The sequence below is a fragment of the Methylobacterium sp. E-012 genome (assembly GCF_057836545.1).
This window is the reverse complement of the sequence record NZ_JBYQEY010000001.1, coordinates 3147470-3259653: the sequence shown is the minus strand read 5'-3', so window position 1 is coordinate 3259653 and position 112184 is coordinate 3147470. Positions and strand designations below refer to the sequence as shown.

The window sequence follows — 112184 nt, the reverse complement described above, 5'->3', positions numbered from 1 at the left end:
CCCAGCGTCCGGAAGCGCGGCCTCAGGCCGAGGCGGGCGCGCTTCGACGCCGCCTTCAGCCACGGATCGGCGGTGACCGGGGTAAGGGACGCGTCGCCGCCGTGCCAGTGCGGCCAGCGGTCGAGGGCCAGCTCGGCCAGGTCGTCGAGGATCCGGTCGATGAGCGCCGTGGCGGTGGACCGGTCCGCGCCCTCGACCAGCAGCGCGCCGCGGTCGCTGCCCTCCCGCACGAGGGTGGCGAGGGCGGCGCGGCCGATGCCCAGGACGACGAGGCGCTCGCCCGGCCCGAGGCCGGCGATGCGCCGGGCCACGTCGTCCGCCGTGATCCGCGGCCGCGCCGCAGTGCCGTGCTGGAGGGTCAAGGGCAAACCGAGGCCGTGCTGCCGGCGCGCCGTCGGCGCCTGCACGCCCTGCCGCCGTTCGTCGGACCGTTTCAGCACAGCCGGGCGCCTCTGGCTACGGCCACCACACCTTCTGGTTGTCGCATCAGGGCAGAGAACAGCCCCGCCCCCGCCCCAGCCGCTCCGGTGACGAAGAGCGGCGGATCGGCGCCGTTGCGCTGGCCGCGCGGTTGGGTTAGGACACCGGCGCGGCTAGCACCCGTAGCTCAGCTGGATAGAGCGTTGCCCTCCGAAGGCAAAGGTCACACGTTCGAATCGTGTCGGGTGCGCCAATCATTTGAATGACTTAAAGGGCGGTGCCCTGTGGTCGAGAATTGGCTGCGGAAGCACTGCGGAAGCAGGCGGCTCGAACCTCTCACCTGTTCGCTCCTCGCCGCGGCCGCCCTCATCGCCAGCATGACGATCTCAAGCGAAGCTCAGGATGCGGTTGTAAAGACCGAGCTCGCCCCGACCGGCGCGCTCAGGGTCGGCCTGATTGAGGCCCCCTCCCCCGGCCTCATCTTCGTCAGTCGCGCCGCTGACGGGAAGCCCGAGGGCGTCACGGCCGACCTGAGTGCCGACCTAGCCGTGAAGGCTGGGTTGCCGCTCGCCGTGACCCTGTTCCCGAATTCGGGAGCCGCGGCCGCGGCGCTCCAGGCCGCGACGATCGACGTAAGCTTCATGCCGGTCGATGCGACCAGGCGGCAGATGCTCGAGTTCGGGCCAGGGTACTACGATCTGGAAAGTACCTACCTAGCCAGCGCCGCCTCGGGCATCGTCGACGTCGCGCAGGTCGACCAGCCGGGCGTCCGCGTCCTGGCGATCGAGGGCACCACGACGTTCCGCGCCTCCGCCCGGACGCTGACGCACACGCAGCCCGTGGCGGTCCCGACCGTGGCCGAGGCCGTGGAGCGGATGCGCGCCGGCCAGGCGGAAGCCTTCGCCCTGTCGCGCGATACGCTGCGGCCGGTCGTCCAGCAGGTCCCGGGCTCGCGGATCGTCACGGGCGGCTTCCAGCGGACGCAGGTGGCTGTTGCGCTGCCGAAGGGGCGGCCCGGCGCCCTTGCCTATGTGACCGATTGGTTGGATGGAGCCAAAAAGACGGGCTTCGTCCGGCGCGTCTTCGATGCCCGCGGCTTCCGTGGTGATCCGGTCGCGCCATGAGCGACTGGCTCTTCAGTCAAGGAGGCTTGCGGCACCGCGCGGTGCGAGAAGGGGCCTGCTGATGCCGATTCCCACCGTGATCCTGTTCGGCTTCGCCCTGATCGGTGCCATCGTGATGGCCGTCGGTTGGTCGCAGGATCCGGTCGCACCGACGCCTTTGGAATGGTTCGTCGCGAAGATGACCGAGGGCGGCGTCTGGACGGGGCTATTCCTGTCTCTGCTGGCCGTCGGCTACTTCGCTTGGCGAAGCGATCGGCCTAGCAGGAAGCACAAGGGACCGAACTGACAGCCGCCGGCTTCATCTTCATCGAGGAGAGCGGCGACGGGCCGGGGGTGCGGCTGCGGAAGGCATGACAGGCCAGTCAGTTTCAGCAGCGTGGCGCAGGCTCAGAGCAGGGCCTGACCTCGCAGCCGTCGATTGGTACACTGCCTGGCGATGCACAAGCTCCCGCCCGCCAGCCTGTACCGCCTCCGCCTGCTTTCTGAGACTGGCGCACGCTTCTATCCGGTGACCGCCTACATGCGTCGCTTGGAGGTTCTCGGCCTTGTAGTTGCCACCGGGCGGACGGATCCCGAGAAGGACAGCGCCGAGTACCAGATCACCGATGCAGGGCGAGCCGAGCTGGAAGAGCGCTATGGGCCAGCTTCGCCAAAACCCGGCCGAAGCTGAAACTACTTTGCCTCCACCATCTGCCGCCTGTGGTTCTGTACGCTCGGCCCCGTCCCGATCCGATCGCGGGGCGAGGGAGCGTCCGATCTCACCAGCGGTCGAGCCGATACGCAACGCGGCTCGGGAGCTGTATGGCAAAAGGCAATTGCCCGATTGTGCCAACGCTGGGTAGGTGGCCGTCCCGGGTCGGGACCATGGGGGCAGTTCGTTGTGGGGCGGCCTGGAGCATCGGCATGGACGACGAGGACCGCGACTACCAGCACTCCGACCTGTCCGGGGCCTTCAGCCGACCCAGCAGCTCGCCTCGACGGTGGGGCGCGAAGCGCAGTTCGATCGGACCTACAATGACGTGGTGCGCGGCAGTCAGACGGCTCAGCGCGCCGCATCGGCCCGGGACATCGCCCCGCGGGAGGTGTCGGCGGGCGCCACCGACGTGCTGCCGGGGGTCGCGACCCTGGTCGGCGGCGCTGGGGCGGGCGCGGGGGCTCTGGCGAGCAAGGCGGCCATGGGCGGCCTCAAGCTCGCGGCCAGTTCCGCCGGTCGGCAAGCCGACATCGCCCGCAACCAACAGCTCGCCCGTGCCGTGACGATGCAGGGCGGCGATGCCCTCGACACGCTACTGTCGGCGATAGAACGGCGCGGAGCGATGATGCGGCAGGCTGGGGCCTATGGCGATGCAGCGCGGATCGGCGCGCAGGCTGGCGCAATCTCTCAGGCCGACCGAGCGCGGACCTACCTGCCGGCGCTGCCCTTCGTGGGCCGATGACCGTTCCAGGCAAAAAAGCCACCGATGATCCAGAACGTGATGATCCCGACCCACACGGCTACGCCGCCGATGCGGTCCCAGAGCCAATCGACACCTGCTGGTAAAGTCGCGTTCACGGCCCACGACAGCGCCGCCATGCCGATGGCGAACAGCACCAGGGTCAGCAGGATTTCGAGCCAGCGGGGCATCGCATGAAGATGGCCCCGCCTTGCCATTCTGTCGATAGCCGACAGAGGCTGCAGATTCGGCCCAGGACGGCCGTCGCCGGGAATAACGCCCTTAGCGTCGAACCGCATCCGACCGCCGCTGGCGGGCTGATTCTCGCACAAAAGGGCAGCGTCATGAGTAACGGCTTCGGAGGCATTCCCGTATTCGCGCAGGACGACACGTTAGGGTTGCCGACCGGCCTTCTCGGGCTTGGGCAGGCGGCCCAAGCGTCGGCGCAAGACCAGAGCGTGCCCTCGGCCACCCCGCCGGGCTTCACGGGCTACACGCCGCCGACACCGCCGACCGGTGCCCCGACCCCTGTCCTGAACCCGAACGCGGCGGCCACAGGCGCCAGCCTGATTTCGGCGCTGGGCCCGAACAGCGCCGAGGCCGCGACGCCGTCGATGTCGGACCGGGATGCGCTGATCGCCAGCGCGCGCCGGATCGGGGTCGACCCGCTCGATCTCGCTACGGTCATGTCCTACGAGACCGGCGGCACCATGTCCCCGTCGCAGTATGGCGGTGCGGGCGGTCGCCATGTCGGCTTGATCCAGTTCGGCCCGACCGAACAGCAGGCCTATGGCGCATCGGCGGGCCAGTCGTTTCAGGATCAGTTGCCCGCGGTCGAGCGCTATCTGACGGATCGCGGCTTTCAGCCCGGGATGAGACGGCTGGATCTGTATTCCACGATCAACGCAGGGCACCCAGGCCTGTATGGCGCCTCCGACGCGGGCAACGGTGGCGCACCGGGCAACTCAGCCGACAAGGTAGCGAGTATGGCCCCGCACGAGGCCAAAGCGGCAGCCTTCCAGGGCGGCAACTTCCAGCCGCAGATGCCAACCGGCGGTCAGCCGCGGTCCATGACACCGGGAATCGCCGCCCCTATGGACGCCTCGATGGGCTCGACGGCGCAACAGGGCGGTTTCGGCCTCGGTGGCGTCGTCGGGCAAGATTCTGCCGTTCCGGGGCAGTCTTCCCCGACGCCCGACGCCGCGTCCCTGGCCGGTCAGCCGACGGCGCTGGACGGGTCGCAGGGCCAGCAGGAGGACGCTAGTCCCTACGGCGGTATCGCCAGCGCGCTCAAGAGCATCGCGGGCGGGCAGCAGAAGCAGGGCCAGAAGGCGGCGGGCGGCGGCGGAATGGCGCCCCCAAAGATGGATGGGCGAGCGATGACCCTACAGCAGGCCCGGCAGCAGTTCGACGCGAGCCGGTTCTACTCGATGCTGCCCCGGGGTGGGCGGGCTGGATAGGTCAGGGCGCCTGGCGGTGCGCCTGTCGAGGCGTCAGGCCGTTCGGGTTCGGCGGCCTTGTAGCCGCTCGGCCTCCTCGCGCCACGCATCGCGCTCGGTCCGCATGGCCTCCACGAGGGCGTGCATGTTGCCGGCGTCGATCGCGGTCTCGACGAGCATGTCTTGAGCGGAGGCCAGTTGCTCGCGCAACTCGGCGTTCTCAGCCGCCAGCGCTAGAAGCAGGGCGGCCACGACATCGCTCATTCCTGCTCCCGCACACCCCGAGGTGGCGCGCATAGCTGGGCTCAAGCTTGGCCGCAATCATGCCGATCAGCGCGACTGGGCCGGCGAGGCCGCACCAAGGCCCGCCGTCTCAAGACGATCCCGGTGCTGCTCTTCCGGCGCGCGGCCGGAGCCGATCGCTGAGAGCATGGTGGGGCGGTATGGTTAACGGATCCTCTATCAAGCTCGGCATGCGCACACGCCAAACCAGCGGCCAGAGGCGCCGAGGCTGTAGCGGCATAGCCTGAGCCGTAAGCTGAGCGTTTATACGACAACGGCGCAGCAACCTTGAGGTCACTGCGCCGCTGGTCGGGCCGCCTGAGGGGGCAATGATGGCCACGACGAAACGGATACGCCCAGCCCCGCCTTCGCGGGGTGCGCCTGAGCACATCCAGTCGCATGTGGCTCGGTGGTGACACGCATCGACGAGCATCTGTGGACGACGTCGGATACCTCTGATTGGTCAAGGTTCAGAGGCGAGCGTGAGATGCCTTCCCCGATCCGGCATCGCCATGTTCGCCAGTTCCCACGCCTTCATCCACTATCACCGCGAGCGCTTGGCCGTGCTCCTGTCCTCGGCCCTGTTCTTGGCTGGCGCCCTGCCGCTGTTCTGGGCGATCGGCTGAACCTCTCCGCGCCTAATCCCAGAACGAAGAAACACCCCGGGAGCGGGTGCTCCCAGGGTGTCGCCGACCTCGCGGCCAGTTTGATCGAGCTGGGGATGCGAAGGTCAGCCGATCGGCTGCTCTTCGGCGATGAGGGGCGGTGAGGAGGACCAACTACCCCTCGCCCGCCATCGCATCTCCCGGCACGGATGCCGGGAGCAGCGCGACCGGATCTCAGTACGAGCCGAACTTGTAGTTCAGGCCGGCGCGGACGACGGCGAACTCGTCGGAGCGGCGGCCGATGCCGCTGCTGTAGACGGCGGGGAAGTTGCTGGCGGCGTTGATGACGAACGCACCCTGGTTGCGGGTGTTGCGGTCGAGGTTGACGTACAGGCCTTCGACCTTGAGCGTCACGGCCGAGGAGCGGAAGAAGTTCAGGAACGAGTCGGTGGGGAGCGCGTACTCGACGCCGCCGCCGACCGCGTAGCCGGTGCGGAAGCTGTCGTTGCCGGCATAGCCGCCGAAGGAGCGGTCGGCGCTGCCCGAGCCGTAGGCGAAGCCGCCGGTGCCGTACACGAGGGTGCGGTCGAAGGCGTAGCCGAGGCGGCCGCGCACGGTGCCGAAGTAGTCGAGGCTCGACAGGCCGCGCGGGTCGGTGACGTAGTAGCCGGGGGCGAGGGCGCCGTTGATGAAGGCGTTGTTCCGGCTGCGGCCGAAGTCGAGGTACTGGGCATCGGCCTCGATGCCGACGACCACGCCCGAGCCCGGGGTGAACTGGTAGTTGTAGCCGATCTGGGCGCCGCCGGAGAAGCCGTCCTGGCTGCGGTTGCCGAAGGTGGCGGTGGTGCCGGCGGTGGCATAGGGGGCCGGGACGCCGAAGGTGGAGTTGTTGTTGCTGCGGCTGCTGGCATCGAACGCGTAGCCGGCGTTGATACCGAAATAGGCGCCCGTCCAGGTGAACACCGGCACCGGGGTGAACACCGGCGGCGGGGCGGCGCGGCGGGGCAGGTCGGCGGCCGAGGCGGCGGCCGTCAGGGCGGTGAACGCGGCCAGCGAGGTCAGGAGCTTGGTCATAACGTAAGGTCCAAATTTCGATCTGACGATAAGGCTACCGGTCCGTCGATGAAATGGCTGTAGTTTTACGGACACACTGCCGGCTGATGACGTGAGACGGTATAGTAAACCATCCATGAACATCCGTTGCACGGTCGAAATACAGTGCGATGTGCACGACCAGGCGGCGTAACATCTCGGCGGTGGTTTGGTTGCGACACCCCGTGACTTTGGCCCGTGGCTGTTGCCGAAATGCTACAGAAGCGATCCGCCGCCCTGCCACAGGATTGGCCCGCCATCGGGTATTCAGCCCCCTCATGCCGATCCGGCCCGAGCACCGCTTTTTCTATCCGATCGACTGGCGCGAGCTGTCGCTGGCGATCCGCTTTGGTCGGGCAAAGGGCTGCTGTGAGGGCTGCGGACGGCCGCATGGGCGGGATGGTCTACCACCTCGGCGACGGGCGCTGGTGGGACGCGGACGCCGGTCAATGGGCGCGATGGCTTGGGGCGCCGGATCCGGATCACTGCGGAAGCTGACATCCCCGGCCGTGCCCGCCGAACCCGGGTGGTCCTGGCCGCCGCCCATCGAGACCATGACACCTCGAACAACGCCGATGCCAACCTCTCGGCTTTCTGCCAGCGGTGCCACATGATCCACGACCGGCCGGAGCATCAGCGAAGGCGCTGGCGCACGCTGTTCAGGCGGAAGGCGCTAGGCGACCTGTTCGGCGGGCCCTACGCGTAGAGCGTCTTCAACTGCCCCCTGACCGCCGTGGCAGCAGAGTAAACGAACGGCTCACCAACTCCGCGCAATTGCTCGGATCGCCTCGATCCTACCGCGATGTGACGACGTTCTACCGGCACAACCACTGGAGATACGCAGCCATGCAGATCCTCAATCCGCTCACCGGACAGATGGTAGAGGTGCGTGTTCCTCGGCCGGGACCGAGGACCGCCTGACCCTCCTGGCAATGCGGACCCACGCATAGCCGCCCCCCGGATCACAAGCGTCTGACCCTGTACCAGCGACCTCAGCCCCGCGGCATAAGCCCTGCCCCGCCACGAACCCTAGCGAACCGATGACGCTGTCCGACTTCGACAAGCCTGCCGAACTCACCGTGTGGCCTGGCCATGAGCCGGCCCATGCCGCGGACGCCCCCAGCTTCTCGACCTTGCGCGCGGCGCTCGCTGCAGCAGCCGAGGCGATCGACGCAGAGGGTGCCAAGCCCTGGATCATCACCGAGGCCGGCGACATCCTGGCACCTAGATGTTTGGTCCCGGCATTTGGTGGAGCGGGTCTGACCTGAAGCGGCTGGGCTCGGCCGACCATGCCTTGCAGATGGCTTCGTAGGGCGTGAGGCCGCGCAGGGTCTTGAGGCGGCGGGCGAAGTTGTAGGCGCTGACGAAGTCGGCCAAGTGCGCACGGAGTTGCCCATGGCTGTCGTAGTGGTAGCGCTTGACCGTCGCGTCCTTGATCGTACGGTTCATTCGCTCGACCTGACCGTTAGTCCAGGGATGGCGCGGTTTGGTCAGCCGATGGTCGATATCGTTGCGGGCGCAGGCAAGTTCGAAGCTGTGGGCCCGGAAGGTCTCGCCGGCTGCAATCGCCTCCTTGATGATGGAGGCGGCCGAGGCGACGTTGCCGGGCGTGGTGAAGTGGGTGCCGTTGTCGGTGAGCACCGTGTGCACCTTGTAAGGCACGGCCTCGATGAGATGGCGGAGGAAGTCACCTGCGACCCGCCGCGTGGCCTTTTCGTGAAGCTCAACGAAGGCGAACTTGGTCGTGCGGTCGATGGCGACGAGCAGGTAAAGCCGCCCTTCGGCTGTGTGAACCTCGGCCAGATCGATGTGGAAGTAGCCGAGCGGGTAGGCCTTGAAGCGTGACCGCTTGGGCTTGCCACCGTCGACCTCCGGCAGTCGGCTGATGCCGTGGCGCTGCAGGCAGCGATGCAGCGACGAACGGGTCAAGTGCGGGATCGTCGCCTGAAGCGCGTAGAGGCAGTCGTCCAACGGCAGGAGCGTATGACGGCGAAAGGCGACGACGACCGCCTCGTCCTCCTGTGACAGCACCGTCGAGCGGGGATCCTTCGGACCCGTGCGCTGGTCGGCGACCGAGGTCCGCTGCCGCCACTTGGCGACCGTCTTCTGGTTGATCCCGTAGCGCTTCGAGAGCGCCCTTAGGCTCGCTTGACTATGCTGGATCGCTCGACGGACTGCCTCCGTCGTGGTGGCGCTGCCGTGAAGAACTTGGCCCATAGCGCGTCCCTCCACTCCAGCGTGAAGAATGCACCATCAAACCCTGGGATCAAACATCTAGAGGTGAGCATGCCGGAACGGTCCATGTCGGCCGGACCGCACGGTTAAGTCAACGTTGAGGTGGCGATGAGCGAGCTCGAAAAGGTCGGGCACGACATTGTGCTCCTCGAGTCGCATCCGCCATTCGCGGCGGGTGTTAGAGGCCCCGACATCACGTCGGAGGCCGCGAACCGCGAGCACGCCGATTTTGAGCTATTCGGACGGCACACGTATGAACTTCTAACGAAATGGTACGACCTGCGATCGCTGAATGATAACTAAATATTTGATCGCTTGGTGCTTGACCGAAGGGCGCCGCAGCAGAGTCGAAGGCGCCTCAAGCCATGGCGGCAAGCAGCCTATCGAGTCGGTTCGTTCTACCGCGACTTGGTGAAAGGCCGATGGGCCACGGCGGGCTAACCAACCCCGCAGCAGGGAAGATGCGGCGCTCGCCAGGATCATCCGGTTGATAGGTCCTGAACGCGGTGACGGTCGGTGGCAAGACGACCTTAACCTCTTCGGGCGGGCTTACATCGGAGCACGCTCTCTCATATCGGCTGCCAAGTCGGTGAACTTTTGCCTGAACGACCTCGGGCAGTATTACAGAGCTACAGGTGGTCGCTCGTAAAACCAAACCGCGTCCTTCTGAAATTTATTTTGGACCTCCGTATAACCAGCCCAGAACAGCTGGTAGATCGGCACCGACGTTCCCAGTGCTGTCGGAGTCCAGCTGCCTGTTTCGACTACGCAATCGAATTCATGCACGAATGGCTCCCCTTCGGTCTGCCAATTCATGATCTGCTTGTAATATTTTCCCCTCCTCTCAATTTCGTTTCTGATATATATAAGACTTGAATTTGGACCATAGATTAAAAACTTTTCGTGCCGATCAATGAGATCGGAAATTTTATCTTTGTTGATCAAATTAGAGCAAAAATGGAAATGCTCCATAACGTATCGAACGCCGCCCTGATCAGCCTTTTTGACAAGTTTATTTTTATTTTCACGTAGGTAACGCGCGAAAGATGCCATGATACCGGGTTGGTCGAAATCAATTTCATCGTCAATGTAGATATCACAATCTGCTTTGTATTGACCCACGACATGCTCCCATTCCGAGCTGCGGCGACCCGCCGTCTCCTGAAAAGCCACTCGGAAGACCGGAGCTCTCAGATAGGCAGCCAAACGTCGGATTGATGCTTCGGTATCAGTTGAGACCTCTTCGGGCTTGAGCACACGTATCGGATGCAGGTGATGATCCCATGTATAGCGCTGATAACGCCAAGCTAACTGATCCGCGGCGGGATCCCGGACAAAATTATGACTGAATGCCGGCACAAATTGGTGCGAAACTCTGTAATACTCCGAATAATCATCTAGCATTAAAACGCTAGCAGATTTTATCATGCTCGCGACACTTCTGAACTGATCGTAAGCTGAAACTCCACGTGGATCGCGGACCATGAAATAATCATGAAATATAAGATCATTCAGTAAAACAGCAGACGGCGGAGCACAGAATTGTTCGTAAGTAACACGCACACCGAGTTGCTCAGATAAATCTTCAAAATAGCTGGGCGTAAGCCGCTGGAACGCCATTACATCGCCCAAATTGAAGACCCGGATTTGTTGCTCCGTTTCGACAGTCTCTGCCTCGGTGCGCGCGGTGCGATCGGCGGCCTCGACATCTGCTACGGTCAAGCCATCGGTCAGGGCCAAGCCACGCTCCTCCAGGAGCATGCTCACGACGGTGAGTCCGAGTGAATCCAAGGATTCCTTCAGCGGAACGTCCCGCGGTGCCTTGGGAAAAAGCTCGGCGATCACCGCCGCCAGGGGACGCCCATCCCCGCCGCGGCTTGCCCCAGTCGCCTGAAAGGCCCGCGCTGCGATCCAGTCGGCAGCCGTCTTCTTGCGATTGATCTTGCCCGAGGACGTCTTCGTGATGAAGCCCGGCGGCACGTAGTGTACGTCCACCGCCTCAACGCCCGTGCGCTCCGCCACGGAAGCAGCCACCGCCGCCGCATCGTCTCGGAGAAAGAAATCCTCGTTTTCAGCCAGGACTAGGAGTTGCTCTGTGCCCAATCGCGGATTGAAGCTCGCGAGTGCCGCCGCACGACCCCGCGCCGCCGGGAATGCTTGGTTAACGGCGTAATCCAGGTCGTTGAGCATATACTTCTTGCCGGCGATATTCAGGACATCGCCAGAGCGACCCGTCACCACCAATCCGTCGGCGGTGACGTAGCCAAGGTCGCCGGTCGGGTAGAAGCCCCGTTCGTCCGCGACCTGCGCGCCGCCGAGATAGGCTTGGACCGCCGTCGCGCTCCGCACGAAGATTTGCCCGTCGCGCAATTCGAGCTCGACCCCGGGGATCGGTGTGCCGCACGAGACCTGCTCGACCCCGTCGGTCTCGACTACCACCAGCCCGTCCGACTGCGTCACCGCGAACACGTTCTCGGCCATGGCGTAGCAGGCTGAGAAATGCTCCGCCGGGATGGCGTGAGCTGATAGGAAGCGGCGGGCTGTGTCAGCGTAGACCGGCTCCGAGCACGACGCCCAGCGCCGCATCGTGGACAGGCCCGCTCCTGAAAGGCCGACGCGCTGCTTGGCCATGATCTCGAAGCCGAAATTCGGCATGTAGCAGTACGTGCCCTGATGCGCGGCGATGGCCTCGAAGAGGAGGCCGGGCTGACGGACCCAGTCGATCGGGTCGATCATCACAACCGGCAGGCCGAGTAGCATCGGCATCAAGAAGCAGGCCACAAACCCCATGTCGTGGTAGAGCGGCAGCCACGATACGCAGACATCGCCCGGTCCAAGGCACATTGCGGCGTTGTAGTCGCTGAGATGCCGGGCGACCTGAGCCTGTGTGAAGGCAATCGCCTTGCGGTGACCAGTCGTGCCCGAGGACAGCTGGATGATCGCTTCCGCGCGGAACGCGAACCGCTCGGCGGGGGCAACGTGCGCCAAATCCTTCAGCGTGAACGCGACGACGGGTGCTGCCGGGAGTCCGGATAGCAGTTCGGTGATTTCGGGGGCGCATATGATTTGATCGAGGGCGGCGATTTGAACCGAATTGCTGATTGAGAGCGTCCAGACCGCGCGGTTTTGCTTCTCCGTCGGGTACTGCAGGATCAGCGGCTCGAAGCCGGCAGACACCAAACCGAGCCAGGCGGCGATCAAGCTTGGCTCGGAGCGGAAGACCAAGCCAATGCGTCGGCCCTTTAGGGTCTGACGGAACAAGACGGCGGCGCGCTCGGCCAAGTCCTGCAGCTCGCTAGCGGATAGATGGTGACTGCCGGCAGGCCCGACAAAATTGAAGCTGGTCGGCCGGAATGTCGCCGCCAAGGCGACCACGGGCTCGACTGTGGGTGTGCCGTCAGAAGCGCTGCCGTGCGCGACTGCCAAATTGCGTCGTCCGCCACCGGACAGGCCGAACAGATGACGCAAGGCGGACATCATGGGTTAGCTCTCTAACAGCCTCCAGTCCGGCGGTCGCCGCTATGACGGGCCGCCGGGCGACGGCGGCGGGCCGCGAGCCGCGAGCCGCGGGCAGGTCTGGGCCCTACACGATCAAGGCGCAGCTTGCTAGGCGGCCTGGTCTTGTCTCGCTCCGGACGATGCCGCTGACTGGCTTAGGCATCGTCTTCCGCTGCTTCTAAGCCATTCAAGCAGAGCGTTGACCGCGTCGTGCGCCTCCACCCGACGGCGAGCCGTAGCGAGCAGCGCTGGGCAGGCTTGTCGAGGCTCTCCCGCCCTACGCGGCGGTGCCCACTTCAAGACGCCGGCTCAGCCAGCACACCCGCAGCAGCGGGATCACGAACCGGGCCGTGTCGGGCCAGGACAGGCGCTCGGCGGCCGCGGCGTGCCGGGAATGGTTCGGGATGGCCGTTAACATCAGCGGCGCTTTGCCAGAGCCAGGAGAGCGTCACCGGCCGCGGCGGACAGGTCCAGGACAGCCACGCCCGCCAGCGAGACGACGTTGCCCCGGCCACCCCATCGCACTGGCTCGATGCTGATGGCGGATAGGTCGGCCGCGAGCGCGGACGCCGTCGCGGGCGGGGCCTCGATGCGGGTCTCGGGGATCGCGATCTCGGGCGCTCCGGCCTCGCAGTCCTGATCCGTTCCACGAAGCCAAGTAACCTGTGATCCCTGGTTCTCAGGAGCGGCCAGGGACGGTTCGTCGTCGGCGCTGTCCTCAAGGTCGGGATCCCCGTCCATGTGGTCGAGCACGGCGATAATCCGATCCCCCGCATCGAGGGCGATCTGTGCCGCTTCCTCCAGGCTGGCGCGGAGCGCGGGCCCGGTCAGCGGCTCCAAATCTGGATCGGCCGGTTTCGGACGTGGGGTGAAGGTCAGGACATCGCCCATGGTGATGGTCTCGGGTCGCGATGAAGGGGAGGCCCGGCGGGATCCGGCCGGGGCGGGACGCACGGCTACGGAGGGGTAGGGAGCCGCCGTCAGCGGACTTCGGGCCCGGCCTGGGTGCGGGCTCTGAGGGCCTCGGCGAGGCATAGTTCCCTCATGCGATCAGCCTCGGCGACCGCCAGCAGCTCGCGGGCAAAGGCCGCGGTCTCAGCAGAGTCGCCGTTCTCGATCGTCTTGAACGGCCAGCATCGCCCACCACGCCATCAGCATGCACATCGCCGATCGCACGCTGCGCATGAGCAAGCCCGAACTGGTCGCTTTCATCCAGAAGGGCGGCGAGCGCGATGCCGGCACGCCCGCAAGCATGTTCAAGGCGCTCGACGCTGCACAGGGGACGTTCGAAGGCTGGGGCAAGCTGCTGAGCCTGGCCTGCGCCCGGTACATGGTGGCGGCATCGTCTGCGGTGCTGGGCCAGGAGGGGGGCGCGACCAAGCGCCGAGCCGGAGCCGGAGCCGGAGCCGGAGCCGGAGCCGGAAGTCGTCGAGGAGCCGGCGCATGCTCACAGACTCGTCGCCATGCTCGACCTCGCGTCTGCCTCGCTCAGCGATCTGCGGGCGATACAAGACATGGCCGAGAACGTCGAAGCTCTGGCCGATGCTTACACCTGGGGACCTCGCTGCTGTCTGGACTCCGCTCGCAGCGCCGACCCGGTTTTCAACGAAGCCGGCAAGCTGATGCGGTGGATCGGAGACGCCTTGGCCGACGTCCAGACCGCGATCCGCAAGGAGGTTTCTCGTCGGGCGCCGAGCACCGCCTTGGAGAAGGAAACGCGACTGGCGAACTCCCCCATCCAGCCGTTGGGATCGCGCGTCGGCGTGTCGAAAATGTAAGCCGCGAAGTCGAGGGTAGCCATCTCCTCCAGAGTGGCTGCGTGGCCGTCGTCGGAGGTCTCGATGTCGCCGGGCAGACTGGCAATCTCGCGCAGGACCACGCGCGTCAGCCGCTTATCGACGGTCAGCATGGCTTCATCATTCGCCACGGGTCCGGTGGTGTTTCGCTCAGGTGATCTGCTGGGAAAGCACCCCACCGAGATGGGTGCCAATCGGCGTCTCATGCCGACGCCGCTCTCCCTGAAACTTTGGTCGGACCTGTTCCGTAACGGACGTTGACGCCCAAACGTGGGTGCCGCGTGAAACGTCTGTTTCGCGGTACATATCCTTGTGCTTTATATTATTCTGAATAAAATAATAGATATTTGATGGGAACATAAAGACATAGTACTTGTTTTAGTGGCTAGTCCGGGCGCCAAGTCCGTTCATAATAGGAGATTTTATATGAACAAGATGAAACTTACCCTTGCCGCTTCGGTCCTGCTTGGCGGCTTCGCTTTCGCCGGTTCCGCCTCGGCTACCCCGATGACCCCGAGCGGGATGCAGACCGACCAATCCGGCATCACCCAGGTCCGTATGATGCACGGCGACCGAATGATGATGAAGAAGCGCATGATGCATAAGCGGATGATGCGCCGTCACATGATGAAGAAGCGGATGATGCACCGCATGTGAGACGCTCACCTTCAGTATCGGGAGGGCTCCTGTCGGAGTCCTTCCACCATCTACCGCTCTGCCGGATCAATGAGACCGACGCCTTGTCCCGTACCTATAGGCTCGCGGTGAAGCCTTGTCCTTTGTACGGGGGGTGTTTCCGCTGGATCATCTCGTCCTCGGACGGCATCTCCTCTGAGCAGTCGGCCTATCCCTATGCAACTCGGGCAGCTGCCATGATCGTGGGCCGGATCCAGATGGCTGATCTGAGCAGCGGCCAACAGGGAACGGAACCGCTCAGCCTTCGATCGGAAATCTTTCGACGACCCCGGTCATGATCATGGTCCGGCGCAGGCCCGGTGTGGTGGCCTTGTTAGCCAGGAGCATCTTGGCCTACGGGTGCATCTCGATCGCGTTGGCCACGTCGATCCGGTGGCCGGACTGAACGCGAACGGCTTGGCGCCCTCGTCCTTGAGGAAGGCATCCGTTGCAGCCTGGATCTCGTCGTCCGTGATTTCGGCCCTGCGGCGCAGGTCGCCGACGCTTGGGATTTCTTTCGCCATGCCGGGGGCTATCGCGGCTCCCCTGCCCCGTCCATCACGCTTCCGGTAAAGCCCTCGCGCACTCTTCGAGGCACCACACCCGGATCAGCCTTCCCGGCGAGCGTTCCAAAAAACAAACTGATCCTGGACGATATCGCGGATCTCTCGCCGGTAGGCGGTCCGGTAAAAGTATTGCCCCGTGGGCAAGAACGGCACCTGCGTCATGGCCGCCCCCTGCAGATCGCGAGCGATCCTCTGGCGAGCGGCATCGTCGGGTGCCTCGATCCAGGCCTCGCGCAGGGCTTCGATCTGCGGGATATCGGGCCAGCCGAAGAAGCCCTTCTGGCCGCCGCAGCGCAGGACCTGCTCGGCAACCGGGTTGGTCATGTCGAGCCCAGTCCAGGTGGTATTGAAGATGTTCCAGCCGCCCTGGTCCGGGGGCGCCTTGCTGGCGCGGCGGCTCACAAGGGTCCCCCAATCCGACACGGCGTATTGGACGTTCATGCCGAGGCGCTTGAGGAGATCGTTCATCACCGCGCCCAGCGCACCCAACACGGGATTGTCGCTTGCCGACATCAGCACCACGCGCTCGCCCTTGTAGCCCGCCGCGATCAGATCCTTCTTGGAGCGCGCTAGGTCGCGCTTGCGCGTCAGCACGTCGAGGCCCGCCTCGCTGGCCATCGGCGTTTCCGGGGTGAAGATGCCAACGCCGGTGCGCCAGAGCTTCGGGTCATCGCCCCCCGCCGCGGCCATGAAGTCTTCCTGCGACAGAGCTTCGAGTAGCACCCGCCGGACCGCCGGCTTGTCGAAGGGCGGGTAGAGGTGGTTCATCACCGCGGTGCCGAGATTGCCCAATCGGCCGGCGAGTTGCGTCACGATCTGCGGGCTGCCCTGGAGCGTTGGCAACAGGTCGTTAATCGGGTTCTCCCACCAATCGACCTCGCCGTTCTGAAGTGCCGCGGCGGCGGTGCCGGGATCGGGCATCACCTGCCACTCGACCCGCTCGAAATGGACCCGCTTCGGCCCCGCGGCCCAGGAGACGACGCCGTCCTCCCGCGGCCGGTAATCCGGATTGCGGTCGTAGACGACCCGGGCACCAACCAGCCGTTCCTTGGTGTTGAACCGGAACGGTCCAGACCCGATCACCTCCGGGATCTGCTGCGCAGGATCGGTGCCGGCGAGGCGCTCCGGCATGATCACCAGGGCGGGCGGGCCGAGCTTAGCCAATGTCTCGAGCATCAACCCGTAGGGCCGGTTTAGCCGGATGACGAAGCTGCGGTCGTCCGGCGCGCTCATGGCGTCGGTGCGGGCCATCAACGCTTGGCCGAGGCTGTCGCGCTGGGCCCAGCGCCGGATCGACGCGATGCAGTCGCGGCCTCGGACCGGCTCGCCATCGTGGAATTTCAGCCCCTCGCGAAGCCGGAAGCCCCAGAGCCGGCCGTCATCCGCGACAGTGTGGCCCTCGACCATCTGCGGCTGCGGCTTGAGCTGCGCGTCGAGCCCATAGAGCTGGTCGAACACCATCAAGGCATGATGGCGGGTGATGTAAGCGGTAGTGGTCACCGGATCGACGATGGTCAGGTCGGATTGCGGGACGAAGCGCAGCACGGTGGCGCGGCTGCCCTGCGCGTGCACGGGGCGCGGCGGCAGGAACGGCAGGGTGCCGGCCGCCGCCGCGCCGCTGAGAAAGGTTCGTCGCAGCATGGTTTCGAACTCCGAACGCGGCTTGCCGGCGTGGCGTCGGATCAGACTGCAAGAGACGTTCCCAATACGCCTCGAAGCGGTCCATGCTCTTCATCGGTCGCGTCGAGCCCAAAGCATCTACTGCACCGGCCGGGCGGCCATATCATCACGGCTCGCTCGGCCTCGCGCAATTCCGCTCGCATCTCGACTGGAAGCGATGCAGATCGGATGTGCGATCAAGAGCTCGTTTCCTTGAGACCCAACTTTGGTGAGGGGCCGCTCATCGCTCCAGCGATCTGCATCGCGACTCGGTCCGCTGCGGCGAGCAGAACCGCGTCGAGGTGGTGGATGTACCGCGACGTGATGCCATGACCAGCATGACCCAGCATCGCGCCGATCGTCGAGTCGCTGTAGCCGAGATCGCCAGCCGTTGAGGCGAACGCATGGCGAAGGGTGTGCGCCGTGACTCCCTCTAGCCTGGCTCGGATCGCAATGCGCTCCAGCGCGTCGTCCAAGCTGGCAAACGGCCCCTGCCCTCCCCGTACCGTCGGCAGAACATAGGCCGAGCTAGGGTCCCGTGGGAGGCCATCGAGGATCAGAAGGACGGCCTTGCTGAGCGGACGGACGCGCCCTCCTTCGTATCCTCCAGCCGCAGGCATGGCTCCGCGCGGTCAACCTCAGTCCAGCGCAGTTTCATGATCTCGCCGAGCCTGCAGCCGGTGAGCGCCAGGAGCCGGACGCCGGCTACGGCCTGCCAGCGCTCGAGGGCGCCCTCCTCCGCCGCAACGAGCGTGCTGCCGAGCGCGGCGTACTCATCCAGTGTCAGGCGACGCTTCGGCTTCTTGCCTAGGTCGCCTCACCCCCGTGGCCGGATTCAACGTGATGACGCGCTGGGTGACGGCATAAGTCAGAATTCCGCCCAGGAGGCCCGTGGTCCGCGTCGCGGTGCCGGAGCCGCCTTCGACCACCGCCTTGCCCCGAAAGCCTGTCTTGACCACGTCGGCTGTCTTGCCGCCTTGGACGTCGTACACGAAGCGCCGGATGTCTTGCGGCGTCAGATCGGCGACCAAACGTCGGTCCAGTAGCGGCTTGATGTGCCGCTCTATCCGGCCCTTGTCGGTATAGAGTGTCGAAGACTTCTTCGCTTGGCCCCCCTTCCCTATTATGTGGCCTTTCTCAGTCGCAACGAGGTAGGCGTCGCACAGTTCGGACACCGTCATCGAGCCACGCCGTGTCGCGCTCCTCCGCTGGATCCTCGCCGCGGATCACATCGCCAAGCGTCACGATTGCGAGCTTACGGGCTTCTTCGGTCGTGAGTTTGCCATGAGCCCCGAGAGACATACGTCGCCGTGTGCCTGCCTTAGTCCGATAATCAGCGTAGTAGACCCGCCGGCCGCTGGGGAACACGCGGAGGCCGAAGCCAGGCAGCTCGCTGCACCAGACGTAGTACTTGACCTCCCGCGGGGTTGCGGCGTCGACCACCTTCTTTGTCAGCTTCGCCATGCTGGACCTCTGCGCTTCCGATCAGTGTCACCGCAGTGTCACCATAAACCCGCTTACTCGGGAATATGACAGCAATCGTCCGCTAACGTCAGCGCTTTAAAGAATTATATATCTGCGTATGTTATCAGCGTCTAGCTATCTCAGGCAATCACTGGGAAACATGTAAGCGTTGCCCTCCGAAGGCAAAGGTCACACGTTCGAATCGTGTCGGGTGCGCCATTTTCTACAGAACTGCGAACATCGGGTGTCGCTGCTGAGCCTGCGTCAAGGCTGGCCGTTTCCAGGGCTGTCTTTCCGCCGACGATGCGGATGACATCCGCCCCGACCTCGGCCGGGTCGACGATCGCCTGAAGCCGACCCTTCCGGAACGGGATCTCTCCCGTCGTCACGGCCTCGCGCATCAGACAGCCGACTCGTTCGATGAGCTCCGGAGCGTTTTCCGCCGGCGGACGCGCGTTGACGTGGATCCGGTCGAGCGCCGCTTCGGCGCGGTCCCGCTCCCGTTTCAGTGCTGCAAGACGGTCCCTCAGGTTGTCGTCGAGATCGGTCATCCCTTCCTCGATCATTCGGTACAGGCGCTTCAGCTTCTCCTCAGCCCCGGCGCTCTCACGGCGCAGTGCCGCCACCCGCCCGTCGACCTGGATCGCCTTTTCCGCCCGCACCGACCACAGCGAGGCGAACCTCGCCCGCAGCCGGTCAGGGTGCAACAGCTCAGCCACGGGGTGGTCTGTGACCAACGCGTCGAGGGTTTCCATCCGGATCGATCGGCCGGTGCAGCTGGTCTTGCCTTGCCGGCCGTGGGTCGAGCAACTGGAGTAGCAGTGGACCTTGCGGCTCACCGACGAGGGACTGCGGTTCTGGGAGCGAGCCGGTCCACATCTCGACGGGATCGAGGACGCAGCACTGGATGCTGCGGGCAGCGCTCAGGCGGTGCGAGGCCGCCTGAGGGTGAACGTCGATCCGTTCTTCTCGCGCTGGGTCCTGTCACGGGAACTGGCGCGCTTCCTCGCGCTCCATCGAACCGCCAAGGTCCGTGCCTTCACCGAATGGTGCCTGCAGCTGCTCGGCGGCGACAACGATCTCGATGCCCCCGGGACGCGCTGAGCGGCGTCCCGGTGCTACAGCGCCGCCCGGCCGATCGAGGCGCCGCCATCGACGTAGAGGGTCTGCCCCGTCATGAACGCCGCCCCGTCCGACATCAGGAACGCGATGGCGGCGGCGATCTCCTCCGGCCGGCCGAAGCGGCCCATCGGCACCCCGGCGCGGTAGCGCGTCTCGCCCACGCTGCCCGGCGGGTTGTTGGCCCGGAACAGCTCGGTCTTGGTCGGCCCCGGCGCGACCGCGTTGACGGTGATCCCGGTCGTGGTGAGTTCGAGCGCCCAAGAGCGGGTGAAGCTGACGAGCGCGGCCTTCGCGGCCGCGTAGGCCGTGCGTTCGACGCTGCCGAGGACAGTCAGGCTGGCAATGTTGACGACCCGGCCCCAGCCGCGCCGGCGCATGCCGGGCAGCGTCGCCTGCACGGCCTGAAGCGCCGGATGGAGGTTGACGCGCAGGACCTCGTCGAGCGCGGGGATCTCGACCGCCCCGAGCCGCTGCGGCCGGACGAGGCCGACATTGTTGACCACTCCGTCGAAGGCGAAGCGTCCGGTAAGTTCGACGAGGACCGCGTCGGTCGCCGCACCGTCGGCGAGGTCGACCGTCACGAGCGTGCCGGGGAAGCCGTCGAGGCCGCCGCGCGCGAGGCCGACGACGTGGTGGCCCGCGCCGGCGAGGTGGTGGGCGAGGGCCAGCCCGATGCCCTTGCTGGCACCGGTCACGAGAAAGGTTCGGGACATCCTGGATCTCCTTGAGATTGCGCGGCCGGGAAGCCGTGTCCGATCAGGCGGGAACGGAGGCAGTGCGGCGGAGCGCCGGAAGCATGTCCGCGGGCTCGGGGCGGCGGGTGTAGTCCGGGTTCACCTCGGCGTAGCGGATCACGCCATCCTGTCCGACGACGAAGCGTCCCGGCATCGGCAGGGTCCAGCTCGGGTCGCCGTTGAACGCCGGCAGGTCGTTCTTCAGGCCCCGGTAGAGCTCGACCAGGTCATCGGGCAGCGCGAAGCGCAGGCCGAACGCCGCCGCGACAGCATTGTGCGGGTCCGACAGGATCGGGAAACCGAGCGCGTTCTGGCGGACCGACTTCCGGCTGTTGGCCGCCGTCTGCGGCGAGATGGCGATGAGGCCCGCCCCGAGGCTCTCGAAAAGCGGTACCGTCCCCTGAAGCGCCTGGAGCTCCAGGTTGCAGTAGGGGCACCACACGCCGCGGTAGAAGCTGATCACGAGCGGCCCGCGTTTCAGCAGGGCCGCGGAGGAGATGCGCTGCCCCTCCGGATCGGTGAGCGTGAAGCTCGGCGCCCGGTCGCCGGCTTTCAGGGCGCGGGTGGCGGCGCCGGAGGCGATCAGCTCCGCGGTAGCCCGGTGCATCGTCCGGATCACCGAGGGCGGGACGTTGTAGGGGGGCTTGCCCGCCTCGAAATCGGCTTTGAACGCGTCGAGCTTGGATTGCAGGGTCATGGCGCGGTGTCCCGAGACATCATCGCGGCAATGCGGTGACGACGGCCGGAGTGATGCGCCCCTCCCGATGGACAGGGCAGGCAGCACGAGGCGATAACGCTCATTCCAGGGAGGAATGGCGTGGACCGGTATCAGGCGATGGCCACCTTCGTGCGGGTCGTGGAGGCCGGCTCCTTCTCGGGCGCCGCGCGGCTCCTGCACGTCGGCCAGCCGGCCGTCTCCAAGACGATCGCGCAGCTGGAGAACCGGCTGCAGGTCAGCCTGCTCGTCCGCTCCACCCACGGCCTGAGCCCCACGGAGGCGGGCCTGCGCTTCTACGAGCGGGCACAGGCCGCCATCACCGAGGCGGACGAGGCCGAGCGCGCCGCCCGCGGCGCGGGCGCCGGGCTCTCGGGGCGGCTGCGCGTCTCGGCGGCGACCACCTTCGCGCGGCTCCACGTGGTGCCGATGCTGCCGCGCTTCCTCGCCGAGCACCCGGACCTCGACATCGAGATCATCCTCGACGACCGGGTGATCGACCTCGTCAGCGAGGGGATCGACCTGTCGCTGCGCATGGGCGCCCTGCCGGATTCGGCCGCCGTCGCGCGCAAGATCGCAACGGGCAGCCGCTCGGTCCTCGCCAGCCCCGGCTATCTCGCCCGCGCGGGCGAGCCGCGCAGTCCCGCGGACCTCGCCGGGCACGAGGCGGTGATCTACAGCCAGCAGCCCGATGCCTGGTCCTTCACCCGGGACGGCGCCGAGGTCTCGGTCGCGGTGCACGGCCGCGTGCGGGTGAGCGCGGCCGAGGGCCTGCGGGCCGCGGTCCTGGCTGATATCGGCCTCACCGTCACGTCGGACTGGATGTTCGCCCCCGAACTGGCGAGCGGCGCGGTGCGGCGCCTGCTGGAGCCCTGGACACTGCCGACGATCGACCTCTGGGCGGTCTTCCCCACCGGCCGCATGGCCAGTGCCAAGGCGCGGCTCTTCGCCGGCTTCGTCGAGGCGGTCCTGGCCGAAAACCGGGCGGCCCATTCCGCGCCGGCATAAGCCTTATCGCCTCGGGCCATCGTCCGTCGCCGGCCGGAACTGGCTAACTCGTCCCCACGCCGACCGAACGGGGCCGGCCAGCACGAGGACAGCACCGATGGCCCGTTTCGAGACCTACCGCGACGCCTTCCCCAACGCCCGCCTGACCCGCAAGCCGAACGGCGTTCTGGAGGTCATGCTCCACACCGAGGGCGGCAAGCTCGTCTTCAACGGGCACACCCACGAGCAGTTCGTCGACCTGTTCCACGCCATCGGCGAGGACCGCGACAACCGGGTGGTGATCCTGACCGGGGCGGGCGACGCGTTCATGGACGCGATCAGCCCCGAGGGCTTCGACTTCTTCACGCCGCAGGGCTACGACAAGATCCTGCGGGAGGGTCGCAAGGTGCTCGGCAACATCCTCGACATCGAGGTGCCGATGATCGCCGCGCTGAACGGCCCGGTCCTGCTGCACAGCGAGTACGCGCTGCTCACCGACATCGTGCTGGCGACACCCGAGACGGTGTTCCAGGACAAGCCCCACTTCGAGTTCGGCATCGTGCCGGGCGACGGCGTGCACATCCTGTGGCCCGAAGTGATCGGCTCGATCCGCGGCCGGTACTTCCTGCTGACGCGGCAGGTGCTGGACGCGCAGACCGCCAAGGATTGGGGCGCGGTTAACGAGATCGTGCCGCGGGACCAGTTGCTGGCGCGGGCGCACGAGATCGCGGACGGCATCGCCGCTCTGCCGCCGCTCACCGGCCGCTACACCCGGATCGCGCTCACGCAGCGCCTGCGCCGGCTCGTCGAGGAGGGCACCGGCTACGGCCTGGCCCTGGAGGGCATCAGCGCCGCCGACGTGGCGCGGAGCATGGCGGCGCAGGCCTGAGCGGTCAGCACCCGATCTCACGGAGAGTCCCATGGCCCAGATCCGTTACCGCACCGCCGATGTCGACGGCTTCACGATCTTCTACCGGGAGGCCGGAGACCCCGCGAAGCCGGCGCTTCTGCTGCTGCATGGCTTCCCCTCGTCCGGCCACATGTTCCGCGACCTGATCCCGCTCCTGGCGGACCGGTTCCACCTCGTTGCCCCCGACCTGCCGGGTTTTGGCCTGTCGGAGATCAAGCCGCGCGACGCCTTCACCTACAGCTTCGATGCGCTGGCGAAAGTGATCGGCCGCTTCACCGAGGTGATCGGGCTCGACACCTACGCGCTCTACGTCTTCGACTACGGCGCCCCAACCGGCTTCCGGGTGGCCCTGGCGCATCCGGAGCGGGTGACGGCCATCATCTCGCAGAACGGCAACGCCTACGAGGAGGGGCTGAGCGCGGGCTGGAACCCGATCCAGCGCTACTGGCGGGACCCGAGCGACGCCAACCGCCAGGCGCTGCGCGAGTTGCTCACCCCGGCCTCGATCCGCTGGCAATACGAGCACGGCGTGCCGGATACGTCGCTGGTCTCGCCCGACGGGAGTGCCCTCGACGCGTGGTACATCCAGCGGCCCGAGGTCGACGAGATCCAGCTCGACCTGTTCGGCGACTATGCCAGCAACGTGGCGCTCTACCCCGCCTTCCAGGCCTATTTCCGGGAACACCGGCCGAAGCTGCTGGCGATCTGGGGGAGGAACGATCCCTTCTTCCTGCCCGCCGGGGCGGAGGCGTTCCGGCGCGACCTGCCGGATGCGCAGGTGCGTTTCCTCGATACGGGGCACTTCGCCCTGGAGACCCATGCAGCGACCATCGCGGGGGCTATCGCCGGCTTCCTGAGTGCCTGAGCCGAAAGCATATCCAGGCCCTCCAGCGAGGACGGGCCCGGTGGGCAGGGGCTGCGCGCCACATCGTGCCGGCCCAGGCCGCCCGCGCTGGTTCTCTCGACCGCAGCATCCCATCTCACCTCTGAAGGAGCGGGACCATGCCGACACGGACTCTCCTGGCCGCAGCGACTGCCCTGACGGTCGGGCACGGGACGCCGCAGCCGCTTCCCTCGGTCTCGGCTACGACGACCTATCATCGGGTCGCGATCAACGGCGTGGGCATCTTCTACCGCGAGGTCGGCCCGCGGGACGCGCCCACGGTCCTGCTGCTGCACGGCTACCCGTCGTCGTCCCGGCAGTGGGATCCGCTGCTGCCGTTGCTCGCCGACCGCTACCACCTCATCGCCCCCGACTACCCGGGCTTCGGCCAGAGCGATGCGCCGTCCCCCGCGCAGTACACCTACACCTTCGACAACCTCGCCAAGACCATGGAGGCGTTGGTTGCCCATCTCGGGATCGAGCGGTACACGCTGGTCATGCAGGATTACGGCGGCCCGGTCGGCTTCCGCATGGCGCTGGCCCATCCCGAAAGGGTGAGCGCGCTGATCGTCCAGAACGCCAACGCCTATGCGGAGGGCCTGGGTGCCAAGTGGCAGGGCATCGCCCGGTACTGGGCCGACCCGGCGGCGCATCCCGAGCAGGTCGACGCTTTCACCGCGCTGGAGAGCGCCAGGCAGCGCCACCTCGGCACCAGCCCCAACAGCGAGCGGTACAATCCCGACACCTGGACGGACGAGTACGCCATCCTCGCACGGCCGGGCGAGCGGGAGATTCAGGCGGCGCTGCTCTACGACTACCGCACCAACGTCGCCGCCTACTCGGCTTGGCAGGCCTGGATGCGTAGCCATCCGCTGCCGACGCTCGTGCTGTGGGGCCGCTACGATCCCTCCTTCATCGTGCCGGGCGCGGAAGCCTACCTGCGCGACGTGCCGAAGGCGGAGCTGCACATCCTCGAGGCCGGGCACTTCGCCCTGGACGAGGCGACGGACGAGGTCGCCCGGCTCACCCGCGACTTCCTCGGCCGCGTCGAGACATCCGCTCCACCATCATCGGCCCGTCGCTGAAGCTCCGCCTGCATCGTCGAACGCTCGGTTCTCGCCTATCGACCGGCTTTTGATCGACCTTTGCAGGCTGTCCGCTTCCGAGATGCCGCTGACGGCTGCCGCATAGCCGGGATGGACGCAGTGCTGTCCGGCTGGTTTGAAGTCCCTCGACGCGGAAACCGAAGAGCCGAGGGCTCAGATCTCAGTCCCGTCCGTAAGCGTCAGCGCATCCTCGACATCGATGCGGAGGTCCCTAACCGTGCTCTCGATCTTGAGCCGGCGTGTCGCGATCTCGCGTGGCGCCGCGGTCCAGACGATCAGGTCACGGCCCAAGACAGCCGGCAGATCGAGATCTGCACCGTCATCGCGCGGACCATCCCGACGCGGAACGGAAGGCGCCGACACGACCGTGAGGCCACGGAGCGGCTCCGGATCGCGCGGCGAGCCCGCCTCACGACGAATTGGACGGACCGGGTCGTACCGAATCGTCGTGGAGGGCGTTGCCCTCACGTCGAACCATCCGATGCAGCGGAAGACCGCGCATCCGCCAAGAGAGGCGGGATGGGGGAACGGAAGGAAACGAGATGTCCGAACACACGTTCGACGAGACCAACATCACTTGGCGGACCCTCGACTGGCTGCCGCACATCGCCTTCTTCGTCTACAAGGTCGACGAGGAGAACCGCATCGTCGACGTCGTGTTTAAGTTCGCCGCGAACCAACGCGTGATGCTGCATCGCCATAAGAGCCCCTACGTCACGCTCGTCATGCAGGGCGAACTCAGGTTCTATCGACAGGACGGGTCCCTGAAGGAGATCCGTCCGACGGGCAGCTACGTCTCGGGCGTGGCGAACGGCGAACCGCACACGGAGGGCGGCGGCGACGAGGACGCCATCGTGTTCTTCAGCAACCGCAACATCGAGGATGCGCTTTACGAGTTCCTCGACGACGCGGGCAATCCCGTCCAGGTCCTTGGCATCGCGGACTTCAAGGCGCAGCTCGAAGAGCAGGTCGCGACAGGCACCTTCGAGAAGGTCACCGCCCGGGCGGCGTAGCGCTCGACAGCACCGCGGATGCTTCAAGCCACCCCGATGCTCGCGGAGGTTCGGGACCCAGCGCTCCCGGAACGAAACTGCCCGGAAGCGATGGGATGCCGCGGATGTCCCACCCGTCGGCGCCCGGCGTCCATGTCCTCAAGGGCTCGGGGTGCTTCGCGTCGGGCCAGGTCTTACGGACAGGGCGCCGGACGATCGCGGCGCCGAACGGCTTGCCGATGAACGTCACCCCCTCGGGTAGGTCGCCGGGTCCAGGCCTCGCCCGAAGCGCCCGCGATGTGCGGCCATCGCTCCGCGGTCTGCCGGGCCAACGCGAAGCCGTGCCCATCCCCCGGCATGGGCACGTCGGTGAACAGCAGCCGCACCGCCTCGTGATTGCGTTCGAGGACCACCACGGCCTGGGCGACGTTCATCGCCTCCAGCACCCGGAACCCCGCATCCTCAAGGATGCTGGTCGCATCCATCAGGATCAGGGCGTCGTCATCGACGACGAGGGCGTGGGGCGCATCGCCCTGGGCCTCATCGGTCACAGCGGTGAAATGGAGTTCGCGCGGGAAGGTTTCCCGTCGATGGATTCGCGATCGTGCATCTCGCGACCGGTCGGGCAACATCCGCGAGTCGCCCCCCGTTTGAGGGCATGACACAGCCTGCCCCGCTTCGGTTCGACCCGTCCTTCGAAACCATTCCGGCGGACGCGCAGGAGCTCCGGCAGCGCCTGACCGCGGCCATGCTCTCGATCCAGGGGAAGACGCATGCCGATTCCGGCTACGCCCAGGGACCGTCCACGCCAAGGCGCACGGCTACCTGAAGGCACGGTTCGAGGTCCCTGCCGGCCTTCCGCCGGCCCTCGCCCGGGGCTTGTTCGCGTTGTGGACAGGGTCGGCCGCGCATCGGCCGCTCCGCTCGATCATGCCCGCCCGTCGCCCCGCCTCCGCCGCAGCCCGCGAATACCGCTCCCGGGGGAACGAGGTCGATAGCCGCAAGTCGGAGGAGTTGCCGATTCGTGCCGACCGATCAGCCGGCCAGCATGCGCTTGCGCCGGCGCCAGGTCGCGGCCTTGCGCAGGACACGGGAGAGCTGGTCCACGGAGTACGGCTTGTGCAGGAGCTCGAAGCCGTAGGTGCCATTCTGGGCGAGGACATGGCTGTAGCCTGAGGTCAGTACCACCGGTAGGTCGTGGTACAGACGCCGGATCTCCTGACCGAGCGCGATCCCGTCCATGCCGGGCATCACGACGTCGGAGAACACCACGTCGAAGCGGGCGGCGCTCCGGGCGAGTTCGGCGAGCGCCGCCTCGGCGTCGGCCGCCCAGACCGTGCCGTAGCCGAGCTCGGTCAGGGCCTGCGTGGCGAAGGTGCCGACGTCGACGTTGTCCTCCACCACGAGCACGCTTGTGCCGTGGCCATCCACCAGCGGTTCCGGCTCGCTGTCGACGACGCCGGCCCGGCTCATCCCCGCCACGCGCGGCAGGGACAGCGTGAAGGTCGTGCCCTGGCCGACTGTGCTCGCGACACGAATCTCCCCACCCGACTGCTTGGCGAAGCCGAACACCTGGCTGAGCCCGAGCCCGGTGCCGTGGCCGACACCCTTGGTGGTGAAGAACGGCTCGAAGATCCGCTCCAGGTCGGCTGGGATGATCCCGCAGCCTGTGTCCGTGATCGCGACCGTCACGAAGCCGCGGCTCGCAATTCCCTCCGCCACGCCCGTCACGACCGTGACCGCCAGCTCCCCCTCTCCCGCCATCGCGTCCCGCGCGTTCACCGCCAGGTTGACGATAGCGGTGTCGAACTGGCTGGGATCCGCGTCGATGAAGCAGGGCTCGTCGGGTACCCGGGTGGTGATCCGGATGCGGGCGCCGGTGAGCGAGCCGATCATGTCGGCGATGGCGGTCACGCTCTGCCCGACGTCGAACACCTCGGGCTTGAGGGCCTGGCGCCGCGCGAAGGCCAGGAGCTGTCCCGTGAGCTTGGCGGCGCGGGCGGCGGTGTCGGCGATGGCCTCGACGTAGCGCTGTCGCCGGTCCTCGGGCAGGTTCGGGCGGCGCAGGAGCTCGCTCGACGAACGGATCACGGTGAGAAGGTTGTTGAAGTCGTGCGCGACGCCGCCGGTCAATTGCCCGATGGCCTCCATCTTCTGGGCCTGACGCAGGGCGTCCTCCGCCTGCATGCGCTCGCGCGTCGCCGCATCCAGGGCGGCGGCGCGCATGGCGAGGTCGCGTTCAAGCTCCGCGCTCGCGTGCGACAGCACAGCGTTGCGGGACCGGCGCTCCCGGTCGAGTTCGTCCTGGATACGCCCGTCGCGCAGGACCATCAGGCCCAGGCAGATGACCGTCAGCGAGACGAGGAGCGCCATCGCCATGCCGGGCCCGACGTGCCGGGCATCGGTTGTACGCAGCAGCACGGCGCCGGCCACGGGGATGAGCAGCGTCAGGCCGAGTTGGCGCCGGGTCGCGCCACCGCCCGCGAGGTCGGAGGCGATCACGGCGCCCCAGCCTCGGTCGGCACGCGCGACCACGGCGGCGAGTCCGAGCAGGAACAAACCGGCTGCGGTGTGCAGGGCCATGGTGCTGAAGGGGCTGAGGGCATAGAGGTCCTGCACGCCGTAGGCGTAGCCGACGAGCGCCAAGCCGCCGATGCCGGCGCCGATGACCGCACAGGCGTTGCTGAGGCTCACGCCCCGAATGTCGAGGCGTCCGTCGAACTGGAGGCTGGCGGCGACCAAGAGCAATCCGGCCGCCGTCGCGATGGACGTCCGGCCGGCGAGGTCCGGGTCATAGCCGAACAGTCCCTGCGCCAAGGGGCGGTTGATGATGTCGCCTCCTGCGAGGGCATAGCTCGCGAGGACCGCCAATGCCGTCAACGAGACGAGGCCGCCGATGGCGCGTGCCAGTCGGCGGCGTCCGAAGGTCTCGACCACGAGCGCGGCGCCAAGCAGGCCGAGTCCGCCGGCGGTCAGCACGGACATCGCCTGCAGGTCGGGAAGGAGCCGCGTGAGCACCAGCAGATGGAAGGTATAGCCGCACAGAACCGCGGATCCGGTCAGGATACCGAGGAATCCGGCGGTCCGGACGCCCCAGGCAAGCCGGCGCGCGAAGCTGCCCGCTGCGGTCGAACCGGGCGCGTCGGGCAGCGGAAGCATCGTCACAGCGGTGACGTTCCTGCTCGTCTCGGCGAAGCGATCCTATAGGCGGCCGCCGGTCTGGAACGGCTCATCGATGGGTCTCCGGGGCGCCGAGCCGGCGCTTCGCGATGACGGCTCGTGGAACCCTAGCACCTTTATACCCGGGCGCGTCCGAATTCCGTTGTCGGGCGCGTCTCGATTGCATCCCACTCCCCCAGGGCCATGTGCTCATGCGTTCCGCGGGGCCGAAAAGCCTTCGCGCGTGGACGAAAACGGCCGAGGCGGTGTAGCCTCTCGGGGTTCACGAGTGGGTTACGCTCTGACTCAAGGCTGTCGTCCGGTGCTGCCGACGTAGCGGCCGAGCTTGATCGCATCGATGGTGCCGCGAACACGCAGCGGTGCCTCGCGCAGTGCTGGGGATGTGGTGAGAATGACCGCCGCGATGGCGACAGCGACGGAGCCATTGGAAGGCATAAGATACGTCTCTGCGAGCTCACGTCGAAGAGCCATCCATCGATGAGCCCCAGGGAGAATGGGCTCACCTCTGATCGCTGCCCTGGCGTGTCGAGACGATAGGATCAGAGCTGCCGAGGGCAGGTTGCTAAAGCGGCGGTCAGCTCTTGTCTAGAATATTCAAAACAAAGACAAGTCATAACCAAGGTTCGCCCTTGCCAAACGACCAGTCTTCACGGGCAACGAACACCATGTTGATCATAATATCGTCCGGGCGAACGGACAGCTTGCTCCCGAGTTCGTCGGCGACGAACCGGTAGAAGTCGCGCTTCGAAGCCTGGTCATTGCCGACGGTGCTGGTGACCTGGATCAGGATGAAATCCGCGGAGCGGCTGGAGCCGAGGAATGTCGGATCGTAGATCAGATTTTCGGGGTCGTGCTCGTTGATGACAATGAATCGGTCGCCATCTGGGGCTTTTAGTACTTCGACAATGCCACTGTAGACAATGTCGGCCACGGCGGCGCGATACGCGGTGGATTTTCCTCTGATTAGATCGATGCGCGCAAATGGCATAGGGATCTCCATTTTGAGGGTTAGGATTAAACGAGCATGGCTCTTTGGGATCGGTATTTCACCGACAAGCTGCTCCCGGCGTCAAAGGGTCGGGTGCAGATCTCGAACTGGACTCTTGCCTTCCAGTAAAGCAGCGACGTGCAGGATCGTCGCCTCGGCCTGCCAGCTCCCCACCAGCTGCACGTTGATCGGCAGCCCCTCGCGGCTCGTCCCGAAGCGCATCGACAGACCTGGCAGGCCCGTCACGTTCAACGGCACGGTCGCGCCCTGGAGGTAGGTCAGGTCCACCGTCTCGCCGTTGACCACGAGCTCGTCGATGCCGTGCTTGTGCGCCGGGACCGGCAGCACCGGGGTCAGGAGGACGTCGTGGTCCTGGAAGTAAGCGGCATAGCCGTCCCGGAGCCGCTCCGCCGCCTGCTCGGCCGCGATGTACGCCTCCATCGACGTGTCGGGCAGCGACAGCATGGTCTTGGCCATCTTGTACATCTGGTCCTCATGCCCGGCGGTCGCCTCCCGGAAGGCGGGCTTCATCTCCATGACGTGGAGCTTGTCGAACACGTCGAGGGCGAAGTCGCGCTCCAGCGCCGGGATGCGCACCTCTTCGACGCGGTGGCCCGCATCCCCGAGGGCCTCGGCCGCCGCGCGCACGGTCGCGGCGACCTCCACGTCGATCGGGCCGAAGCCCGGACCGACCATCCAGCCGACCCTGAGCATGCGGTCCGGCGCGCCGCCCATGCCCGCGTCGAACGGGACGGCGCTCGACGCGAAGGCGTCGAGGCCGTCGGGACCGGCGAGCTGCGCGAAGGCGAGTGCGAGGTCGCGGATCGAGCGCGCCATCGGGCCGAAATGCCAGAACCGGCGCGGTACGCGCGGCCAGATGCCGGTCATCGGCACACGGCCGTGGGTGGCCTTCAGCGAGACGATGCCGGTCTGCGCGGCCGGGCCCCGGATCGAGATGGCGAGGTCGGTGCCGAGACCGAGCGGCGACATGCCCGCCGCGATGGCCGCGGACTCGCCACCGCTCGACCCGCCGGGCGTGCGGGTCAGGTCCCAGGGATTGTTCGACCGGCCGGAGAGCAGGTTGTCGCTCTCGATCCAGTAGGAGAATTCGGGGAGGTTGGTCTTGGCCAGCAGGATGCCGCCGGCCTTCTTCATGCGGGCGACGCTGGTGGCGTCGGCATCCGGTATCCGGCCTCTGAAGATGGGCGAGCCGCGCTGCGTGAGCACGCCCGCCGTGTCGATGGAATCCTTCACGGTGAAGGGCACGCCGTGGAGCGGCCCGAGCTCCCCGCCCGCCATGACCACCGCCTCGGCCTCCCGCGCGGCGGCCAACGCCCCCTCGGCGACGGTGACGATGGCATTGACCTTGGGGTCGACGGCTTCGATGCGGTCGAGATGCGCCCTCACGACCTCCACCGGCGAGAGTTCCTTGGTCCGGATCAGCTCGGCCAGTCCGGTGGCGTCGGAGAAGACGATATTTTGGGGCAAGTGGCGTGCCTATCTGTCGTTAGGTCGCTCAGGGGCAGGTCTCAACTTTTCGGCTGTCGATGCCGAACTGACGATCGATAGGCTTTTGTTCTGCGGTGATGAGCGTCAGTTCCGAGGAGACGATTTGGGCGCCGCACGGAGGACGGCTCAGGCGCACGGTTACGGGGGCTTGAGCTGCCGCGATCTCGCGGCTGACGTCGGCATCAAGGCGGCGAGCATCGACCACCACTTCGCCAGCAAGGCTGATCTCGGCGCGGCGGTCGCGCGGCGATACTGGCAGGATACGGCGGTCGAGCTCGACGTCATCCTGGCCGAGACCGGTGACCCGGTCCGCAGCCTGCAACGCTACCCCAACACCTTCCGGAGGTCGCTCGCCGACGGCAACAGGCTCTGCCTGTGCAGCGTCATGTCGGCGGAGTACGCCACCCTGCCGGACGTCGTGCAGCGGGAGGCGCGGGCCTTCGCCGACGTCAACAGCGCGTGGATCGGCAAAGCGCTGGTCAACGCCAAGCTGGTCGATCCCAAGGACAGCGAAGCGCGGGCGCAGGCCATCTTCGCCGCGATTTCTGGCGCCCGGCTGTTGGCGAGGAGCCGCGCCGACAGCGCGCTGTTCGACACGCTGATCGAGCGTTATCGCGTTTCGGGCCTGCTGCCGGCTTGAGGCCGACCGCGCCGGACCGGATCGGCCGTCAGGCCGCCTGCCTGAGCTTTTCGCGCAGGGCGCTGGGCAGGGATGCGAGCCACTGCTCCTCCTCACCCGGCTCCGGCAGCACGGTGCCGAACTCCAGGACGCCGATGGCCGGGATGTCCGAGATGTAGACCCAGACGTCCTGATCCGAGACGGCGAGGATCGCGCCGGTCTCCTGCATGATGCGCGTGAGCATCCTGGCCTTCTGCTCCCGGGTCCGTCCCGCCCGGATGTCGGCGCGTACCCAGACGTGGTCGGGTGAGGCCGGCGCGCCGCCGATGAACATCGCCCCGGGCTCGACCCTGTGGAAGATGACCTGCACGAAGTAGCGCGGCGCGGTCGCCTCGACCGCATGGATGGCGGTAACGCTCTCGACGATCCGAGCGCGCTGCTCGGGCGTGATGTCCTTCGCGGTCGTGATGGCATAGGTCGGCATGTGCGTTCTCCCTGTCCGATGGCGGTCCGCGGGACCTTGACGGGGTTCCAGGCGCTATGACCGGTCATGGTCCCGCGCGAGATCTTCGCGTCGGCATGAGCTAAGCTGGAGGCCGGCTGGCCGTTCCCTCCCCGGCAGCCAATCGACCGACGCGTCCGACCGGCAATGTTCGCTGTCATGGAGGCGTCCCGTATCGGGTTGCTACTTCGGGCAGGCGGCACCGGTCTCGATCCACGCCTGCGTCAGTTCGCCGAGGATCTCCTGGGTCCCGGGGGCCGGTTCTCGACCCTTGCCGGGGTGCCAGCCCCAGCCGACCAGACCGTCAGTCGCGAGATGCTTATGGATGTCCGCCAGCGAGCGGTTGCCGTTCCGGGCCGGGTCCTTGAGCTGTACGCAGATCTCGGGCACCGACAGCCCGATCCAGGCCATGCTGGCTGGTGCCAACTGCCATGGATCATGGCCCGGTATGTCCCGGTCGTGGCCGACGACCGCCACGTTCTCAGACCCGTGGCACGAATTGCAATGCAGGCCGGCGGGGCCGAAGCTGGCCTCGTCGCCGCGAACCATCGGGGGATGATGAAGGCGCCGCTCGTCTCCCTGCCTGGGGATGTTATCGGCGGGATGGCAGTTCATGCAGCGCGGGTGCGTGATGACCTTCGCCATCTCCTCAAACAGGGCAACGGACCGTTCGGTCCTGTCTGGGATCACGTCGAAGGTCTCCGAGCGGCGCAGCTCGGCGCCGGCCGCGAGGGCCACGGTGGCGGACAGGGCCGCGGCCGCCGTCAGGATCACGACGCGCATGATCAGGCTCCCATCGCGGCGCGGACCGCCTCTGGGCGGATGGGAAGGTCGCGGACGCGAGCCCCGACGGCGGCGAAGATCGCGTTCCCGATGGCAGGCGCAATGGAGATGACCCCGGGCTCGCCCAGGCCAACCGGCATGTGGTCGTTGCGCAGAAACTCGATGTCGAGCTCGGGCACGTCGGTCATGCGCAAAGGCGTGTAGGTGTCGAGGTTGAGGTCCCGGGGCAGGCCGTTCTCGTACTCCGTGCCCTCGAACAGGGCGAGCGACAGGCCCCAGAGCATGCTTCCCTCGACCTGGGTCAGCGCACCGTCCGGATGGGCCAGCGTGCCGGCATCGACGACGGACGTCAGCTTCTCGACCGTGACCGCACCGCTCGAGACGTCGACGAAGACCTGTGCCACCGTGGCGATCCAGGTCGGCATCTCGCGCTCCTGTCCGGTTCCGAGTGCGAGACCCATCCCTCTGCCCGGCGGCAGCGCTTCCCGGCCGGACCACTCGGCCTTCTCCATGACGCGCTGCAGAACCGCCCGGAGGCGGTTGGCCCCACCAACAGCGTGCGGGGCAACGCCTCCGTTACGGCCCGTCCCACCGAGCAGGGCAAGGCGGTACTCCGCGGGATCGCGACCGAGCTTATGGGCGAGCTCATCGATATGCGTCTCGACCGCCCATGTCGTGTACCCAGAGGAGACCGACCGGAGGTAGCCAGGAAGTAGCGTCGCATGGACGAGGGCGTTGCGAATGGCCCGGATCCGCTGGCTCTCCGTATCGTACCAGTGGTCGGCACTGTTGATGGCGAACAGGTCGATCTTCCCCTGGCCGTCCAGGCTCGGCGCCAGAAGCTCCGGTGAGATCGAGTCGGTCGGCCATCCCGACGCGCAAGCGTGGTCGTAGGCGACAAGCGCGCCCTTCTCGTCGGTCACCGAGCGCACCCTCTGCACGGTCGGCGAGCGCGGCTGGTCGAACTTGGTGTCATCCGACCGCGCGAAGATCAGCTTGACGGGTCGGCTCATCATCTGCGCGGTGAGCGCAGCCGGGACGATGTACTCGCAGTACAGGCGCCGGCCGAAGCCGCCCCCGAGGTAGGAGGTCTCGAACACGAGGTTGGCCTGATCGATCCCCAGCGCCTTGGCCACGAGCGGCAGCGTGACCGACTGCCACTGGTTGCCGGCGTGCACGCGCCAGGTATTCCCGTCCTGCCAGGCCAGGGCGTTGAGCGGTTCGAGAGGCATGTGCAGGGCTGAGTGCGTACGGTATGTGCCCTCGTGGACCTCGCCGGCGCCGGCGCCGGCGATCCGTGTGAGAGGGTCACCCTCCTGGTAGAAGACACCCCCCGCATTCGGCTCTTCGACGAGGCGTGCACCTTCCGCGAGCATCTGCGCGTCGCTCGCCGCGCCGCCATCGGATTTGTACCTGACCTCGATGAGATCGGCTGCCTTGGCCGCGATGGGCCAGTTCTCCGCGACGGCGATGAGCCAGCCCTGGCAAGTCTTCGTCGGATCGACGATCTCGACGGTTCGGAGATAGCCCGGAAGCTTGCGGGCAGCCGTGTCGTCCCAGCTCAGGATGCTGTTGCCGTAGCGGGTCGGCGGCAGGACGGGCCGCGCGAACACCATGCCGTCGACCTTTCGATCGATGCCATAGACGGCGGTGCCGTTCACCTTCGACGGCACATCGCGTGCGACGGTGTCTCGGTTGAGGAACCGGCGCTCCGATGCCGGCTTCAAGGTTATCGCCTTGAGGTCCTCTTCCGTGAACTGGCGGGTGACCCTGCCGGAGGAGACGATGGTGGCGTAGCTGACCGCACGCGTGCCGTGCCGGACCTCGCTGTCGCGGGCGACGCACTCTTTCAGGGGTGCCCCGAGCATCCTCGCGCCGGCCTCCAGCAGCGCGATGCGGCCGGCGGCTCCGGCCCGGCTCAGCTGGTCGAAGCTCTTGTGCACGGACCAGGAGCCGCCCGTGATCATGACCCCCCAGCGCGGATCCGTGTCGACGTGGACGACTTCGACATGGTCCCAGTTCGCCTCAAGCTCCTCGGCGACGACGCGCGCCAGGGCGGTGCCGATGTGCTGGCCCATCTCCGCCCGGGTGACGTGAACCAGGATGCGCCCGTCACCGACGATCTCGTACCAGATCGTAGGATCGTAGCCCCCGGACGAGACACCGCCGAACAACGGGCCGGCTTGCGCGCCCGCCGGGAGGAAGCCTGTCGCGACGGCTGCGCTTCCCAAGGATGCGAGGAACCATCGTCGGGTGACGTCGACCCCTATCATTTCCGCCCCCCGTTCTGGGCCCGGACGGCCAGCTTGATCGCCTTCTTGATGCGTATGTACGCCATGCAGCGGCACAGGTTGGCGGCCATGCCGTTCCTGATGTCGTCGTCGGACGGATCGGGATTGTCACCCAGAAGTGCCGCGGCCTGCATCAGCTGGCCCGATTGGCAATACCCGCATTGCGGGGCCTGAGCCTCGATCCAGGCGGCCTGGAGGGGGTGGAGTTCACGCCCATCGCCCACAGTGGCGGCAAGGCCTTCAATTGTCGTGACAGCCGAGCCGGTGACGCTCGCCACCGGGGTGACGCAGGAACGCCGCGCCTGGCCATCGACGTGGACGGTGCAGGCCCCGCATTGCGCCACGCCGCACCCGAACTTGGTGCCCGTTAGGTTCAGCCAGTCCCGCAGGATCCAGAGAAGGGGCGTGTCGCCGGGCGCATCGACCTGGACGTCGACGTTGTTGACCGAGAACGAGATCACCGGGGACCTCCCACCGCGGCTCAAGGGCTTGCCGGAGACCCGCGGCAGAGCATCCTGAACCGTTCGCGGATCACTATAACTAACGCCACGCTTCAGTTTTGCCTGTTCCTGCCAAATTAAAGCCGGATCCTGCCAAAATCAATCGGCATGCGGGTGGGTAGAAGTAACCGCGGCGCGTCAGGATTGCCGCCGCGCTTTGGCGTCCGTCGGGGTTACGTGAAAATGACGTTTGAATTCGCGGCTGAATTGCGAGCCGCTCTCGTAGCCGACCTGTCGCGCGACCGCACTGACATCGCGCGTCTCAGATTGAAGCAAGCTCATCGCCATGCTCAGTCGGACGATTTTGATGTATTGCAGCGGGGTTTTGCAGGTCGCCGCCTTGAACGCGCGATGGAAACTCCTGACGCTCATGCCTGCGACGGTCGCAAGCTCATCCACCGCGAGCGGTCTGGCAGGACTCCGATGGATCCTCGCGATTGCGCGGGCGATGCGTGCGTGCTGACTTGCCGGCCTCGTCAGGGCCAAGAGGGCGGCCCCATGCGTACCCTTCAGCGCATGGTACACGATCTCGTCGGCGGTCGAGGCGCCGAGCGCCAGCGTGTCGCTCGGTGAGCGAAGCATGCGAACGAGACGTCGGACGGCGTCCGATAGCGCCGTGTCGACCGGTGCCGGTTGCAGGCCCGGCGGCAGGAATGTCGGCTCCTCCGTCGCCTGCGGGGACACGGCGCCTGGTATGTTCGCGAACCGGTTGAGAGCCGGGAGGTCGATGGCGATGGACATCCCGAGCAAGGGGTCACGCTCGGTGGCATCGCTGGCGCACTCGAACGGGACCGGCATGCTGACCACGAGGTAGTTGTCCTGGTCGTAGTCGATCCGCGCGCCGTCGAGATGCGCCGTCTTCCGGCCGCTGATCAGGATGACGATGCTCTCGTTCGGGAGCGTGGGCGTCCTCTCGGTTTTCTCCGTCGACCAAAACAGCTTCACACGCGGCACCAGCGTCTGCACGGTCCCGGAGCGCGCCGGAAAATCGTAGACCCGTTGCAATCTTCTGAAAGTCTCTAAGGCGTCAGACATGGGAGTGCCTCTCTGCGTTGATGGGGCTGCCCGCGTGAGTCCCAGGACTCGGATTCGGCCGGACCTTCGTCGGCGCGTGCCGTGGGTCTGATGCGGGAGAGCCTCTTGGCAGCGGGGCGCTGCGAAGGTTTCGGTGCCCCGCTCGATGCAGCCGTTCAGTGGTCGGTTCTAGAAAGGCGTTCGATGGCTGCGCCGAGGGACAGCCGCGTCTTCGATGGCACCACGCCTCCGGCCCTCAGCGGTTCGCAAGCCGTTCGAGCAGACGCTCGGCCGCCGGTCCGGAGGAAGCCGGGTTTTGGCTGGTCATCAGCAAGCCGTTAGCGAGCTTTACCGGTAGGCACCTGCCTCGGTAGTCGATACTGTCTTGTGTTGACTACCACTTGCGCCAGTGGTTCATCAATCGTTCGGCGTAGTTCAAGGCAGGCTCAGCGAGATAGTCGGCCAGGAGCGCCTCGCCGAACGCCTCCCTCGAACCGAAATCGTGGTCGAACGCCCCCTTCAGGACCTGAGCCGCGACTAGAGTCTCGTTGAGCCCAACGCCCGAGAATCCCTGTGCACCCACGATGCGGTGTCCAGGATGCCTTGCCGGACGGCGATGTTGCCACTCTCGCGTGTTATGAGACGCATATAGCTCGAATTAGACCGGTCGTCTAGAGAGGTTGGTATTTTTTTCGTAAGCGGTCGTGAACCCGCTCGATGACCGATACACCCATGAGATCGCAGCCAAGCGAAGCTGCGTTCGATGAGGCGGCTTTTGCGCGCGCGATGACGTGATGGTTCGGTGGATGAACCAGGCCAAATATACCGCAGCGACGATGTCTGCCCTCAGACGATCCCTGCACCGAGGCGGGCGGACGACGAACCATCTGATTCAGCGGTACGACTCCGGCTCATCGAGCTTCTGCGATGGATCGGAACCGCAATGGCTGTTCAAGGTGGATTTCTGCCGGTCCGCTTTCGGGCGGCTAAGCGGTATAATCAGAGGTCTTATACGATGAGGCAGTGCAGCAGGTTGTCTTAGTTCATGGAGGGTGAGGCCCTACAGAAGAACCTCACCCTTCTAGTCGATAATAGAATTTCGATTAGCCTTGCTTTAGCTTCGTGATCGTCTCGGCCGGTACGCCGACGAAGTTGTTGGACACGAGATAGTTCGGGCTGGCTTTGATCCAAGCATCGAGGTCGATCTCCTCGAACTTGCCATTGTCCCAGGTCTGGATGATCTCCAGATCCTCGTCGCCGACATTCTTGATCGCGTGGCCGAAGCCCATCGGGATGTAGGCCACATCGCCCGGATTGAACTCTGCGACCTTGCCGCGACCGCCCGAGCCGAATAGCGCCACTTGGCCCTTACCCTTTAGGTAGAAATGCCACTCGTTGGCATTCACGTTCCAGTGGAACTTGCGCATCTGGCCGGGCCGGATCGTCATGACGCCGCCCGACATCGACTTGGAAACCGGCCACTCGTCGACGGTCGCAAGACGGAAGGTCCCCCCGTCGAACTCGCGCACGGCGCGTGGGTCCTTCAGGAGCCGGAACTTGTGGGTGGATTCCTTCGGCCAGGGAGCATCGAGCGCCTGGGAGAGCGGAATGACCGGTCCGGCTTGGATGTAGGCCTCGCCCTTCGGGAAGGCGTTGAGCGCTTCCTTCGGAAGTCCAAAATTCTCCGCCAGCATGTCCTTCGGGGACACGTCGACCCAGTCGGTGATCGAGAAGGTGCCGTGCTCCGAGAAGGCGCCGTTGTCGAACGACAGGATGAAGTGGCAGGGCTTGTCGCCGATCGTCTGGATCGAGTGGCCGTGGCCCTTCGGGAAGAACCAGAGGTCGCCTGGCTCGTAATTGTTGATCTCGCTCGCCCCCGACGGATCGAGCACAACCGTCTGGCAGCGGCCGTCAATCACGTAGGCCCACTCGGCGGCGATGGCGTGCCAGTGCAGCTCGCGCGAAGCGCCGGGATCAAGGAACATATGGACGCCCGCGATCCCCTTGCTGATGGGGAACTGGTGAACGGTCGCTTCCTTGGCCCAGCCGCCCGACGTGATTTTCGGGACGTTGCCGTCGAGGGAGAAATGGAAATCGGGCATGGCGCCGACATCCTTAGGGTCGTGGTAGGCGACCTGCGCGCCCGGGGGGAGCTGCTGAACGTCACGGCCGAAGCCGCCCGCGCCCGGCGCGCCGTGATCCGTGGTCACTGCAGCAGCCTGCTGCGTCAGCGCCACTAGGCCACCGGCTCCAAGGGCGGCGGTTCCTAGGAATGCGCGTCGGTTAGCGTCCATCTTTTGTGTTCCCAAATTTCGCTGCAGCGAGCCCGACAGAGCTGGGTCCCTGCTGCGTTGCCGTACGTGAAATTTTGTATGCCAAAAACTCACGTAGTCGTGATGGATGATTACGGAGGATCGAACGTACGGGCGTGCCGTATGGCTGCTTTTGAGAAATGTCCGGCATGGTGCGAGCGGCTGGTATGGGTCGGGAGCGGGATGATCGCTCAGCGCCCATCCCGGTCATTCAGTGGGCTGAAACTGCATCTCGTGAGCGGACGCACCCGGCGCGATAGGCCATTCGCGCGCTTAGCCACCCACAACCGCGCCAATCGCTTCGCGACGTTCGGTTTCAGGCCGCTTCCTGACCACTTCCGCTCACCTAAGGACCACCTGGCCTATCGCATGATGCGCCGAGGCGAATTCAACGCGACGGCATCTGATTCAGGCCCACCCCACTCCGCCCGGGTCAGCGCGGCAGCAGCCTCTTCTTCAACACAAATTCAGCGGATCCAGCCAAGACAGCCCTTAACGGCGCAGCATCGGGGATTGTTCATGGGGCCTCCCCCGAGTCCGGATCGCGTGCGGACGAGCAGACTCGATTTCTGGCTCGCCCGGGGCGCCGTCGCCTGCATCGCCGGGTTGCAATTGCTCGTCGTCAACGATCTGTCGCTAGGGCCGCGATGGCTTGCCCCCGCCCTCGAAGTTGCGCTGCTCGTGCCGCTCACAACGATCACAGCCTGGAACCAGGGCCGTGCGCGGCGTGCCACAACGGACGCGCATTGGGCCGAGATCCACCATTTCCATCGCCGGATCCGACGGCTTGCGGTGGTGCTGACCGCGCTGGTCACCGTGGCCAACACGGCCGCCCTCGCAGCCCTGGTGCGCGCCCTCCTGAACGGCAAGGCGGCTGGCGGCTCTACCTTGCTTGTCGATGCCCTCAACATTTGGGGCACCAACGTCATTATCTTCGCCCTGTGGTTCTGGACCACAGACCGCGGCGGCGCGGCGTTGCGCGGCCATCCCAGGGCGCAAGATCCAGACTTCTTGTTCCCGCAGATGACGATGGCGCAAGACGATGCACGGGCGCGGTTCGTACCGGGCTTCGTGGACTACCTATTTTTAGCCTTCACCAACGCCACCGCCTTCTCGCCCACCGACACGCTGCCGCTGACGGCGCGCGCCAAGCTCCTGATGATGACGGAGGCGCTGATCTCGCTGTTGACCGTGGCGCTCGTCGCCGCCCGGGCCGTCAACATCCTCGCATAAGTCCGGGCAAGGCACCGGAGAACGGAAGAGTGCGTCCCGTATGCCCGCATGTACCATCACATGTACTACGAGCAGCCGGACCCGGATGCGTGTCTCATGACGGGATCGGTCGCTCCATCTTTCACACCGATGCGGTCGCTGGACGGTATCGGCCGGACACGCGCCAGTGCCGCTTCTTCCGTCGAACGCGTGTCACTATGGTAGCAGTCGATGCACGCACCACGAGTTCTGGCGAGCCTCATGCCTGTGCGACTGACCTTTGGGGGCGGAACGTTTGCCGCGCGCCGCTGACGGACCGTACGCGGCGATGGTCGCATCCGCCCGGTCACGAACCGCAGGTCATCGCCCCTGGGCGGCGCATGCGATCCGCGCCGCATGCGCGGTCGACCTCGCACTTCGCTGCCTGACGCCGGCGACGTGCGCCGCGCAAAACGCGAACACGGGTGCGGGCGGCGATCCGCGCACGTCGGTGGCCCAGCCGGAGGTCTCGGGCAAACCGTCCGCCGTTGCAACCACCTCCATCCAGGCGACGCTGGGCGACGCGGCGGATCCGACCGGCCTTCGCCGTTTCCTGGCAGACCGCGGGATCGTCCTCAGCTTCAACGCCATCGCCGACATCCTCGGGGACACGAACGGCGGCACGCGGCGGACCGCGACGGTCGTCGGCCGCATCGACATGCAGCTCGACGTGGATCTCGACCGGCTGGCGGGGTGGAAGGGCCTGGCGTTCCGGGCCGAGGCCTATCAGATCAACGGAGCGGGACTGACCCGGGCGGCGGTGAACGACCTCGCCGTGGTGAGTGAGTTGGAGGCGCTTCCCTCGACCCGCCTGTACGAGTTGTGGGTCGAGCAGCAGGTCTTCGACAGCCGATTGTCGGTCAAGATCGGGCAGATCGCGGCCGACACTGAGTTCCTCGTCAGCCAGACCGCGACCTTGTTCATCAACTCGACCTTCGGCTGGCCGACCATCGCGGGCACGAACCTGCCGAGCGGCGGACCCGCCTACCCGTTCGGCGCGCCGGCCGTTCGGGCGAAATATCTCCCGACCCCCAACCTCTCCTTCCAGGTCGGATTGTTCGACGGCGACCCGGCGGGGCCGGCGCAGGCGTGGAAAGACCCGGACCCGCAACGACGCGATCGGACAGGGACGAACTTCCGGCTGTCGGACCCGCCGTTCCTGATCGCGGAGGCCGCCTACGCCTACAATTTCGAGGCGCGGGACCGGTCCGGCCAGATCCTGGACGAGCCCGGGACAGTCACCTTCGGGGGCTGGCACCATTTCGGCCGGTTCGATTCACTGCGGATCGACAGCACGGGGCGCTCCCTCGCGGATCCGTCGACGACCGGCATCGCGCGACGCTTCAGGGGCAACGACGGCCTCTACGCGATCATCGACCAGACCATCTTTCGCGAGCCGGGCAAGGATGACGAGGGCGCGAGCGCGTTCGTGCGCGCCGTGGGCTCCCCCGGGGACCGGAACCTGGTCGATCTCTACGTCGATGCGGGCATCGGCTACCGCGGCCTCCTTCCGACCCGTTCGAACGACACAGCCGGCGTGGCCGTGTCCTACGCGCGCATCTCCCCGTCGGCGCGGGGCTTCGACGGCGACACCATCCTGGCGACCGGCACCGCGATGCCGCGGCGCCGGTTCGAGGCCCTCGTCGAAGCGACATACCAAGCGGTCCTGGGGCCGGGCGTAACCGTGCAGCCGAACCTGCAGTATGTCTTCCATCCGGGCGGCAACATCCCCGATCCGCGCGATCCCACGGGACGGCCTATCAGGAACGCCACGGTTGTGGGTGTCCGGGCGACATTAACCTATTGAGGGGCGTCGAAGGCCGGGCGGAACCGGCCGCATTGCGCATGGCGGTGTTCCGAGGGGCGGTCGAGGGCTTCACGGTCGTAAACGGACGGCACTCCAGCACGGAGACCGCGCCTTAACCGACCGCCTCCAGCGCCACGCGATATCTACCCCGGTGGAATCGGCCCGCCCGATGCGGTCCCGGCGACCCGGATCGATAGGATGACGCATGATAGACGGCGGCTCGTTCACGAGGCCACGGCGGCGACGTGGCGGCCAAACTGCGCTGTAAGCTCCGTCGGCTCGATGCCCGAGACCGGCCGTTCCGCTCTGCGCCCATTCCAGCCAGTCCCTGGCAGACGGTTTGGCTCCAAAGCGGACGCTGCCGCTCTGGGCACGATCCGCTCCTGTTGGGTTGCGCGTCGCGAACGGCGGCGTCCTTGTCTGGTTGCAGGGTACGATCAGCGCGCAGAAACGTTTGACCAAGCGACAGTATTTCGCTCTCAGGCCGGGAGTTCCTTGCCGGCGGTCTCAGGGGCGAGCCAGATCGTCGGCAAGCCGATCAGGTAGACCAGCGAGATGATCGATAGGGCCTCCGGGTACGATCCCGTCACGACCACGAGGGTGCCGACGATCGTCGGCCCGAGCGCGCCGAGGAGCCGTCCGAAGCTGAAGGCGAATCCGGACCCGAACGCCCGGCGGCTCGTCGGGAAGAGTTCAGGCAGCCAAATCGTGTAGAGCGAGAACACCGCGTTGGTGAAGAACCCGACGAGCGGCAGCAATGCGATGAACAGCGTGACGCTGTCGAGCCAGATGGCAGCGCCAAGATAAGCCACGAGGTTGATGGTGAACGCGCCGAGGAAGAAGGCGGTGGCCGTCCGGCGCCGGCTGCCGAACCAGGTCGCGATGAACGGCATCGCGAGGCAGCCGACGAGCGTGCCGATATTGGTGATGATGCCGCTGATCGCCGCCACCTTCTGCGCCGCGGCCGACGTCGATCCGGCTGCGACGAGCTTGCTGATCACCAAGGTTGGCGCCCAGTAGGTCGAGGACCACAGGCCCAGGATGATGCAGGACATCATGAGTCCGGCCGCCCAGGTCGTGCGGGCCTGCGGCCCCACGAACATCTCGGCGATGCTGGGCTGGGGGAGCCCGGATCCTGTTTGTGCGCGGCGCGCCCGGTCGGGCTCCGACACGGTCGCTCGGATGGCCACCACCAGGAGGGCGGGGAGAACGCCGAGCATGAACATGCCGCGCCAGCCGATCACCGGCGCAAGCAACGACGCCGCGGCGCCGAGCAACAGGCCGGTCGGGGTCGCGGTGTGGAGCCAGCCCGCGAGCCGCACGCGCTGATGCTCGCTCACCGATTCGTGGAGCAACGGCGTGCCCGCCGCCCACTCGCCGCCGACGCCGAATCCCGCCAGGAACCGGAACACCGCGAAGGACGCGAGCCCGCCCGCGAGGCCGCAGAGTCCGGTGAAGATCGAGTAGACGAGGATCGTCAGGCACATCACCTTCACGCGCCCGATACGGTCGGCGAGCCAGCCCCAGAACATCGAGCAGGCCCAGCCCAGCATGAAGATCGAGAAGAAGTAGCCGCCGTAGAGCGCGATCGTGCCGCGGGCGGGCTGGATGCCCCCGGCCGCGAGGAGTTCCGAGACCGCGGGGACCAGCACGAAGATGTAGATGGCCGAGTCGAAGCCATCGAGCATCCAGCCCGCCCAGGTGATCCAGAAGATCCGGGTGCTGGACGTCACCCCTCCGGCTGCGGCGCGGTCCGGAACCGCGGCGAGGCTCACGCGGTCCATGGGCGTCTCCGATCCGACATGGTGTCCCCCTCCTGACCGCCCGGTCTCGAGGCCGGGCTCGCGACCCTTCAGATCACCCGCTTCTCCCGCAGCTCCGCCACGGCGCCCGCGTCGAAGCCGAGATCACCGAGGATCGCGTCGGTCTGCGCACCGAGATCGGGGGCAGGCGTGCGTACCTGCCCGTGCGAGCGGGACATCCGGATCGGCTGCGCGACCAGGCCCAGCCGTCCGAGGCGCGGGTGCTCCACCGTCTCGGCCATGTTGAGGTGCTGGACCTGCGGGTCGGCGAAGACCTGATCCATCGTATAGACCGGCCCGCAGGCGACCTCGGCCGCGTTGAGGGCCTCGACCCAGTGGACGGCTGTTCGCGTGCGCGTCTCCGCGGCGATCGCCGCCGCGAGGGCGTGGCGGTTCCGGCTGCGCGACGGCTGGTCGGCGAAGCGCGGGTCCTCGGCCCATTCGGGATGGCTGAGCACGCCGCACAGGCGCCGCCACATGGCCTCGCCGATCGGCGCGATGTTCACGTGCCCGTCGGCTGCCGGGAAGGCGCCCATGGGGCTGGCCGTCGGGTGGTGGTTGCCGATCTGGGGCGGGACCTCGTGGTCCATGGTCCAACGCGCCGCCTGGAAGTCGAGCAGCGCGATCTGCGCCTGCAGGAGTGAGGTCTGGACCCATTGCCCCTGGCCCGACTGCTCCCGCTCCAGGAGCGCCGTCAGGATCCCGAGGGCGCAGTACAGGCCGGCGCTCGAATCGGCCACCGCGATGCCGGCCCGCACCGGCCCCCCGCCAGCCTCGCCGGTGATCGACATCAGGCCGCCCATCCCCTGCGCGATCTGATCGAGGCCGGGGCGCATGCGGTAGGGGCCGTCCTGCCCGTAGCCGGAGATGCTGGCGTAGACGAGCCGGGGGTTCTCCGCCGCCAGCGCCGCGTAGCCGATGCCGAGGCGGTCCTTCACGTCCGGGCGGAAGTTCTCGACGAGCACGTCGGCCGCGCGCACGAGCCGCTTCAGCACCGCGACACCCTCGGGCTGCTTGAGGTCGAGGGTGAGGCTGCGCTTGTTGCGGTGCAGGTTCTGGAAGTCGGACCCGTCGCGGTTGCCGCCGATCCGGTCACCCCCGGGCGGCTCGATCTTGATGACGTCGGCGCCCCAATCGGCGAGCTGGCGCACCGCCGTTGGCCCCGAGCGCACGCGGGTGAGATCCAGCACCGTGAAGCGGCTCAGCGCGGTGGCAGAGGGCATGGGCGTCTCCCGGTCTCGCGTGGCGTGGCAGGTCGGGGGCCGCTCAGCGGCCCTTGAAGTTTGGCGGCCGCTTCTCGCGGAAGGCGATCGGGCCCTCCCGGTAATCCTCGCTGGCGAAGCAGGCCTTGATCGCCCGGTCGATGGCGGCGAGGGCGTCCGGGCCGGGCTCGGTGGCGGCCGCGTCGATGGCGAGCTTCGCGGCCGCGATGGTCAGCGGCGCGTTGGCGGCGACGCGGGCGCAATAGGCGCGGACCTCCTCTTCGAGCGCGTCCTTGGCGACGACCCGGTTAATGAGCCCCATACCCAGCGCCTCGGAGGTCTCGAACTGGCGCGCCGAGTAGAAGATGTCCTTGGCCCGCGACGGGCCGACCACGTCGACCAGGCGGCGCATGCCGGCGTATCGGTAGCCGAGGCCGAGCTTGGCCGCCGGGATCGCGAACCGCGTGCCCTCGGCGGCGAAGCGCAGGTCGCAGGCCAGCGCGAGGCCGAGGCCGCCGCCGATGCAGTAGCCGCGGATCATGGCGAGGGTCGGCTTGGGACAGGTCTGGATCACCGCGGTCGCCGCGTCCGCGGCGGCGTTGTAGGCCGCCTGGGCCTCCCCCGAGCCGCGTTTCGTCTCGAACTCGGAAATGTCGGCTCCGGACACGAACGCCTTCTCGCCCGCCCCCTTCAGCGCCAGGATCCGGATATCCGGATCCTCCGAGAGGCCGGCGACCGCTTCGGGCACGCCGCTCCACATCTCGAAGGTCATGGCGTTGTGCTTGGCGGCATTGCTGAAGGTCAGCCAGCCGATCGGGCCGTCCCGCTGCACGATGAGTTGGGGGTCTGCCATGGGCTATCCTCTGTCGGCTGGGAGGGGGCGACGCCGCGCGCGCTGTCGGTCACGAGCCCCACGTGGCGGTGGGCTCGCTCTCCACGCGCTCCGAATCGAGGCTCGCCGTGCCGCCCTCCTTGAGGAAAAGCGTCGTGACGAGCGTGCAGGCGATGCAGGCACTGACGTAGTAGAAGAACAAACTCTCGTGGCCGAGATGCTTGAACCACAGGCCGACATACTCGGCGCTCCCGCCAAAGAGCGATGTCGCCAGGGTATAAGGAAGACCGACGCCGAGGACACGCACGCTCGTCGGGAAGAGTTCCGCCTTCACCACCGAGTTGACCGAGGTGTAGCCGGACACGATGACCAGGGCGATCATCAGCAGGATGAACGCCGACCACGGATCGTGCACCCCCGTCATCGCGCTCATGAGCGGCACGGTGCCGAGGGTACCGAGCACGCCGAAGGCGAGGAGCAGGGGCTTGCGCCCGATCCGGTCCGACAGCGCACCGAGCACCGGCTGCAGCAGGGCGAAGATCAGCAGCGTCGCGCAGGAGACGAGCGTGGTCTGGTCCCGCGTCAGCCCTGCCGAGTTCGACAGGAAGCGGTGCATGTAGACGGTGTAGGTGAAGAACGCGACGGTGCCGCCGACGGTCATGCCCGCCACGAGAACCAGCGCGCGCGGATGGGCGAGGAGGCGCAGCGTCGGCCGCTCCGCCGTGCCCCGCCGCTGGAGCGCCTTGAACTGGTCCGTCTCGTCGATGTTCCGGCGCAGGGCGTAGCCGACGACCGCGCAGGCGGCGCCGATGGCGAACGGGATGCGCCAGCCCCAGGCGGCGATCTGCTCGGCGCTCAGCAGCGCACGCATCACGACCAGCAGGAAGGTCGCGAGCAGCTGTCCGGAGATCAGCGTCACGTAGTTGAAGCTGCTGAAGAAGCCGCGGCGGCGGGCATCCGCGATCTCCGTCAGGTAGACCGAGCTCGCCCCGTATTCGCCGCCCAGGGACAGACCCTGCAGCATGCGCGCGAGCAGGAGCGCCGCTGGTGCCAGGATCCCAGCCTGCGCGTAGGTCGGGCAGACCGCGATCAGCAATGAGCCCCCACACATCAGCGTCACGCACAGACTCAGCGCGGTACGTCGCCCGTGCCGGTCGGCGTAGATTCCGAAGATCCAGCTTCCGAGGGGCCGCAGCAGGAAGCCCAGGGCGAAGATCCCGGCCGCGTTGAGGAGCTGCACGTTCGGCGAGTCGCCGGGGAAGAATTGCGGCGCGAAGTAGAGGGAGAACGCCGTGTAGATGTGGAGGTCGAACCACTCGATCAGGTTGCCCACGGAGCCACCGAGAATCGAGGCGACGCGGCGATGGAGGGTGGGTCTCCCGGTCCCGAAGGCGGTGTCCGTGGCGAGCATCGCGGTCCCTTCCGTTATCGCGGCGCAGCGGCGGCGAGGCGCCGCTCGAAGGCGGGGGCGAGCAGGGCCTGCACGCCGCCCAGGAAGGCGACCGCGGCCAGGAACAGGAGGCCGTAGGAGAATTGGCCGGTCGCGTCCTTGATCCAGCCGACGAGGTAGGGGGGCAGGAAGCCGGACAGGTTGCCGAGCGCGGTCACCATGGCGATCGAGCCGGCCGCCGCCGGCCCCGGGAAACGCTCCGTGTAGAGTGCCAGCGAGGGGCCCTTCAGCCCGTAGATCCCGATCATCACCACGCAGATCGCCGCGAACTGCGCCAGCGGCTCGGCGAGCCAGACCGAGACGGCGAGGCCGGCAGCGACCAGGAAGGTCATGGCGGCGGTCGGCACGATCCGGTCCGCGTGCCGGTCCGACCACCAACCGCCCAAAACCATCGCCAGCGTTCCGAACGCGTAGGGGATCGCGGTCACGAAGCCGGTTTGGGCATTGGTCAGGCCGGCGGCCTTGATGATCTGCGGCAGCCACAGGCTCAGGCCGTAGCTCGCCGTCGTGACGTTGAAGAACAGCAGGGCGTAGAACAGCACCCTCGGATCGCGGATCGTCGCCCAGATGTTCGGCGCCGCGTGCGCGCGGGTGGGCTCGGCGGCCAGAGCCGTCCGCAGCCAGTCCCGCTGCTCGCGGCTGAGCCACGCGGCCTTCTCGGGATGATCTGTCAGGACGAAGAGCAGCAGCACGCCGAGGAACACCGCGGGCAGCCCTTCGAGGATGTACATCCACTGCCAGCCTGACAGGCCGAGCCACCCGTCGAGCCCGAGCAGGAGCCCGGAGATCGGCGCGCCGACGAGGCTCGAGACCGCCATGCCCACCAGCATGAGGCCGATGCAGCGGGCCCGGTACGCCTTCGGGTACCAGAGCGCGGCGAACAGGAGCAGGCCGGGGAAGAACCCGGCCTCCGCGACGCCGAGCAGGAACCGGGCGACGCAGAACGAGACGGGCCCGGTCACCAGCGCCATCCCGGCCGAGACGAAGCCCCAGGTGATCATGATGCGGGCGAGCCAGAGGCGCGCGCCGACCCGGCCCATCATCAGGTTGCTCGGGTACTCGAACAGGAAGTAGCCGAGGAAAAAGATGCCCGCGCCCCAGCCGTAAGTCGTGGCGCTGAGGCCGAGGTCCTTGTTGGCCGTCAGCGCCGCGAAGCCGACATTCACCCGGTCGATGAACGAGACCATATAGGCCACGACGAGGATCGGCATGAACCTCCGGTTGATCCGGCGGATCGTGGCACTCTCCAGGTCCATCTCCCGAGCCGGCCGCGTGCCATCGTGTGTGGCGAGGCCGACGGGGATTGCCCGCGTGTCCATGCGCTGTCCTCCCTGGAGGCCGCCGGCCGATCTTGCGGCTCTGGCGGGTGTGTTGGTGCGGCCCGGCCGCCTAGTCCGGTACCGGCGGACCGACCCCGAGCCGCGCCACCGCCTCGGCCGACGCCGTGTCGAGGGTGCGCAGGGACGCGAGCAGATCGGCCGCCGCCGCTGCGCCGACCGCGGGCGCGGCGAGTTCGCGGAACTTGTCGGCGAGCTCGTCGTCGGTGAGCGGCGCGTCCGGGTCGCCCTTGCGGGTCGGCTGCCGTTGCGTGAGGCGGCGCCCGTCCGTCAGCGCGACCGTCACGACGGCCGAGCGCCGGGCTGGGAACGCCCCCTCGCTCTCAGGGTCGACGACCATTTCCACGCGCCGCATCAACGCCTGGACCCGTGGATCGGCGAGACGCTCCGGGCTGAACGCATCCAGCCGCACGCTGCCGTGCACGAGGGCGCTCGCCACGGTGAAGGGAGTCGAGAACCGCCCCTCGAAGGGCGTCGCGACCGCGCGCCGGTCGGTGACGTCGAGGGCCGTCCGGTAGGTCCCGACCGTAATGTCCGCGATGGCGTCGAGGTCGAGATCCGGTCGCAGCACCAGGGCGGCGTCGATGGCCGCGAAGGCGTGGCCGCAGCAGCCGTGGTTCTTGAAGGTCATGGCGCAGATGTTGTAGCGGCGCCCCAGCTCATCGACGGCATGGTCCCACGCGGCGCCCCGGCTCATCGCCGCCCCGAACCCGGCCTCCCCCTCCAGCACGTCGAGGGCGCCGGTGACGCCGCGGCCGGCCGCCAGGGCGGCCAGCGCCCCGGCCTCCGCGGCGTGACCGGCATGCAGCGGCTTCGACATGGCGTCCGAGCGGAAGGCCTGCTGCAGCCCGGCCGCCATGGTGGCGGCGGTGGCCAGCGCGTGGGCGGTGCGACCGGCATCGAGGCCGAGCAGGCTGGCGGTCGCGGCGGCCGCCCCGAACGTGCCGATCGTCCCGGTCGTGTGCCAGTAGCGGTAATGCGACGGCTGCACGGCGACGCCGATGCGCGTCGAGACCTCGTAGCCGACAACGATGGCCCGCAGCAGCGCCGCACCGTCCGCGCCCAGGGTCTGCGCGGCGGCGAGCGCCGCGCCGATCACCGGACAACCCGGATGGTAGATCGCATCGCGGAAGATGTCGTCGAACTCGACGATGTGGGAGGCGGTGGCGTTGATCAGCGCCGCCGTCCGCAGGGGCGCCCGGAGCCCGGTGCCGTAGACCACCGCGCGGCCGCCACCCGCCGCACCCCCGAACTCGTCGGCGAGCGCCGCGGCCAGCAGCGTCGCGGGTGGGAGGCGCGCGCCCGGCAGGAGTGCGGCGAACCAGTCGATCAGGGCGCGCTTAGCGTGATGCAGCACGGTCTCCGGCAGCGGGTGGGCCCGCTCGGAGGCCGCGTAGGCCGCCAGCACCTCGATCACCGTGCCCGGGTGAGCCATGGTCACGGCGGTCAATCCCGGTAGGTCGGGTCGATCCGGTCGAGCTTGCGCAGGAGCGCCGGCCATTCGAGGACGCCGAACGGGCGGCGCACCTCGGGCCGGTAGAGGTGGTTGGTCTTGGCGATGACGTCGTCGGAGGGCAGGACCAGATCGGTGCTCGCCGCCATCGCCATCAGCTGCGCCTTGCAGGCCAGTTCCGCCCGGTAGATGTTGCTGAAGGCCTGCGGCACGGTCGGCCCGACCACCAGCAGGCCGTGGTTGCGCAGGATCATCAGATCCGCGTCGCCGAGGTCGTCCACGAGGCGCTTCTGCTCGTCGAGATCGACCGCCACGCCCTCGTAATCGTGGTAGGCGACCGTCGAGAAGCGCATCGCCGTCTGGGTCATCGGCAGGAGGCCGCACTTCATGGCGGAGATCGCCATGCCGGCCGGCGTGTGCGTGTGGATGACGCAATCGACCGCGTGCCGGGCCCGGTGGACCGCGCTGTGGATCACGAAGCCGGCGCGGTTCACGCCATAGTCGAAGTCGGGCTTGTCGACGATGTTGCCGTCGAAATCGATCTTCACGAGATTCGAGGCGGAGATCTCCTCGTAGAGCAGCCCGTAGGCATTGATCAGGAAATGCTCCGGCTCACCGGGGACGCGCACCGAAATGTGGTTCGCGATCATGTCGGTCATGTCCCAGAGGGCGACCAGCCGGTAGCAGGCCGCGAGGTTGATCCGCGCCTCCCACTCCTCCGGCGAGACCCGATCGCGCATCGAGGGCAGATCGAGATCGTAGCGCTTCCCCCGAAGCTCGGCGATGCCGCTCGTCATCCGTCTCCTCCCGTCTTCGGCGCCGGCGCAGGCCACAGGGGTCCCGAAGCACCGGCGCGTCTTGACCGGAGGGTCGCTCAACTCCGAAAAATTTACAACCGTGAATTTTTTAGATCTGCGACCGGCGGGCCGACGATGCCGCGCAGGCCCGCGAGGATGCGCGCCCGGTTGGGTTCCAGGCGCGACAGGGGGCCGGCGACTCCGAGGACCGTGGCGCGCCCGTCGGCCATCTTCGGCGCTAGCACCGCCATGGTCCCGGCGCCCTCGGTGACCTGATTGGCCGACCACGCGTAGCCGGCGGCGCGGACTGCCTGGAGGCCGTCCCAGAAGGCGTCGAGGTCGAGGGTCACGCCGCCGCGCCGGTCGAGCTGACGCACGAGGCGGGCGATCGCGTCGCGGGACTGGTGCGCCAGCAGCATCCGGCCGGCGGCTGTGGAGTGGATCGGCCGGAACGTGCCGGGATGCAGGTGGTAGCGCAGGAGGTGGCGAGCCTGGACGACGTGGATGTACTGGACGTGGAGGTCGTTCTGCATGCCGAGCACGACCGTTTCGCCGGTCGCCTCCTGCAGCGCCTCCATCAGCCGGATCAGCACCCCGTCGCGGAAGACGCAGGCCTGCACCCAGGCGCCCAGCATGGCGACCCGCATGGTCGGGCTGTAGGTGCGCCGCTCGAAATCGTACGAGAGGTAGTCGAGGGCGAGCAGGCTCTTGAGCAGGGCCAGGGTGCTGGAGGCCGGGTAGCCCAGGGCCCCCGCGATCTCGGTGAGCGATTGCGGGCATTGGACGCGGTCGAAATGCTCCAGCACCTCGACCACCCGGCGCGCCGACTTCACGGCCGCGCCCTGCGACTCGGTCGGGACGTCCGCGCGCACCGTCACGGCGCCAGCACCGCACGAACGATATTCACATCCATGAAACACATGACCCGCATCGGTCCGGCTGGCCCGCCTCTTCGTCTGACCGGTCGGTGATACCGGAAGGCGGAGGGCGCCGGTAGCGCGGAGACTCACGGGAATCCGTAGAGCGCGGCCGGGTTGTCCACTAGGATGCGATGCAGGGCGCTGTCGTCCGTCCAGCGCCGGAGCGTCCGCAGCAGATCCGCGTCGGACGGGACGCCGTGGTCGGTCGCGCCGCCGAAGTAGTTGATGTGCGGCCAGTCGCTGCCCCAGACGAGGCGCTCCGGATTGGCCGCGATGAGTGCGGCGGCGAAGGGATCGACATCGCCGTAGGGCGGACCGGCCTCGGTGAGGCGGTCGGCACCCGAGATCTTGGTCCAGGCCGTGCCGTCCGCCACCAGCCGGCAGAGCAGCGCGAAGCCCGGATCAGCGACGCCCCGCGCCGTGCTCATACGGCCCATATGATCGATCACCACCGGCATGCCGCAGGCTGTCAGGCTCGGCCAGAGCTCGGGCAGGTCCGGTGCGTGCAGCCACGCCTGGAGGTGCCATCCCCGCGCCCGCAACCGAGGCGCGAGCGTCCGCAGGGCGTCCAACCCCATGCCGTTGCGGTAAACCTGGCGTCCGTTGCGGCGGAACAGGTTGACGCGCACGCCGCGCACGCCCGCCTCCGTCATGGCGTCGAGGTCGGCCTCGCCGACGCCTTCGGACAGGACCGCGACGCCGCGCAGCCGGTCCGGAGCCACCGCGAGCGCGTCCAGCATGGCGCGGTTGTCGTCGCCGTAGGCACTGGCGGTAACGATCACGCATCGGGCGAGGCCCATCGCGTCGAGCTGGCGCACCAGGGCGGCGCCGTCGTTCTCCGGGGGCGTGTAGCTGCGGTCTTCCGCGAGGGGGGAGCGCGCGTAGGGCCCGAAGACGTGGGTGTGGCTGTCGCAGGCGCCGCCAGGGAGCGCGAAGCCCGGGGGCTCGGGCGCCTGCGGAGGTAGGCAGTCGCGGCTCATCGGCATCCTCCGGCTCGCATCCGGTGCCCGTGATGGCCTGCTGCGGATTCGATCGCAATGCACAGATATGAAATAGTTCGATGCCGGCCCCGTACCGTTCAAGGATCAGATCTCAGGGTTCGCCGAGCGGCTCGTCAGTGCCAAGGAGCGCTGGTTCGACCCTCTCAGAGGGCGATGCGATCGGTCGCGCTCCGGCATCCGCCGCGTGCCTCGATCTGTGTCGCCCGTCGATGCCTATGGACAGCGAGCATCCAATCTTACACACTTGTGAAAGAAACGGGCGTAACCCCGCCGCCCCCCGGTGCGGGGACGTCCAGCCCATCACCGGAATGGAGAGCGATGGCGTCAGGCGCCAAGAGACTGGCCGGCCATGCCGAGGCTGTCCCCGGAACGGCGGCGACCGAGACCGCCGCGGGGACGCGCCGGCCCGGCAAGCCGATCGCGCTGGCCCTGGCCGATTACGAGGCGGCGGCGCGGCGGCACCTGCCGCGGCCGGTCTTCGGCTACATCGCGGGCGCTGCGGAGACCAATGCAGCGATCGACGACAACCGACAGGCGTTGCGCGAAGTTGGGTTCGTGCCGCGCGTGCTGGTCGGGGTCGGCGCGCGCACGACCGCCGCCACACTGTTCGGCCGGGACTATGCCGCGCCGTTCGGCATCGCCCCGATGGGCCTGAGCGCCCTGGCCGCCTATCGCGGGGACATCGCGCTGGCCGCGGCCGCGCGGGCGGCCCGGGTGCCGATGATCATGAGCGCGTCCTCGCTCATCCGCATGGAGGACGTGATCCCCCACAATCCGGAGGCGTGGTTCCAGGCCTACCTGCCCGGCGAGCCCGACCGGATCGTGGCTCTGATCGACCGGATCGCGGCCGCGGGCTTCAGCACGCTTGTGGTGACCGTCGACACCGTGATCTCCGGCAACCGCGAGAACATCACCCGCACCGGTTTCTCGACCCCGCTCCGGCCGAGCCTGCGGCTCGCCCTCGACGGGCTCCTGCGCCCGCGCTGGACCGTCGGCACGTTCCTGCGCACGCTGGCGTGCCACGGCATGCCGCATTTCGAGAATTCCCACGCGGCGCCGGGGGCGCCGATCCTGTCCGCCTCGGTGCTGCGGGATTTCGGCAACCGGGATCACCTGTGCTGGGATCACCTGCGGCTGGTGCGGGATCGCTGGCGCGGCCGGCTGGTCGTCAAGGGGATCATGGCGGCGGCCGACGCGGTCGCGGCCCGGGATCTCGGCGCCGACGGGGTGATCCTGTCGAACCACGGCGGCCGGCAGCTCGACGGGACGGTGTCGCCCCTGCGCACCCTGCCGGCGACGGTGGCTGCGCTCGGCGGCACGATCCCGGTGATGATCGACAGCGGCTTCCGCCGCGGCACCGACGTGCTGAAGGCACTGGCGCTGGGCGCGTCCTTCGTCTTCGTCGGGCGGCCCTTCCTGTACGCCGCGTCCCTGGGCGGCAGCCCCGAGGTCGAATGCGCGATCGCGATCCTGAAGGACGATGTCGGGCGCAACATGGGCCTGCTCGGCGTGAACACCCTGTCCGAACTCGGGCCTGACCGCCTGCACCGGGTTCCAGCCGCCGCGAACACTTGACCCCTGCGAGCAAGGAGCGTGCATGAGCGATGAGGCGTCGCGGCCCGGCGGAGCGGGCGGGCCCAAGCCGGACGTGCTTCTGGCGATCGACCTCGCGCCCTTCGCCCTCGACCGGCTGCGGGCGCACTTCACCGTGCATCAGGCCCTCACGCCCGAGGCCCGCGCGGAGGTCGCCGCGCGGGCCGGCGCGCGCGTCCGGGCGATCGTGACCAATGGCACGACGCTGATCCCGGCCGCCCTGATCGCGGCCCTGCCGAATCTCGGCATCATCTGCGCCCAGGGCGTTGGCTACGAGGGCGTTGACCTCGCGGCGGCCCGCGCGCGCGGGATCGTGGTCACGCACGGCACCGGCACCAACGCGGATTGCGTGGCCGACCACGCGCTCGCCCTGTTCCTGGCGGTGCTGCGCGACATCCCGCGCTTCGACGCCGCCGTGCGGGCGGGCCGCTGGCGGGAGGGCGGCACGGCCCGACCGGGCGCGCACGGGAAGCGCGCCGGCATCCTGGGGCTCGGCGGGATCGGCGGCCGGATCGCCAGGCGCTGCGCCGGCTTCGACATGGCGGTGCGCTACCACAACCGTCGGCCTGTCCCGGACGTCCCGTGGGACTACGCGCCGAGCCTCAGCGACCTCTGCGCCTGGGCGGACGTCCTGTTCGTGGCGCTGCCGGGCGGGGCTGCGACCCGCCACTGCGTCGGGGGCGCGGCCCTCGACGCGCTCGGGCCGGCCGGCTTCCTCGTCAATGTCGGGCGCGGCTCCGTGGTGGACACCGACGCCCTGGTCGAGGCCCTCGGTGCCGGCCGCCTCGCCGGGGCGGGGCTCGACGTGATCGAGGGCGAGCCCGAGGTGCCGGCGGCCCTGCGCGCCCTGCCCAACGTCGTGCTGTCGCCCCATATCGCCGGCCGCTCGCCCGAGACCATGGAGGCGACGATCGGGCAGGTCGTCGGCAACCTCGCCGCCTTCTTTTCGGGCGCGGCCGTGCTCTCGCCGATCCCTGACCGCGCCTGAACCCCCCCGCTCCCCCCGCCGTCCGGAGAACCGATGTCACACCGAGGCCACCTGATGGGACCGAGTCGCCGGGCCCTGCTGCAAGGCGCCGGTACCCTGCTGGGGACCGTGCCGCTGCGCGCCTCCGCGGCCGAAGGCACTGCCGGTGGGACCGTCAGCCCAATCATGGCCAAGCTCAGCGCCTATATGGGCGCGGCCGGAGACCGGGCGCTCCCGGACGCGGTCGTCGAGACGGCCAAGCACCACATCCTCGACACCTTCGCCGCCATGGTGTCGGGCTCCGGACTCCTACCGGCCAAGGCCGCCTACGGCTTCGCGGCCTCCTACGGCGGCTCCGGTGATGCGACGCTCGTCGCCTCCAGGGCCACGGCCGATCCGCTGGTGGCGGCCCTGGTCAACGGCATGCTGGCGCATTCGGACGAGACCGATGACTCGAACGAGTTCTCGCAGTCGCATCCGGGCGCGCCGATCGTGCCGGCGGCGCTGGCCGCCGCCGAGAAGTTCGGGATCGACGGCACGCGCTTCCTGCGCGCCGTGACGCTGGGCTACGACGTCGGCCCGCGGGTCACCCTCAGCTTCGACGCGATCCCGTTCCGCAACACCAGCCACAAAAGCACCCACGCCATCGCGGGCGCCTTCGGGGCCGCGGCGGCCGCCGCCTGCGCCGCCGGGCTCGACGCGCAGCAGATGCGCTGGGTCCTCGACTACGCCGCCCAGCAATCCTCCGGCATCGGCGCCTGGACCCGCGACACGCAGCACATCGAGAAGTCCTTCGTGTTCGCCGGCATGCCCGCGCGCAGCGGCCTCACCGCGGCGCTGATGGTGAAGGCGGGATGCACCGGCCTCGACGACATCTTCTCCGGACCGGACAATTACTTCCTGGCCTACGCGCCCGATGCCCGCCTGGACGCGCTGACGGCGGAGCTGGGCGAGCGCTACGAGATCGCCCGTACCAACATCAAGAAGTGGACGGTGGGCTCCCCGATCCAGGCGCCGCTGGATGCCCTGAGCAACATCCTGCAGCGCCGGTCCGTCGACGCCGAAGCCATCGAATCGGTCACCGTCCGCGTGGCCCATACCGAGGCGCGGGTCGTTGACAACCGCGACATGCCCGATATCTGCCTCCAGCACATGGTGGCGATCATGCTGCTCGACGGGACGGCCTCGTTCCAGGCGGCGTACGACAGGGACCGCATGGCCGATCCGACCGTGCTGCGGATGCGCGCCAAGGTCCGGCTGATCCCGAGCGACGCGCTGGAACGCCTCGAACCGGCCCGCGCCGCCATCGTGGAGATCGCGTTGAACGACGGGACAGTCCTGTCCGACAAAGTGCTGGCCGTCCGCGGCACGGCCGACAACCCGATGCCGCGCGCGGAGGTGGTCGCCAAGTGCCGCGACCTGATGGCGCCGGTCCTCGGCGCGGACAGGACGTCCCGGCTGATCGACGCCGTCCTGGCGATCGAGACGGTCGGGACCATGCGCGACGTCGCGGGCCTGCTGCGCCTGAGCTGAGCGAACCCGGGGACGCGTCGGAGACGGGGCGTCCCGCGCCACGCGACGAGACCCGAGCCGGGAGGATCCGATGATGACGTTGAGCCGCAAGCGATTTCTGTCCGGTCTGGCGGCGCTCGGCGCCGGGATGAGCCTCCTGCCCGGCGCGCGCCGACGCGCCTTCGCCGCGGATGCGCCGGCCGGCACCGCCGGGGTGACGGCGGAGATGGCCGCCTTCGTGGTCGCGGCCCGCTACGAGGACCTGCCGCCAGAGCTGATCGCGCTCGGGAAGCAACACATCCTCGACGCGTTCGGCCTCGCCATCGCCGGCGAGAAGGCCGAGACCGGTCCGATCGTGCGCCGCTACCTCGCCGATCTCGGCATGCTGAACGGTCCCTCCACCGTGCTCGGCACGACCCTGCAGGCCGCCCCGCGCTTCGCCGCCTTCGCCAACGGCGTCGCCATCCACGCCGACGATTTCGACGATACGCAACTCGCCGTCGCGAAGGACCGCGTCTACGGCCTGCTGACCCATCCCACGGTGCCGACCCTGCCCCCCGCCCTGGCGCTGTCAGAGGCCCTGAACAAGTCCGGCCGCGACTTCATGCTGGCCTATCATCTCGGCGTCGAGGTCGCCACGAAGCTCGCCGAGGCGATCGCGCCCCGCTCCTACGAGGGCGGCTTCCACTCCACCAGCATGTGCGGGGTGTTCGGCGCGGCGGCGGCCGCGGGGAAGCTGCGCGGCCTCGACGCCAAGCAGCTGCGCAACGCCTTCGGGGTGGCCGGCGCCGAGGCCGGCGGCCTACGGGAGAATTTCGGCACGATGACCAAGCCGTTCCAGGCCGGCCATGCCGCCGAGGCGGGCATCGTGGCGGCCGACCTCGCGGCCCTGGGCTGGACGGCGGCCGAGGACATCCTCGAGGCCAAGCGCGGCTTCTTCGCCGCCTTCGGGGGCGGCTGGGATCCCGGGGCGATCGTCGGCCGCCTGGGTCGGCCGTGGTCGCTGCGCTCGCCCGGCGTGTCGATCAAGCCCTATCCCTCGGGCTCGCTCACGCACCCCGCCATGGACGTGATGGCGGAGCTCATCGCGCAGCACGGCATCCGGGCGCAGGATGTGGCGCAGGTCCGGGTCGGCACCAACCGGCAGATGCTCAACACGCTGATCCACCACCAGCCGAGGACGGGCCTGCAGGCCAAGTTCAGCATGGAGTACTGCATGGCCGTGCTGCTGGTGCTCGGCAAGGCCGGGCTCGGGCAGTTCCAGGACGACGTGGTCAACCGGCCGGAGCTGCAGGCCATGGTCGAGCGGGTCGACTTCTACAACAACCCGGACGCCGACGCGGCCGGCGCCGACAAGATGCGCAGCTACGTCGAGGTACGGCTGACGGACGGGCGCTCGGTCTCGGGCCAGGGCGACTTCGCCCGCGGCAGCCCGGAGAAGCCGATGAGCTTCGACGACACCGTGGCCAAGTTCGAGGGCTGCGCCGACTTCGCCGGGCTGCCGCGCGAGCGGGCCGGGCGAATCGTGTCAACCGTCCGGAACCTGGAGGCGGTCCCCGACATGCGCGTGGTCTGCACGGGCCTCTTCGCCTGAGCCTCGGCGGCATCCGCGGCCTCGCCTCGCAGTCGGCTGGCAGCGGGCCGATCCGTAGCGGCGGCCTCTCCGTCCGTGCGAGTGCTGGCGCCGCGTTTCGACGGCGAGGGGTGATGGAGCGGATCGACTTCCTGGGCCTGCAGGCCTTCCTCAGCATCGCCAATTGGGGCAGCTTCAACCGGGCCGCGGCCAGCCTCAGCCTGTCGCAGGCGGCGTTGAGCCACCGCCTGAAGAAGCTGGAGGACGAACTCGGCGTCAGGCTGGTCGCCCGGACGACGCGGCAGGTGACACTGACGCCCGCCGGCGTCGAGCTCCTGCCGAGCGCGCAGCGCATCGTCGACGAGCTGTCCCAGATCTTCGGGACGCTCCGGCGTCAGGGCCGCGAGAGCCAGGACGTCGTGCGGTTCGGCTGCCTACCGACGATCGCCGGGCACCACCTGCCCGTCATCCTGCAGGGGTTCAGCGCCGCTCACCCGGGCGTGCTGGTGCGTGTCCTTGATCAGTCGGCCACCGCGATCATCGAGCGCGTGCGGGCGGGCGAGGCCGAATTCGGCATCACCATCATGTCGGCCCAGCACTACGACCTCGATATCACCCCGATCCACCAGGAAGCCTTCGTGCTGGTGTGCCGGGCCGATCACGCGCTCGCCGACGCGAAGGTGGTGACGTGGTCCGCGCTGGACCGGGAGATCCTGATCAAGATCGGGGAGCAGACCGGCAACAACCTGCTCATCGCGGCGGGACTGGGCGGACGCTACGCCGACGTGACCTGGGCCTACGAGGTGCACCGCGTCGCCACCGCCATCGGCATGGTCCGCGGGGGCCTGGGTGTGACCGTCGTGCCGCGGCTGGCCTTTCAGGCCGCCGATGAGGCAAAGATCGTCGCCGTGCCGCTCCGGGCGCCGAGCATCGCGCGGACGATCGGCATCGTGACGCGCCGCCATCACACCCTGTCACCGGTGGCGGAGAGCCTGGCCCGGATGATCCAGGCCTACTTCAACGCGCTCTGACCGCGCGGCCTGCCGGCAGAACCGGGTGGCGGGGCATCGCGCCGGACTGTTCCGAACCGGCAGGTATTATTCGATCACGTGCATCAATAGCCTCAATCTAATCATTTGTTTGCTCGGGCGGGGGGCGCTAGCGCTGCATGCACAATAGTGCGCGCGAGGGGCGACGCACGCTTCGGGAGGGATGAGACATGGCGGCCGCAGCGCGATCGGGTCTCGTCGTGACAGCCCATCCGGGCGACTTCGTCTGGCGCGCCGGCGGCGCCATCGCCCTGCACGCGCGCAAGGGCTACCGGATGAAGATCGTCTGCCTGTCGTTCGGCGAGCGCGGCGAGAGCCAGTGGGCCTGGAAGAAGGCCGGCGTGCGCCTCGAGGACGTGAAAGCCCAGCGCCGCGCCGAGGCCGAGGAGGCGGCCGGCATCCTCGGCGCCACGATCGAGTTCCTCGACGTCGGCGACTATCCCCTGCGCGTCGACGAGGCCGTGCTCGACCGGCTGGTCGACGTCTACCGCGAGGAGCGTCCGGCCTTCGTACTGACTCACGCCCTCGAGGACCCGTACAACTTCGACCATCCGGTCGCCGCCCACGTGGCGCAGGAGGCCCGGGTGATCGCCCAGGCCGCCGGGCACAAGCCGGACCCGGACCGCAGCTACGCCGCGCCGCCGGTGTTCCTGTTCGAGCCGCACCAGCCGGAGCAGTGCAACTTCAAGCCCCAGGTCATCCTGAACATCGATGCCGTGTGGGAGACCAAATTCCGCGCGTTCCAGGTGCTCGCGGCGCAGAAACATCTCTGGGAATACTACACCCGCGTCGCCCTCAACCGCGGCGTCCAGGGCGGCCGCAACTCCGGGACGGCGATGACCTATGGCGAGGCCTATCAGCGCCTCTTCCCGATGACGCTGGAGGAACTGGCATGAGCAACGTCGTCGTCCGCAACATCCCCCGCGTCGCGCCGGCCGTCGCCGCGACGCTCGCCGGGCACGGCGTCTCCACGGTCCACGAGGCGCAGGGGCGTACCGGCCTCCTGAAGACCTACATGCGCCCGATCTGGGAGGGGGCCGCGATCGCCGGCAGCGCCGTGACCGTGCTGGCGCAGCCCGGCGACAACTGGATGCTGCACGTGGCCATCGAGCAGTGCCGCCCCGGGGACGTCCTGGTGGTCGCCTGCACGACCGACAACACCGACGGCATGTTCGGCGACCTGCTGGCCACCTCGCTGAAGGCGCGCGGCGGCGTCGGCCTGGTGATCGACGCGGGCTGCCGCGACGTGCGCACGCTCAAGGCGATGGGCTTCCCGGTCTGGTCGCGGGCGATCTCCGCCAAGGGCACGGTCAAGGCGACTCTGGGCAGCGTCAACGTCCCCGTGGTCTGCGCGGGCGCCCTGGTCCGGCCGGGCGACGCGATCGTGGCGGATGACGACGGCGTCGTGGTCGTGCCCCATGCCAAGGCCGAAGCCGTCGCCGCGCAGGCGGAGGCGCGGGCCGCCAACGAGGTCGCCAAGCGCGCCCGGCTCGCGGCCGGGGAACTCGGCCTCGACCTCTACGCGATGCGCGACGCGCTGGCCGCCGCGGGCCTCGAATACGTGGACGATCGGCAGGACTAACGAACGCCGAAATAGAAGCCGGCAGACCGTCCGCGAAGAGACGGCACCGGTTCAACCGTGCAGCCCGCCCGGCCGGCAGCCCGAGCGGCGCACGATCCCGGATGGCCGGAGGAGACGCGTCATGAGGAAGCTCGGCTGGTACCACACGCTCGATCAGACCGAGCGCCGAACCTACTGGGCCTGCTTCGCAGGATTCGGCCTCGATGCCATGGACACGACGATCTACGCCCTCGTCATCCCGGCGCTGATCGCGACGCTCGGCCTGACGCAGGCCGAGGCCGGATACCTCGCCACGGCCTCCCTCGCCGGGGCCGCGGTCGGCGGCTGGGCCGCCGGCATCCTGGCCGACCGGATCGGTCGGGTCAGGATCCTGCAGGTCACCATCCTGATGGTCGCGGGTTTCACCTGCCTGGCGGCGTTCATGAGCGACTTCTGGTCCCTCGCCCTCGTCCGCTTCCTGCAGGGCCTCGGCTACGGGGGTGAGGCCGCGGTCGGCGGCGTCCTGATCAGCGAGGTGATCCGGCCGGCCCTGCGCGGGCGCGTCGCGGCCTCCGTCCAGAGCAGCTATGCGGTCGGCTACGCGATCTCGGTCAGCCTGCTGCCGGTCCTTACGTCCCTGTTCTCCGAGGAGACGGGCTGGCGCGTCTTCTTCGCCATCGGCGTCATCCCGGCCGGGCTCGTCTTCTTCATCCGCCGGCTCGTCCCGGAATCCGGCATCTACGCCGAGGCGCGGGCTGCGCAGCGCGACGGCGCCGTGCCGCCGCCGTTCTGGACGATCTTCACCGGCCGGCACCTGCGCCGCACGGCCGCCGCCGCGATCATGTCGACCGGCATCTTCGGCGGCGCCTACGTGATGATCACGTGGCTGCCGACCTACCTGCGCACCGCCCTCGGCCTCTCGATCAAGTCGAGCACCGGCTACCTCGCGATGAACATCCTGGGCTCCCTCGTCGGGCCACTGCTCTACGGCTGGCTGTCGGACCGGATCGGCCGCCGCCCCGCCTTCATGACCTTCCTCGCGCTGCAGTCCGGCAACGTCGCGATTCTCCTGCTCGCGCCGATCGGCCTCACCACGACCATCGTCCTGAGCTTCTTCCTGGGCGCGTTCCAGGGGGCCCTGGCCTCGGGCATGCTGCCGACCTTCGCGGAGCTGTTCCCGACCGCAATCCGGGCGAGCGGCCAGGGCTTCTGCCTCGGGGGCGGCCGCGGCTTCGGCTCGGTCGTGCCCGCCACGGTGGGCATCCTGGCCGCAAGCCTGCCGCTCGGCACGGCGATGGGAGCCTGCGCCCTCTGCGCCTACGGGGTCGCCTTCTGCGCGGCCCTGGTCCTGCCCGAGACCGCCGGAACTGACCTCCATGAAACGGTCGGCGGCTCGGCGGCCGGGACGGGTCAACACAGACAGCCGTCGGACATCGTGTCGGCATAATCGCGCCGCCGAGCGGCTGCTGATCCGTCTTTGCACCCGAAAGCGGCCATTCCGCTTTCGGCCACATGGCGCGATCGATGCAACTTGAAATAAGCGCAATATGTCGCAACTCAAGCGGATATCTGCGTCACGCCGGCATAATGTTGCGGCGCATCAATGCATTCCGGGCTTTGGCCCTTTGCGAAAAATGCTTCGGCATCGGAATACTGGTCTACTTTGATCAAGGCGGGCGCCTTCCGAAAATGTAACCGGCGGTTGTGAAATCATCAAACCCTAATCCAAATTAACGCGTTAGCGAATTCGATTTTGCCGATCTTAACCTATTATACGCCAGGCTGACCCGACCGAAAACAGACATACCATAGTGCAAAAGGTCAAAGCCATGCGCTTTATTTCTGATCTCAAGATAACGACCAGGATGACGGTCGCCTTTTTGTCCCTCACCGCGGTCACGCTCGGCAGCAGCGCATTGGGCTATGGACGGCTGAAGTCGATCGACGCAAACATCCGCATGACGGAACACACGTTTCAGGTTCTGCGGTCACTCGATGCTGCGACGACCGCTTTGGTCAATCAAGAGACCGGTGTCCGCGGCTATCTCATCTCAGGCGACGCAAAGTTTCTAGCGCCCTATCGGTCAGGTCAGACTGAGTTCCGCGAGAGCTTCGAGCGGGTCAGGCAGCTAACGTCTGACAATCCCGACCAGCAGGGCCGACTCGTCAACCTGAAGCAGGCCGCGGACGCGTGGTCGGACGGGGTTGCCGCCCGAGAAATCGCCAGCGCCGAAGCCGGGCATCTCGAGAAGGCCCGGGAGATCGAGGCGAGTGGAGCTGGGAAGTCCTCTATGGATGCCCTCCGCGCCCGTGCCTCCGAAATTGCGCAGACGGAGCACGACCTCCTCGCTCGCCGCAGTGCCGAGCAGCAGCAAGCGTTCGATACGGCGTATTTCACCAGCATCGCTGGCAGCATCGCCAGCGTCTTCATCGCGCTGCTGCTGTCAGCCCTCGTGTTCGTCCTGATCGCCCGCCCTCTGGGCCGTCTGGTGTCGGTGCTGCAGCGGATGGCGCAGGGCGAGACCGATGCGCCCATCGCCGAAGCCCAGCGCGGCGACGAGATCGGCGCGGTCGGCAAAGCCGTCGAAGGTATCAAGGCCATGGTCGCCAAGACGGCGTCGGAGCAGGCCGATCTGCAACGAAGCGCCGACGCGGCAGCGGTCGCGGAGCGACGCCGGACGATGATCGAGCTCGCCGACAGCTTCGATCGTGCCGTGGGGGGCATCGTGGGCATGGTCTCGTCGTCCGCGACCGAATTGCAGGCCACCGCACAATCGATGACCGCGACTGCCACGGAAACAGCCAGTCAGTCCACGACCGTGGCGGCCGCGGCAGAGGAAGCGGCATCGAACGTCAATACCGTTGCGGCCGCGGCGGAGGAGCTTGGCTCGTCGGTGCAAGAAATCGGACGCCAGGTAAACGGATCGGCCGAACTCGCGCGTGTCGCCGTGGGTGAAGCCGATCAGGCCGGAATGCTCGTCCGCGAATTGAGTGCGTCGGTGGGTGAGATCGGCGATGTGGTCGGCCTGATTTCGAGCATTGCCAGCCAAACCAACCTCCTCGCGCTGAACGCGACGATCGAGGCGGCGCGGGCGGGCGTCGCCGGCAAGGGCTTCGCCGTGGTCGCTTCTGAGGTCAAGGCACTCGCTGAGCAAACGGCCAAAGCGACCCGCGATATCGCCGGGCAGATCACAAAGATCCAGAGCTCCACGGGTCATGCAGTCTCGTCGATTGGCGAGATCACGGGTCGGATCCGCGAAATCAGCGGTGTCGCGACGTCGATTGCCGCCGCCGTCGAGCAACAGGGGGCCGCGACGCAGGAGATCGTCCGCAATGTCAGCCAAGCTTCGGCGGGCACGTCTGAGGTCACGAGCAACATCAGCGGCGTCGCCGGCGCCGCCGAGGAAACCGGCGCCGCCGCCAGTCAGGTCCTGAATGCGGCATCGGAGTTGTCTCGCCAGTCCGAGAGCCTCAACGCCGAGGTCGGACGGTTCCTCGCCTCGATCCGCGCGGCCTAAAAGGCATCCCGCGAAGACCGCGTGCGGACCTGCTCAAATCCGCACTGCGGCTCTCGCGCGGTATGGTGGCGCTAATTGCACCCAGCATGGGCTTAATGCAGTTGCAGGGGCGAGTCCGAGCGCGTTTGACGGCTGTATCTTCATACGATTCCGATGCACGTCCGTCATGTGCGACCGCCCTTTGGACGATGCAAGAGAGAAAGACACGCCGTCGACACAACCGCATCATCCGCAGATCATGGGCGCCTGCGGATGTCCGAGATATGGCTTGATCGATCACACATATTCAAGTTGTCATTTTCGGATCTCGGAAGGACGGAGCCCGAGGGTGTGAACCGCATCAAGCATTTGTAGGCTCTGTGATGTTGTGACTTAGGGCCGCCGCGTGCAGCGCGGAGGCGGCGATGGCGGACCTGGTCTGGCTCTCGGATGCGCAGTGGGCGGTGATCGAACCGTTCCTGCCGAAGGATCAACCCGGACCGGCGCGCGAGGGCGACCGGCAGATCATCTCCGGCATCCTGCACGTGCTCACTTCCGGCTGCCGCTGGCGCGACTGCCCGGCCGCGTATGGCCCACGCACCACCGTCTACAACCGCTTCGACGGGTGGTCACGGCGCGGCTTTTGGAGGGCCATGCTGGCGGCGTTGGTCCGAGCCGGATGGTCGGGCGAGGCAACGGCCATCGACAGCACCTCCGTGCGGGCGCATCGCTCCGCCCACGGTGGTGAAGGGGGGCGCGTGCGCAGGCCATTGGCCCGTCGCGCGGCGGCCGGACGACCAAGATCCACGCCCTCACAGATGTCCTCGGCCCGCCCGGCGTCCGCCTGCTGACGCCCGGCAATGCCCGCGATGTCACCACCGCCCCCGCCGTCCTGGCCGACGCGCCCGGCCGGATCCGCCGCCTGAGCGCCGACAAGGGCTACGACGCCGATTGGCTGCGCAAGGATCTGCGCGTGCCGGGCATAACGCCGATCATCCCGGGCCAGCGCGGCCGCAAGAGAAGGATCCGCCACGACAAAAGGCGCTATCGTGAACGCCGGCGCGTCGAGGCCCCTTCAATCGCCTCAAGGACTTCCGCCGCATCGCCACCCGATCCGAGAAGCTCGCCCGCAATTACGCCTCAGCCGTCGCTCTGGCCGCCGTCATCGCCTTCTGGTGCTGATCGGGTCCAGACCCGAACTCGGGCGTCTGTCAAAAGGTCCCTTCCCCGGTCCGCAGCGGTCACGCATTCTGCCAACGCGATGTGACGTCCCGGAGCGCCGCATCGCCGTTCGCCTCCGAAGCCCCTTCCGAACCGAAGGAGCGAACCGACTGGCGCACGATCACGTCGTCACGCGTGATCGACCAATCAAACCGACCGGGCTCCTTCGTGGATGGTGTGACCCGCAGCTTGTGGGGGTTTGGTTTGAAGGTAATCATCTCTCATAGTTAGTGAGCCGTGGGGCCATCCGTGAGAGGGTGGCCAAACAGCCGCGACCGCAATCGGCACGGTCGCCCGAGAAAATCCTGATGCCCCGGTCTGGACGGGTCTGCATGAAAACCGTCCCGCGATGAAATCAGCCCCGGCAGCCCGCGATCAGATCGGGCGGCGGGGCTAACAGCCCGGCGAGGACGCCTGCCGGAGGCAACGATTCGTTAATCATAACCACCGAGACAGCTGTCAGCGATCGGCTGGGGGCTGAGCGCCGAAAGTGCAGCGCCGCGACCCGGAGATACGGTCTCGCGGTGCGGCTTCGTCGGCGCAGTCGCAACAAGCCCACACCTGGAACACCAGGGTGGGCGCTTTTCATCGCTTTCAGCGGCGGGATGTTCGGTTCCGGCCTGTGGTGCGCGGCAGGCTCGGCGGCGGCGTGTAGAGGCCGTCGTCCAGCGGCAGCAAGGTCTGCCGCCGGGAGGCGATGATAACCGCCGCCTCCTCCAGGCTGAGCACGCTCGAGCGGGGCTCCTTCGGCCCCATCGGCGCTCTGGCTGGTCTGACGTGAGCGCCACCTCTGCACCGTCGTGGCGCTGTCGCGCTTGGCGGCGGCCCTCACCCTCTCTCGACCAGCTGGGATTGCCCGCCGGACCATCTCAGTCGTCGTGGCGCTGCCGTGGAGAACCTGTCCCATGGCGCGTCCGTCCATGCGGCATCGGTTGCACCACCACACAGCGGGACCGAACATCCAGGCAGATCCCCGGGGCTATGCCAGCATCTATGGCTGTGGTCCTACGGCGAGGTGGCAATCGGCCGATCGCATGCCTCTATCAGGCGTTCCTCGTCGGATCGCTTCGGCATGTCAGCAGCGACCTTCTCGACGCGGCTGCACCCTTGGGAGCGCCGGTGGCGGCTCGCGATCAATCCGCACGGTATTCCGACCAGCCGCTTTGGCGGCGTAGAGGGCCGCGTCGGCCCGGGTAAAAAGCTCGGCTGGAGCACCATCGCCGGAGCTGGCCTCGTTGTACGCGATGCCAACCGACGCGCCAGCGCGCAGCTGGCGCCCGCTGTCCGGGATCGGATGCCCGAGCGCTGCACGGATGCGCCAACCCAGCGCCTCCACCGCCCACCGATCAACGGGTTGAGCGATCAGCACCGCGAATTCGTCGCCGCCGATGCGGGCCACGAGCGCGGCATCCGGACAGGTTTCCTTGAGCCGTGCGGCCGAAACCTGGATACAATGGTCGCCTGCTACGTGTCCGTAGGCATCGTTGATGCCCTTGAAGCCATCGAGGTCTACGAGCAGCAGCGCGCCGATCGGAGCACGCCCACCTGCCTCCGAAAGCCGCTGATCGAAGGCACCCCGATTGGCCAGACCGGTCAGGGCATCACGCTGAGCCTGCCTGCTGAGTTCGGCGAACCGTGTGATCTCCTCGGTGACGTCCTGCTTGAGCCCGAAAATCCGGACTGGCCGGCCACCCTCCGTCTCGACGGACGCCGTTATTCTGATCCAGCGGCGTCGCCCACGGGCGGTGACGATCTCTGCGTCGAGGCGGAAGTCCGCCCCGGTCGCCAGCGCCCGCCTCCGGATTGATGACAACAGGCGGAACGAGGCTGGTTCGTAGAAGTCGAGGATCCGTGCGCGCTGCAAGCGTGTACCACGCGGGATGTCGAACAGGTCGTAGACACCGCCCGTCCATTCGAGCGCCTCGTCGCGCAGACGGCACTCCCATAGACCCGCTGACGCTCGCGCCAGGGCTTCCTCGCGGCGCGACAGAAGGGCGGTCCGACGCAGCGGTAGGGCGTTCATTAAGAAGGTTCCGACGCGATCGCACACACGCGTGCTGTTCTTGCCACACCGGTCTTAAGCAAGCCTTAACTATGGCCTGCGTGGCAGCGATCCGGGTACGGCGCAAAGCACCAGGCCTTGCCCCCCTGCAAGATCAGCAAACCGTGATGCATCATACAGATAGCAAGGGCGTTGGTGTCGCGTGACAGGAGTTTCATCCCATGCCTTACAGCCGACCGACCGCTCGCCTCCTTCTGGCAGCGACCCTCTCGCTTGCTGGGCTCGTAGCCGCCCGAGCTGCGACTGTATCCGATGAGGACAAGGCCTTCGTCGCTAAAGTCTCGCAGGGTGGGATGTACGAGGTCGAGCTTGGAAAGCTCGCTGAGGGCAAAGGCGCTCGGCAGGATATCAAGGACCAGGGTAACACCGAGGCGCATGACCATGGCCTCGTGGGCGACAAGCTGAAGTCGATTGTCACCGGCGCCGGGCTCTCAGTTCCGGATACGTTGAACGCCGAGTTCCAGGGCCGGCTAGACCGGATGAAGGGGCTGTCGGGTGCGGCCTTCGACGCTGCCTACGTCAAGGACATGAAGGCGATCCACGATGCGGATGGTGCCGCTTTCGCCAAAGAGGCCAAATCCGGCACCAACCCGGATCTGAAGGCCTTCGCCACCGAAACCCATCGCATCGTCCAACGCCACCTCGGTGAACTCGGCGCCAAGACCAACTAGGGTCGCTTCGGCCTTGGTGGACGGTTGGGGGCTTGGCTGAGCAGAGCTTCGGATGACAGTTCACGATCTGTCTCCTGCTCGGAGACGGCGGGGGAGCGGTAGCCGAGCGCTGAGTGTCGGCGCAGCGGATCGTAGAGGCGCTCGAAGTCGCTGAACCAGGCCCTCCGAGCCTCCGCCTGTGAGCGGAAGCGTCGGTGGGCGAGCACCTCGCATTCGCGCGTGGAGAAGAGGCTTTCGGCCATGGCGTTGTCGTAGGCGCCGCCGACCGCGCTTATGGACGGGCGCATGCCTGCCTCACGGTATCGGTTGCCGATGGCGAGCGACCTGTCAGGCCTGGAACGTTCGGGTTCTGGGATGAACGGGGTCTATGCCCCTGTCGCCGCCCGCTCCTGCCATCGCCGCGCATAGGCTGCGATCCGCGCATCGGGCGCGGCGGCGCGGGTGGAAACGGCGCCGTCGGACATCCGGCCGAAATCGCCGGGTCGTGTCGCCAGCTGTGCGCAGCCCGTCGTGGTCCCGGCAAAGCCTGTCGAGGCCGTCACCGGGCGACCGGTGAGCGTCGCGAGCGCATCGAGGAAGACGTGGTTGCGGGCAAAGGGCCCCTCGACGACCGTGCCGCCCCCGGCATCGAGGATCTCCAGCATCCGCGCCGTCATGAGCGCGCAATAGAGGCTGGCGGCGGCCGTCCGCTGGCCGAGGGTGAGCTGGGCGGGATCCTGCGTCCAGGTGCCCGCGGCATCGGGATAGGGGCCCGTTCCGGGCGCGAAGCTCGGCAGCGCCATCACGGCGCCATCCAGCACCGCGGCGATATCGGCCGGCGTCGGAGAGACGGTGCCCGTGATCGTGAGCGCGTCGAACTCGCGCCCGCCCATGAAGCGGGCGGACGGCACGGCCCGGGCGAACGCATCGACATTGGCGAGGGTATCGCGGCGCGGATCGAGACGCCGCGTCGCGCCGCCCACGGCGAGGGCGATGATCCAGGTCCCGGTGGAGAGGACCGTGACGGGCGCCGGCGTGGCGCGCAGATAGGGCAGCAGCGAGGCGTTGGAATCGTGGATCCCGCAATGGACCGGGATCTTGCGCCCGCTCATCCCGATCGCATCGGCCCATGCGGGCTTCAGCGGACCCAGGACGTCGAAGGCGCTGCGCATCGGCGCCAGCAGCCGGTCCCAGCCGCGCTGCGTCGCGAGGGCGGAGACGCCGCCCTCCACCGGCCTCCACAGATCGGTGTGGCAGCCGAGCGAGGTGACCTCGCAGGCGGCGACGCCGGTCAGCCGCCAGGCCCAGTATTGCGGATAGAACAGGATCCGGCGTGCGCGCGCGAAGGCCTGCGGGAACGTCTGTTCCTGCCAGTAGAGCTGCGCGCCGACATTCAGCCCGTTGGGCAGCCGGGGCGAACAGGTCTGCGAAAACGGCGGCCGGAGGCGGTCGTAGTCGGCCCGCAGGCTTTCGGGCGCGGCGCTCTCGTAGTCGAGGATCGGCAGGACCAGACCGTCGTCATCGACCAGGGCGACGCAGGCGCCATGGGTCGTGATCGAGATCGCGTCGATCGCATGGCCGCGCGCGCACTCGGCGAGCGCGGCCAGCAGGAAGCGCCACAGCCGCTCCGTGTCGGCATGGGGATAGGGCCCGTCGCGCAGAACCGTGTTCGGCGTGGTCGCGACGAAGATGTCCTGGCCGGCCGCGAGATCGTGCAGCGCGAGCTTGGCGTTGGTCTTGCCGACGTCGATCACGGCGACGAAGCGCGGAGGATGCGCGCTCATGCCAGATGGAACAGGGTTTCGAGCGGCACCGCCACCGGCGCGTTGCCGGGCCCGACCGCCATCAGGTCGGCCATCGCGTCCCACCAGCGCCGCATGATCGCCGCCGTGGGCAGCGCGTCCATGCCGTGGTCCACGGGCCGCCAGAGAACCGCGAAGAGGTGGTTCGTCTCGGCGTCGAGATGAATCGAATAGTCGCGCACGCCCGCCTGGCGCAGCAGGGCGACGAGGTCCGGCCAGATCGCATCGTGCCGGGCGCGGTAGGCGGCCTCCGCCCCCGGCTTCAGGATCATGCGAAAGGCGATCTTCTCCAGCGCGGGAGTCACGAGCGCGGGGGTCATGGCCGGCCCGCGGACACGCGGCGCCCGATGCGCCCGACGATGACGGGCAGCGCGATCACGCCGATGAGGAGCAGGCCGATGACGATCGACATGATGATGCCGGGCACGTTGAGGAGGCCGAGGCCGAAGGTGATGAGCCCCATGACGAAGGCCGCCAGGACGACGCCGACGATGGAGCCGGAGCCGCCGGTGATCGACACGCCGCCCAGAACCACCATGGTGACGATGTCGAGTTCCCAGCCGAGCGCGATGGAGGGTCGCGTCGAGCCCAGCCGGCTCGTCAGCATCACGGCGGCGAGCCCCGCGGCCAACCCGGTCACGCCGAAGGCGAGGAACGTGATGCGCGCGACCCGGAGGCCGGAAAAGCGCGCCGCCGCCGGATTGTAGCCGATCGCCCGGACGCTCCGCCCGAGCGCGGTCCGATGGAGCACGAGACCGGCGGCGATCGCCAGGACGAGGAACGTGGCGAACTCGAAGGAGAGCCATTCCCAGACATAGCCCTGGCCGAAGAACGCGAAGCCGGCGGGATAGGCGGTGAAGGCGCCGTCGCCCAGGATCGCGTAGGCGAGGCCGCGGAACAGGCTCATCGTCCCGATCGTGGCCACGATCGAGGGCAGGCCGAGTGCGGTCACCAGCGCGCCGTTGACGATCCCGCAGAGGAGCCCGGTGCCGAGGCCGGCGAGCGCCACCGCCGGCATGGAGGCGCCCGTGCCGGCGAGCCAGCCCATGACGGTCGAGGCGAGCGCAATGGTGCCGGCCACCGAGATATCGATCTCGCCGCAGAGGATGACGAAGGCCAGCGCCAAGGCGACGATGGCTTTTTCGGTGATATTGAACGTCGCGTCGGAGATGTTCCAGATATCGAGGAAGTAGGGTGACGCCAACGCGTTGGCGCAGAAGATCGCGACGAACAGGACGAAGAGCAACGCGTCCCAGCTGGTCGCGCGTTCGGCGAGCCGTGACCGGCCCCGGTCCGGGAGGCGGCGGAAAGCCGGCGCGGCCGGCGGGTCGGCCCGGACGGGCGAGAGGTCGGCGATGCTCATGCCCGAACCCCTTCCAGGCGATCGATCCGCTTGAGGATCACGCGGCCGCGGCTGCGCTCGGTCCGGGTGTTCAGGATGACGGCGGCGATGATGATCACGCCCGATATGGCCATCTGCCAGAACGGCGAGACGCCGAGCACGGGCAGCGCGTTCTTGAGGATGCCGAGGAACAGGGCGCCCAGGACCGCGCCGCCGACCGACCCGATGCCGCCGGCGATCGAGACGCCGCCGATGACGCAGGCCGCGATCACGTCGAGTTCGAAACCCGCGGCGACGTCCACATAGGCGACGGCGAAGCGCGAGACCCAGAGATAGCCGCAGAGGCCCGCCAGCATGCCCGAGAGGCAGAAGGCCAGGCAGGTCGTGCGCCCGGTGTCGATGCCCGCATAGGTGGCGGCGGTCGGATTGCCGCCGGTCGCGTAGAGCGCGCGTCCGAAGGCCGTCCAGCCGAACAGGATGGAGGCGCCGGTGATCGTGGCGATCGCCAGCCATGCCAGAACCGGCAGGCCGACCAGTTCCGTCCTCGGAAACGCGAGGAAGCGTTCCGACATCTGGAACGTGTTGATCCAGGCGCCCCCCGACAGGACGAAGGCGAGGCCGCGATAGATGCTGAGCGTGCCGAGGGTCACCACGATCGGCGGCAGCCTCAGGAGCCAGACGAGAAGCCCGTTCACCGCCCCCAGCGCGAGCCCGATCGCGAGGCAGGCGCCGACGACGACGCCGATCGGCAGGCCGGGATGGGCCGCGTTCAGCATGGCGGCGGCCATGCCGGTGAACGCCAGATTCGCCGCGACCGACAGATCGACCGAGCGCGTCATGATCACGGCCGCCTGCCCGAGGGCCAGCATGACCAGGATCGCGGTGTCGGTGAAGATCGCGGCGAGATTGCCGGGGCTGGCGAAGGCCGGCCGCGCCGCCGAGACGATCGCCAGGAGACCCGCGATGGCGAGGACGAGCAGGACCTCGCGGATCCGAAAGATGGCCCTGAGGACGCTCATGCCGCCAGCTCCTGCATGTTGCCGGTGGCGGCGCGCACCAGCACCTCCGGGGACAGGCCCGCGCGGGCATAGGTGCCGACCTGACGGCCTTCGCGGAACACGCTGACCCGGTCGCTCATGCCCAGGATCTCCGGCAGTTCGGAGGAGATCATGATGACGGCGAGCCCTTCGGCGGCCAGCTCGGAGATGAAGGCGTGGACGGCCGCCTTCGAGCCGATGTCGATGCCCTTGGTCGGCTCGTCCAGGATGATGATCTTCGGCCGCGTCGCCAGCCATTTGGCGATGACGACCTTCTGCTGGTTGCCGCCGGACAGGCTGCCCACGGTCTGACTGAGCGAGGCCGCCCGCAGATCCAGGCGCTCGGCATAGCGCCGGGCGAGCGCGTATTCCGCGGCGGGCCGCAGGACGCCCTTGGCCGAGACGGCCTTGAGAGACGCGAGCGCGATATTCTCATGGATCGGCATGGCGAGGACCGCGCCATGGCGTCCCCGCTCCTCCGGCACGTAGACGAGGCCGGCGGCGATCGCCTCGCGCGGCGAGCGGATGCGCGTCTCCGCCCCGTCGATCCGCAGCCGGCCCCGCGAGGGGCGCGTGACGCCGAACAGCGCCTGGCAGAATTCCGAGCGCCCCGCGCCGACGAGGCCGTAGAGGCCGAGGATCTCGCCGCGCCGTAGTTCGAGGCCGATGCCGTCGAACTCGGTCGGATGGCAGAAATCCTCGACTTCGAGGACGCGGTCGCCGGGCGCGACGGCGATCTTGGGGAAGGCGACGTCCACCGAACGGCCGACCATCCGGCGGACGATCGCGGCCTGGTCGGTGTCGGCGAGCGCGCCGTCCCCGACGGATTGGCCGTCGCGAAAGACGACGTAGTCGTCGGCGATGCGGAAGACCTCCTCGAACTTGTGGCTGATGAACAGGATCGCGGTCCCCTTGTCCTTCAGCCGTTCGACGATGGTGAACAGCTCCTCGGTCTCCTTCTGCGACAGAGCCGCGGTCGGCTCGTCCATGATGACGACGCGGGCGTTGATCGACAGGGCACGGGCGACGGCGACCAGATGGCGCTGGCCGATGGAGAGATCCTTCAGCCGGGTGCGCGGGCCGAACGGGGCTTCCAGCGCGTAGAGGATCGCCGCGGCCCGGGCGTTCACGGCCTTCCAGTTGACGAAGCCGAGCCGCGTCTTCGGCGTGTGCCCGATATAGATGTTCTCGGCCACGGTGAGTTCGTCGAACAGCACGGTCTCCTGGTGGATCGCGGTGATCCCGGCCGCCTCGGCGGCGGCCGAATTCTCGAAGACGACCGGCGCGCCATCGACGCGGATCGTGCCGCCATCGGGGCGATAAAGCCCGGTCATGGTCTTGACCAAGGTCGATTTGCCGGCCCCGTTCTCGCCGATCAGCGCGGTCACGCGGCCGGCGCGCAGCACGAGGTCGACGTCGGACAGCGCGCGCACGCCGGGGAAGACCTTGGTGATGCCGCGCATCTCCAGCACCGGAGCGGCAGGGTCGGACATGGGTTGCGCGGCACGGCTGTGAGAGCTGTACCCGCCCAAAGCGGGTCGGGCCACGGCTCTCAACCCTTGTAAGGCGCTCCCCGGCGCCGAACCGGCATCCGCTTCGGCGAGGAGCGTTCTGGGAATCGCGTGCATGGCTGGACTCCGCTTGGACGGCAGGCGGTCGAGGGTGTCGCGCGGGCGGCAACGGCGGATGATGCGGCGGCTGCGGGGACGGAAGCCCCCGATCCGCAACGGCGGCGCGGCGAGGCCCGGCCGGTCCACCCTCCCGACTCCCTCGGGGACGGGCAGACCGGCCGTGCGGCGATCGGACGATCTTTCCGGTCAGAAGATCTTGGAGAACTGATCGATGTTGGACGCGTCGTAGGTGAAGGGCTTGGACATGGCCGCTTCGCCGTTCTCGCCGACGGTGATCTTGCCCATGCGGCCGGCCGCCAGCGCCTCGCCGACGCCGACCGACTTGGCGTCCTTGACGACCAAGTCGTTCGCCAGCATCGCGGCGGAATAGCCCAGATCGATCGGGTTCCAGATCGCGAAACTCTTGGCCGCGCCGGACTTGACGGCACCGGCCATTTCGGAGGGCAGCCCGAGCCCGGTGACGAAGACCTGGCCGATCTGGCCGGCGTCCTTGACCGCCTGGGCGGCCGCCACGATGCCCACCGAGGTCGGCGCGACGATGACCTTGACCTCCGGATGGCTCTTCAACAGAGCCTGCGTCTCGCGATAGCTCTTGTCCGAGAGATCGTCGCCGTAGACCGTCGCGACGATCCGGATGCCGGGATGCTTCGGCAGGGCCTTCTTCATCTCCGCGATCCAGGTGTTCTGGTTGGTGGAGGTGGCGGTGGCCGAGAGGATCGCGATGTCGCCCTTGCCGCCCGGCAGGGCATCGGCGGCCAGAGCCAGGCAGGTCTCGCCGATCAGCGCATTGGAGGATGGATTGAGCTGGAGGATACGGCCTGCGGGCGACACGCCGGAATCGAAGGCGATGACCTTGATGCCGCGCTGCATCGCGCGCTTGAGGACCGGCACGACCGCATCGGGATCGTTGGCGGAGATCGCGATCGCATCGACCTTCTGGGAGATCAGGGCGTTCAGGACCTCGATCTGGCCTTCGGCGGTGGTGGAGGTCGGCCCGGTATAGATGATCTCGACGCCGCCGATCTCCCTGGCGGCCTCCTGCGCGCCCCTGTTGGCGGCATCGAAGAAGCCGTTGCCTAGGGATTTGACGACCAGCGCGATCCGCTTGTCGGCCGCGTCCGCCGCCGAGGCTATGAGGCCCGCCGCGAGGACGGCGAGTACGAGCCTCTTCTTGATCCGTCTCATGTCTGTATCCTCCCGATCGATTTTGTTGTTGTTTGTATCTTTGATTGTCTTTGCGTGCCGGCTCGCCGGCTCAGTACTTCAGGCTGCGCTCGCGACCTCCTCCTCGGCTTCCCGCGACCGATCGGCGACGATCAGCCGGATGCCCGCCGCCTCGATCATCTGCGCGGCCGCATCGTCGATCCCGTCATCGGTCACGATCGTGCCGATGCGGGACAGCGGCGCCACGATCATCGAGGAGCGCAGGGCGAACTTCGAGGAATCGGCGACGACCACGAGTTCCAAGGCCTGGCGCATCATCCGCTGTTCGGATTGCACGATCAGCGGGTCGGCCTCGGCAATCCCGAGCGCGGATATGGCACGGCAGCCCATGAACATCCGCTCGGCCGCGAAATGCGCGATGCCGTCAGCCTCGAACGGGCTGATGATCAGACTCTGTTCGCGGTAGATCGCGCCGGCCGGCACCAGAACCGTACAGTTGGAATGCTTCACCAGATGCTCGGCGATCTGGAATGAGTTCGTCATCACCTGAAGACGCAGCGTCGTCAGATGATGGACCATCTGAAACGTGGTCGTGCCGCCGTTGATGATGACCGCCTCGTTCTCGGTGCAGAGTCCCACCGCGGCGCGGGCGATGGCGCGCTTCTCCCGGCGGCGCTGCGCCTCGCTCGCCACCAGCGAGGGGCTGCCGATCTGGCCGTAGGGCGATGGCGCCGCGGTGGCCTCCGCGCCGCCACGCACCCGCTTCAACTGATTCTGCTCGGCAAGCGACACGATATCGCGCCGGATCGTCGCCTCAGAGGCGCCCGTCAGTTCCGCAAGTTCTCCCACGGCCGCGACCTGGCGACTCTGGACGGCGCTGAGGATGATCCGGTGGCGTTCCAGCTCGTGCATTGGCGTCTCCCGTCCGTAAACATCTCGCAGGGCCCGAACGCTGTCAATCACGTTCGATCATGATCTTACATTGCGGTGCAGCAAAATTACAATCTTGATCGAAAATGTTGACTCGTGATCGAAAATCACGAATCCCTGGGGTGGAAAAGCGTCGGACGCCGCCGATTCGACGCTGCCATCCGGGGAGGAACCATGTCCGACGTGATCGATGCCGCGCGACTGCGGAACCTGTGGGACGCGGCCAAGGCCGCCACCCTCGATGAGCCCGGACAGCTGCTCTACCGTTCGAACCTCCTGGGGTCCGACAAGCGCATCACCAATTACGGCGGCGGCAATACCTCGGCCAAGGTGACGGAGCGCGACCCGCTGACCGGCGAGGATGTCGGCGTCCTATGGGTCAAGGGCTCGGGCGGCGACGTCGGCTCGATCAAGCGCGACGGCTTCGCCACGCTCTATCTCGACAAGCTGAACCGGCTGCGCGGGATCTACCGGGGCGAGGCGCACGAGGACGAGATGGTCGGCTACCTGCCCCATTGCACGTTCAACCTCAATCCGCGTGCGGCCTCCATCGACACGCCGCTCCATGCCTATCTGCCCTATCGGCATGTGGACCACATGCATCCCGACGCGGTCATCGCGATCGCCGCCATGCGCAACGGTCGGGAGATCACCCGGCAGGTCTACGGCGACGCGATCGGCTGGCTCGCCTGGCGGCGTCCGGGTTTCGAACTGGGTCTGGAACTCGCCCGCTTCGCCGCCGAGAACCCCCGGGCCAAGGGCGTGGTCCTCGGGAGCCACGGCCTGTTCACCTGGGGCGATACGGCCGAAGAGTGCTACGAGACTACCCTGCGCATCATCAATCGGGCGATCGCGTGGTTCGACGAGGCGCTGGCCGGCCGGGCGATCTTCGGCGGTCAAGCGGTCTCGCCGCTGGCGGCCGAGACGCGGCGCCGGATCGCCGCGCGGCTGATGCCGGCGATTCGCGGCCGCATCGGCGCCGAGGAAGCCAAGGTCGGCCATTTCGACGACAGCGCCGCGGTGCTCGAATTCGTCGGCGCGCGGAACCTGCGCCCGCTCGCGGCGCTGGGCACCTCCTGCCCCGATCACTTCCTGCGCACCAAGATCCGGCCCCTCGTCCTTGACTTCGATCCCGGCCAGCCGGACGTCGATGCGCTGCTTTCCGGTCTCGATGCCGCGATCTCGGCCTATCGCGCGGATTACGCGGGCTATTACCAGCGCTGCCGCCATCCCGATTCGCCGGCCATGCGCGATCCCAACGCCGTGATCTACCTCGTGCCCGGCGTCGGCATGCTCTCCTTCGCCAAGGACAAGGCCACGGCGCGCATCGCGGGCGAATTCTACGTGAACGCGATCAACGTGATGCGCGGCGCCTCCGGCGTCGACACCTATCAGGGCCTGTCCGAGCAGGAGGCGTTCAACATCGAATACTGGCTCCTGGAAGAGGCGAAGCTGCAACGCATGCCCGAGCCCAAATCCCTGGCCGGGCGCATCGCGCTGGTCACGGGCGGCGCGGGCGGCATCGGCAAGGCGACCGCCGCGCGCCTCCTCGCCGAGGGGGCCTGCGTGGTCCTCGCCGACATCAACGCCGACGCCCTCGCCGAGACCGAGGCCGGCTTCGTCACGACATTCGGCGCCGATCAGGTGCGCGCGACGCGGATGAACGTCACCTCGGAAGCCGAGGTCGCGGCGAGCTATGCCGACGCCCTCGTCGCGTTCGGCGGCCTCGACATCCTGGTCTCCAATGCCGGCATCGCCTCCGCCTCGCCGGTCGAGGAGACGACGCTGGAGGTCTGGGACCGCAACCTGTCGATCCTCGCGACCGGCTATTTCCTGGTCTCGCGCGAAGCCTTCCGGCTTTTGCGCCATCAGGGGCTCGGCGGTTCCATCATCTTCGTGGCGTCCAAGAACGGCCTCGCGGCCTCGGCCGGCGCCTCCGCCTATTGCACCGCGAAGGCGGCCGAGATCCATCTGGCGCGCTGCCTGGCGCTCGAGGGGGCGGATGCGGGCATCCGCGTGAACACGGTCAATCCCGACGCGGTGCTGCGCGGCTCACAGATCTGGAACGGCGAATGGCGCGAGCAGCGCGCCGCCTCCTCCAAGATCGAGATCGATCAGCTCGAAGCGCATTACCGCAACCGCTCCCTGCTCAAGCGCTCGGTCTTCCCCGAGGACATCGCGGAGGCGATCTACTTCTTTGCCTCCGACCGATCGGCGAAGTCGACCGGCAACATCGTCAACGTCGATGCCGGCAACGCGATGAGCTTCACCCGCTGAAGCGACGAGACTGTTCGGTCGCGGGCGGAAAAGACCGGTTTTATAAAAGGGCTTGTAGTTCATTGGCGGGGTATCGGGGCGGTGCCCCGATGAAAATCCTGCGGCAGGGCTCCGCCCTGCACCCGCGAAAGGCCTCGGACCTTTGGAAATCAGGACTTTCTGCGATCGACCGTACGGCGTTCAAGAAAAAATCCGGGGAGAAACCTTATGGCCGCACCGATCGATCCGAACCTCATCGCCGAGCACAACCGGCCGCGCGAAGCCGATCTCGCGGCCGATTACGCCGCCCTCGGCGCGCACCTGTCGCGCCGCGGCATCGCCATCGACACCGTCACCGACGCGGTCGGGGCGTTCGTCGTCGCCGTCCCGTCCTGGGGCACGGGCACGGGCGGCACGCGCTTCGCCCGCTTTCCCGGTCCGGGCGAGCCCCGGGGCATCTTCGAGAAGCTCGACGATTGCGGTGTCATCCAGGCGCTCGGCCGCGCGACACCGGGCGTCTCGCTGCACCTGCCGTGGGACACGGCAGAGCCGGCGGACCTGACGGCGAAGGCCGGGGCGCTCGGCCTCCATTTCGACGCCGTCAACTCCAACACCTTCCAGGACCACCCGAACGACCCGCGCCAGCCCCTGTCCTACAAGTTCGGCTCCCTCGGCCATGTCGATGCGGCCGTTCGCGCCCAGGCGGTGGCGCACAATATCGAGACCGTCCGGATCGGCGCGGCGCTCGGATCGAAGGCGATCACGGTCTGGATCGGCGACGGCGCGAACTTCGCCGGCCAGGCCGATCTGTCCAAGAGCTTCGAGCGCTATCTCGGCTCCATGAAGCAGATCGTCGCCGCCCTGCCGGCCGACTGGCGCATCTTCTCCGAGCACAAGATGTATGAGCCCGCCTTCTACGCGACGATCGTGTCGGATTGGGGCACGAGCTACATGACCGCGCAGGAACTCGGCGCGAAGGCGTTCTGCCTGGTCGACCTCGGCCATCACGCGCCGAACGTCAACATCGAGCAGATCGTCGCCCGGCTGATTCGCGCGGGCAAGCTCGGCGGCTTCCACTTCAACGATTCCAGATACGGCGATGACGATCTCGACGCCGGCTCGATCGACCCGTTCCGCCTGTTCCTGATCTTCAACGAGCTCGTGGGCGCCGGCGCGGCGCTGGACAGTCTCCACCCCGCCCACATGATCGACCAATCCCACACTGTCACCGATCCGATCGAAAGCCTCCTCCGCTCGGCGGGCGAGATCCGGCGCGCCTATGCCCAGGCGTTGCTCGTCGACCGCGCGGCGCTCGCCGGGCACCAGGAGGACAACGACGCCCTCATGGCTTCGGAGACGCTGAAGCTGGCCTTCCGGACCGACGTCGAGCCGATCCTCGCCGAGGCGCGCCGACGGGCCGGCGGCGCGATCGACCCGATCGGCGCCTACCGTGCCAGCGGCTACCGGGCCAGGGTCGCGGCAGAGCGCGGGCTGTCCCGTTCGTCGGGGGGCGGGATCGTTTAGCGCGTGTTCTTGAGGAGTCCCGGTCCCTCGATCGTGACGGACGGATCCTGTCCTTGGCGCGTCGTGGTTTCGAAAGGTCCGGGACCTTTCGCGGGTGCAGGGCGCAAGCCCTGCGCCATCCCCGGGGCCCTGCCCCGAGACCCCGCCAAAGGGATGATCCCTTTGGAAGCCACGGGATCGGATCGACGTGCAAACCTGCGCAACGGGCGCGATCACCGTCAATCATGCGGTCTCGAGGTCGCCGCGCGTGCGTCCTCCGCCCGCCCGCCGAAGTGCCGGGCTGTGGCATTCTGATCACATAATACACGAAAGCATCGTCTGCACGGCGCAAGGTGACACCAGCGTTCCGTCGGACTCTTCCCAGAAAACTGCAAGAATCATGCCAATATAGAATAAACTCCGAAATATATTTCAAAATATATTGCACGATTCCGAGATAGTATTGCTATTTTCCATTGAGTGAATGCCCCTGTAATTACGTTCTTGGAGCTGCGGAGTTAGCTTGCGTCGTGCATGTTTTGATATCTAATCTATCTCAGATCGTGCTGATGGCCGCAAAAAATCAAGAAAAACGACTGACGATTGCGGAAATCAGCGGATTTATATTTGGATGTAAGTGGAATAGAGTATCTGAAGATGGCTGGATATGCGTGTATCGATCGCACTGACGGCGCCGGATATCATCGGCGGCGACTGATCGGGACCGCATTGTGCCGTTCGACCCTTGGACTCGCGGCATTGGGTGCCTCGGTCTCACACCACGCCCTCGCGCAGAGCTTGGCGACCAACGACCCCGCGACGTGGCGCACCCCGGAGTACCAGGCGGATTGGGGCCTGGAGGCGATGCACGCCGCCGATGCCTACGCGGCCGGCTATACCGGCCTGGGCGTCACCGTCGGGGTGGTCGATTCGGGCGTCTACACCGCCCACCCGGAATTCGCCGACGGCCGCGTCAAGCCGCTCACCATCACCGGAACCTTCGGGTCGGACGGATACTACTTCACGGACGGGTCCGGAAAACCGAGCGATCACGCGCCGGCGCCGAGCTTCTTCAAGACGGGCGATGCCTATACCGTTCCGGGCACATACAATCCCCTCTTCAACGATCCGCACGGGACGCACGTCACCGGCACGATCGCAGCGTCCCGCGACGGCGTCGGCATGCAGGGCGTGGCGTTCAACGCGAACGTCTACGTCACCAACACGCAATCGACCGACAACGCACAATACGGGGCCAACGCGGATTACGCCTACTTCAAGAACGCCTATGGCACCGTGGCCGCGGCCGGCGCCCGCGTGATCAACTCCTCCTGGGGCAACCCGCCCTACGGCGACACTTACAACACCCTGGAGGGATTGCGCACCGCGTATTCCAAATTCGACGGCAAGCTTGGTTACGTCGATGCGCTTTACGAAGTCGCCAAGCAATACGACATCATCCAGGTGTTTGCGGCCGGGAACACCGCCTACAACAACCCGAACGTTCGCTCGTCGGTGCCCTATTTCAGGCCGGATATCGAGAAGAACTGGGTTGCCGTCGGCGCGGCCGCGAGGGGCGCCAATGGCAGCGTGAATCCTGCCGATCTCGTCCTCGCGGGATATTCGAACCGCGCCGGCGCTGCAAAGTATTGGTACGTCGTCGCACCCGGCAGCGCAATCAACAGCACCGTCCCGCCTTATACGCCAGGCGCGCCCTGGAATCCCTGGCAATGGCACGTCGATCCGAACAAGCAGGACCCCGGCTATTCAGCCGTGAACGGCACGTCGATGGCGGCGCCGCATGCCACGGGCGCTCTGGCCGTGATCCTGCAGCGCTATCCGTACATGACCAACGAGCAGGCCCGGGACGTCCTGCTGACCACCGCCTATCACCGGGATGCCGTCCAGGGCACGCCCGACGCCAACCCGAATGCCCCCAACGCCGTCTGGGGCTGGGGCGTGATCGACCTCGCCAAGGCCATGCGGGGACCGGGACAGTTCCTCGGGCCCGTCGCGGCCAACCTCCCGGACGGCACGAACGACACCTGGTCCAACGCCATCTCCGAGGACGCCCTGGTCCAGCGCAAGCAGGAGAACGACGCCGAGGCCGCCGCCTGGGCGACCCGCAAGGCCGCCCAGGACCCGAAGCTGAATCTCGCCGCCCTGCAGGCCGCCCTCCCGGCGACCCGCGCCACCCTCGACGCCGTCGTCACGGCGCTGCGCAGCCGAAGCCAGGCCGCCTTCCTCGCATCCGTGACCGCAAACGACGCCGACCCCGTCGGCAGCAGGGTCCTGGCCGCGTTCCTCAATGCGCGGAGTTACTGGCCTTACTGGCCGTTCACCAATCTCTCGGGCAACACCCGCGCCGCCATCGGCAACCAGCTGGCCAGCTACCTCGCGGACCCGAACGGCGCCCAATACACCCAGATCGCCGCCGGCATCGCCGCCGCGTGGCAGACCGAGGTGCAGGTCGAGACCACCCGCATCGCCGCCTTCGCCGGCATCCCGACCCGGGGCAGCCTGATCAAGCTGGGCGCGGGCACGCTGACGCTGGCCGGGACCAACAGCTATTCCGGCGGCACGACCGTGGCGGGCGGGACCCTGTCGGTGTCGCGCGAGGCCAATCTCGGCGCCGCCGGGGCGCCCCTGACCTTCGACGGCGGCGTCCTCCAGATCACCGGCACCGGCTTCACCGCCACGGCGCGGCCGATCACCTGGGGCCGGAACGGCGGCGGCCTCGATATCGCCGACCCGGCCAACAGCTTCACCCTCGCCCAGGCGCTCGCCGGATCGGGCGGGCTGGCCAAGCTCGGGGCCGGCACCCTCACGCTCGCCGGCACCAACACCTACACGGGCGCCACCACCGTCGCGGCCGGGACCCTCCTGGCCCGCGGCGGCCAGGCGATCGGCGATCGCAGCGCCGTCACGGTCGCGTCCGGCGCGACCCTGGCGCTGGCCGACGCCGAGACCGTCGGCTCGCTCGCCGGGCAGGGCCGCGTCGCCCTCGGCGCCGCCCGCCTCACCGCCGGCGGCGACGACAGCTCCACCACCTTCGCCGGCACCCTCGACGGCGCCGGCGGCCTGACCAAGGCCGGGGCCGGGACCCTGACGCTCGCCGGGGCCAACGCCTATACCGGCGGCACCACCATCGCGGCCGGGACCCTCCAGATCGGGGCCGGCGGCACCGCGGGCAGCCTCACGGGCGACGTCGCCGATGCCGGGATCCTGGCGTTCAACCGCGCCGACGACACCACCTTCGCGGGGGCCGTCTCCGGGCCCGGCAGCCTGGTCCAGCGCGGCGGCGGCACCCTGACGCTCGCCGGGACCAACAGCTACGCGGGCGGAACCGCGATCCTGGCCGGGACCCTCCAGATCGGGGCCGGCGGCACGACCGGCAGCCTCACGGGCGACGTCGCCGATGCCGGGATCCTGGCGTTCAACCGCAGCGACGACACCACCTTCGCGGGGGCCGTCTCCGGGCCCGGCAGCCTGGTCCAGCGCGGCGGCGGCACCCTCACGCTCGCCGGCACCAACACCTACACGGGCGCCACCACCGTGGCGGCCGGGACCCTCCTGGCCCGCGGCGGTCAGGCGATCGGCGATCGCAGCGCCGTCACGGTCGCGTCCGGCGCGACCCTGGCGCTGGCCGACGCCGAGACCGTCGGATCGCTCGCCGGGCAGGGCCGCGTCGCCCTCGGCGCCGCCCGCCTCACCGCCGGCGGCGACGACAGCTCCACCACCTTCGCCGGCACGCTGGACGGCACCGGCGGCCTGACCAAGGCCGGGGCCGGGACCCTGACGCTCGCCGGGGCCAACGCCTATACCGGCGGCACCACCATCGCGGCCGGGACCCTCCAGGTCGGGGCCGGCGGCACCGCGGGCAGCCTCACGGGCGACGTCGCCGATGCCGGGATCCTGGCGTTCGACCGGGCCGACGACACCACCTTCGCGGGAGCCGTCTCCGGGCCCGGGGCCGTGATCAAGCGCGGCGCCGGGACCCTGACGCTCACCGCCGCCCACGGCTTCACCGGCCCGGCCACCGTCGCGGCCGGCGGCCTCGCCCTCACCGCCTCCGCCAGCCTGGCCGCGCCGGTGGTCACCCTGGCCGGCACCACGCTCACCCAGGCCGGGACGCTGTCGGGCGGCCTGACCAATGCCGGCACCGCCATCGCCAGCGGCGCGATCGCCGGCGGCCTGACCAACACCGGCACGGCCATCACCAGCGGCACGGTCGCCGGCGGGGTGACCAACACCGGAGCGCTCACCGCCACGGCGGGCGCCCTCAACGGGCCGATCCGCAACGCCGGGCAAGTCGCCGTCACCGGGCCGGTCTCCTCCGATGCCGGCTTCGCCAACGCCGCCCAGGCCAGCCTGACCGTCACCGGCCGCTACGGCCTCGCCGGGGGGCTCGACAATGCCGGCACCGTCGCGGTCGCGGAGGGCGGCCGCCTCCTGGCCGGGCGCATCGCCAATGCCGGGCTGCTCACCGTCGCCGCCCAGGGCAGCGTCGTCGACGACCTCGTCAACACCGGCCGCCTGGTCAATGCCGGCGCCTACACGGCCGACGCCGTCAACGCCGCCGGGGCGACGCTCGTCAACACCGGCACGTTCGCCACCGTCTCGGCGCCCTTCGCCAACGCCGGCACCCTGGTCACCACCGGCAGCCTCACCGGCGGGCTGACCAATACCGGCTTCGTCCAGGCCGCGGGCGTGCTCGCCGGGCCGGTCGCCAACGCCCCGGGGGCGATGGTCGCGCTCACGGGCCCGACCGCCGGCCTCACCCGGCTGACCAACGACGGCGCGTTCGACCTCGGCGGCACCGCGCTCACCGTCGGCGCGCTCGCCGGCACGACGGCGGCCGCGACCCTCGGCAACGGCCAGCTCACGGTCGGCACCGACGGCAGCTCGACCGGCTACGCCGGGCAGATCGTCGACGGCGCCGGCCCGACCAGCCTGACCAAGCTCGGCGCCGGCACCCTGACGCTCACGGGCGCCAACAGCCTCTCCGGCCCGGTCAGCGTGTACGGCGGCGAACTCGCCGTCACCGGCGGCCTGCCCAACGCCGCCGTGTCGCTCGGCGCCGGCAGCCGGCTCACCGGCGCGGGCTGGTTCGGCAGCCTCGCCCTGGGCGCGGGCAGCGCCCTCGCCCCGGGGGCCGGGCCGGGGGCGCTCGGCCGGATCGCCGTCGCCGGCAGCCTGACCCTGGCGCCGGGATCGGTCTACCGGGTCGACGCCACCCCGGACGGCCGCTCCGACCGGGTCGCGGTCGGCGGCACCGCCACGGTGGCGGGCGCCCGGGTCGAGGCGGTGGCCGGCAGCGGGCTCTACGCGCCGCGCACGCGCTACACGATCCTGAGTGCCGCCGGCGGCGTGCAGGGCCGGTTCGCCGGGGTGTCGAGCACCTTCGCGTTCCTGACCCCGTTCCTGGCCTACGCCCCGGACGCGGTCGTCCTGACGCTGGCGCGCAACGACCTGGACTTCGCCGCGGTGGCGCGGACCCGCGACCAGCGCGCGGCCGCCGGGGCGGTTCAGGCCGGGGCGGTCGGCTCGGTCCTCTACGACGCGGTGGCGGTGCTGTCGGCGCCCCAGGCCCGGGCGGCGTTCGCGGCCCTGTCGGGGGACGGCCATGCCAGCCTGGCCGCGACCGCCTTCGCCGGGGCCGGGCTGGTGCGCGAGGCGGTGCTCGACCGGCTGCGCTGGGACGGCGCCCCGGCGGCGCGGGAGTACGGCAGCCTGCCGGCGACCGACGCGGCCGACCGGCCCGGGCCGCCGGTGCCGGGGGTGGTCCCGGTGCGGCGCGCGCAACCGGAGCCGGTGAGCCTGTGGGGCCAGGGGCTGGGCAGCCTCGGCCACGCCCGGGCCGACGGCAACGCCGCCGGGCTGTCGCGCCAGAGCGCGGGCTTCGTGATCGGGGTCGACGCCCGCCTGGACGGGCTGGGCGCCGACGGCCTGGGCTCCGAGGGCCTGCGGCTGGGGGCGGTCGGGGGCCATGTCGAGACCAGCTTCGCCAGCCCCGGCCAGGTCCAGACCGGGACGCTGGCGAGCACGTTCGGGGGCGTCTACGGCAGCCTCGGGGCGGGCCCGGCGGTGCTGCGGTTCGGGGCCCTGGCGGCGGACGAGCCGGCGCGGCTGCGGCGGGTGGTGGCGTTCCCGGGGTTGACCGACACGCCGACCGCCCGCACCGGCGGGCGCAGCGTCCAGGGCTTCGGCGAGGCCGGCTACCGGATCGCGCTCGGCGCCGGGGCGGCGCTGGAGCCGTTCGTGGGCGCCGGCGCGGTGGCGCTGGGCCGCGACCGCTTCGCCGAGCAGGGCGGGGCGGCCGCGCTGACGGGGGCGGCACGCGGGAGCCTGCTGCCGACCGCCACCGCGGGCCTGCGCGCCGAGGCCCGGCTCGATCCGGAGGCGGCGCTGCCGGTGTCGGTGCACGCGCTGGCCGGCTACCGGCGGACCTTCGGCGACGGGGTTCCCGCGGCGGCGCTGGCGTTCCGGGGCACCGGCGCCCGGTTCGTGAGCGCCGGCCTGCCGATCGACCGCGACGCGCTGGTCGCCGAGGCCGGCCTGGCGGTGCTGATCTCCCCCGCCGCCTCGCTGGGCCTGTCCTACACCGGCCAGATCGGCGCCCGTGCCCAGGACCACGCCGCACAGGGCTCCTTCACGTACAGGTTCTGAACGGGCCCGGGCTCGGCGGGGGCGTCAGCGTTACCCGCCGCGCCTGCCGATCCAATCAGGGCGCTGCCGGTCGCCGCGTCCAAAGGGGCCGACAGGACGGTGGGGATCTCGAGACCGGGATCGAGCAGCCCGGTAAGCGGCCTCGTCAGACTCCCCACGGGCCGCTCCGGGCCTGTCGCGAACCCGCGATGTTGACCCGGCGCGCCTCGATCGCCCCGGAAGGTGGCCTCCGGCTTTCGTCAAACAGACGATGCCGTCGGTGCGCACGCCCGGGGAGCGCCACGCGCCCACCGGCCGGATCTCCCGGCCCGGCCGATGGCGTGTGTCGCCGAGCACCGCACCTCAGAGCCGGTCCCCGCCGAACTGGACGCCGGGCTGCTCCAGCGCGATGTGGATCAGCTCCGCGAGGCTGCCGGCGCCGAGCTTGACGCGCAGGGCGGACGCCGTGCTGACGACGCTGCGATAGTTCAGCGCGAGGATGCGCGCGATCTGCGTGTAGGTCTTGCCCTTGCCGAGGAGCGCCAGGATCTGAAGCTCCCGCGGGCTGAGGCGCGCCAGGGGCGAGCGGTCCGGGGCGAGGTCGAGCATCGCGATATCCATGACGATGGCATGCGGCAGGTATCCCCGCCCCGCCCGCACCGCGTCGAGGGCTTCGAGGAAGACCGCCACGGACGTGTCCTTCATGACGAAGCCCAGCGCTCCGACTTCGAGGACCCGCGCGGCGATGACGGGGTCGTCGTACATGCTGAAGGCCAGGATGCGCGTGGCCGGATCCAGCGCCCGGATCCGGCGGATCAGGGAGAGGCCGGAGAGCCCGTCCTCGCCGAAGGACAGGTCGGTCACCACGAGACCGGGCCTGTGCCGGTGGAAGACCCGGTAGCCGGAGACGATGTCGCCCGCCTCGAAGATCGTGGCGATGCCCGCCATCTCGGCCAGACGCCGAAAGCCCTGGAGCACGACCGGGTGGTCGTCGACGATGAGGGTCCCGTCCCGGTCCGCCGCGGCCGGCCTGCGCGGGCGGGTGTCGGCCGCCGCGCTCATGGCGGGCCCTGCGTCAGCGGCCGCACCTCGTTCCGGGCGAGCTCGGCCAGGGCCGCCCCATGGCCGACGCCCCGGTTGCGGATGTTGAAATAGTGCTGGCACATCTCGCCGAAGAGGCTCTTGTGGCGGCCCCGGGCCGCGGCGACCTGCCCGAGCCCATCGAGGAGGGTGCGGTAGCCCTCGCCCGCGCCGATCTCGGAAAGCATCTGGCCGAGCTGCACCGTGCGGTTGGCCATCATGCGCCGGTCCTCGACGAAGCCCGCGCTGGACCGGGCCAGACTCGCGCGCATCGCCTGCACCGCCGGTGCGTCGTTGGCCAGGGGGTGCCCGGCCTCGCGGCCGGCGAGCCAGCGGGCCGGGTCGGTCCCGTCGTTATGAGACAGCCAGGCGGCCAGTTCGGTCTCGGAGGTCCGCGCCACCACGGCCTGCGCGTCCTGGGCGTCCCCGTCGCTGCGATTGCAGGCGCCGGGCAGCATCAGGAGGGCGATGACGAGGGGGAGGAGCGGCGGCGTCCGCATCAGGATCCTCATGATAAGGGTCCTCATGGCGCCCCCTCCCCCGGGCGCCGGGCCGTCACGAGGGTGCGCGGCCCCTCGGCCACGGCCAGGCGGCGCGTTTCCCGCAGGGTCGCGAGGTCGATCACCGAAACGTCGTCCGAGAACCAGTTGGCCACGTAGGCGAAGCCGCCGAGGATCGCCACCCCCTCCGGATACCGGCCCACCGGGATCGTCGCCACCACCGCAAGGGTGCCCGCGTCGATCACCGAGACGGCGGCGGCGTGCTGATCGGTGACGAGCACGCGCGTCCCGTCCGGGGTGACGGCGACGCCGTAGGGGCTCGCCCCCGCCGGTACCGTCGCCAGGACCCGCTCGGCCGCCGTGTCGATCACCGTCACGTCGTTGCTGGCCACGTTGGCCACGTAGAGGCGGCGCAGGGCCGGGTCGTAGGCGAGGGCGAAGGGACCCGCGCCGACGGAAAATCCGCCGACGCGCCGCATCCGCGCCGTGTCGATCACGCCCACCGACCGGCCCGCGCGCTCGGCCACGTAGAGGCGCCCCGGCGCCCCGAGGACGAGGCCGGCAGGGTCGGGCCCGACCGGACTCGCGGCCAGGACGGCGCCCGTGGCGGCGGAGAGGCACAGCACCCGGTTTCCCGACCAGTCGCCGACATAGACCCGGCCCCCGTCCGGCTCGACGGCGAGGCCGAAGGCCTGGGCCCCGAGGGGCAGGCTGCGCGCCGAGCCGTCCGGCTCGATCACCGACAGGGCCTTCCCGTCCGGATGGCTGACATAGAGCCGTCCGCCCGCATCCGCCGCGACCACCGCCGGGGACGGGGCGACGCCGACCGATCCCGCGACCGCCCCGGCCTCGATCCGCGTGATCCGCCCGCCCTGCTGGCTCGCCACGAACAGCGCTTCTCCCGCCGCCGGCCACGCCGTCAGCAGGACCAGGACGAGGGCGATGGCGCCGCGGACGCTCATTGCGATGGCCCGCCCTCCGCCTTCGCCTTCAGGGCCCTGAGCCCGTCGCCGAAATACCGATTCATCGCCGCGCGGCCGGCGGCGTCGCTGAGATGGTCCGGCGGCTCGTTGCCCGTGTCGCCCCGGTAGAAGCGGCCCATCCATTCGACCCGGGACCCATCCCCGTCCGGGGTGACGGTCAGGGTCGCCGAGTAGGAAGAAACCGGCAGCGCGGTCAGGTCGGGATCGGACATCCGGTAGGAATAGGTGCGCTCGGGCCCCTTCCACTCGTCGAGCCCCTCGACCAGCGCGCCGCCCGACTTCAGCGTGACCGTGCGCACGCCCCCCTCGGCATTGCCGCCGGTGGCCTCGACCTTGGCCACGTCGGGATGCCAGGACCCGATCCCGCCGAAATCGCCGACGACCTTCCACACGGCGTCGGGCTTCGCCCGGATCGTCACCGTCTGGTCGATCTTCTGCGGGGTCGGCCCGTGTGCCAGGGCGGCGCCGGCGGCGAGCGCGAGGCACAGGGCGGGGAGCGTGGGGCGGGGGAACGGGATCATCGCGGTCTCACGGGGGTGGAAGGAGATCGCCGCGGGCCGCGGCTCCGCAGGGCGGCGACGGGTCCGGCGCAGAGCGTCGCCAGCGTCAGCGCCAGGGCCAGGGCGCCGAGGAACGGGCGGGGATCGAGCGTGCCCGGCAGCGCCCGCGGCGTCACCGCGGCCCGCACCGGCCCGTCGAGGCCGCCCGCCCCGTCGAGATGGACGTAGGCGAGGCCGGTCAAGGCGGCGAGGCGCTTCAGGTAGGCTTCGCGGACCGAGGAGAGATGCTCGCTGCCCCGCGCCGCCGCGGCGCCGAACGGCGCGTTGCGCGGGTTGTAGCCCGCGCGGCTCTCGGCATCGCCCGGCGGCGGGCCGAAGCGGTTCTCCTGGGCCACGTCGGTCTCGGAGTAGAAGCCCGCCTCGCGGCCCTGCGCGTCGTAGCGCGGGATCGGCGACAGGGCGTAGCCGCCGGCGCCGACGATGAGCCCGCGCACCGGCCCCGGCCCGCCCTCGAACGGGGGCGGCTCTCCCCCGGGCAGGGGGGGCGTCTCCTGGCCGTCGGTGAGGAAGACGAGGTCGGTCCCGAGCCCGGCCGCCATCGCGATGGCGCGGCCGAGCCCGGCGGCGATGCGGCTGTCGCCCTCCCAGGCCATGCGCCAATCGATGGCCGCGAGGGCGCCGTCCAGGGGGGCGAAATCGGCGCAGACCTCGATCGGCGCGAACAGCAGGAACGGCCGCCGCTCCGTGAACAGGCCGAGCGCCACCCGGGAGCCGCAGGGCAGGTCCGCCACGAGCCGGCGGAGTGCGGCCTTCGCCCGCTCCAGGCGCGATTCCGGGTGTCCGTCGCGGGTGTAGTCGCGGACGTTCATCGAGCCAGTGATGTCGAGGACGACCAGGATCTCCGCCCCGGTGCGGGTGAACGGCAGCGCCGGCACGACGAGGGCGGCGGCGCTCAGGATCAGCGCCAGCGCCAGGGCCTGGAAGCGCCAGCCGCGCAGGTTGCGCCCGATGGGGAGGGCGGCACTCACGGCCCGCCCCTGGGCTGGCCGGGGATATCCGTCCAGATCGTCTTCGGCTCCGCCTTCAGCGCGTCGCCGTCGGTGCGGTTCAGTTCCGGGTAGTCGCGGATCAGGCGCGAGGCGACGTCGAGGTTGAACTTCGCGTCCCAGAAATCCGGGCGGTCCCGCAGGGCCCGGCGGTAATCCTGGCGGGCGAGGGTCACCTGAGGCCCGGCCTTGTCCAACGCGCCCCGGGCGAGCAGGCCGAAGGCGTCGCGCATCCGGGCGTTGGCGACGCGGTAGCGGGCGCGGGCGGCCTCCCCCCGGTCGTCACCGCCGTCGAGGGCCACGAGCAGCGGTTCGGCCTCCTCCAGCCGCCCGCGCCGCGCCAGGAAGCCGACCCGCGCGGCGAGGACCGGCGCCGGGGCCACGGCCGTCACCGCCACGTCGTCGCCCTCGTCCAGGGCGGCGATGATCCGGTTCGCCCGGTCCAGGCGCCAGGCCTGAAGGCCGCAGGCGAGGGCCGAGGCCAGGAGCAGGACGGGCAGCGCGAGGACGAGCCTCGGGCGCAGCCGCCCCCAGGCGCGCCACGCCTTCCCCTCCCCCCTGCGGCGCGGGGTCGAGGCTGGTTCGGACGGCGCCGCCGCGATCCGTCCGGCGCCACCCCCGCCCCCGTCCCGCGACGGGGACGCGAGGCGCTCGGACGATGCCGCGCGTGCGCTCCGGAGGCCGATCATGCCGCCCTCCGGAGCGGCGCGTCCGCCGCCTTCCGCGTCGCGTCCCGGCGCGCCGGGAGATCCGCCTCGGCGAGCGCCGCGAGGGCCAGCAGGGCGAGGCCCAGCCCGGCCAGACCATAGGCCCAGCCGGTCAGGTCGCGGCGGGGTCGGACCTCGGTATAGGGGATCGGATCGCGCTCCAGCGCCGCGATCCGCGCGATGGCGTCGGCCACCGCCTGGGGGCCCTCGGCCTCGAAGGCGCGATAGGGGATGCCGAGGCTCTTGAAGAACAGGTCGAGGTGGCGCTCGGGGGCGGCCTGCGGCGTGTCCTCCCCATCCGGCCGGTCGTGGATCGAGGGCGAGCCCTTGGTCCGCAGGAACAGCCAGTACAGGTTCGGCCGGACCTTCGCGAACTCGGCGCGGAGCTGGTCCTGCACCCGGGGGTCGATCACCGCGGCGCCGTCCGAGATGAACAGCAGCACCCGGGAGATGCCCCGGTCCACGCCGAACTGCGCCAGCGCCATGGCGAGGCCGCGGGCGACGTTGGTGTAGTCGAGGCCCGGCCGGTCGATCGCCGCGATCGCCGCCCGTACGGCCGCGTGCCGGTCGGTCATGGGCAGGACGAGCATCGGCGCGGTGGAGAAGGCCGTCACCGCGAACAGGTCGCGGGCGCGTTCGCCCACGAAGCCGGAGAGCAGGCGCCGGGAGGCCGCCGCCTTCGATTCCTCCGCCCCCGAGGGCTGCGTCCCGGCGAAAGTCTCGTTCATGCTGCCCGAGCGGTCGATCAGCATCGAGACCTGCGCGCCGATGCCGATGCGCGTCACCCGTTCGCCCACCCGGTAGGGGCCGGCCAGTCCGAGCACGAGGCCTCCGAGGGCGGCGATGCCCGCCAGGGTGAGGGTCAGGCCGATCCAGCGGGAGAGCGAATCGGCCGGCGCCGCCGAGATGGCGGCAACCGCGTTCCGCCGCCGGCCGGTGGCGCGGAGCGGCAGGAGGGCCAGCGGCAGGAGCCACAGCACCCAGGGGACGGCGACGCCCAAGGGGGGGAGCCACGCCGCCATCTCAGGCCGTCCGCTCGGCGGCGGCGAGGCGGCGCAGCGCCGCCCGCAACTCGGACCAGGGCCAGACCGCTTCGGCCGCCTCGACGTCCCGGCCGAAGAAGATCCGGCGCGACGCCTCGAAGAAGCGCCCCAGGGCCTCGCCCTCGCCGCGGAAGGCCGGGTGCCGCTCCAGGAAGGCCGGGAGGTCGTCGGCCAGGAGGCGCCGCCCGTCGGTCTCGTCGAGGCCGCGGTGGATCAGGCGCAGGGCGTCCCGGTAGCGGCCCTCGTCCGGTCCCGCGAGGCGGCGCAGGCGCTGGGAAGCCCGGGCGAAGGGGCGCCCGCGGCGCCGTCCGAGCCAGGCCCGGTCGTGGGCGAGGGCCGCCAGCGCCAGGAGCGCGAGGCCCGCCAGGGCGAGGGAAGCCGTCGCCGCGGGTCCCGGATCGAGGCGGCGCAGGCGGCCGTCGGGCTGCAGGTAGTCGGCCGGGTCGTCGCGCCTGTCCGGCTGGATCTCCCGCAGGGGGGACACGCCGAACGACCAGGCGGGGATCTCCGCCTGGGCCGTGGTCGTGCCGCCCGGGGTCTCGTCGGCCAGGGCCACGGCGAAGCCCGGCACTTCGAGCCGCCGGGCGTCGAGGGCCGCGTAGAAGGTCTGGTAGGTCAGATCCAGGCGGATGCCCTCCGCGCTGCGCTCCATGGCGACGGCGCGCAGGTCCAGCCAGTAGGTGATGGGCCCGGGCTTCGGCAGGGAGGCCCGCTGCACGGTGATCCCGGGTTCGAGGGCGATGTCGGCCCGGACCTGCAGCAGGTCCCCGAGGAAGTAGCCGAATCCGCGGGGCACGCGCACCGTCACGGAGCGGACCTGCGCGGCGGCCGCGCCGGACCAGAGGACGAGGAACAGGATCGCCAGGGCGCGCATCTCAACCCGTCAGCAGGTGGCGGCTCAGGGCCTGCGCGTCGAACCGGTCGACCAGCGCGAAGGGCCGGCGCGCCCCGGCCGCGGCGGCGGCGCGGGCGAGGTTGTCCCGCCGTTCCCGCTCGCGCGCGATCCAGCGGCGGCGGAGCGAGGGCCGCAGGAAGACCAGCCGGCGCCCGGCGCCTTCGAGATCCTGCAATTCGGCGAGCCCCCATTCGGGCAGCCCCGCATCCTCGGCGCTGTCGGCGAGGATCACCGGGACGGTGTCGTGGCCCGCGAGGCCGGCGAAGACCCGGCGGATCAGGTCGGGCGGCCAGCGGAAATCCGAGACGACGAAGACCAGCTTGGGCCGGCCGAACAGGCGGCGGGCGGCCTCGATCATCCCCTCGGCGCCGCCGCCGGAGCAGGATGCGCCGGCGAGCCGGCCGGCCATCGCCACGGCAGCGCTGCGGTGGCGGGTGACCGGACAGGTCAGGTCGGTGCGGATCGTCCGGTCGACGGCGATGAGTCCGAACCCGTCGCCGATCCGGGTCGCCGAGCCGGCGAGGCCGGCGCAGAGTTCGGCCGCGAGCGCCATGCGGTCGGCGGCGCCCCGGTAGCGCATCGATCCCGAGAGGTCGACGACGGCGTAGACCTCCACCAGCACGCGGGTCTCGAAGCGGCGCACATGCACCCCCTCGAACGGGTCGCGCAGGGTGGCGCGCAGGTCGATCCGCCGGGCGTCGGGCAGGCTGAGGAAGGGCACCTGATCGCGGAAGCTGCCGAGGCCCCCGGCATCCCGCCCGCGATGCACCCCGGCGCGGCTGCCCCGCGGCCGCCAGCGCGGCAGGTAGACGATCTCGGCCGGGGGCGGCCCGCTCGGGGATCCGCTCATGGGGCCGGCACCGTGTCGAACACCGCCCGGCACAGGGCGGGGACGATCGCGCTCCGGCGCAGCTCGTGGACCGGTTCGAGGAAGATCCGGTGCGCCATCACCTCCGGGAACACCGCCCGGATGTCCTCCGGCACGAGCCAGCTCCGGCCCTCCAGCCAGGCGCGGACGCGGGCGGCGCGGACCAGGAAGGCGAGGCCGCGGGGCGAGGCGCCCCCCTGCACGAGACCCGCCATGTCGAGCCCGTCCATATCGAGCCCATCCGGGGCGAGGCCGGGGAGGCGGATGCCGGCCTCGGCCGGGCGCAGGAGCGCGTCCCACAGGGCGACGACGTAGGATTCGATCGCGGGGGCCGCCGCGACGGCGTGCTGGATCGCCGCGGCGATGCCGGCGATGCCCCCCTGGTCGAGCACCGCCGGCGCCACCCCGGCGATCAGCCCATCCGTGTCGTGGAAGCGCGGGTCGAAGGCCAGGGCCCTGCGGGTCTCGGCGTCGCGGGGCGTCTCCAGGCCGATCTCCATCAGGAACCGGTCGCGGGCGGCGGCGGGCAGCTCGAAGGTCTCCTCGCGCTCCACCCGGTTGCGGTCGGCGAAGACCAGGAGGTTGGGGAAGTGCCAGTCCCGCGCGAAGGCGGTCACGGTCCGCTCGGCCATGAGGCGCAGGAGCAGGGCGTGGACCTGCGGCCGGGCGCGGTTGATCTCGTTGAAGAAGAAGACCGACAGGTCCTCGGCCTGGCGCAGCACCGGCCCGGGCTCGACCCGGGGCCGGCCGTCCTCCCCGAGGAAGGTGTGGTAGATCAGGTCGGTCGGCATCAGGTCGACCGTCCCCTCGACGCGCTCGTAGGCGCCGCCCAGCGCCCGGGCGACCGCCCGCAGCAGGGTCGTCTTGCCGACGCCGACATCGCCCTCCAGCATGACGTGGCCGCGGGCGAAGATCGCGATGGTCACGAGGCGGATGGCGCGGGCCTGGCCGACCACCGCCCTGGCGATCTCGGCCTCGAACCGGAACGCCGCCGCGCGCCAGTCGGTCAGCATCGCGTCGCCGGGGCGCGGTGGGTTCATCGGGAACTCGGGGCTCGGGACGAAGGCGTGACGAACCGCGCGGCCGTCATGGCGCGACGCGATTTAGGGATGCGCCAGCGCCGGAGACGTCCCGCTGCCCCGGGCCGCTTCGCTGCGCGCGCGATTGTGGTTCAGGGTCCGAGGGTGGGGAGGTCGGGGCGCCGCCCCGGCCTCCCGCCCCGCTCAATTCGCAGAGATCTTGGAGACGTCGTATTCGAATTTGCCGGTCTTCTTGGCGTTCTCGACGCGCTTCCTGTTGCGTTCCTCCATCTGCTTGATGGACTCCGCCTGCTTCGAGACCTCCTTGGGGTCGTGCTTCGGATCGTATTTCGAGCCGGCGACCTTCTCCGGGAAGCCGGGTTTGGGCTCCCAGCAATTGCCGGGCGCCTTGCAATGCTGCCCGTCATAGGCGAGGGCCGGGCCCGCGAAGGCCGCCCCTGCCAGCAGCACCGCCACACTCATCGTCTTGCGCATCTCGGATCTCCTCGTTCTCTCCCCAGGGCGGCCGCGACGGCCGTTCGCTCGTCCCCTGCCGGGACGTCGCTCCGCGCGGACCCCTATTCCGGCAGTGGCTTGCACTGGCCGGCGGTGTCCTTGGCGAAGGTCTCGCCTTCTTTGAACGGCGTGTAGGCCTTCTTCTGGTCCTCGCTCAGCCAGGCGGCATCCTTCACCGGGCCGGTATAGAGGTGCCGGATCCACGCGATGACCTGCAGCATCTCGTCCGGATTCAGGTCCTCGTTGTGCGGACCCATCATGCCGTTGGCGCCCCCCCAGAGGGTGGAGAACAGGCCGGTATCCTCGGTGTTGGCCGGATAGGTCCAATAATTGTCGTTGAGGCCGGGGCCGACCTTGCCCTCCGCGAGATGCCCGTGGCAGCCCGAGCAGGAGGTCAGGAACAGGCTCTCGCCGTTGCGAAGGCACGACTTGTCGTCGATGTAGATGTTCTTCCCCGTCTGGAAGAAGGTCTTGACCGCCGGGGTGTCGCGGCCGCCGGGCTTGCCGTCCTGGAGATCCAGCGCCTCGCCGGTGATGGTGTTGCGGAAGACGATGCCGCCCTGGGGGCCCGCCTGCGGCTGGGCCAGCACCGCCCCCGCGACGGCCGCCGAGCCGAGGCCGAGGACGGCCGTCACGGTCATGATACGCTTCGATCGGGTCATACGCGGGCTTGGCATTGTCCTGAGAGTTCGGTGCGGAGCGGAAGGCTCACGGGGTGGTGATGACCGGGACGCCGTCCTGCTTCAGGACGGCGTCGATCCGCGGCTTGGCCTTGGCGATGGCGGCGTCGAGGGCGCCCTTGAGGGCCGGATCGTCCCTGCGCACGCCCATGGACTGGTCGAAATCCTGGGGCATCCTGCGACCGTCGCTGCCGACCGTGTCGTTCGGAACCGGCGTCATGCGCAGCGGCACGGTCGATTCCCTGACGTAGCGGGCCACGTCCGGGGCGAAGGCGACGCCCACGGCGGCCCTGTCGGTGGCGACCTCGCTGACGAGGCGGGCGGGGTCGATCTGGGTGTACTGGTTGCGCGGCGCGCGGAAGCCCACCAGCCCGTAGAGGTAGGCCATGTCCTCCTCGTAGCGGCCGATATCCTTGAGCATCGCCTCGGCGGGCGACCCGAACGGCACGACCATGTGGTCGACGGTCTTCAGGCGCGGATCGGACCAGGACGTCACGTCGAGGCCCCTGTCGGCGCGGGTGATGAAGACGTAGCCGCTGCGATAATACGGCCGGGTGGCAAGCACCCGGGGATCGTCGCTGTCGAGGCCGACGACCACGTCGCAGAGGCCCTTCTCCAGCCCGTCGCGGACGAGGTAGATCGCGGGTTTGCTGAGCCAGACGAAGACCGGCTTCCGGCCCATCGCCTCGGCGACCGCCGCGGCGATCCGGTTCTCCAGGCCGGAGCCGTCCCGCAGCGACAGGGGGGGCTGCCTGTCGGAGGCGCAGATCCTCAGGGTCGCGGGATCGGCCGCCGGCGCCGCGGACGCCGTCGCGCCGTCGGACTGGATGGCCTGTGCCTCCGAGTCCTGGGCGCGGGGCTGCGCGCCCAGGGGCAGCAGGGCGAGGAGGGCTGCGGCGCAGGTCGCCGCACGAAGGGATCCGCCGAGGAGCGGCATGCGCGTCTGTCCCTGATGCTGTTCTGATTGTCGGCGCACCGGCCCGGACAGGGCGTGTCCGCGGGTTGTCGGCGTCACCCCGGAGACTTCGCCGGCCCGGAGGCCGGCGAAGTCCTGCGTCGCGGCTTACTTCGCAGCCTGCTGGTACTCGCCGACGTTCGGGTCGTCGTAGGGACCCTTGCCGTCCAGCGAGAACACGATCACGCCGCCGCCCATCTGGGTGTAGTTGGCGAGCTTCTTGAAGGCGCCGACCGCGCCGAGGCCGGCGGTCGGATCCTGAAGGTCGAACACCAGACCCACGCCCGGCCAGCCGCCCACGCCGTAATTGATCGCGACGTACTGCGTGCCCTTGTGGGTATAGGTGATCGGATACCCGATCGCCCCGGAGGGAAGCTTGAACTTCCACAGCAGGTCGCCGGTGTCGGAGTCCCGCGCCTTGATGAACCCGTCGAGGGTTCCGTAGAGCACGAGGTCGCCGGCGGTGGCGGTGGTGCCGCCCCAGACCGCGAAGCGCTCCATCTTCTCCCAGTTGAACTTGCCGGTGATGGCGTTGTAGCTCTTGATCTGGCCGAGGCCCTCGTAGTTCTGCCGGTCCCCCTTCGGGCCCGGATACATGTTCAGCGTCGCGCCGACGAAGAACTGGCCCGCCCGGTAGGGCAGCATGAACGGCTCCCAATCCATGCAGATGTGGTTGATGCCCATGAAGAAGGCCTGACGCTTCGGATCGTACGAATCGTGGCCCTGGTTGTGGTAGCCCATCGCCGAGGGGCAGATGTCCTTGGCGAGGTGATCCATCCGGGTGCCGTATTCCGGATCGCGGACCGGGGTGCCGGACTTCAGGTCCACCGACTTGAACACGTTGACCGTGTCGTCGATCTTGTTGGCCGAGACCAGGGAGCCGTCGGTCCGGTCGAGGGTGTAGACGATGCCGTTGCGGTCCGGATGGGTGAGGAGCTTGCGCAGCTTCCCGTCCTTGTCCTTCTGCTCGGACAGCATCATCACGTTGACGCCGGCATAGTCCCACTCGTCGTGGGGCGTCTTCTGGTAGCCGAAATGGGCCTCACCGGTATCGGCGTCGCGGCCGAAGATCGTCATGGTCCACTTGTTGTCGCCCGGCCGCATGGTCTCGTTCCACGGTGCCGGGTTGCCGGTGCCGAAGTAGATCATGTTCGTGCCCGGGTCGTAGGCGTACCAGCCCCAGTTGGTGCCGCCGCCGATCTTCCAGGCGTCGCCCTCCCAGGTCGCCGTGCCGAGGCCCTTCTGGCCGTAATGGGCGTTCCGGATGTTGAAGTCGTCGGCGAGCAGCAGGTCCTGGTCCGGCCCCGTGGCGTAGGCGCGCCAGACCTGGGCGCCGGTCTTCACGTCGTAGGCCGTGAGGTAGCCGCGCACGCCGAGCTCGGCGCCCGAAGAGCCGACGATCACCTTGTCCTTCACCACGTAGGGGGCGATGGTGAGCGTCGAGCCGACCTTGATGTCGGAATTCTCGATCTTCCACACCGTCTCGCCGGTCTGGGCGTTGAGCGCCGCGACATGGCCGTCGAGCTGTGTCTTCAGGATCAGCGGCGGCGTCTTGCCGTCGCCGGGCCAATAGGCGAGCCCGCGGTTGACGAGGTCGCAGCAGGCGACCGAGCGCGCGGCCGGGTTCTGCTTCGGCTTGTCCTGCCAGAGGATATGGCCCGGATCGTCGAGGTCGAGGGCGAAGGTGTAGTTCGGGAACGCGGTGTGGACATACATCTTGCCGTCCACCACCAGCGGCGCGCCCTCGTGGCCGTTGAGCAGGCCGGTGGAGAACGTCCAGGCCGGCTTCAACTGCTTGACGTTGGTTTTATTGACCTGCTTCAGATCGCTGAAGTTGTTCGAGTCGTAGTTCTTGCCGGGCATCACCCAGTTTTCGTCGCTCTTCGACAGGTCGCCGAGCTTGTCATCGGCGGTGGCGATGCCCGCCAGGCCGATCGGCGCAACCGCGACCATCGCCAGGATCGACGCCGATCGTGAAAACCTTCCCAATCTCATTGTGCATCTCCTCGCCGGGCCGCCGCGCCTTCTGGCCTCGCGGCAGGTGATTGTGCGACGCGAGATAAACGCCAAGTCTATCCCGATGAGCGTTCGCCTGATGCAAGAGCTTGACATTCAAAGCTTCTTAAAAAAGGCTTATTACGACCGGCATCGCTCGCCGGTTTTACAGAAATTTTTTGCGGTATGTCTTCGGGATGTCGGTTATTTGTTTGCGGGACGTTTCGGCAATCGGCCATGGATCGTGTGGAACCTGCGCGCTGTGCTTGACGGGGCGACCCGCGGCGCTCACTCATGGTGGACATCAGCGAGGGCGCTCCCCGCCGAAATGGACGCCGGTTCGGCGGCAGGGGGCGCGTCGAAACACGGTGTCCGCGAGCCGTGACCGGGATGGGGGCGGGATGGGACGCGTGCGAGCGTGGCTGCGGGGCATCCGGCACCTTCCGATCCCCCTCGCCTTGGCGCTTGGCCTCGCGCCGTCGGCCCTCGCCGACGCCCGCTGGGCGGCGCTCTATCCGCAGGATGGCCGGCGGGACCTGACCGGCGCCGATCTCGACCGCTACAGGGGCGCAGGCGTACTCTGGTGCCGCCGACCGGACGGGGTTCCCCAGAAAGCCGCGGCCGCGTGGCTGGTGGCCGATCCATCCGTGGTCGTCCTCAACGCCCACAACTTCCGCGACCGGCGCCTCGAGCCGACGCGGGCGGTCTCGGAATGCTATTTCCAGATCGGGGGGCGCAACTACGCCTTCGCCCCCGACAGCCTCCTGCTCGGGACCGCCCCGGATTCCCGTGCCCTGCACATCACGGACGATTGGGCCATCCTGCGGCTGGCCAGTCCGGCGGACGCCGTGCCGCAGCCCCTGCCGGAACCGTCCGGCCTGCCGACCGGGGACGTGTCCGTGCGCGTGACCATGGTGTCGCCGGCCGGACACGAGAATTATCGAGGCCCGAGCAGCCTCGAAGGTTGCACCATCCGGCGGATCGATCCGCCGAGCGAGGACGACATCCGCCGGGCCCGCCACGATTGCAACGACGGCTACGGGGGATCCGGGTCGGGCCTGTTCGATGCAGCGGGCCGCCTGATCGCGCTGCAGAGTGCGTCGTCGGTGATGAATGCCAAGCGTGCGTTCGACCCCGAGTCCCACTACGGATCGGCGCTTCTCTTCGAAGGCCGGCTCGCCGCGGCGCTGAAGGACGTCCTGCACAGGCACGGCGATTGAGCTTCGCGGACCCACGACGGCGCGGTGGCGGCCCGCCGGCCGATCCGGGGGCGGCGGGCCCTCCGAGATCGGTCGCGTTCTGATGTGACGATTGTCGCATTCATCGAAGCGTCAGGTTCTGACCTCGATTGAGGCACGGCTGTCGAACCGAGCAGACCGCCCCGCTCAAAATCTCGATCCCTGTTTTGCAATGTTCGTCGAAGATCCCCGGAAATATCACCGTCGTTCTGTTCTCTTGGGCGGCCTGCGTCGTTGGTACGAAGCATTGACCCCTGCGACTGCGCTTTCCGTTCGCGTCAGTGCGATCTTGCTGAGTTCGCTGCTGGCGACATCGCTCTCGTATCTGGTATTTCTGCTGGTGCTGAGTTGAACCCCCGGTCGTCGAACCCGGACGCGATGGCGCGCACGACCTTCGCACGGCTCACGGGCCTCTTTCCCGCCTCATTTGGACTGCGTAAGTAACAAGCTGGCAACAAATTAGAACCGGCGAAGGGGGGGGATATGGTTTTCGTCTTGATCGCGGCCATCGGCCTGGTCGCCGGACGCTGGCTGAACTGGTTCAGTGTCGCCGCCATCGCGATCATCCTCGCCGTCGCGGTCGGGATCGAGGGTGCGGTCCATGCCCGGCCCTTCTTGAAGGTGCTCCGGCGCTGCTTCGAGATGAACAGCGTCTTTCAGGGCGCTTACCTCGCCCAGGCCGTCTGCCTCGCCTACGGGCCTTACTGGCTCAGACGGCCGAGCAAGTAGCGCCCGCCGGCAAGCGCGGACGCGTGCCTGCATCGGGGTTCCCGCGCCGCGCCGTAACCTTTCGTTAACCACTTCGCGGTCCCCTGCCCCTCTGTCCGTCTGAGGGGTAAGCCCATGCCCGATCTCGATCTCGATCTCGATGTCCGCGCCGCGTTCGCCAAGCTGTGTGCCGATGCGCCCGCAGGTGATGCGGGCGGGGCGACCTATGAGGACACGCTCGGTCTCGCGGTTCAGCGCTTGGTGCGCCGGACCCGTGGGCCCCAGGCCGGTGTCTCGGCCCGCCCCCTGCGCGAGGCCGGTCCGCCCGAAACGGACTGCCCCTTCATGGTCACGGTGACGGCCCTGTCCTTCGAGAGCCTGACCCAGGGCTTTCATTGACGCGACCCTGCTCCCGCTGAGCGGCCCTCCGGCGCAGGGCAAGGGCTGCGGCGGACCGCGCTGTCGGGCACCATGAGGCCGACACGGGCGGTTACGGTCGCCCGGGACGGTAATGCGAGGGGCTCCGCGGGCGGAGACCGGAGGCGGCCTGCCGGCCGCGCCGGGCCGCCCGACATCCGTCAGCAACGCGGGCGGTCGACATCGCGTCCATGAGACCGATCCTCACTCCGGAGCGGCGCGGTACGAGCCGGCCGCCCGCAGCGCGTCGGGCCGTGTGCTGGTCCGTTCTGGCATGCCTGCTCCCGGCGCCGCAGCCCGGCCTGGCGCAGGGCATGGCCACGGCACCGCCCGTTCTCGGCATGGCGGTGGATCCGCCCGAATCCGGGATGGCGAATGCCCCGCCGGCGCCCGTTCCCGAGCCGCCCTCCGGCGGTGCGCGACCGCCATCGATGGACGCGCAGGCGCCGACGGCGGGGCCCGGCCGCAGGCGGTTCCGGGGGCCCGGAAGTGGGTTCGCGGAGGCCGAAGGCCGACTGCCGAACCAACGGACCGGCCGGCGCCACACGCATGTCGTGCGCGACATCTGCATCGGCTGCTAGGACCGGGCCCGATCGCAGGGCGACCGCCCTCCTCCCGGGACCGCCCTGCACCGTCAGCGTGTCCTGGACCGAGCCCTGGCAATCGCGACCTCGGCCTGACCGCAAGGGCGCGCGAAGCCCGGTGAACCCAGGGCGCGTCGGCCGACCGGCCGCGCCGTCCGGGCGGTCGGCGTGGCGGCCCTGCATCCCCGGCAAGTGTTGGCCTGTAGCAGTGTTCAAACTGGAACCATAAGCTCAGCCGTTCGTTCCTCGGCGATGGAACACTATAGGTCCACGCTGGCGATTGCTGGAGTTGCTGCTTTTGGTCTCGTGGCCGCGGCGCACATCCTCCATCCGGGTAATTACGAGGACCTTCCGCGGGGCGTGCAGGCGTCGGTCTCGCGGGCGGAGGCGCCCGTGCGATCGGTCGCGTGGACCAGCCCGCCGGCCCGTGCGGACGCCCTCAGCGCCTTGTCCAACGCGGTCGTTCCCGTGGCCCAGGCGGCGGAGATAGCGTCGCCTGGAACCGCGTCCCTCGCGTCGCGCCGCGCGGCCTTGAGCGATCCGGCGACCCCGGGGCGGCTGTCGGGCATCGAAGCGACGCGGCGGCGCAGGATCGCGCAGCGCCGATTCAAAGTCTACCAAGTCGCTTTGACGCAAAGACTTCCTGCCAATACTGCCAAAGACCGGCGGATGGCAGCACACGCTCGACCCGCCAGGTCTGTCGAAGGATTCAACCCGATCCGCACGTTGATCCACGGTCTGGGCCTGGATGGCTGAGCCGTGCCCCGCAGCTTCACGCATCGCTCTGGAGCCCCAATCATGATCCGGCCCATCCTGCTGATCACCGTCCTGGCCCTCGGGGCCGCCGCCACCCCCGCGGCTGCGCTCACCGCCAAGGACTGCTCGGTGAAGTATCAAGCGGCCAAGAAGGCCGGCACGCTCAACGGGCAGACGTGGAACGACTTCCGCAAGGCCGCGTGCGGCACGGCGCCGGATGCCGCCAGCAGCTCCGTACCGAATCCGGTCGCGCCGGCCCCCACGAAGACCGCGGCTCCGGCGCCGTCATCGAGCGCGGGCGCTCCGCCGCCGTCCCTCGGATCGGCGGCCTATCCCCGCGCGATCGACCCCAAATACGCCAAGGAGTCGGCCGGCAAGGCCCGGATGCATACCTGCCTGGACAGCTACAACGCGGCCAAGGCCGCGGGCACGCTGGGCAATGCCAAGTGGATCCAGAAGGGCGGTGGCTACTACTCGGCGTGCAACAAGCAGCTCAAAGGGTAAGGCCGCGCGGCTCGGGGCATCCCGGGCCGCCCCCCACGCGACCCCGGCCAGATCCGCCCCGGGGGGGCGCCGATACACGACGTGGTCCGATAGCCTGTGGCAAAAGTCCCTTCAGTGCGCCGTCGCCCGGGCCGGCCGGGCGCCGCGCCGGAACAGGCCGCGCAGGATCCGGAACGGCAGGAGCAGCAGCTTCAGGACCGCACGAACCGCCAGTACGGCGACGACGGTCAGGACGGCCAATCCGGTATTGAGCAAGGCGAGGCACTCCGCGGCGACATGAATACGGCGGCCCGCCACCGCCATCGGTGACAGGAAGCGCGTCGAACGCGGCGGCAGTGTGATGCCCGCGATCAGGCCCGCGTAACCGCGCGGCCTGGGCGGCCGTGATCCGGGCTGCGCCGGCCCGGCATCGGGCGCCCAAGCGGGAAAGGGTCGCAAACAGGGCTACGCGCGAAACCGATTTATATATCCGCGTCTGCATCGAAGTTTTGAGCCATATTAACCTTTCCGGATCAGGTTTGACCCCGGTGGCTTCAGGCATTCCCGGCTCGATGGCTGCCGATCGAGGTACGCCGTGTCGCTTCACCCCCTGTCGATCCGCAACACGCTGATCCTGGCCTTCTCCATCCTGTCCCTGCTTCTCGTCGGGGTCGGCCTGTTGGGGCTCACCGGCATGCAGACGATGCGTGACCAGATCGTCGAGGTCGAGACGAACTGGCTGCCGAGCATTCGCGTGCTCGGCGAGATCGACACGTTGACCGCGCGCAGCTCCGCCCTGATGCTCCGCCACACCCAGGCGACGGATCCGACGCTGCTCGCGGGGATCGAGAAGGATTTCGGGCGCTTCGGGCAGCAGCTGCGCGAGAAGAGAGCCCTCTATGAGACGTTGATCAGCTCGCCCGAAGAGCGCGCGGTCTACGAGACATTCGCACAGCAGTACCGCGGCTTCGAGACCATTCGCGACGCGGTTCTCGACCTGTCGCGCAAGGGGCAGAAGGCCGAGGCGTTCGCCCTCTACGAGACCCGGGGCATCGTCCCGCGTCGCGCGGCTTCGGTCGCCCTCGACAGGCTGGCGCTCATGAACAACGAGGGGGCTGCGCAGGCGCAGAACCAAAGCAAGGCCACGTTCGAGACCACGCGGGCCTGGGGTCTGGCCGCCATGATCCTCGGCCTCGCCCTGTCCGCCATCGCCGCACTCGTGATCGTCCGCGGCGTGACGCGGGGCATCGCCTCCGTGGTGCGGCCGATGCAGGCGCTGATCGCCGGCGATCTGGGGGTCGAGATCCCGCATCGGGGCCAGAAGACCGAGATCGGCGCGATCGCGGACGCCGTCCAGGTGTTCAAGGAGGGCCTGATCCGCATGACGGCGCTGGAGGCTGAGACCGCACAGGCCCGCCTCGACGCCGAAGCGCAGCGCAAGGCCGGGATGCGTCAGATGGCCGATGGCTTCGAGCAGGCGGTCGGCGGTATCATCGGCATGGTGTCGTCGTCCTCGACCGAGCTGCAGGCCACCGCCCAGACGATGACGGCCACGGCGACCGAGACCGCCAGCCAGTCGACGACGGTCGCGGCGGCGGCCGAGGAGGCCGCCTCCAACGTCAACACCGTGGCCGCGGCCGCCGAGGAGCTGGGCTCGTCGGTGCAGGAGATCAGCCGCCAGGTCGCGGGCTCCGCCGAACTGGCGCAGCTCGCCGTGCGCGAGGCGGATCACACCGGCGCCCTGGTGCAGGAGCTGAGCGCCGCGGTCGCGCGCATCGGCGACGTGGTCGGGCTGATCTCGACCATCGCCGGGCAGACCAATCTCCTGGCGCTCAACGCGACCATCGAGGCGGCGCGGGCCGGCGAGGCGGGCAAGGGGTTCGCGGTGGTCGCCGCCGAGGTGAAGGCACTGGCCGAGCAGACCGCGAAGGCGACGAGCGAGATCTCGGCGCAGATCACCCGAATCCAGGCCTCGACCGGCCAGGCCGTCACATCGATCGGCGGCATCACCGGGCGGATCCGCGAGATCAGCACCGTGGCCTCCTCGATCGCGGCCGCCGTCGAGGAGCAGGGTGCCGCGACGCAGGAGATCGTCCGCAACGTCGGCCAGGCCGCGATGGGGACCGGCGAGGTCACCAGCAACATCGCGGGTGTGGCGGGGGCGGCCGAGGAGACCGGCGCGGCGGCGAGCCAGGTGCTGGGGGCGGCCTCGGAGCTGTCGCGCCAGTCCGAGTACCTCGCGGCCGAGGTCGAGCGCTTCCTCGCCACCGTGCGTGCGGCGTAAGGACGACGACGGCATCAGGAGGACGCTTCCCCATCGTCCGTCCGGCGGCGGGGGGGCGTTGGGACGGACCCTATGTCCGATTGACGCGTTGACGCGGATGAACGCCGAACCATCACCCCTGCGCGACCCCGCCCGCCTCGCCCTGACCGAGTCGGCTCTCGCGGCGGCGGATAGTCTCTGGCGGGCCGAGATGCGCCGGAACTACGGGCCGGACGGGGTGCTGCACTACGGCTACGCTCCGGAGGGTCAGGGCGGCCTCGGGACATCGCTGCGGCGGACCTATGAGGCGCGGCGCGTGGCCGTCGCGCTCTGGCGTCACGAGCGGAACCGGGCGACGTCGCGGCCCTGAGCGGCCGATCATCCGAGGCGGCGCCCGCGACGCCGCGTCGTCCGGCAGGATCAGGGAGCCGGGCGGAACCCGTGCCGATACCGGTCGCCCGGATACCGCAGGCCAAGCATTGTCGTCCACGCAGACGACATCGTCTCTCCGATCATCTTGATTTCACCACCGTGATCCTGATGTACGCGTGACGCTCGGCGGATTCGAGCGGGTTTCAGGATCAAGGCAGGAATAAAGTGACAGAGACAAAATTTGGATACGCCCCAGATTTGACCGAGCTGACCGGCGGGATTGTTGCGGCGTACATTTCGCACAATCCGGTGCCGGTGGCTGAGCTTCCCAAGCTTATCCACAGCGTGCACGGGGCGATATCTCATCTGGTTTCCGGTGGCGCCACCGTTGCAGTCGCCTCCGAGATCAAGATCGACCGGCCCAACGCGGCCCAGATCCGCAAGTCGGTCCGGTCCGACGGGATCGTCAGCTTCCTCGACGGCAAGACCTACAAGACGCTCAAGCGCCACCTGACCAGCCACGGGCTCGACCCGCGCGGCTACCGCGACCGCTACGGCCTGCCAGCCGATTACCCGATGGTCGCCCCGAGCTACGCCGAGCAGCGCTCCGCCCTGGCCAAGGCGATCGGCCTCGGCGTCCCCGGCGGGCGTGTGGATCGGCCCAGGACCGGCACAAGGGGCTGAAGGCGGGTCCGGCACGGCGCGGGCGACGATGTCGGTCGGCGGGGCGATGCCGGAACCGCGCGCCCCGCGCCCCGTGGGCCGGCCGAGCGCCGGGATATCGGTCGGGCTCGGCCATTAAGGGTCCGGATCCGGCTCGGGCGGGCGGTCACGTCGGCCCGGCCTGCCTGGATTGGCGCTCCGCGCCGAGACAGTGCATAAGGCGCCATCCCTCCGCGCAATCCCGTGCACTGGGCCACGATGCGGAGGCCGAGATGGCACGCGAACTCACGACCGGCAGAGCGCAAGCGGTCACACCCGAGGACTTCAACGAGCGCGTGAAGCGTCTGCTCGCTGACAAGCCGGATCCGCGCAAGGCGGAGCCGAGGGCCAAGGGCTTCAAGAACAGCAAGCCGCCCAAGAGCGACTGAGCCCCTGGGGGGGGGGGGCGTCGACCTCCCCCGCGTCGAGATCGACGACCGTGGATCGCTAGGTCCCGCTTCCACGGCAGCGCAGCGGAACTGTATCGGGTCCTTACGGGTCCGGAGCCGGATTTCACCGCTGCTGCGCCCTAGTGCGGGGCGGTGCCGCAGAGGCTCGTCCCTCGCCTTCCAGACGGCTGTGGCGTGCGTCCAGGGCTGACGGGCCGGCGACGGCGCTGCCGCGCGAGGCAATCCGCCGACGACCGGTGATGCGATGCGCTTCGCAGGACCGAGCGGCGCGGTCCAGGACGTACAGGCTCGCATGGCCGAGCGGGTCGACGCCCCGCAAGGGCTTCCCGGATCGCCCGACGGAGCGAGCCAGAGGCTCGTGGATCAGGCCCGGCGTGAGGCCTGCGGGGTGGTTCAAGCCCTGCAACCGGCCGTCCTCGAGCACGGATGCGCCCCCGCTGCCGCCGATCGCATCGGGCTCGGTGTCCAGGGGAAATGGATCTGAATCCCCCGCCTCCGGCCGAGGCGCCGGGGGCGGCGTATCGCGCGTGATCAGGTCTCGCCGCCGTTCTCCGTGTCGGCGTCGCTGACCGGCGGCATCGCCTGCTGGGCAAGCTGATCGCCGATCAGCTTCAGGAGAATGCGAGCGGCCAATTGCATCTCGCGCGTTCCAGATTCCTGCACGGTCTCATAGGCGGCGATGCAGGCCCGCACCATCGCCTCATGCCTTTCGGTCGCTGTCATCTGGTCCGTCGGTCTTGGTTTTTTCCAGCGCACCTATCATGGGTTGTATATTGGGGACAGCCGTCAATCGCGGAAGTCATCTGCCCCGCCTGCGTTTATGCATGCAAGGGTTGTGCTATCTCTATTGTGCGCAATCGAAAGCGAGCGTTACCATCGGGTCCTCCAGGATGAGGTGCGCCTTGCATACGAAGAGTCCTTCGCCGTTGCACGAGATTGCCCAGGCCTTGAATCTCCCTGTCGAGGCGTTCTTCGCCACCGCGCGGAGTGCCTTCGACCCGGCCGGGGGCGCCGAGCTGATCCGGTGCTGGCAACAGATTTCCGACGCCGATGATCGGGAGCGGCTGCTGCGACTTGCACGGGAGCTCGCCGGCCGGTCGGAGAATTTCCGGCGCATGGCCGAGTAGTGCCTGCCGCCTCGGACCGAAGGCCCGCCCTCGGCCGCCATCGCGTGCGGCGGTGAGCGCGACCAATGGGCTGCGTCGGCAGCCTCCGTCATCGAGCCGCGTTGAGTGGGTCACGGAGAACGACATGCTCAAGATCTTCACGGCGGGCGCCATGGTCCTGCTTCTCAGCCTGCCGGTGGCCGCACAGGGTAGCCGTGCGGGGAACGTGACGGCGACCGGGCAGACCAGACCGCCGAGCCGAGACGCGAGCCCCACCGCGCGCGACAACCCGAACCGTCGCACCAAGAACGATGAGCAGCAGGACAAGCTCAGCCGCGGCATCTGCATCGGGTGCAATGCGAAGTAGATCGCCGACTATGCCGGACCGTGATGAGCCCGACCCCGGAGTCGGGATCGGCGGGACTCTGCGGGGTAGAAAAAAGCCCGCCACGGCGTACCGGGCGGGCTGAACAGGCTCCGGTCTCGCTGTGGACCCGGTTACTTCCCGCTGGGCGCCGCCCCGCTGCCGGTCGCGCCGTTGCCCGTGCTGCTGTCACCCGCCGGTGCGCCTGACGTCGTCGTGTTGCTGGTGCCCGACTGGGCGACCGCCATCCCGGCGCTGGCGGCGACCAGCGTGAGGGCGAGGAGGGCGGACTGAACGCTTCGGCTGGTCATGGCACTCTCACATTACGGAAGACCGGTATACACCGGTATACCTCGGCCAACGTGGGCTCGGGGTCGTCGTTCCTGGCGTTGCCCTGGGTGATTGCGTCACCCCCCTGCGCCCGTTCCGTCGGCCGCCGGGACGTCCACGTGATCTGGCCGCTGAGCGGGACCTCCAGAGGTCCGAAGCGTCCCGTCATCGCCATCGCAGCGTGTCGGGCGTCGGCGGCATCCACGACGTCGATCGGGGTCGCTCAGGGAGCGGGTTCCTCTGGGGGGCGGTCGCTGGTATCGGCATCACCGCGGTCACGAGTCGCTTTGCCGCGCAAGTCCGCGTGCGGGACCGGGCCGGGATAGCTGACCATGCCGAACACGTTTGGCCTGAACCGCACACTGGGCAGCGCCATCGGCGTCATCGCGCTGGTGACGGTTCTGAGCAGTGGCGCGGTCCTGCTCACGGACAACCAGCTGCAGGAGGCGACCGATGCGCGCGACCGGTCTAGCCAGCTGATCCGGGCCCTCGACGGCTTCCGCGCGGCCATGCTCGACCAGGAGACCGGGCTGCGCGGCTACCTGCTCACCGGACGCGACGGCAGCCTCGAGCCGTATCGCGCCGGTCGCCCGGCTCTGGACGAGGCGATCAGCCGTCTCAGAGCCATGATCGGCGCGGATGCGGAGCGCACGCGCCTCCTGGCCGACGCCGCGGCGGCCGCGCGCAGTTGGCAGACCGATATCGGCGAGGCCGCCGTCCGGAGCGCAGCCGATCCGGCGACCCGCGCGGACGCGGTCCGGATTGAGGCCGACGGCAAGGGCAAGCAGTTGTTCGATACGTTCCGCGAGAAGCTCGCGGCCATCGAGAGCCTCGAGGAGACGGGCCGCGCGGTCCAGGCCGGACGGGTCGCCCAGGCCCAGCGCGACGTGCGTGTCGCGCTGTGGGGCGGGACCCTGCTCACGCTCCTGATCTGCGCCGGCATCGGGATCGCCATCAATCGCCTGATCGTCGGACCCCTCCTGCGGGTGATGGCCTTCGTCGCGCGCGTCGGCGGGGGCGACCTGTCGGGGCGGATCGAGGCGGGTGTCGGCGGAGAGGTCGGTCGTCTAGCGGGGACGCTGAACGCGATGGTTTCGGGGCTTTCGGAGCTTGCGCGGACCAACCGTGCGGCGACGGCCGACCTGAACGCGGCGGCGGCGGAGATCCGGGCGTCGGCGCAGGAGCAGGCGGCCTCGGTGGAGCAGCAATTTGCGGCCGTTCAGGAGACCGCCGCCACGGTCGACGAGATCACGCATTCGGGGGCGCAGATCAGCAAGCGGGCGACCGAGGTGATCGCCACCGCCCAGGCGACCGCGCAGACCTCGCGGCAGGGCCTGCGCGCGGTCTCGGACACCGCCCGGGCGATGGAGGCGATCCGGGAGCAGGCGGAGGCTGTGGCAGGCAACATCGTCGGCCTGTCGGAGAAGACCCAGACGATCGGGGACATCATCGAGACGGTCAACGACATCTCGGAGCGTACGCACCTGCTGGCGCTCAACGCGGCCATCGAGGCGGCCGCGGCCGGGGAGAGCGGGCGCAGCTTCGCGGTGGTGGCCTCGGAGATGAAGCTTTTGGCCGACCAGGCGAAGGCGGCCACCGGGCAGGTGCGCGGGCTTCTGGGGGAGATCCAGCGGGGGATCAACACCTCGGTGATGCTCACCGAGGAGGCGGTCAAGCGGGCCGCGTCCGGCAAGACCCGCTCGGACACGACGCAGCGGACCATCGAGGAGATCACCGCCCGGGTGGAGGAGAACGTGCAGACCTTCCAGCAGATCGTGGCCTCGACCAACCAGCAGCAGCTCGGCATCGAGCAGGTCATGGGCGCGCTCCAGAACATCCGGCAGGCCAGCCAGCAGACCGCGGCCGGCACCCGCCAGGTCGAGACCGCCTCGGCCAACCTCACCGAACTCGCCCAGGCGCTCATGGCGCTCGCCGAACGATACCGCCACTGAGGTTGGCCGCGCCTTGCCCGACCCGTACGGCCCACCCGGCCCGGCAATCCGCGCTCGCCCCGCCCGAGGCCGAGCGGAACTTGCGCTCTGTGTGCGAAATGTCGCATTCATCCGGTCATCCGGACGATAGTGTTGGGACTGGCCTAAGCTGCTGGAAACACTCTGTTACGTCAGCGCTGCCGTCGAGTTCGCGCCAATGATCGACAGGGCATGGCACAGTTCAATTTCAGGATCGTTCCGCCGGGTCCGGAACTGGTACGCGCATTTGCCCGTGTCGGCCGCATTCTCGTTCCGGACCTGTTTTCTGCTTGTCTGGACCATGATTGTCACCGCGGTGACGTATGGCCTGGTTGACCTGATGCCGTCCTGATGGTGCGCTGCAGTATTGGACATGCTTGCTAAGCTTCAGCGGAGTAGTCTACCTAAG

General features: G+C 68.7%; 104 protein-coding genes, 2 tRNA genes and 5 pseudogenes (1 of these 111 cut by a window edge). 47 read left to right on the top strand and 64 right to left on the bottom strand.

Annotated features, from left to right (window positions below; translation table 11 throughout):
• Positions 1–440: the 5' end (the start) of an endonuclease domain-containing protein gene (locus AC3IF1_RS15775; protein WP_489218360.1), read on the bottom strand. It extends 622 nt beyond the left edge of the window; 440 of the gene's 1062 nt are visible here — the first part of the coding sequence; the start codon lies at positions 438–440; its stop codon lies off the left edge, out of view.
• 156 nt (positions 441–596) lie between these two features.
• Between AC3IF1_RS15775 and AC3IF1_RS15770 the strand changes: the two genes are divergently transcribed.
• From AC3IF1_RS15770 to AC3IF1_RS15755, 4 genes are all read left to right on the top strand, one after another.
• A tRNA-Arg gene (locus tag AC3IF1_RS15770) sits at positions 597–673 on the top strand.
• A 124-nt stretch (positions 674–797) separates the two neighbouring features.
• Entirely contained in the window at positions 798–1544 is a 747-nt protein-coding gene (locus AC3IF1_RS15765) for a transporter substrate-binding domain-containing protein (RefSeq protein WP_489218359.1), read from the top strand.
• Positions 1545–1605: 61 nt separating this feature from the next.
• Complete coding sequence (locus AC3IF1_RS15760; protein ID WP_489218358.1) at positions 1606–1830, top strand: hypothetical protein; 225 nt, start codon at positions 1606–1608, stop codon at positions 1828–1830.
• A gap of 694 nt (positions 1831–2524) precedes the next feature.
• Positions 2525–2980, top strand: a complete 456-nt coding sequence (locus tag AC3IF1_RS15755; protein ID WP_489218357.1) for a hypothetical protein — start codon at positions 2525–2527, stop codon at positions 2978–2980.
• Here AC3IF1_RS15755 and AC3IF1_RS15750 read toward each other — a convergent pair.
• A complete protein-coding gene (locus AC3IF1_RS15750; protein ID WP_489218356.1) occupies positions 2947–3276 on the bottom strand; it encodes a hypothetical protein in 330 nt (109 codons plus the stop codon). The genes AC3IF1_RS15755 and AC3IF1_RS15750 overlap by 34 nt on opposite strands.
• Before the next feature lie 45 nt (positions 3277–3321).
• Between AC3IF1_RS15750 and AC3IF1_RS15745 the strand changes: the two genes are divergently transcribed.
• Positions 3322–4437, top strand: coding sequence for a hypothetical protein (locus AC3IF1_RS15745; RefSeq protein ID WP_489218354.1), 1116 nt, complete (start codon positions 3322–3324; stop codon positions 4435–4437).
• 33 nt (positions 4438–4470) lie between these two features.
• Here the strand turns inward: AC3IF1_RS15745 and AC3IF1_RS15740 are convergent, their stop codons facing one another.
• Positions 4471–4680: a hypothetical protein gene (locus tag AC3IF1_RS15740; protein WP_489218353.1), complete on the bottom strand. Its 210-nt coding sequence runs from the start codon at positions 4678–4680 to the stop codon at positions 4471–4473.
• A gap of 857 nt (positions 4681–5537) precedes the next feature.
• Positions 5538–6377, bottom strand: coding sequence for an outer membrane protein (locus AC3IF1_RS15735; protein ID WP_489218352.1), 840 nt, complete (start codon positions 6375–6377; stop codon positions 5538–5540).
• A gap of 296 nt (positions 6378–6673) precedes the next feature.
• On the opposite strand from AC3IF1_RS15735, the pseudogene AC3IF1_RS15730 reads away from it, so the two are divergent.
• Positions 6674–7101 (top strand): annotated as a pseudogene (locus AC3IF1_RS15730) (hypothetical protein).
• A 334-nt stretch (positions 7102–7435) separates the two neighbouring features.
• Positions 7436–7663, top strand: coding sequence for a hypothetical protein (locus AC3IF1_RS15725; protein WP_489218351.1), 228 nt, complete (start codon positions 7436–7438; stop codon positions 7661–7663).
• On the opposite strand, the gene AC3IF1_RS15720 is transcribed toward AC3IF1_RS15725, so the two are convergent.
• The 5 genes from AC3IF1_RS15720 to AC3IF1_RS15700 all read right to left on the bottom strand — a co-directional run bounded on the left by AC3IF1_RS15720 (position 7620) and on the right by AC3IF1_RS15700 (position 14037).
• A complete protein-coding gene (locus AC3IF1_RS15720) occupies positions 7620–8612 on the bottom strand; it encodes an IS481 family transposase (RefSeq protein WP_243973422.1) in 993 nt (330 codons plus the stop codon). The genes AC3IF1_RS15725 and AC3IF1_RS15720 overlap by 44 nt on opposite strands.
• A gap of 639 nt (positions 8613–9251) precedes the next feature.
• Positions 9252–12110 carry an AMP-binding protein gene (locus tag AC3IF1_RS15715; RefSeq protein WP_489218350.1) on the bottom strand — a complete coding sequence of 953 codons (2859 nt, stop codon included), beginning with the start codon at positions 12108–12110 and terminating at the stop codon, positions 9252–9254.
• Positions 12111–12405: 295 nt separating this feature from the next.
• Positions 12406–12546, bottom strand: coding sequence for a hypothetical protein (locus tag AC3IF1_RS15710; RefSeq protein ID WP_243966000.1), 141 nt, complete (start codon positions 12544–12546; stop codon positions 12406–12408).
• Positions 12546–13019 (bottom strand): hypothetical protein, encoded by a 474-nt coding sequence (locus tag AC3IF1_RS15705; RefSeq protein ID WP_489218349.1) that lies wholly within the window; start codon positions 13017–13019, stop codon positions 12546–12548. The genes AC3IF1_RS15710 and AC3IF1_RS15705 overlap by 1 nt, the downstream gene beginning before the upstream one ends.
• Positions 13020–13674: 655 nt before the next feature.
• Complete coding sequence (locus tag AC3IF1_RS15700) at positions 13675–14037, bottom strand: hypothetical protein (protein ID WP_489218348.1); 363 nt, start codon at positions 14035–14037, stop codon at positions 13675–13677.
• 313 nt (positions 14038–14350) lie between these two features.
• Between AC3IF1_RS15700 and AC3IF1_RS15695 the strand changes: the two genes are divergently transcribed.
• Entirely contained in the window at positions 14351–14581 is a 231-nt protein-coding gene (locus tag AC3IF1_RS15695) for a hypothetical protein (RefSeq protein ID WP_243966013.1), read from the top strand.
• A gap of 626 nt (positions 14582–15207) precedes the next feature.
• Here AC3IF1_RS15695 and AC3IF1_RS15690 read toward each other — a convergent pair.
• The 4 genes from AC3IF1_RS15690 to AC3IF1_RS15675 all read right to left on the bottom strand — a co-directional run bounded on the left by AC3IF1_RS15690 (position 15208) and on the right by AC3IF1_RS15675 (position 18288).
• Positions 15208–16806, bottom strand: a complete 1599-nt coding sequence (locus AC3IF1_RS15690; RefSeq protein ID WP_489218347.1) for an ABC transporter substrate-binding protein — start codon at positions 16804–16806, stop codon at positions 15208–15210.
• Positions 16807–17021: 215 nt separating this feature from the next.
• Positions 17022–17444 (bottom strand): tyrosine-type recombinase/integrase, encoded by a 423-nt coding sequence (locus tag AC3IF1_RS15685; protein ID WP_489218346.1) that lies wholly within the window; start codon positions 17442–17444, stop codon positions 17022–17024.
• Positions 17445–17597: 153 nt separating this feature from the next.
• Positions 17598–18005 carry a tyrosine-type recombinase/integrase gene (locus AC3IF1_RS15680; protein WP_489218345.1) on the bottom strand — a complete coding sequence of 136 codons (408 nt, stop codon included), beginning with the start codon at positions 18003–18005 and terminating at the stop codon, positions 17598–17600.
• Positions 17962–18288: an Arm DNA-binding domain-containing protein gene (locus tag AC3IF1_RS15675; protein ID WP_489218344.1), complete on the bottom strand. Its 327-nt coding sequence runs from the start codon at positions 18286–18288 to the stop codon at positions 17962–17964. The genes AC3IF1_RS15680 and AC3IF1_RS15675 overlap by 44 nt, the downstream gene beginning before the upstream one ends.
• Before the next feature lie 127 nt (positions 18289–18415).
• Between AC3IF1_RS15675 and AC3IF1_RS15670 the strand changes: the two genes are divergently transcribed.
• A tRNA-Arg gene (locus tag AC3IF1_RS15670) sits at positions 18416–18507 on the top strand.
• A 609-nt stretch (positions 18508–19116) separates the two neighbouring features.
• On the top strand, positions 19117–19392 hold the full coding sequence (locus AC3IF1_RS15665; protein ID WP_489218343.1) for a hypothetical protein: 276 nt from the start codon (positions 19117–19119) through the stop codon (positions 19390–19392).
• Between the two features lie 14 nt (positions 19393–19406).
• Here the strand turns inward: AC3IF1_RS15665 and AC3IF1_RS15660 are convergent, their stop codons facing one another.
• Both AC3IF1_RS15660 and AC3IF1_RS15655 read right to left on the bottom strand, forming a co-directional pair.
• Complete coding sequence (locus AC3IF1_RS15660; protein ID WP_489218342.1) at positions 19407–20123, bottom strand: SDR family oxidoreductase; 717 nt, start codon at positions 20121–20123, stop codon at positions 19407–19409.
• 43 nt (positions 20124–20166) lie between these two features.
• Positions 20167–20841, bottom strand: coding sequence for a peroxiredoxin-like family protein (locus AC3IF1_RS15655; RefSeq protein WP_489218341.1), 675 nt, complete (start codon positions 20839–20841; stop codon positions 20167–20169).
• Between the two features lie 120 nt (positions 20842–20961).
• Here AC3IF1_RS15655 and AC3IF1_RS15650 point away from each other — a divergent pair, with 120 nt between their 5' ends.
• The 4 genes from AC3IF1_RS15650 (at position 20962) to AC3IF1_RS15635 (ending at position 24724) form a co-directional block, all read left to right on the top strand.
• Positions 20962–21867, top strand: coding sequence for a LysR family transcriptional regulator (locus AC3IF1_RS15650; protein ID WP_489218340.1), 906 nt, complete (start codon positions 20962–20964; stop codon positions 21865–21867).
• A gap of 97 nt (positions 21868–21964) precedes the next feature.
• Positions 21965–22735, top strand: coding sequence for an enoyl-CoA hydratase/isomerase family protein (locus AC3IF1_RS15645; protein ID WP_489218339.1), 771 nt, complete (start codon positions 21965–21967; stop codon positions 22733–22735).
• Between the two features lie 31 nt (positions 22736–22766).
• Entirely contained in the window at positions 22767–23621 is an 855-nt protein-coding gene (locus tag AC3IF1_RS15640) for an alpha/beta fold hydrolase (RefSeq protein WP_489218338.1), read from the top strand.
• 137 nt (positions 23622–23758) lie between these two features.
• Positions 23759–24724 (top strand): alpha/beta fold hydrolase, encoded by a 966-nt coding sequence (locus AC3IF1_RS15635; protein ID WP_489218337.1) that lies wholly within the window; start codon positions 23759–23761, stop codon positions 24722–24724.
• Between the two features lie 174 nt (positions 24725–24898).
• Here the strand turns inward: AC3IF1_RS15635 and AC3IF1_RS15630 are convergent, their stop codons facing one another.
• The gene (locus tag AC3IF1_RS15630) at positions 24899–25213 is read right to left on the bottom strand and encodes a hypothetical protein (protein ID WP_489218336.1); all 315 of its coding nucleotides are present in this window, start codon (positions 25211–25213) and stop codon (positions 24899–24901) included.
• A 74-nt stretch (positions 25214–25287) separates the two neighbouring features.
• On the opposite strand from AC3IF1_RS15630, the gene AC3IF1_RS15625 reads away from it, so the two are divergent.
• Positions 25288–25758 (top strand): cupin domain-containing protein, encoded by a 471-nt coding sequence (locus AC3IF1_RS15625; protein WP_243966038.1) that lies wholly within the window; start codon positions 25288–25290, stop codon positions 25756–25758.
• 173 nt (positions 25759–25931) lie between these two features.
• Here the strand turns inward: AC3IF1_RS15625 and AC3IF1_RS15620 are convergent, their stop codons facing one another.
• Positions 25932–26369 (bottom strand): response regulator, encoded by a 438-nt coding sequence (locus AC3IF1_RS15620; protein WP_489218335.1) that lies wholly within the window; start codon positions 26367–26369, stop codon positions 25932–25934.
• 26 nt (positions 26370–26395) lie between these two features.
• Between AC3IF1_RS15620 and AC3IF1_RS15615 the strand changes: the two genes are divergently transcribed.
• Positions 26396–26566, top strand: a complete 171-nt coding sequence (locus AC3IF1_RS15615; protein ID WP_489218334.1) for a hypothetical protein — start codon at positions 26396–26398, stop codon at positions 26564–26566.
• A 206-nt stretch (positions 26567–26772) separates the two neighbouring features.
• Here AC3IF1_RS15615 and AC3IF1_RS15610 read toward each other — a convergent pair.
• The 4 genes and pseudogenes from AC3IF1_RS15610 to AC3IF1_RS15595 form a co-directional block, all read right to left on the bottom strand.
• Positions 26773–27918, bottom strand: a pseudogene (locus tag AC3IF1_RS15610) (ATP-binding protein); the annotation flags it as partial.
• Between the two features lie 1284 nt (positions 27919–29202).
• Positions 29203–29352 (bottom strand): hypothetical protein, encoded by a 150-nt coding sequence (locus AC3IF1_RS15605; protein ID WP_489218332.1) that lies wholly within the window; start codon positions 29350–29352, stop codon positions 29203–29205.
• 175 nt (positions 29353–29527) lie between these two features.
• Positions 29528–29905 (bottom strand): tautomerase family protein, encoded by a 378-nt coding sequence (locus AC3IF1_RS15600; protein ID WP_489218331.1) that lies wholly within the window; start codon positions 29903–29905, stop codon positions 29528–29530.
• An 81-nt stretch (positions 29906–29986) separates the two neighbouring features.
• Positions 29987–31393 carry an amidase gene (locus AC3IF1_RS15595; protein ID WP_489218330.1) on the bottom strand — a complete coding sequence of 469 codons (1407 nt, stop codon included), beginning with the start codon at positions 31391–31393 and terminating at the stop codon, positions 29987–29989.
• Here AC3IF1_RS15595 and AC3IF1_RS15590 point away from each other — a divergent pair.
• Positions 31362–32054 carry a TetR/AcrR family transcriptional regulator gene (locus AC3IF1_RS15590; protein WP_489218329.1) on the top strand — a complete coding sequence of 231 codons (693 nt, stop codon included), beginning with the start codon at positions 31362–31364 and terminating at the stop codon, positions 32052–32054. The two genes, AC3IF1_RS15595 and AC3IF1_RS15590, sit on opposite strands and share 32 nt — an antisense overlap.
• A 28-nt stretch (positions 32055–32082) precedes the next feature.
• Here the strand turns inward: AC3IF1_RS15590 and AC3IF1_RS15585 are convergent, their stop codons facing one another.
• From AC3IF1_RS15585 to AC3IF1_RS15555, 7 genes are all read right to left on the bottom strand, one after another.
• Positions 32083–32517: a tautomerase family protein gene (locus AC3IF1_RS15585; RefSeq protein WP_243966061.1), complete on the bottom strand. Its 435-nt coding sequence runs from the start codon at positions 32515–32517 to the stop codon at positions 32083–32085.
• 201 nt (positions 32518–32718) lie between these two features.
• Complete coding sequence (locus tag AC3IF1_RS15580; protein ID WP_489218328.1) at positions 32719–33318, bottom strand: Isoquinoline 1-oxidoreductase subunit; 600 nt, start codon at positions 33316–33318, stop codon at positions 32719–32721.
• A gap of 2 nt (positions 33319–33320) precedes the next feature.
• Complete coding sequence (locus tag AC3IF1_RS15575; protein WP_489218327.1) at positions 33321–35492, bottom strand: xanthine dehydrogenase family protein molybdopterin-binding subunit; 2172 nt, start codon at positions 35490–35492, stop codon at positions 33321–33323.
• Positions 35493–35587: 95 nt separating this feature from the next.
• Positions 35588–36070: a (2Fe-2S)-binding protein gene (locus tag AC3IF1_RS15570; protein WP_489218326.1), complete on the bottom strand. Its 483-nt coding sequence runs from the start codon at positions 36068–36070 to the stop codon at positions 35588–35590.
• Positions 36071–36247: 177 nt separating this feature from the next.
• Positions 36248–37144 (bottom strand): AraC family transcriptional regulator, encoded by an 897-nt coding sequence (locus AC3IF1_RS15565; protein ID WP_489218325.1) that lies wholly within the window; start codon positions 37142–37144, stop codon positions 36248–36250.
• A gap of 373 nt (positions 37145–37517) precedes the next feature.
• Complete coding sequence (locus AC3IF1_RS15560) at positions 37518–37706, bottom strand: hypothetical protein (RefSeq protein WP_489218324.1); 189 nt, start codon at positions 37704–37706, stop codon at positions 37518–37520.
• Between the two features lie 520 nt (positions 37707–38226).
• Positions 38227–39360 carry a cupin domain-containing protein gene (locus AC3IF1_RS15555; protein ID WP_243966080.1) on the bottom strand — a complete coding sequence of 378 codons (1134 nt, stop codon included), beginning with the start codon at positions 39358–39360 and terminating at the stop codon, positions 38227–38229.
• A gap of 258 nt (positions 39361–39618) precedes the next feature.
• On the opposite strand from AC3IF1_RS15555, the gene AC3IF1_RS15550 reads away from it, so the two are divergent.
• Positions 39619–40668, top strand: coding sequence for a hypothetical protein (locus AC3IF1_RS15550; RefSeq protein WP_489218323.1), 1050 nt, complete (start codon positions 39619–39621; stop codon positions 40666–40668).
• A gap of 469 nt (positions 40669–41137) precedes the next feature.
• On the top strand, positions 41138–42493 hold the full coding sequence (locus AC3IF1_RS15545; RefSeq protein WP_489218322.1) for a carbohydrate porin: 1356 nt from the start codon (positions 41138–41140) through the stop codon (positions 42491–42493).
• 479 nt (positions 42494–42972) lie between these two features.
• Here the strand turns inward: AC3IF1_RS15545 and AC3IF1_RS15540 are convergent, their stop codons facing one another.
• The 9 genes from AC3IF1_RS15540 to AC3IF1_RS15500 all read right to left on the bottom strand — a co-directional run bounded on the left by AC3IF1_RS15540 (position 42973) and on the right by AC3IF1_RS15500 (position 53266).
• Positions 42973–44277, bottom strand: coding sequence for an MFS transporter (locus tag AC3IF1_RS15540; RefSeq protein WP_489218321.1), 1305 nt, complete (start codon positions 44275–44277; stop codon positions 42973–42975).
• 68 nt (positions 44278–44345) lie between these two features.
• The gene (locus AC3IF1_RS15535) at positions 44346–45518 is read right to left on the bottom strand and encodes a CaiB/BaiF CoA transferase family protein (protein ID WP_489218320.1); all 1173 of its coding nucleotides are present in this window, start codon (positions 45516–45518) and stop codon (positions 44346–44348) included.
• Between the two features lie 43 nt (positions 45519–45561).
• On the bottom strand, positions 45562–46350 hold the full coding sequence (locus tag AC3IF1_RS15530) for an enoyl-CoA hydratase (protein ID WP_489218319.1): 789 nt from the start codon (positions 46348–46350) through the stop codon (positions 45562–45564).
• A 49-nt stretch (positions 46351–46399) separates the two neighbouring features.
• Positions 46400–47740, bottom strand: a complete 1341-nt coding sequence (locus AC3IF1_RS15525; RefSeq protein WP_489218318.1) for an MFS transporter — start codon at positions 47738–47740, stop codon at positions 46400–46402.
• A 14-nt stretch (positions 47741–47754) separates the two neighbouring features.
• On the bottom strand, positions 47755–49098 hold the full coding sequence (locus AC3IF1_RS15520; RefSeq protein ID WP_489218317.1) for an MFS transporter: 1344 nt from the start codon (positions 49096–49098) through the stop codon (positions 47755–47757).
• 70 nt (positions 49099–49168) lie between these two features.
• Positions 49169–50551, bottom strand: a complete 1383-nt coding sequence (locus AC3IF1_RS15515) for an MmgE/PrpD family protein (RefSeq protein WP_243966130.1) — start codon at positions 50549–50551, stop codon at positions 49169–49171.
• 11 nt (positions 50552–50562) lie between these two features.
• Positions 50563–51366, bottom strand: a complete 804-nt coding sequence (locus tag AC3IF1_RS15510; RefSeq protein WP_243966104.1) for a class II aldolase/adducin family protein — start codon at positions 51364–51366, stop codon at positions 50563–50565.
• Positions 51367–51458: 92 nt separating this feature from the next.
• Positions 51459–52244, bottom strand: coding sequence for an IclR family transcriptional regulator (locus AC3IF1_RS15505; RefSeq protein ID WP_243966113.1), 786 nt, complete (start codon positions 52242–52244; stop codon positions 51459–51461).
• A 128-nt stretch (positions 52245–52372) separates the two neighbouring features.
• Positions 52373–53266 carry an amidohydrolase family protein gene (locus tag AC3IF1_RS15500; protein WP_489218316.1) on the bottom strand — a complete coding sequence of 298 codons (894 nt, stop codon included), beginning with the start codon at positions 53264–53266 and terminating at the stop codon, positions 52373–52375.
• Positions 53267–53605: 339 nt separating this feature from the next.
• Between AC3IF1_RS15500 and AC3IF1_RS15495 the strand changes: the two genes are divergently transcribed.
• From AC3IF1_RS15495 to AC3IF1_RS15450, 10 genes and pseudogenes are all read left to right on the top strand, one after another.
• A complete protein-coding gene (locus AC3IF1_RS15495; RefSeq protein WP_489218315.1) occupies positions 53606–54862 on the top strand; it encodes an alpha-hydroxy acid oxidase in 1257 nt (418 codons plus the stop codon).
• A gap of 22 nt (positions 54863–54884) precedes the next feature.
• Complete coding sequence (locus AC3IF1_RS15490) at positions 54885–55868, top strand: 2-hydroxyacid dehydrogenase (RefSeq protein WP_489218314.1); 984 nt, start codon at positions 54885–54887, stop codon at positions 55866–55868.
• Positions 55869–55922: 54 nt separating this feature from the next.
• Positions 55923–57380 (top strand): MmgE/PrpD family protein, encoded by a 1458-nt coding sequence (locus tag AC3IF1_RS15485; RefSeq protein WP_489218313.1) that lies wholly within the window; start codon positions 55923–55925, stop codon positions 57378–57380.
• 70 nt (positions 57381–57450) lie between these two features.
• Positions 57451–58953: an MmgE/PrpD family protein gene (locus AC3IF1_RS15480; protein ID WP_489218312.1), complete on the top strand. Its 1503-nt coding sequence runs from the start codon at positions 57451–57453 to the stop codon at positions 58951–58953.
• Positions 58954–59066: 113 nt separating this feature from the next.
• Positions 59067–59963: a LysR family transcriptional regulator gene (locus tag AC3IF1_RS15475; protein WP_243967438.1), complete on the top strand. Its 897-nt coding sequence runs from the start codon at positions 59067–59069 to the stop codon at positions 59961–59963.
• Positions 59964–60151: 188 nt separating this feature from the next.
• Positions 60152–60877 carry a PIG-L deacetylase family protein gene (locus AC3IF1_RS15470; RefSeq protein ID WP_243967437.1) on the top strand — a complete coding sequence of 242 codons (726 nt, stop codon included), beginning with the start codon at positions 60152–60154 and terminating at the stop codon, positions 60875–60877.
• The gene (locus AC3IF1_RS15465) at positions 60874–61563 is read left to right on the top strand and encodes a 4-carboxy-4-hydroxy-2-oxoadipate aldolase/oxaloacetate decarboxylase (protein ID WP_243967436.1); all 690 of its coding nucleotides are present in this window, start codon (positions 60874–60876) and stop codon (positions 61561–61563) included. The genes AC3IF1_RS15470 and AC3IF1_RS15465 overlap by 4 nt, the downstream gene beginning before the upstream one ends.
• Positions 61564–61684: 121 nt before the next feature.
• Positions 61685–62989: an MFS transporter gene (locus tag AC3IF1_RS15460; RefSeq protein ID WP_243967435.1), complete on the top strand. Its 1305-nt coding sequence runs from the start codon at positions 61685–61687 to the stop codon at positions 62987–62989.
• A 382-nt stretch (positions 62990–63371) separates the two neighbouring features.
• On the top strand, positions 63372–65060 hold the full coding sequence (locus AC3IF1_RS15455; RefSeq protein ID WP_489220396.1) for a methyl-accepting chemotaxis protein: 1689 nt from the start codon (positions 63372–63374) through the stop codon (positions 65058–65060).
• A 404-nt stretch (positions 65061–65464) separates the two neighbouring features.
• Positions 65465–66221, top strand: a pseudogene (locus tag AC3IF1_RS15450) (IS5 family transposase).
• A gap of 660 nt (positions 66222–66881) precedes the next feature.
• Here AC3IF1_RS15450 and AC3IF1_RS15445 read toward each other — a convergent pair.
• Both AC3IF1_RS15445 and AC3IF1_RS15440 read right to left on the bottom strand, forming a co-directional pair.
• A pseudogene (locus tag AC3IF1_RS15445) lies at positions 66882–67167 on the bottom strand (IS481 family transposase); the annotation flags it as partial.
• 168 nt (positions 67168–67335) lie between these two features.
• Positions 67336–68283: a diguanylate cyclase domain-containing protein gene (locus AC3IF1_RS15440; protein WP_489218309.1), complete on the bottom strand. Its 948-nt coding sequence runs from the start codon at positions 68281–68283 to the stop codon at positions 67336–67338.
• A 200-nt stretch (positions 68284–68483) separates the two neighbouring features.
• Here AC3IF1_RS15440 and AC3IF1_RS15435 point away from each other — a divergent pair, with 200 nt between their 5' ends.
• Positions 68484–68993, top strand: coding sequence for a DUF4142 domain-containing protein (locus tag AC3IF1_RS15435; protein WP_489218308.1), 510 nt, complete (start codon positions 68484–68486; stop codon positions 68991–68993).
• 71 nt (positions 68994–69064) lie between these two features.
• On the opposite strand, the pseudogene AC3IF1_RS15430 reads toward AC3IF1_RS15435, so the two are convergent.
• The 8 genes and pseudogenes from AC3IF1_RS15430 to AC3IF1_RS15395 all read right to left on the bottom strand — a co-directional run.
• Positions 69065–69316 (bottom strand): annotated as a pseudogene (locus tag AC3IF1_RS15430) (integrase core domain-containing protein); the annotation flags it as partial.
• 42 nt (positions 69317–69358) lie between these two features.
• Positions 69359–70756, bottom strand: coding sequence for an FGGY-family carbohydrate kinase (locus AC3IF1_RS15425; protein ID WP_489218307.1), 1398 nt, complete (start codon positions 70754–70756; stop codon positions 69359–69361).
• The gene (locus AC3IF1_RS15420; protein WP_489218306.1) at positions 70753–71094 is read right to left on the bottom strand and encodes an L-rhamnose mutarotase; all 342 of its coding nucleotides are present in this window, start codon (positions 71092–71094) and stop codon (positions 70753–70755) included. Before AC3IF1_RS15420 ends, AC3IF1_RS15425 begins: the two co-directional genes overlap by 4 nt.
• Complete coding sequence (locus AC3IF1_RS15415) at positions 71091–72137, bottom strand: ABC transporter permease (protein ID WP_489218304.1); 1047 nt, start codon at positions 72135–72137, stop codon at positions 71091–71093. The genes AC3IF1_RS15420 and AC3IF1_RS15415 overlap by 4 nt, the downstream gene beginning before the upstream one ends.
• Complete coding sequence (locus AC3IF1_RS15410) at positions 72134–73135, bottom strand: ABC transporter permease (RefSeq protein ID WP_489218303.1); 1002 nt, start codon at positions 73133–73135, stop codon at positions 72134–72136. Before AC3IF1_RS15410 ends, AC3IF1_RS15415 begins: the two co-directional genes overlap by 4 nt.
• On the bottom strand, positions 73132–74646 hold the full coding sequence (locus AC3IF1_RS15405; RefSeq protein WP_489218302.1) for a sugar ABC transporter ATP-binding protein: 1515 nt from the start codon (positions 74644–74646) through the stop codon (positions 73132–73134). The genes AC3IF1_RS15410 and AC3IF1_RS15405 overlap by 4 nt, the downstream gene beginning before the upstream one ends.
• Before the next feature lie 324 nt (positions 74647–74970).
• Positions 74971–75969: a rhamnose ABC transporter substrate-binding protein gene (rhaS, locus tag AC3IF1_RS15400; RefSeq protein WP_489218300.1), complete on the bottom strand. Its 999-nt coding sequence runs from the start codon at positions 75967–75969 to the stop codon at positions 74971–74973.
• 78 nt (positions 75970–76047) lie between these two features.
• Positions 76048–76860: a DeoR/GlpR family DNA-binding transcription regulator gene (locus AC3IF1_RS15395; RefSeq protein ID WP_489218299.1), complete on the bottom strand. Its 813-nt coding sequence runs from the start codon at positions 76858–76860 to the stop codon at positions 76048–76050.
• Positions 76861–77052: 192 nt separating this feature from the next.
• Between AC3IF1_RS15395 and AC3IF1_RS15390 the strand changes: the two genes are divergently transcribed.
• The 3 genes from AC3IF1_RS15390 to AC3IF1_RS15380 all read left to right on the top strand — a co-directional run bounded on the left by AC3IF1_RS15390 (position 77053) and on the right by AC3IF1_RS15380 (position 87306).
• On the top strand, positions 77053–79155 hold the full coding sequence (locus AC3IF1_RS15390; RefSeq protein WP_489218298.1) for a bifunctional rhamnulose-1-phosphate aldolase/short-chain dehydrogenase: 2103 nt from the start codon (positions 77053–77055) through the stop codon (positions 79153–79155).
• A gap of 207 nt (positions 79156–79362) precedes the next feature.
• Positions 79363–80658 (top strand): L-rhamnose catabolism isomerase, encoded by a 1296-nt coding sequence (gene rhaI, locus AC3IF1_RS15385; RefSeq protein ID WP_489218297.1) that lies wholly within the window; start codon positions 79363–79365, stop codon positions 80656–80658.
• A gap of 738 nt (positions 80659–81396) precedes the next feature.
• Positions 81397–87306 carry an autotransporter-associated beta strand repeat-containing protein gene (locus AC3IF1_RS15380; RefSeq protein ID WP_489218295.1) on the top strand — a complete coding sequence of 1970 codons (5910 nt, stop codon included), beginning with the start codon at positions 81397–81399 and terminating at the stop codon, positions 87304–87306.
• Between the two features lie 342 nt (positions 87307–87648).
• Here AC3IF1_RS15380 and AC3IF1_RS15375 read toward each other — a convergent pair whose 3' ends face one another.
• The 14 genes from AC3IF1_RS15375 to AC3IF1_RS15310 all read right to left on the bottom strand — a co-directional run bounded on the left by AC3IF1_RS15375 (position 87649) and on the right by AC3IF1_RS15310 (position 100066).
• On the bottom strand, positions 87649–88347 hold the full coding sequence (locus AC3IF1_RS15375; protein ID WP_489218294.1) for a response regulator transcription factor: 699 nt from the start codon (positions 88345–88347) through the stop codon (positions 87649–87651).
• Complete coding sequence (locus AC3IF1_RS15370; RefSeq protein ID WP_489218293.1) at positions 88344–88877, bottom strand: MxaH protein; 534 nt, start codon at positions 88875–88877, stop codon at positions 88344–88346. Before AC3IF1_RS15370 ends, AC3IF1_RS15375 begins: the two co-directional genes overlap by 4 nt.
• Before the next feature lie 11 nt (positions 88878–88888).
• Complete coding sequence (locus AC3IF1_RS15365; RefSeq protein ID WP_489218292.1) at positions 88889–89827, bottom strand: YncE family protein; 939 nt, start codon at positions 89825–89827, stop codon at positions 88889–88891.
• Entirely contained in the window at positions 89824–90369 is a 546-nt protein-coding gene (locus AC3IF1_RS15360) for an SRPBCC family protein (protein ID WP_489218291.1), read from the bottom strand. The genes AC3IF1_RS15365 and AC3IF1_RS15360 overlap by 4 nt, the downstream gene beginning before the upstream one ends.
• Positions 90366–91376: a vWA domain-containing protein gene (locus tag AC3IF1_RS15355; protein ID WP_489218289.1), complete on the bottom strand. Its 1011-nt coding sequence runs from the start codon at positions 91374–91376 to the stop codon at positions 90366–90368. The genes AC3IF1_RS15360 and AC3IF1_RS15355 overlap by 4 nt, the downstream gene beginning before the upstream one ends.
• Complete coding sequence (locus AC3IF1_RS15350) at positions 91373–92083, bottom strand: MxaK protein (RefSeq protein WP_489218288.1); 711 nt, start codon at positions 92081–92083, stop codon at positions 91373–91375. The genes AC3IF1_RS15355 and AC3IF1_RS15350 overlap by 4 nt, the downstream gene beginning before the upstream one ends.
• Positions 92080–93123, bottom strand: coding sequence for a vWA domain-containing protein (locus AC3IF1_RS15345; protein ID WP_489218286.1), 1044 nt, complete (start codon positions 93121–93123; stop codon positions 92080–92082). Before AC3IF1_RS15345 ends, AC3IF1_RS15350 begins: the two co-directional genes overlap by 4 nt.
• A 1-nt stretch (position 93124) precedes the next feature.
• Positions 93125–94018 (bottom strand): nonribosomal peptide synthetase MxaA, encoded by an 894-nt coding sequence (locus AC3IF1_RS15340; RefSeq protein ID WP_489218285.1) that lies wholly within the window; start codon positions 94016–94018, stop codon positions 93125–93127.
• A 1-nt stretch (position 94019) separates the two neighbouring features.
• Positions 94020–94889, bottom strand: coding sequence for a DUF58 domain-containing protein (locus tag AC3IF1_RS15335; RefSeq protein ID WP_489218283.1), 870 nt, complete (start codon positions 94887–94889; stop codon positions 94020–94022).
• On the bottom strand, positions 94886–95947 hold the full coding sequence (locus tag AC3IF1_RS15330; protein ID WP_489218281.1) for an AAA family ATPase: 1062 nt from the start codon (positions 95945–95947) through the stop codon (positions 94886–94888). Before AC3IF1_RS15330 ends, AC3IF1_RS15335 begins: the two co-directional genes overlap by 4 nt.
• A gap of 183 nt (positions 95948–96130) precedes the next feature.
• A complete protein-coding gene (locus AC3IF1_RS15325) occupies positions 96131–96421 on the bottom strand; it encodes a methanol dehydrogenase [cytochrome c] subunit (RefSeq protein ID WP_489218280.1) in 291 nt (96 codons plus the stop codon).
• A gap of 83 nt (positions 96422–96504) precedes the next feature.
• Positions 96505–97083 carry a cytochrome c(L), periplasmic gene (gene moxG / locus AC3IF1_RS15320; RefSeq protein ID WP_489218279.1) on the bottom strand — a complete coding sequence of 193 codons (579 nt, stop codon included), beginning with the start codon at positions 97081–97083 and terminating at the stop codon, positions 96505–96507.
• Between the two features lie 67 nt (positions 97084–97150).
• On the bottom strand, positions 97151–98059 hold the full coding sequence (moxJ, locus tag AC3IF1_RS15315) for a methanol oxidation system protein MoxJ (RefSeq protein ID WP_489218278.1): 909 nt from the start codon (positions 98057–98059) through the stop codon (positions 97151–97153).
• A 126-nt stretch (positions 98060–98185) separates the two neighbouring features.
• The gene (locus AC3IF1_RS15310) at positions 98186–100066 is read right to left on the bottom strand and encodes a methanol/ethanol family PQQ-dependent dehydrogenase (RefSeq protein ID WP_243967444.1); all 1881 of its coding nucleotides are present in this window, start codon (positions 100064–100066) and stop codon (positions 98186–98188) included.
• On the opposite strand from AC3IF1_RS15310, the gene AC3IF1_RS15305 reads away from it, so the two are divergent.
• The 7 genes from AC3IF1_RS15305 to AC3IF1_RS15275 all read left to right on the top strand — a co-directional run bounded on the left by AC3IF1_RS15305 (position 99996) and on the right by AC3IF1_RS15275 (position 104279).
• Positions 99996–100457, top strand: coding sequence for a hypothetical protein (locus tag AC3IF1_RS15305; protein WP_243967446.1), 462 nt, complete (start codon positions 99996–99998; stop codon positions 100455–100457). The genes AC3IF1_RS15310 and AC3IF1_RS15305 overlap by 71 nt on opposite strands.
• 16 nt (positions 100458–100473) lie before the next feature.
• Positions 100474–101292, top strand: a complete 819-nt coding sequence (locus AC3IF1_RS15300; protein ID WP_243967419.1) for a S1 family peptidase — start codon at positions 100474–100476, stop codon at positions 101290–101292.
• Positions 101293–101383: 91 nt separating this feature from the next.
• Positions 101384–101662 (top strand): hypothetical protein, encoded by a 279-nt coding sequence (locus AC3IF1_RS15295; protein WP_489218276.1) that lies wholly within the window; start codon positions 101384–101386, stop codon positions 101660–101662.
• Between the two features lie 131 nt (positions 101663–101793).
• A complete protein-coding gene (locus tag AC3IF1_RS15290) occupies positions 101794–102039 on the top strand; it encodes a hypothetical protein (RefSeq protein ID WP_243967418.1) in 246 nt (81 codons plus the stop codon).
• Between the two features lie 114 nt (positions 102040–102153).
• Positions 102154–102417: a hypothetical protein gene (locus AC3IF1_RS15285; RefSeq protein ID WP_243967417.1), complete on the top strand. Its 264-nt coding sequence runs from the start codon at positions 102154–102156 to the stop codon at positions 102415–102417.
• A gap of 854 nt (positions 102418–103271) precedes the next feature.
• Positions 103272–103775: a hypothetical protein gene (locus AC3IF1_RS15280; RefSeq protein ID WP_243967416.1), complete on the top strand. Its 504-nt coding sequence runs from the start codon at positions 103272–103274 to the stop codon at positions 103773–103775.
• A 42-nt stretch (positions 103776–103817) separates the two neighbouring features.
• Complete coding sequence (locus AC3IF1_RS15275; RefSeq protein WP_489218275.1) at positions 103818–104279, top strand: hypothetical protein; 462 nt, start codon at positions 103818–103820, stop codon at positions 104277–104279.
• A gap of 111 nt (positions 104280–104390) precedes the next feature.
• Here the strand turns inward: AC3IF1_RS15275 and AC3IF1_RS15270 are convergent, their stop codons facing one another.
• Complete coding sequence (locus tag AC3IF1_RS15270) at positions 104391–104534, bottom strand: hypothetical protein (protein WP_243967414.1); 144 nt, start codon at positions 104532–104534, stop codon at positions 104391–104393.
• A gap of 319 nt (positions 104535–104853) precedes the next feature.
• Between AC3IF1_RS15270 and AC3IF1_RS15265 the strand changes: the two genes are divergently transcribed.
• The 4 genes from AC3IF1_RS15265 to AC3IF1_RS15250 all read left to right on the top strand — a co-directional run bounded on the left by AC3IF1_RS15265 (position 104854) and on the right by AC3IF1_RS15250 (position 107984).
• Positions 104854–106542, top strand: a complete 1689-nt coding sequence (locus AC3IF1_RS15265) for a methyl-accepting chemotaxis protein (RefSeq protein ID WP_489218273.1) — start codon at positions 104854–104856, stop codon at positions 106540–106542.
• A 97-nt stretch (positions 106543–106639) separates the two neighbouring features.
• Positions 106640–106891, top strand: coding sequence for a hypothetical protein (locus AC3IF1_RS15260; RefSeq protein ID WP_243967412.1), 252 nt, complete (start codon positions 106640–106642; stop codon positions 106889–106891).
• Positions 106892–107118: 227 nt separating this feature from the next.
• Positions 107119–107577: a Ros/MucR family transcriptional regulator gene (locus AC3IF1_RS15255; protein ID WP_489218272.1), complete on the top strand. Its 459-nt coding sequence runs from the start codon at positions 107119–107121 to the stop codon at positions 107575–107577.
• Between the two features lie 251 nt (positions 107578–107828).
• Positions 107829–107984, top strand: a complete 156-nt coding sequence (locus AC3IF1_RS15250; protein WP_243973842.1) for a hypothetical protein — start codon at positions 107829–107831, stop codon at positions 107982–107984.
• A 552-nt stretch (positions 107985–108536) separates the two neighbouring features.
• Here AC3IF1_RS15250 and AC3IF1_RS15245 read toward each other — a convergent pair.
• Positions 108537–108728 (bottom strand): hypothetical protein, encoded by a 192-nt coding sequence (locus tag AC3IF1_RS15245; protein ID WP_489218271.1) that lies wholly within the window; start codon positions 108726–108728, stop codon positions 108537–108539.
• 224 nt (positions 108729–108952) lie between these two features.
• On the opposite strand from AC3IF1_RS15245, the gene AC3IF1_RS15240 reads away from it, so the two are divergent.
• On the top strand, positions 108953–109132 hold the full coding sequence (locus AC3IF1_RS15240; RefSeq protein WP_489218269.1) for a hypothetical protein: 180 nt from the start codon (positions 108953–108955) through the stop codon (positions 109130–109132).
• 124 nt (positions 109133–109256) lie between these two features.
• Complete coding sequence (locus tag AC3IF1_RS15235; RefSeq protein WP_243973839.1) at positions 109257–109478, top strand: hypothetical protein; 222 nt, start codon at positions 109257–109259, stop codon at positions 109476–109478.
• A 131-nt stretch (positions 109479–109609) separates the two neighbouring features.
• Here AC3IF1_RS15235 and AC3IF1_RS15230 read toward each other — a convergent pair whose 3' ends face one another.
• The gene (locus AC3IF1_RS15230) at positions 109610–109786 is read right to left on the bottom strand and encodes a hypothetical protein (RefSeq protein WP_489218268.1); all 177 of its coding nucleotides are present in this window, start codon (positions 109784–109786) and stop codon (positions 109610–109612) included.
• Positions 109787–110137: 351 nt separating this feature from the next.
• Here AC3IF1_RS15230 and AC3IF1_RS15225 point away from each other — a divergent pair, with 351 nt between their 5' ends.
• Positions 110138–111757, top strand: coding sequence for a methyl-accepting chemotaxis protein (locus tag AC3IF1_RS15225; RefSeq protein ID WP_489218267.1), 1620 nt, complete (start codon positions 110138–110140; stop codon positions 111755–111757).
• Positions 111758–112184: the final 427 nt, after the last annotated feature.

What these genes read in the sequence shown, in the direction of transcription:
- AC3IF1_RS15765 (WP_489218359.1), top strand. Translation starts at nt 798, where the DNA reads ATGACGATCTCAAGCGAAGCTCAGGATGCGGTTGTAAAGACCGAGCTC.
- AC3IF1_RS15760 (WP_489218358.1), top strand. Translation starts at nt 1,606, where the DNA reads ATGCCGATTCCCACCGTGATCCTGTTCGGCTTCGCCCTGATCGGTGCC.
- AC3IF1_RS15750 (WP_489218356.1), bottom strand. Translation starts at nt 3,276, where the DNA reads ATGCGGTTCGACGCTAAGGGCGTTATTCCCGGCGACGGCCGTCCTGGG.
- AC3IF1_RS15745 (WP_489218354.1), top strand. Translation starts at nt 3,322, where the DNA reads ATGAGTAACGGCTTCGGAGGCATTCCCGTATTCGCGCAGGACGACACG.
- AC3IF1_RS15740 (WP_489218353.1), bottom strand. Translation starts at nt 4,680, where the DNA reads ATGAGCGATGTCGTGGCCGCCCTGCTTCTAGCGCTGGCGGCTGAGAAC.
- AC3IF1_RS15735 (WP_489218352.1), bottom strand. Translation starts at nt 6,377, where the DNA reads ATGACCAAGCTCCTGACCTCGCTGGCCGCGTTCACCGCCCTGACGGCC.
- AC3IF1_RS15725 (WP_489218351.1), top strand. Translation starts at nt 7,436, where the DNA reads ATGACGCTGTCCGACTTCGACAAGCCTGCCGAACTCACCGTGTGGCCT.
- AC3IF1_RS15720 (WP_243973422.1), bottom strand. Translation starts at nt 8,612, where the DNA reads ATGGGCCAAGTTCTTCACGGCAGCGCCACCACGACGGAGGCAGTCCGT.
- AC3IF1_RS15715 (WP_489218350.1), bottom strand. Translation starts at nt 12,110, where the DNA reads ATGATGTCCGCCTTGCGTCATCTGTTCGGCCTGTCCGGTGGCGGACGA.
- AC3IF1_RS15710 (WP_243966000.1), bottom strand. Translation starts at nt 12,546, where the DNA reads ATGTTAACGGCCATCCCGAACCATTCCCGGCACGCCGCGGCCGCCGAG.
- AC3IF1_RS15705 (WP_489218349.1), bottom strand. Translation starts at nt 13,019, where the DNA reads ATGGGCGATGTCCTGACCTTCACCCCACGTCCGAAACCGGCCGATCCA.
- AC3IF1_RS15700 (WP_489218348.1), bottom strand. Translation starts at nt 14,037, where the DNA reads ATGCTGACCGTCGATAAGCGGCTGACGCGCGTGGTCCTGCGCGAGATT.
- AC3IF1_RS15695 (WP_243966013.1), top strand. Translation starts at nt 14,351, where the DNA reads ATGAACAAGATGAAACTTACCCTTGCCGCTTCGGTCCTGCTTGGCGGC.
- AC3IF1_RS15690 (WP_489218347.1), bottom strand. Translation starts at nt 16,806, where the DNA reads ATGCTGCGACGAACCTTTCTCAGCGGCGCGGCGGCGGCCGGCACCCTG.
- AC3IF1_RS15685 (WP_489218346.1), bottom strand. Translation starts at nt 17,444, where the DNA reads ATGCCTGCGGCTGGAGGATACGAAGGAGGGCGCGTCCGTCCGCTCAGC.
- AC3IF1_RS15680 (WP_489218345.1), bottom strand. Translation starts at nt 18,005, where the DNA reads ATGACGGTGTCCGAACTGTGCGACGCCTACCTCGTTGCGACTGAGAAA.
- AC3IF1_RS15675 (WP_489218344.1), bottom strand. Translation starts at nt 18,288, where the DNA reads ATGGCGAAGCTGACAAAGAAGGTGGTCGACGCCGCAACCCCGCGGGAG.
- AC3IF1_RS15660 (WP_489218342.1), bottom strand. Translation starts at nt 20,123, where the DNA reads ATGTCCCGAACCTTTCTCGTGACCGGTGCCAGCAAGGGCATCGGGCTG.
- AC3IF1_RS15655 (WP_489218341.1), bottom strand. Translation starts at nt 20,841, where the DNA reads ATGACCCTGCAATCCAAGCTCGACGCGTTCAAAGCCGATTTCGAGGCG.
- AC3IF1_RS15645 (WP_489218339.1), top strand. Translation starts at nt 21,965, where the DNA reads ATGGCCCGTTTCGAGACCTACCGCGACGCCTTCCCCAACGCCCGCCTG.
- AC3IF1_RS15640 (WP_489218338.1), top strand. Translation starts at nt 22,767, where the DNA reads ATGGCCCAGATCCGTTACCGCACCGCCGATGTCGACGGCTTCACGATC.
- AC3IF1_RS15635 (WP_489218337.1), top strand. Translation starts at nt 23,759, where the DNA reads ATGCCGACACGGACTCTCCTGGCCGCAGCGACTGCCCTGACGGTCGGG.
- AC3IF1_RS15625 (WP_243966038.1), top strand. Translation starts at nt 25,288, where the DNA reads ATGTCCGAACACACGTTCGACGAGACCAACATCACTTGGCGGACCCTC.
- AC3IF1_RS15620 (WP_489218335.1), bottom strand. Translation starts at nt 26,369, where the DNA reads ATGTTGCCCGACCGGTCGCGAGATGCACGATCGCGAATCCATCGACGG.
- AC3IF1_RS15615 (WP_489218334.1), top strand. Translation starts at nt 26,396, where the DNA reads ATGACACAGCCTGCCCCGCTTCGGTTCGACCCGTCCTTCGAAACCATT.
- AC3IF1_RS15605 (WP_489218332.1), bottom strand. Translation starts at nt 29,352, where the DNA reads ATGCCTTCCAATGGCTCCGTCGCTGTCGCCATCGCGGCGGTCATTCTC.
- AC3IF1_RS15600 (WP_489218331.1), bottom strand. Translation starts at nt 29,905, where the DNA reads ATGCCATTTGCGCGCATCGATCTAATCAGAGGAAAATCCACCGCGTAT.
- AC3IF1_RS15585 (WP_243966061.1), bottom strand. Translation starts at nt 32,517, where the DNA reads ATGCCGACCTATGCCATCACGACCGCGAAGGACATCACGCCCGAGCAG.
- AC3IF1_RS15580 (WP_489218328.1), bottom strand. Translation starts at nt 33,318, where the DNA reads ATGCGCGTCGTGATCCTGACGGCGGCCGCGGCCCTGTCCGCCACCGTG.
- AC3IF1_RS15565 (WP_489218325.1), bottom strand. Translation starts at nt 37,144, where the DNA reads ATGTCTGACGCCTTAGAGACTTTCAGAAGATTGCAACGGGTCTACGAT.
- AC3IF1_RS15550 (WP_489218323.1), top strand. Translation starts at nt 39,619, where the DNA reads ATGATCGCTCAGCGCCCATCCCGGTCATTCAGTGGGCTGAAACTGCAT.
- AC3IF1_RS15540 (WP_489218321.1), bottom strand. Translation starts at nt 44,277, where the DNA reads ATGGACCGCGTGAGCCTCGCCGCGGTTCCGGACCGCGCCGCAGCCGGA.
- AC3IF1_RS15535 (WP_489218320.1), bottom strand. Translation starts at nt 45,518, where the DNA reads ATGCCCTCTGCCACCGCGCTGAGCCGCTTCACGGTGCTGGATCTCACC.
- AC3IF1_RS15530 (WP_489218319.1), bottom strand. Translation starts at nt 46,350, where the DNA reads ATGGCAGACCCCCAACTCATCGTGCAGCGGGACGGCCCGATCGGCTGG.
- AC3IF1_RS15525 (WP_489218318.1), bottom strand. Translation starts at nt 47,740, where the DNA reads ATGCTCGCCACGGACACCGCCTTCGGGACCGGGAGACCCACCCTCCAT.
- AC3IF1_RS15520 (WP_489218317.1), bottom strand. Translation starts at nt 49,098, where the DNA reads ATGGACACGCGGGCAATCCCCGTCGGCCTCGCCACACACGATGGCACG.
- AC3IF1_RS15515 (WP_243966130.1), bottom strand. Translation starts at nt 50,551, where the DNA reads ATGGCTCACCCGGGCACGGTGATCGAGGTGCTGGCGGCCTACGCGGCC.
- AC3IF1_RS15510 (WP_243966104.1), bottom strand. Translation starts at nt 51,366, where the DNA reads ATGACGAGCGGCATCGCCGAGCTTCGGGGGAAGCGCTACGATCTCGAT.
- AC3IF1_RS15500 (WP_489218316.1), bottom strand. Translation starts at nt 53,266, where the DNA reads ATGAGCCGCGACTGCCTACCTCCGCAGGCGCCCGAGCCCCCGGGCTTC.
- AC3IF1_RS15495 (WP_489218315.1), top strand. Translation starts at nt 53,606, where the DNA reads ATGGCGTCAGGCGCCAAGAGACTGGCCGGCCATGCCGAGGCTGTCCCC.
- AC3IF1_RS15490 (WP_489218314.1), top strand. Translation starts at nt 54,885, where the DNA reads ATGAGCGATGAGGCGTCGCGGCCCGGCGGAGCGGGCGGGCCCAAGCCG.
- AC3IF1_RS15485 (WP_489218313.1), top strand. Translation starts at nt 55,923, where the DNA reads ATGGGACCGAGTCGCCGGGCCCTGCTGCAAGGCGCCGGTACCCTGCTG.
- AC3IF1_RS15480 (WP_489218312.1), top strand. Translation starts at nt 57,451, where the DNA reads ATGATGACGTTGAGCCGCAAGCGATTTCTGTCCGGTCTGGCGGCGCTC.
- AC3IF1_RS15475 (WP_243967438.1), top strand. Translation starts at nt 59,067, where the DNA reads ATGGAGCGGATCGACTTCCTGGGCCTGCAGGCCTTCCTCAGCATCGCC.
- AC3IF1_RS15470 (WP_243967437.1), top strand. Translation starts at nt 60,152, where the DNA reads ATGGCGGCCGCAGCGCGATCGGGTCTCGTCGTGACAGCCCATCCGGGC.
- AC3IF1_RS15465 (WP_243967436.1), top strand. Translation starts at nt 60,874, where the DNA reads ATGAGCAACGTCGTCGTCCGCAACATCCCCCGCGTCGCGCCGGCCGTC.
- AC3IF1_RS15460 (WP_243967435.1), top strand. Translation starts at nt 61,685, where the DNA reads ATGAGGAAGCTCGGCTGGTACCACACGCTCGATCAGACCGAGCGCCGA.
- AC3IF1_RS15455 (WP_489220396.1), top strand. Translation starts at nt 63,372, where the DNA reads ATGCGCTTTATTTCTGATCTCAAGATAACGACCAGGATGACGGTCGCC.
- AC3IF1_RS15440 (WP_489218309.1), bottom strand. Translation starts at nt 68,283, where the DNA reads ATGAACGCCCTACCGCTGCGTCGGACCGCCCTTCTGTCGCGCCGCGAG.
- AC3IF1_RS15435 (WP_489218308.1), top strand. Translation starts at nt 68,484, where the DNA reads ATGCCTTACAGCCGACCGACCGCTCGCCTCCTTCTGGCAGCGACCCTC.
- AC3IF1_RS15425 (WP_489218307.1), bottom strand. Translation starts at nt 70,756, where the DNA reads ATGAGCGCGCATCCTCCGCGCTTCGTCGCCGTGATCGACGTCGGCAAG.
- AC3IF1_RS15420 (WP_489218306.1), bottom strand. Translation starts at nt 71,094, where the DNA reads ATGACCCCCGCGCTCGTGACTCCCGCGCTGGAGAAGATCGCCTTTCGC.
- AC3IF1_RS15415 (WP_489218304.1), bottom strand. Translation starts at nt 72,137, where the DNA reads ATGAGCATCGCCGACCTCTCGCCCGTCCGGGCCGACCCGCCGGCCGCG.
- AC3IF1_RS15410 (WP_489218303.1), bottom strand. Translation starts at nt 73,135, where the DNA reads ATGAGCGTCCTCAGGGCCATCTTTCGGATCCGCGAGGTCCTGCTCGTC.
- AC3IF1_RS15405 (WP_489218302.1), bottom strand. Translation starts at nt 74,646, where the DNA reads ATGTCCGACCCTGCCGCTCCGGTGCTGGAGATGCGCGGCATCACCAAG.
- rhaS (WP_489218300.1), bottom strand. Translation starts at nt 75,969, where the DNA reads ATGAGACGGATCAAGAAGAGGCTCGTACTCGCCGTCCTCGCGGCGGGC.
- AC3IF1_RS15395 (WP_489218299.1), bottom strand. Translation starts at nt 76,860, where the DNA reads ATGCACGAGCTGGAACGCCACCGGATCATCCTCAGCGCCGTCCAGAGT.
- AC3IF1_RS15390 (WP_489218298.1), top strand. Translation starts at nt 77,053, where the DNA reads ATGTCCGACGTGATCGATGCCGCGCGACTGCGGAACCTGTGGGACGCG.
- rhaI (WP_489218297.1), top strand. Translation starts at nt 79,363, where the DNA reads ATGGCCGCACCGATCGATCCGAACCTCATCGCCGAGCACAACCGGCCG.
- AC3IF1_RS15375 (WP_489218294.1), bottom strand. Translation starts at nt 88,347, where the DNA reads ATGAGCGCGGCGGCCGACACCCGCCCGCGCAGGCCGGCCGCGGCGGAC.
- AC3IF1_RS15370 (WP_489218293.1), bottom strand. Translation starts at nt 88,877, where the DNA reads ATGAGGATCCTGATGCGGACGCCGCCGCTCCTCCCCCTCGTCATCGCC.
- AC3IF1_RS15365 (WP_489218292.1), bottom strand. Translation starts at nt 89,827, where the DNA reads ATGAGCGTCCGCGGCGCCATCGCCCTCGTCCTGGTCCTGCTGACGGCG.
- AC3IF1_RS15360 (WP_489218291.1), bottom strand. Translation starts at nt 90,369, where the DNA reads ATGATCCCGTTCCCCCGCCCCACGCTCCCCGCCCTGTGCCTCGCGCTC.
- AC3IF1_RS15350 (WP_489218288.1), bottom strand. Translation starts at nt 92,083, where the DNA reads ATGATCGGCCTCCGGAGCGCACGCGCGGCATCGTCCGAGCGCCTCGCG.
- AC3IF1_RS15345 (WP_489218286.1), bottom strand. Translation starts at nt 93,123, where the DNA reads ATGGCGGCGTGGCTCCCCCCCTTGGGCGTCGCCGTCCCCTGGGTGCTG.
- AC3IF1_RS15340 (WP_489218285.1), bottom strand. Translation starts at nt 94,018, where the DNA reads ATGCGCGCCCTGGCGATCCTGTTCCTCGTCCTCTGGTCCGGCGCGGCC.
- AC3IF1_RS15335 (WP_489218283.1), bottom strand. Translation starts at nt 94,889, where the DNA reads ATGAGCGGATCCCCGAGCGGGCCGCCCCCGGCCGAGATCGTCTACCTG.
- AC3IF1_RS15330 (WP_489218281.1), bottom strand. Translation starts at nt 95,947, where the DNA reads ATGAACCCACCGCGCCCCGGCGACGCGATGCTGACCGACTGGCGCGCG.
- AC3IF1_RS15325 (WP_489218280.1), bottom strand. Translation starts at nt 96,421, where the DNA reads ATGCGCAAGACGATGAGTGTGGCGGTGCTGCTGGCAGGGGCGGCCTTC.
- moxG (WP_489218279.1), bottom strand. Translation starts at nt 97,083, where the DNA reads ATGACCGTGACGGCCGTCCTCGGCCTCGGCTCGGCGGCCGTCGCGGGG.
- moxJ (WP_489218278.1), bottom strand. Translation starts at nt 98,059, where the DNA reads ATGCCGCTCCTCGGCGGATCCCTTCGTGCGGCGACCTGCGCCGCAGCC.
- AC3IF1_RS15305 (WP_243967446.1), top strand. Translation starts at nt 99,996, where the DNA reads ATGCCCGCCAGGCCGATCGGCGCAACCGCGACCATCGCCAGGATCGAC.
- AC3IF1_RS15300 (WP_243967419.1), top strand. Translation starts at nt 100,474, where the DNA reads ATGGGACGCGTGCGAGCGTGGCTGCGGGGCATCCGGCACCTTCCGATC.
- AC3IF1_RS15290 (WP_243967418.1), top strand. Translation starts at nt 101,794, where the DNA reads ATGGTTTTCGTCTTGATCGCGGCCATCGGCCTGGTCGCCGGACGCTGG.
- AC3IF1_RS15285 (WP_243967417.1), top strand. Translation starts at nt 102,154, where the DNA reads ATGCCCGATCTCGATCTCGATCTCGATGTCCGCGCCGCGTTCGCCAAG.
- AC3IF1_RS15280 (WP_243967416.1), top strand. Translation starts at nt 103,272, where the DNA reads ATGGAACACTATAGGTCCACGCTGGCGATTGCTGGAGTTGCTGCTTTT.
- AC3IF1_RS15275 (WP_489218275.1), top strand. Translation starts at nt 103,818, where the DNA reads ATGATCCGGCCCATCCTGCTGATCACCGTCCTGGCCCTCGGGGCCGCC.
- AC3IF1_RS15260 (WP_243967412.1), top strand. Translation starts at nt 106,640, where the DNA reads ATGAACGCCGAACCATCACCCCTGCGCGACCCCGCCCGCCTCGCCCTG.
- AC3IF1_RS15250 (WP_243973842.1), top strand. Translation starts at nt 107,829, where the DNA reads ATGGCACGCGAACTCACGACCGGCAGAGCGCAAGCGGTCACACCCGAG.
- AC3IF1_RS15245 (WP_489218271.1), bottom strand. Translation starts at nt 108,728, where the DNA reads ATGACAGCGACCGAAAGGCATGAGGCGATGGTGCGGGCCTGCATCGCC.
- AC3IF1_RS15235 (WP_243973839.1), top strand. Translation starts at nt 109,257, where the DNA reads ATGCTCAAGATCTTCACGGCGGGCGCCATGGTCCTGCTTCTCAGCCTG.
- AC3IF1_RS15230 (WP_489218268.1), bottom strand. Translation starts at nt 109,786, where the DNA reads ATGACCAGCCGAAGCGTTCAGTCCGCCCTCCTCGCCCTCACGCTGGTC.
- AC3IF1_RS15225 (WP_489218267.1), top strand. Translation starts at nt 110,138, where the DNA reads ATGCCGAACACGTTTGGCCTGAACCGCACACTGGGCAGCGCCATCGGC.